The sequence below is a fragment of the Alloalcanivorax gelatiniphagus genome, from assembly GCF_005938655.1.
Taxonomy (GTDB): Bacteria; Pseudomonadota; Gammaproteobacteria; order Pseudomonadales; family Alcanivoracaceae; genus Alloalcanivorax; species Alloalcanivorax gelatiniphagus.
The window spans coordinates 1-114,879 of sequence record NZ_VCQT01000025.1 but is presented as its reverse complement, the minus strand read 5'-3'; the positions used below and the strand labels follow the sequence as shown (position 1 = coordinate 114,879).

At 66.0% G+C, this 114,879-nt stretch carries 97 protein-coding genes, 3 tRNA genes and 1 pseudogene (1 of these 101 only partly in view); 48 read left to right on the top strand and 53 right to left on the bottom strand.

Going from position 1 to position 114,879, the window contains the following annotated elements:
• Window positions 1–449, top strand: partial view of a class I SAM-dependent methyltransferase gene (locus tag FGS76_RS07335; protein ID WP_138771968.1) — the end only. 472 nt of this gene lie to the left of the window's left edge; only the last 449 of its 921 coding nucleotides appear in the window; the start codon falls outside the window, past its left edge; its stop codon occupies window positions 447–449.
• A gap of 234 nt (window positions 450–683) precedes the next feature.
• Here FGS76_RS07335 and FGS76_RS07330 read toward each other — a convergent pair whose 3' ends face one another.
• Window positions 684–1,913 (bottom strand): pyridoxal phosphate-dependent aminotransferase, encoded by a 1,230-nt coding sequence (locus FGS76_RS07330; protein WP_138771967.1) that lies wholly within the window; start codon window positions 1,911–1,913, stop codon window positions 684–686.
• A gap of 171 nt (window positions 1,914–2,084) precedes the next feature.
• Here FGS76_RS07330 and FGS76_RS07325 point away from each other — a divergent pair, with 171 nt between their 5' ends.
• From FGS76_RS07325 to FGS76_RS07290, 8 genes are all read left to right on the top strand, one after another.
• Window positions 2,085–2,753, top strand: coding sequence for a DNA-3-methyladenine glycosylase I (locus tag FGS76_RS07325; protein ID WP_138771966.1), 669 nt, complete (start codon window positions 2,085–2,087; stop codon window positions 2,751–2,753).
• A gap of 148 nt (window positions 2,754–2,901) precedes the next feature.
• Complete coding sequence (locus FGS76_RS07320) at window positions 2,902–4,788, top strand: FTR1 family protein (RefSeq protein WP_240692454.1); 1,887 nt, start codon at window positions 2,902–2,904, stop codon at window positions 4,786–4,788.
• A gap of 145 nt (window positions 4,789–4,933) precedes the next feature.
• Window positions 4,934–5,737, top strand: a complete 804-nt coding sequence (locus FGS76_RS07315) for a hydroxypyruvate isomerase family protein (protein ID WP_138771964.1) — start codon at window positions 4,934–4,936, stop codon at window positions 5,735–5,737.
• 17 nt (window positions 5,738–5,754) lie between these two features.
• On the top strand, window positions 5,755–6,600 hold the full coding sequence (gene djlA, locus FGS76_RS07310) for a co-chaperone DjlA (RefSeq protein WP_240692453.1): 846 nt from the start codon (window positions 5,755–5,757) through the stop codon (window positions 6,598–6,600).
• 58 nt (window positions 6,601–6,658) lie between these two features.
• On the top strand, window positions 6,659–6,898 hold the full coding sequence (locus tag FGS76_RS07305) for an HP1242/YdcH family protein (RefSeq protein WP_138771962.1): 240 nt from the start codon (window positions 6,659–6,661) through the stop codon (window positions 6,896–6,898).
• Between the two features lie 157 nt (window positions 6,899–7,055).
• Window positions 7,056–8,045, top strand: coding sequence for an LLM class flavin-dependent oxidoreductase (locus FGS76_RS07300; RefSeq protein WP_138771961.1), 990 nt, complete (start codon window positions 7,056–7,058; stop codon window positions 8,043–8,045).
• A gap of 135 nt (window positions 8,046–8,180) precedes the next feature.
• The gene (locus tag FGS76_RS07295) at window positions 8,181–10,079 is read left to right on the top strand and encodes a sensor histidine kinase (RefSeq protein ID WP_170214421.1); all 1,899 of its coding nucleotides are present in this window, start codon (window positions 8,181–8,183) and stop codon (window positions 10,077–10,079) included.
• Window positions 10,079–10,798 carry a response regulator transcription factor gene (locus tag FGS76_RS07290; RefSeq protein WP_138771959.1) on the top strand — a complete coding sequence of 240 codons (720 nt, stop codon included), beginning with the start codon at window positions 10,079–10,081 and terminating at the stop codon, window positions 10,796–10,798. The genes FGS76_RS07295 and FGS76_RS07290 overlap by 1 nt, the downstream gene beginning before the upstream one ends.
• A 248-nt stretch (window positions 10,799–11,046) precedes the next feature.
• Here FGS76_RS07290 and FGS76_RS07285 read toward each other — a convergent pair whose 3' ends face one another.
• The 7 genes from FGS76_RS07285 to FGS76_RS07255 form a co-directional block, all read right to left on the bottom strand.
• A complete protein-coding gene (locus FGS76_RS07285; RefSeq protein WP_170214420.1) occupies window positions 11,047–12,339 on the bottom strand; it encodes a DUF1835 domain-containing protein in 1,293 nt (430 codons plus the stop codon).
• A gap of 188 nt (window positions 12,340–12,527) precedes the next feature.
• Window positions 12,528–13,382 (bottom strand): helix-turn-helix transcriptional regulator, encoded by an 855-nt coding sequence (locus FGS76_RS07280; RefSeq protein WP_138771957.1) that lies wholly within the window; start codon window positions 13,380–13,382, stop codon window positions 12,528–12,530.
• A 28-nt stretch (window positions 13,383–13,410) separates the two neighbouring features.
• Complete coding sequence (locus tag FGS76_RS07275; protein WP_138771956.1) at window positions 13,411–14,376, bottom strand: XdhC family protein; 966 nt, start codon at window positions 14,374–14,376, stop codon at window positions 13,411–13,413.
• Complete coding sequence (locus tag FGS76_RS07270; RefSeq protein ID WP_138771955.1) at window positions 14,363–15,004, bottom strand: UbiX family flavin prenyltransferase; 642 nt, start codon at window positions 15,002–15,004, stop codon at window positions 14,363–14,365. The genes FGS76_RS07275 and FGS76_RS07270 overlap by 14 nt, the downstream gene beginning before the upstream one ends.
• Window positions 14,991–15,941, bottom strand: coding sequence for a LysR family transcriptional regulator (locus tag FGS76_RS07265; protein WP_138771954.1), 951 nt, complete (start codon window positions 15,939–15,941; stop codon window positions 14,991–14,993). Before FGS76_RS07265 ends, FGS76_RS07270 begins: the two co-directional genes overlap by 14 nt.
• A 21-nt stretch (window positions 15,942–15,962) precedes the next feature.
• The gene (locus tag FGS76_RS07260) at window positions 15,963–17,405 is read right to left on the bottom strand and encodes an aldehyde dehydrogenase family protein (protein ID WP_138771953.1); all 1,443 of its coding nucleotides are present in this window, start codon (window positions 17,403–17,405) and stop codon (window positions 15,963–15,965) included.
• A gap of 76 nt (window positions 17,406–17,481) precedes the next feature.
• Entirely contained in the window at window positions 17,482–18,927 is a 1,446-nt protein-coding gene (locus tag FGS76_RS07255; RefSeq protein WP_138771952.1) for a UbiD family decarboxylase, read from the bottom strand.
• A gap of 320 nt (window positions 18,928–19,247) precedes the next feature.
• Between FGS76_RS07255 and FGS76_RS07250 the strand changes: the two genes are divergently transcribed.
• The 5 genes from FGS76_RS07250 to FGS76_RS07230 all read left to right on the top strand — a co-directional run bounded on the left by FGS76_RS07250 (window position 19,248) and on the right by FGS76_RS07230 (window position 23,736).
• Window positions 19,248–20,192, top strand: coding sequence for a TRAP transporter substrate-binding protein (locus FGS76_RS07250; RefSeq protein WP_138771951.1), 945 nt, complete (start codon window positions 19,248–19,250; stop codon window positions 20,190–20,192).
• Window positions 20,193–20,257: 65 nt separating this feature from the next.
• On the top strand, window positions 20,258–20,827 hold the full coding sequence (locus tag FGS76_RS07245) for a TRAP transporter small permease (protein WP_138771950.1): 570 nt from the start codon (window positions 20,258–20,260) through the stop codon (window positions 20,825–20,827).
• Window positions 20,828–20,831: 4 nt separating this feature from the next.
• Entirely contained in the window at window positions 20,832–22,091 is a 1,260-nt protein-coding gene (locus tag FGS76_RS07240; RefSeq protein WP_138771949.1) for a TRAP transporter large permease, read from the top strand.
• A gap of 11 nt (window positions 22,092–22,102) precedes the next feature.
• Window positions 22,103–22,861: an SDR family NAD(P)-dependent oxidoreductase gene (locus FGS76_RS07235; RefSeq protein WP_138771948.1), complete on the top strand. Its 759-nt coding sequence runs from the start codon at window positions 22,103–22,105 to the stop codon at window positions 22,859–22,861.
• 83 nt (window positions 22,862–22,944) lie between these two features.
• Entirely contained in the window at window positions 22,945–23,736 is a 792-nt protein-coding gene (locus tag FGS76_RS07230) for a sterol desaturase family protein (protein WP_138771947.1), read from the top strand.
• Between the two features lie 47 nt (window positions 23,737–23,783).
• Here the strand turns inward: FGS76_RS07230 and FGS76_RS07225 are convergent, their stop codons facing one another.
• From FGS76_RS07225 to FGS76_RS07185, 9 genes are read right to left on the bottom strand one after another with little or no spacing between them, the layout of a single operon-like run.
• Window positions 23,784–24,839 (bottom strand): acyl-CoA dehydrogenase family protein, encoded by a 1,056-nt coding sequence (locus FGS76_RS07225; RefSeq protein ID WP_138771946.1) that lies wholly within the window; start codon window positions 24,837–24,839, stop codon window positions 23,784–23,786.
• Window positions 24,836–25,996, bottom strand: a complete 1,161-nt coding sequence (locus FGS76_RS07220; protein ID WP_138771945.1) for an acyl-CoA dehydrogenase family protein — start codon at window positions 25,994–25,996, stop codon at window positions 24,836–24,838. The genes FGS76_RS07225 and FGS76_RS07220 overlap by 4 nt, the downstream gene beginning before the upstream one ends.
• 39 nt (window positions 25,997–26,035) lie before the next feature.
• The gene (locus FGS76_RS07215) at window positions 26,036–27,583 is read right to left on the bottom strand and encodes a class I adenylate-forming enzyme family protein (protein ID WP_138771944.1); all 1,548 of its coding nucleotides are present in this window, start codon (window positions 27,581–27,583) and stop codon (window positions 26,036–26,038) included.
• 34 nt (window positions 27,584–27,617) lie between these two features.
• Window positions 27,618–28,040, bottom strand: a complete 423-nt coding sequence (locus FGS76_RS07210; protein WP_138771943.1) for a Zn-ribbon domain-containing OB-fold protein — start codon at window positions 28,038–28,040, stop codon at window positions 27,618–27,620.
• A gap of 2 nt (window positions 28,041–28,042) precedes the next feature.
• Complete coding sequence (locus tag FGS76_RS07205; RefSeq protein ID WP_138771942.1) at window positions 28,043–29,209, bottom strand: thiolase family protein; 1,167 nt, start codon at window positions 29,207–29,209, stop codon at window positions 28,043–28,045.
• 5 nt (window positions 29,210–29,214) lie between these two features.
• Window positions 29,215–30,009 (bottom strand): enoyl-CoA hydratase/isomerase family protein, encoded by a 795-nt coding sequence (locus tag FGS76_RS07200; protein WP_138771941.1) that lies wholly within the window; start codon window positions 30,007–30,009, stop codon window positions 29,215–29,217.
• The gene (locus tag FGS76_RS07195) at window positions 30,006–30,770 is read right to left on the bottom strand and encodes an ABC transporter ATP-binding protein (RefSeq protein ID WP_205717214.1); all 765 of its coding nucleotides are present in this window, start codon (window positions 30,768–30,770) and stop codon (window positions 30,006–30,008) included. Before FGS76_RS07195 ends, FGS76_RS07200 begins: the two co-directional genes overlap by 4 nt.
• Before the next feature lie 59 nt (window positions 30,771–30,829).
• Window positions 30,830–31,666 (bottom strand): ABC transporter permease, encoded by an 837-nt coding sequence (locus tag FGS76_RS07190; protein WP_205717213.1) that lies wholly within the window; start codon window positions 31,664–31,666, stop codon window positions 30,830–30,832.
• Entirely contained in the window at window positions 31,663–32,661 is a 999-nt protein-coding gene (locus FGS76_RS07185; protein WP_205717212.1) for an ABC transporter substrate-binding protein, read from the bottom strand. The genes FGS76_RS07190 and FGS76_RS07185 overlap by 4 nt, the downstream gene beginning before the upstream one ends.
• 266 nt (window positions 32,662–32,927) lie before the next feature.
• Between FGS76_RS07185 and FGS76_RS07180 the strand changes: the two genes are divergently transcribed.
• Window positions 32,928–33,827, top strand: coding sequence for a LysR family transcriptional regulator (locus FGS76_RS07180; RefSeq protein WP_138771939.1), 900 nt, complete (start codon window positions 32,928–32,930; stop codon window positions 33,825–33,827).
• A 190-nt stretch (window positions 33,828–34,017) separates the two neighbouring features.
• Here the strand turns inward: FGS76_RS07180 and FGS76_RS07175 are convergent, their stop codons facing one another.
• The 9 genes from FGS76_RS07175 to FGS76_RS07135 all read right to left on the bottom strand — a co-directional run bounded on the left by FGS76_RS07175 (window position 34,018) and on the right by FGS76_RS07135 (window position 46,677).
• Complete coding sequence (locus FGS76_RS07175; protein WP_138771938.1) at window positions 34,018–35,658, bottom strand: thiamine pyrophosphate-binding protein; 1,641 nt, start codon at window positions 35,656–35,658, stop codon at window positions 34,018–34,020.
• Window positions 35,655–36,650: a TAXI family TRAP transporter solute-binding subunit gene (locus FGS76_RS07170; protein WP_138771937.1), complete on the bottom strand. Its 996-nt coding sequence runs from the start codon at window positions 36,648–36,650 to the stop codon at window positions 35,655–35,657. Before FGS76_RS07170 ends, FGS76_RS07175 begins: the two co-directional genes overlap by 4 nt.
• Before the next feature lie 37 nt (window positions 36,651–36,687).
• Window positions 36,688–38,655 (bottom strand): TRAP transporter permease, encoded by a 1,968-nt coding sequence (locus tag FGS76_RS07165; RefSeq protein ID WP_138771936.1) that lies wholly within the window; start codon window positions 38,653–38,655, stop codon window positions 36,688–36,690.
• Window positions 38,652–39,890, bottom strand: coding sequence for a benzoate/H(+) symporter BenE family transporter (locus FGS76_RS07160; RefSeq protein ID WP_138771935.1), 1,239 nt, complete (start codon window positions 39,888–39,890; stop codon window positions 38,652–38,654). The genes FGS76_RS07165 and FGS76_RS07160 overlap by 4 nt, the downstream gene beginning before the upstream one ends.
• Before the next feature lie 102 nt (window positions 39,891–39,992).
• Complete coding sequence (locus tag FGS76_RS07155; RefSeq protein ID WP_138771934.1) at window positions 39,993–40,796, bottom strand: enoyl-CoA hydratase/isomerase family protein; 804 nt, start codon at window positions 40,794–40,796, stop codon at window positions 39,993–39,995.
• A 24-nt stretch (window positions 40,797–40,820) separates the two neighbouring features.
• The gene (locus tag FGS76_RS07150; protein WP_138771933.1) at window positions 40,821–42,356 is read right to left on the bottom strand and encodes an AMP-binding protein; all 1,536 of its coding nucleotides are present in this window, start codon (window positions 42,354–42,356) and stop codon (window positions 40,821–40,823) included.
• Entirely contained in the window at window positions 42,349–42,879 is a 531-nt protein-coding gene (locus tag FGS76_RS07145) for a (2Fe-2S)-binding protein (RefSeq protein ID WP_138771932.1), read from the bottom strand. The genes FGS76_RS07150 and FGS76_RS07145 overlap by 8 nt, the downstream gene beginning before the upstream one ends.
• Window positions 42,863–43,690, bottom strand: a complete 828-nt coding sequence (locus FGS76_RS07140) for an FAD binding domain-containing protein (RefSeq protein WP_138771931.1) — start codon at window positions 43,688–43,690, stop codon at window positions 42,863–42,865. The genes FGS76_RS07145 and FGS76_RS07140 overlap by 17 nt, the downstream gene beginning before the upstream one ends.
• Window positions 43,687–46,677 (bottom strand): xanthine dehydrogenase family protein molybdopterin-binding subunit, encoded by a 2,991-nt coding sequence (locus FGS76_RS07135; RefSeq protein WP_138771930.1) that lies wholly within the window; start codon window positions 46,675–46,677, stop codon window positions 43,687–43,689. Before FGS76_RS07135 ends, FGS76_RS07140 begins: the two co-directional genes overlap by 4 nt.
• A gap of 73 nt (window positions 46,678–46,750) precedes the next feature.
• Here FGS76_RS07135 and FGS76_RS19830 point away from each other — a divergent pair.
• Window positions 46,751–46,867 (top strand): annotated as a pseudogene (locus tag FGS76_RS19830) (hypothetical protein); the annotation flags it as partial.
• A 144-nt stretch (window positions 46,868–47,011) separates the two neighbouring features.
• Here FGS76_RS19830 and FGS76_RS07125 read toward each other — a convergent pair.
• From FGS76_RS07125 to FGS76_RS07080, 10 genes are all read right to left on the bottom strand, one after another.
• Window positions 47,012–50,962 carry a cobaltochelatase subunit CobN gene (locus tag FGS76_RS07125; protein ID WP_138771928.1) on the bottom strand — a complete coding sequence of 1,317 codons (3,951 nt, stop codon included), beginning with the start codon at window positions 50,960–50,962 and terminating at the stop codon, window positions 47,012–47,014.
• Window positions 50,959–51,318, bottom strand: coding sequence for a DUF2149 domain-containing protein (locus FGS76_RS07120; protein ID WP_138771927.1), 360 nt, complete (start codon window positions 51,316–51,318; stop codon window positions 50,959–50,961). Before FGS76_RS07120 ends, FGS76_RS07125 begins: the two co-directional genes overlap by 4 nt.
• Window positions 51,311–51,859 (bottom strand): MotA/TolQ/ExbB proton channel family protein, encoded by a 549-nt coding sequence (locus FGS76_RS07115; protein ID WP_138771926.1) that lies wholly within the window; start codon window positions 51,857–51,859, stop codon window positions 51,311–51,313. Before FGS76_RS07115 ends, FGS76_RS07120 begins: the two co-directional genes overlap by 8 nt.
• Before the next feature lie 10 nt (window positions 51,860–51,869).
• Window positions 51,870–53,963 (bottom strand): TonB-dependent receptor plug domain-containing protein, encoded by a 2,094-nt coding sequence (locus FGS76_RS07110; RefSeq protein WP_138771925.1) that lies wholly within the window; start codon window positions 53,961–53,963, stop codon window positions 51,870–51,872.
• A 255-nt stretch (window positions 53,964–54,218) separates the two neighbouring features.
• The gene (locus tag FGS76_RS07105; RefSeq protein WP_138771924.1) at window positions 54,219–54,578 is read right to left on the bottom strand and encodes a DUF488 domain-containing protein; all 360 of its coding nucleotides are present in this window, start codon (window positions 54,576–54,578) and stop codon (window positions 54,219–54,221) included.
• 62 nt (window positions 54,579–54,640) lie between these two features.
• Window positions 54,641–54,716, bottom strand: a tRNA-Thr gene (locus FGS76_RS07100).
• A gap of 78 nt (window positions 54,717–54,794) precedes the next feature.
• Entirely contained in the window at window positions 54,795–55,220 is a 426-nt protein-coding gene (gene msrB, locus FGS76_RS07095; protein WP_138771923.1) for a peptide-methionine (R)-S-oxide reductase MsrB, read from the bottom strand.
• A 28-nt stretch (window positions 55,221–55,248) separates the two neighbouring features.
• The gene (gene msrA / locus FGS76_RS07090; protein ID WP_138771922.1) at window positions 55,249–55,869 is read right to left on the bottom strand and encodes a peptide-methionine (S)-S-oxide reductase MsrA; all 621 of its coding nucleotides are present in this window, start codon (window positions 55,867–55,869) and stop codon (window positions 55,249–55,251) included.
• Window positions 55,870–55,974: 105 nt separating this feature from the next.
• Complete coding sequence (locus FGS76_RS07085) at window positions 55,975–56,586, bottom strand: hypothetical protein (RefSeq protein WP_138771921.1); 612 nt, start codon at window positions 56,584–56,586, stop codon at window positions 55,975–55,977.
• Between the two features lie 84 nt (window positions 56,587–56,670).
• Complete coding sequence (locus FGS76_RS07080; RefSeq protein WP_170214419.1) at window positions 56,671–58,692, bottom strand: neutral/alkaline non-lysosomal ceramidase N-terminal domain-containing protein; 2,022 nt, start codon at window positions 58,690–58,692, stop codon at window positions 56,671–56,673.
• Window positions 58,693–58,950: 258 nt separating this feature from the next.
• On the opposite strand from FGS76_RS07080, the gene FGS76_RS07075 reads away from it, so the two are divergent.
• The 4 genes from FGS76_RS07075 (at window position 58,951) to FGS76_RS07060 (ending at window position 65,236) form a co-directional block, all read left to right on the top strand.
• A complete protein-coding gene (locus tag FGS76_RS07075; protein WP_138771920.1) occupies window positions 58,951–60,042 on the top strand; it encodes an OmpA family protein in 1,092 nt (363 codons plus the stop codon).
• Window positions 60,043–60,053: 11 nt separating this feature from the next.
• Complete coding sequence (locus tag FGS76_RS07070; RefSeq protein ID WP_138771919.1) at window positions 60,054–61,478, top strand: thrombospondin type 3 repeat-containing protein; 1,425 nt, start codon at window positions 60,054–60,056, stop codon at window positions 61,476–61,478.
• 341 nt (window positions 61,479–61,819) lie between these two features.
• Window positions 61,820–62,797: an IS110 family RNA-guided transposase gene (locus FGS76_RS07065; RefSeq protein ID WP_138771918.1), complete on the top strand. Its 978-nt coding sequence runs from the start codon at window positions 61,820–61,822 to the stop codon at window positions 62,795–62,797.
• Window positions 62,798–63,157: 360 nt separating this feature from the next.
• Entirely contained in the window at window positions 63,158–65,236 is a 2,079-nt protein-coding gene (locus FGS76_RS07060; protein ID WP_138771917.1) for an MltF family protein, read from the top strand.
• A 236-nt stretch (window positions 65,237–65,472) separates the two neighbouring features.
• Here FGS76_RS07060 and FGS76_RS07055 read toward each other — a convergent pair whose 3' ends face one another.
• Entirely contained in the window at window positions 65,473–66,387 is a 915-nt protein-coding gene (locus tag FGS76_RS07055; RefSeq protein WP_138771916.1) for an alpha/beta fold hydrolase, read from the bottom strand.
• A gap of 86 nt (window positions 66,388–66,473) precedes the next feature.
• Here FGS76_RS07055 and FGS76_RS07050 point away from each other — a divergent pair, with 86 nt between their 5' ends.
• The 7 genes from FGS76_RS07050 to FGS76_RS07020 all read left to right on the top strand — a co-directional run bounded on the left by FGS76_RS07050 (window position 66,474) and on the right by FGS76_RS07020 (window position 76,633).
• Window positions 66,474–68,300 (top strand): M61 family metallopeptidase, encoded by a 1,827-nt coding sequence (locus FGS76_RS07050; protein ID WP_138771915.1) that lies wholly within the window; start codon window positions 66,474–66,476, stop codon window positions 68,298–68,300.
• Between the two features lie 86 nt (window positions 68,301–68,386).
• The gene (gene hrpA / locus FGS76_RS07045; RefSeq protein WP_138771914.1) at window positions 68,387–72,238 is read left to right on the top strand and encodes an ATP-dependent RNA helicase HrpA; all 3,852 of its coding nucleotides are present in this window, start codon (window positions 68,387–68,389) and stop codon (window positions 72,236–72,238) included.
• A gap of 169 nt (window positions 72,239–72,407) precedes the next feature.
• A complete protein-coding gene (locus FGS76_RS07040) occupies window positions 72,408–73,538 on the top strand; it encodes a beta-ketoacyl-ACP synthase III (protein ID WP_138771913.1) in 1,131 nt (376 codons plus the stop codon).
• Window positions 73,539–73,664: 126 nt separating this feature from the next.
• The gene (locus FGS76_RS07035) at window positions 73,665–73,937 is read left to right on the top strand and encodes a hypothetical protein (protein WP_138771912.1); all 273 of its coding nucleotides are present in this window, start codon (window positions 73,665–73,667) and stop codon (window positions 73,935–73,937) included.
• 45 nt (window positions 73,938–73,982) lie between these two features.
• Complete coding sequence (locus FGS76_RS07030; RefSeq protein WP_138771911.1) at window positions 73,983–74,849, top strand: HvfB family MNIO-type RiPP peptide maturase; 867 nt, start codon at window positions 73,983–73,985, stop codon at window positions 74,847–74,849.
• On the top strand, window positions 74,849–75,616 hold the full coding sequence (locus tag FGS76_RS07025) for an HvfC family RiPP maturation protein (RefSeq protein WP_240692452.1): 768 nt from the start codon (window positions 74,849–74,851) through the stop codon (window positions 75,614–75,616). Before FGS76_RS07030 ends, FGS76_RS07025 begins: the two co-directional genes overlap by 1 nt.
• A gap of 117 nt (window positions 75,617–75,733) precedes the next feature.
• Window positions 75,734–76,633, top strand: a complete 900-nt coding sequence (locus FGS76_RS07020; protein ID WP_240692451.1) for an MlaA family lipoprotein — start codon at window positions 75,734–75,736, stop codon at window positions 76,631–76,633.
• A 96-nt stretch (window positions 76,634–76,729) separates the two neighbouring features.
• Here the strand turns inward: FGS76_RS07020 and FGS76_RS07015 are convergent, their stop codons facing one another.
• The 3 genes from FGS76_RS07015 to dusA are packed head-to-tail and all read right to left on the bottom strand — an operon-like array spanning window position 76,730 to window position 79,236.
• Window positions 76,730–77,170, bottom strand: a complete 441-nt coding sequence (locus FGS76_RS07015) for a tellurite resistance TerB family protein (RefSeq protein ID WP_138771909.1) — start codon at window positions 77,168–77,170, stop codon at window positions 76,730–76,732.
• A complete protein-coding gene (locus tag FGS76_RS07010) occupies window positions 77,167–78,123 on the bottom strand; it encodes a transaldolase (protein ID WP_138771908.1) in 957 nt (318 codons plus the stop codon). The genes FGS76_RS07015 and FGS76_RS07010 overlap by 4 nt, the downstream gene beginning before the upstream one ends.
• A gap of 54 nt (window positions 78,124–78,177) precedes the next feature.
• Entirely contained in the window at window positions 78,178–79,236 is a 1,059-nt protein-coding gene (gene dusA, locus FGS76_RS07005; RefSeq protein WP_138771907.1) for a tRNA dihydrouridine(20/20a) synthase DusA, read from the bottom strand.
• A 152-nt stretch (window positions 79,237–79,388) separates the two neighbouring features.
• Between dusA and FGS76_RS07000 the strand changes: the two genes are divergently transcribed.
• The 4 genes from FGS76_RS07000 to FGS76_RS06985 all read left to right on the top strand — a co-directional run bounded on the left by FGS76_RS07000 (window position 79,389) and on the right by FGS76_RS06985 (window position 81,418).
• A complete protein-coding gene (locus tag FGS76_RS07000) occupies window positions 79,389–79,547 on the top strand; it encodes a DUF1328 domain-containing protein (RefSeq protein WP_138771906.1) in 159 nt (52 codons plus the stop codon).
• A 108-nt stretch (window positions 79,548–79,655) separates the two neighbouring features.
• The gene (gltX, locus tag FGS76_RS06995; protein WP_138771905.1) at window positions 79,656–81,146 is read left to right on the top strand and encodes a glutamate--tRNA ligase; all 1,491 of its coding nucleotides are present in this window, start codon (window positions 79,656–79,658) and stop codon (window positions 81,144–81,146) included.
• A 115-nt stretch (window positions 81,147–81,261) separates the two neighbouring features.
• Window positions 81,262–81,337, top strand: a tRNA-Ala gene (locus FGS76_RS06990).
• A gap of 5 nt (window positions 81,338–81,342) precedes the next feature.
• Window positions 81,343–81,418: transfer RNA gene (locus tag FGS76_RS06985), tRNA-Glu, on the top strand.
• Window positions 81,419–81,855: 437 nt separating this feature from the next.
• On the opposite strand, the gene FGS76_RS06980 is transcribed toward FGS76_RS06985, so the two are convergent.
• Both FGS76_RS06980 and FGS76_RS06975 read right to left on the bottom strand, forming a co-directional pair.
• Complete coding sequence (locus FGS76_RS06980) at window positions 81,856–82,557, bottom strand: RES family NAD+ phosphorylase (protein ID WP_138771904.1); 702 nt, start codon at window positions 82,555–82,557, stop codon at window positions 81,856–81,858.
• Window positions 82,554–82,952, bottom strand: a complete 399-nt coding sequence (locus FGS76_RS06975) for an MbcA/ParS/Xre antitoxin family protein (RefSeq protein ID WP_138771903.1) — start codon at window positions 82,950–82,952, stop codon at window positions 82,554–82,556. The genes FGS76_RS06980 and FGS76_RS06975 overlap by 4 nt, the downstream gene beginning before the upstream one ends.
• Before the next feature lie 182 nt (window positions 82,953–83,134).
• On the opposite strand from FGS76_RS06975, the gene FGS76_RS06970 reads away from it, so the two are divergent.
• Window positions 83,135–84,187: an amidohydrolase family protein gene (locus tag FGS76_RS06970; RefSeq protein WP_138771902.1), complete on the top strand. Its 1,053-nt coding sequence runs from the start codon at window positions 83,135–83,137 to the stop codon at window positions 84,185–84,187.
• Here the strand turns inward: FGS76_RS06970 and FGS76_RS06965 are convergent, their stop codons facing one another.
• The 3 genes from FGS76_RS06965 to gltA all read right to left on the bottom strand — a co-directional run bounded on the left by FGS76_RS06965 (window position 84,188) and on the right by gltA (window position 87,547).
• Entirely contained in the window at window positions 84,188–85,069 is an 882-nt protein-coding gene (locus FGS76_RS06965) for an NAD(P)-dependent oxidoreductase (protein WP_138771901.1), read from the bottom strand. It lies immediately after the preceding gene.
• A gap of 4 nt (window positions 85,070–85,073) precedes the next feature.
• Window positions 85,074–86,150: an SMP-30/gluconolactonase/LRE family protein gene (locus FGS76_RS06960; RefSeq protein WP_138771900.1), complete on the bottom strand. Its 1,077-nt coding sequence runs from the start codon at window positions 86,148–86,150 to the stop codon at window positions 85,074–85,076.
• A 110-nt stretch (window positions 86,151–86,260) separates the two neighbouring features.
• Window positions 86,261–87,547, bottom strand: coding sequence for a citrate synthase (gene gltA, locus FGS76_RS06955; protein ID WP_138771899.1), 1,287 nt, complete (start codon window positions 87,545–87,547; stop codon window positions 86,261–86,263).
• Between the two features lie 575 nt (window positions 87,548–88,122).
• On the opposite strand from gltA, the gene sdhC reads away from it, so the two are divergent.
• From sdhC to sucD, 9 genes are all read left to right on the top strand, one after another.
• A complete protein-coding gene (sdhC, locus tag FGS76_RS06950; RefSeq protein ID WP_138771898.1) occupies window positions 88,123–88,497 on the top strand; it encodes a succinate dehydrogenase, cytochrome b556 subunit in 375 nt (124 codons plus the stop codon).
• Window positions 88,491–88,862, top strand: a complete 372-nt coding sequence (gene sdhD / locus FGS76_RS06945; RefSeq protein WP_138771897.1) for a succinate dehydrogenase, hydrophobic membrane anchor protein — start codon at window positions 88,491–88,493, stop codon at window positions 88,860–88,862. Before sdhC ends, sdhD begins: the two co-directional genes overlap by 7 nt.
• 3 nt (window positions 88,863–88,865) lie before the next feature.
• Entirely contained in the window at window positions 88,866–90,641 is a 1,776-nt protein-coding gene (gene sdhA / locus FGS76_RS06940) for a succinate dehydrogenase flavoprotein subunit (protein WP_138771896.1), read from the top strand.
• A 16-nt stretch (window positions 90,642–90,657) separates the two neighbouring features.
• Entirely contained in the window at window positions 90,658–91,374 is a 717-nt protein-coding gene (locus tag FGS76_RS06935; protein WP_138771895.1) for a succinate dehydrogenase iron-sulfur subunit, read from the top strand.
• Between the two features lie 478 nt (window positions 91,375–91,852).
• A complete protein-coding gene (locus FGS76_RS06930) occupies window positions 91,853–94,690 on the top strand; it encodes a 2-oxoglutarate dehydrogenase E1 component (RefSeq protein WP_138771894.1) in 2,838 nt (945 codons plus the stop codon).
• 36 nt (window positions 94,691–94,726) lie between these two features.
• Window positions 94,727–95,989: a 2-oxoglutarate dehydrogenase complex dihydrolipoyllysine-residue succinyltransferase gene (gene odhB / locus FGS76_RS06925; protein ID WP_138771893.1), complete on the top strand. Its 1,263-nt coding sequence runs from the start codon at window positions 94,727–94,729 to the stop codon at window positions 95,987–95,989.
• A 15-nt stretch (window positions 95,990–96,004) separates the two neighbouring features.
• Window positions 96,005–97,447: a dihydrolipoyl dehydrogenase gene (lpdA, locus tag FGS76_RS06920; RefSeq protein WP_138771892.1), complete on the top strand. Its 1,443-nt coding sequence runs from the start codon at window positions 96,005–96,007 to the stop codon at window positions 97,445–97,447.
• Between the two features lie 97 nt (window positions 97,448–97,544).
• On the top strand, window positions 97,545–98,714 hold the full coding sequence (sucC, locus tag FGS76_RS06915; protein WP_138771891.1) for an ADP-forming succinate--CoA ligase subunit beta: 1,170 nt from the start codon (window positions 97,545–97,547) through the stop codon (window positions 98,712–98,714).
• A complete protein-coding gene (gene sucD / locus FGS76_RS06910) occupies window positions 98,711–99,586 on the top strand; it encodes a succinate--CoA ligase subunit alpha (protein ID WP_138771890.1) in 876 nt (291 codons plus the stop codon). The genes sucC and sucD overlap by 4 nt, the downstream gene beginning before the upstream one ends.
• Window positions 99,587–99,769: 183 nt before the next feature.
• Here sucD and FGS76_RS19560 read toward each other — a convergent pair whose 3' ends face one another.
• The 5 genes from FGS76_RS19560 to FGS76_RS06890 all read right to left on the bottom strand — a co-directional run bounded on the left by FGS76_RS19560 (window position 99,770) and on the right by FGS76_RS06890 (window position 103,719).
• Window positions 99,770–100,063, bottom strand: coding sequence for a hypothetical protein (locus tag FGS76_RS19560; protein WP_205717210.1), 294 nt, complete (start codon window positions 100,061–100,063; stop codon window positions 99,770–99,772).
• On the bottom strand, window positions 100,018–101,007 hold the full coding sequence (locus FGS76_RS06905) for a hypothetical protein (RefSeq protein ID WP_205717209.1): 990 nt from the start codon (window positions 101,005–101,007) through the stop codon (window positions 100,018–100,020). Before FGS76_RS06905 ends, FGS76_RS19560 begins: the two co-directional genes overlap by 46 nt.
• Window positions 101,004–102,203: a methanobactin export MATE transporter MbnM gene (locus FGS76_RS06900; RefSeq protein WP_240692450.1), complete on the bottom strand. Its 1,200-nt coding sequence runs from the start codon at window positions 102,201–102,203 to the stop codon at window positions 101,004–101,006. The genes FGS76_RS06905 and FGS76_RS06900 overlap by 4 nt, the downstream gene beginning before the upstream one ends.
• A gap of 6 nt (window positions 102,204–102,209) precedes the next feature.
• Window positions 102,210–103,196, bottom strand: a complete 987-nt coding sequence (locus FGS76_RS06895; protein ID WP_138771889.1) for an MbnP family protein — start codon at window positions 103,194–103,196, stop codon at window positions 102,210–102,212.
• Between the two features lie 283 nt (window positions 103,197–103,479).
• Window positions 103,480–103,719, bottom strand: coding sequence for a PA3496 family putative envelope integrity protein (locus tag FGS76_RS06890; RefSeq protein ID WP_138771888.1), 240 nt, complete (start codon window positions 103,717–103,719; stop codon window positions 103,480–103,482).
• A gap of 373 nt (window positions 103,720–104,092) precedes the next feature.
• Here FGS76_RS06890 and FGS76_RS06885 point away from each other — a divergent pair, with 373 nt between their 5' ends.
• The 5 genes from FGS76_RS06885 to sixA all read left to right on the top strand — a co-directional run bounded on the left by FGS76_RS06885 (window position 104,093) and on the right by sixA (window position 110,168).
• Entirely contained in the window at window positions 104,093–105,712 is a 1,620-nt protein-coding gene (locus FGS76_RS06885) for a hypothetical protein (protein ID WP_138771887.1), read from the top strand.
• Window positions 105,709–106,614 carry a TIGR01777 family oxidoreductase gene (locus FGS76_RS06880; RefSeq protein ID WP_138771886.1) on the top strand — a complete coding sequence of 302 codons (906 nt, stop codon included), beginning with the start codon at window positions 105,709–105,711 and terminating at the stop codon, window positions 106,612–106,614. Before FGS76_RS06885 ends, FGS76_RS06880 begins: the two co-directional genes overlap by 4 nt.
• A 67-nt stretch (window positions 106,615–106,681) precedes the next feature.
• The gene (gene htpG, locus FGS76_RS06875; protein ID WP_205717208.1) at window positions 106,682–108,562 is read left to right on the top strand and encodes a molecular chaperone HtpG; all 1,881 of its coding nucleotides are present in this window, start codon (window positions 106,682–106,684) and stop codon (window positions 108,560–108,562) included.
• 101 nt (window positions 108,563–108,663) lie between these two features.
• Entirely contained in the window at window positions 108,664–109,710 is a 1,047-nt protein-coding gene (locus FGS76_RS06870; RefSeq protein ID WP_138771885.1) for an NAD(P)H-dependent glycerol-3-phosphate dehydrogenase, read from the top strand.
• Complete coding sequence (sixA, locus tag FGS76_RS06865; protein ID WP_138771884.1) at window positions 109,707–110,168, top strand: phosphohistidine phosphatase SixA; 462 nt, start codon at window positions 109,707–109,709, stop codon at window positions 110,166–110,168. Before FGS76_RS06870 ends, sixA begins: the two co-directional genes overlap by 4 nt.
• On the opposite strand, the gene FGS76_RS06860 is transcribed toward sixA, so the two are convergent.
• On the bottom strand, window positions 110,165–111,175 hold the full coding sequence (locus FGS76_RS06860; protein ID WP_138771883.1) for an ion transporter: 1,011 nt from the start codon (window positions 111,173–111,175) through the stop codon (window positions 110,165–110,167). The genes sixA and FGS76_RS06860 overlap by 4 nt on opposite strands.
• The gene (xthA, locus tag FGS76_RS06855; RefSeq protein WP_138771882.1) at window positions 111,172–111,996 is read right to left on the bottom strand and encodes an exodeoxyribonuclease III; all 825 of its coding nucleotides are present in this window, start codon (window positions 111,994–111,996) and stop codon (window positions 111,172–111,174) included. Before xthA ends, FGS76_RS06860 begins: the two co-directional genes overlap by 4 nt.
• 114 nt (window positions 111,997–112,110) lie before the next feature.
• On the opposite strand from xthA, the gene FGS76_RS06850 reads away from it, so the two are divergent.
• Both FGS76_RS06850 and FGS76_RS06845 read left to right on the top strand, forming a co-directional pair.
• On the top strand, window positions 112,111–112,953 hold the full coding sequence (locus FGS76_RS06850; protein ID WP_138771881.1) for an alpha/beta fold hydrolase: 843 nt from the start codon (window positions 112,111–112,113) through the stop codon (window positions 112,951–112,953).
• Entirely contained in the window at window positions 112,940–113,800 is an 861-nt protein-coding gene (locus FGS76_RS06845; protein WP_138771880.1) for an alpha/beta fold hydrolase, read from the top strand. Before FGS76_RS06850 ends, FGS76_RS06845 begins: the two co-directional genes overlap by 14 nt.
• Here the strand turns inward: FGS76_RS06845 and FGS76_RS19435 are convergent.
• Window positions 113,801–114,879 (bottom strand): saccharopine dehydrogenase family protein (locus FGS76_RS19435; RefSeq protein ID WP_170214418.1); only part of this gene is annotated, 1,079 nt, incomplete at its 5' end.

The following is a 114,879-nucleotide window of genomic DNA, read 5'->3' as shown; positions in this document are numbered from 1 at the left end:
CCGGCGGTGCCGAGGGGGTGGTCAATATCGACCTGTCGCGGCCGGCCCTGGCCCTGGGCCAGGCCAACCAGGAGGCCAACGGCTTCGGCGGCGCCGACGTGCACTACCTGCCGCACAATGTGTTCCGCAGCTGGAAAAAACTGCACAGCCTGGGACGCTACGACCTGATCGTGGTGGACCCGCCCAGCGCCCAGAAGGGCAGCTTCCAGGTGGAACGGGACTACGCCAAGGTGCTGCGCCGCCTGCCCAAGCTGCTGGCGCCGGAAGCCGAACTGCTGATATGCCTGAACGCGCCCTGGCTGGGCCGGGAATGGCTGGAAACGCTGGTCGCCGACAACCTCCCCGGCGCCACCCTGCAAGCCCAACTCCCCGGCGCCCCCGGTTTCGACGAAGCCGCCGAACCGGCGCTCAAGGCGTTGGCTTACGGGTACAGGAGAGAAGGGGAATAGGGTTCAAGCAGCAAGCTACAAGCTACAGGCTACAAGCAGGCCGGGTCGGCCGGGCGTTAGTTGAAAGTTAAAAGTTGAAAGTTAAAACGCGGGTGGAGCCGGAGCGAGCTGGACGGCCGTGCCCGCGTGCCGGGCGGCCGCAGGCCGCTGCACGGCCCCTCGGCCACGACCTTTCAACTTTTAACTTGTAACTTTCAACTGGCCATCGACCGGCAACCCGCCCCGGCTTGCAGCTTATTTCTTCCGAACCCGATCCAGATATTCGGCGATGCGGCCGATGGAGTCCTGCAGGTCGTCCAAACGCGGCAGGAACACTACCCGGAAATGGTCCGGGTTGGGCCAGTTGAAGGCGGTCCCTTGCACCACCAGCACTTTTTCCTGGCGCAGCAGGTCGAGCACGAAGGCTTCGTCGTCCTGGAACGGGAACACCTTGGGGTCCAGCCTGGGGAACAGGTACAGGGCCGATTTGGGCTTCACGCAGCTGACCCCGGGAATGCTGTCGAGCATCTCCCAGGCCTTGTCCCGCTGGCGGCCCAGGCGGCCGGTGGGCAGCACCAGGTCGCTGATGCTCTGGTAGCCGCCCAGGGCGGCCTGGATGGCGTGCTGGCTGGGCACGTTGGCGCACAGCCGCATGCTGGCCAGCATGTCCAGCCCCTCGATATAGCTTTCCGCCCGGTACTTGGCGCCGGAGATCACCATCCAGCCGGCGCGGAAGCCGGCGGCCCGGTAGTTCTTGGACAGGCCGTTGAAGGTGATGCACAGCAGGTCCTCGGCCATGGAGGCGATGGAGGTGTGCACCTCGTCGTCATAGAGGATCTTGTCGTAGATCTCGTCGGCGAAAATGATCAGGTTGTGTTCCCGGGCGATCTTCACCATCTCCGCCAGCAGGTCCGGATGGTAGTTGGCGCCGGTGGGATTGTTCGGGTTGATGATCACCAGCGCCTTGGTGCGGCTGGTGACCTTGGCGCGGATGTCGTCCAGGGCCGGCTGCCAGTCCTGCTGCTCGTCGCACAGGTAGTGCACCGGGTTGCCGCCGGACAGGCGCACGGCGGCGGTCCACAGCGGGTAGTCCGGCGCCGGCAGCAGCACTTCGTCGCCGTTGTTGAGCAGCGCCTGCATGGCCATCACGATCAGCTCGGAGACGCCGTTGCCGATGATGATGTCGTCCACCGTCACGTCGGCGATGCCCTTGGTCTGGGTATACTGCATCACCGCCTTGCGGGCCGGAAACAGCCCCTTGGAGTGGCAGTAGCCGGTGGAGTCGGGCAGGTTGTGGATCACGTCCTGGAGCAGTTCCTCCGGGGCCTCGAAACCGAACGGCGCCGGGTTGCCGATATTCAGCTTGATCACCCGGTGGCCTTCGTCCTCGAGGCGATGGGCCTCGCGCAGCACCGGTCCGCGGATGTCGTAGCAGACGTCGTGGAGTTTGTCCGATTTACTGACCGTGGTTTGCTTGCCGCTCATGAAGCTTGTCCGTCCTGGTCCGGGTAAAGACCGGGATTCTACAATGGCGTGAAAATACTGTATATGAAGCGGTCGGCGGATCGCGGCTGAAGCCGCTCCTACGGCTGGGTTTTGTAGGAGCGGCTTCAGCCGCGATCCACCAAGCACAGTGAAACACCCAAGAGGATAGCGATGATCGAATTCAGGGACCTGATGGCGCTGGCGGTGAACCGCAAGGGCGGCGTCAAGCAGGTGGAAGCCCAACTGCCGGCGGTGAAAACCCCGGCGCAATTGCGCAAGCCCGACGACGCTTTCTATTTCTCGGCCATGACCCGGCGCATCTTCCGCGCCGGGCTCACCCACGCCCTGGTGGACGCCCGCTGGCCGGCCTTCGAGGAAGCCTTTTTCGGCTTCGACCCGGAAAAGCTGGTGCTGATGCCGGACACCATGCTCGAGGACCGCATGCAGGACACCCGGCTGATCCGCCACTGGGGCAAGATGAAGGCGATCCGCCACAACGCCCGGCTGGTGCTGGACCTGCGCGAGGAATACGGCAGCGTGGGCAACTGGCTGGCGGACTGGCCGGCGGAGGACACCGTGGGCATATGGATGCTGCTGAAGAAACGCGGCCGGCAACTGGGCGGCAACTCCGGCGCCGCCTTTCTGCGCATGGTCGGCCGTGACACCTGGTACCCCACCGGCGACGTGGTGGCGGCGCTGAAGAGCCACAACATTATCGACAAGGCGCCCAGCAGCCAACGGGACCAGCGCGCCGCCCAGGCGGCGTTCAATGCCTGGCAGGCGGAGTCCGGCCGGCCCCAGGCGCACATCAGCAAGATTCTGGCGTTCACGGTGGGGTAGGGCGCCCGGCGAGGCGGGGCCCGCACCTTTGCTCTTTGTTCCTTGACGCGCGCCGCCGGGAATAGGAACATAAATAAGAATTATTCACCTTTAGTGCTTGGAACCCGGATTCATGACCCTCCCTCCCTGGCGCCTCCTGGGCGTCCTCTTGTTGTCATCCCTTTTCGTATTGAGCCCGGCTTCCCGGGCAGCGGACCAGACCGCCCTGGTACAGCTGGTGGAGTACGTGGGCGCGGATTACATCAATGCGGTGCAGGACGGCGAGATCGTCAGCGAGGCGGAATACGCCGAGATGGACGAGTTCAGCGCGCTGCTCAGCGAGGGCATCGCGGCGTTGCCCGAGGCCGACGGCAAGGACACCCTGCTGCGCCAGGCCCGTGAGCTGGAAGCGGCGGTGGACAACAAAGCCCCGGAAGCACGCATTCAGGGGCTGGCGCAGAAGATTCGCGGCTCCCTGGTGGACGTGTACGGCCTGCCGGTGGTGCCCAAGCAGGCGCCGGACATGGCCGCCGCCGAACAGCTCTACCAGAGCCATTGTCTTGCCTGCCACGGGCGGGAGGGCTACGGCGATGGCCCCGCCGGGGCCAGCCTGGAACCGGCACCCACGGATTTCCATGAACGCGCCCGCTACATGGGCCGCTCGCTGCTGGGCCTGTACACCACCATCACCGGTGGCGTGGATGGCACCGGCATGGCCGCCTACCAGGAGACCCTGAGCGACGCGGACCGCTGGGCGCTGGCCTTCTACGTGGGCAGCATGGCGGTGGACCAGGAAGAAGCGGCCGCCGGCCAGCAGGCCCTGGCCGACAACCCGGAACTGAAAACCGACATGTCCCTGGACACGGTGATCGCCAAGGCCCCCGCCGACGCCCGTGACGCCTACGGCGACGACGCCCTGGCGGCGATGGGCTATCTGCGCAGCGAGCCCGCTGCCCTGTTCAGCCAGAACCGGTTCGTGGAAATCAGCGCCGCCAAGCTGCGCGAGGCCGATGAAGCCTATGCCGCCGGTGACCGGGCCGCCGCCCGCTCGGCGGCGCTGTCCGCCTACCTGGACGGCTTCGAGATGCTGGAATCGCAGATCGCCGCCCTGGACAGTGGCCTGATGCGCGACACCGAACGGAAATTCATGGCGGTGCGGGAAGCGATCCAGGAAGGTGACCCCGCCGATGAGGTGAGCGCCCGTATCGCCGATGCCCTGGAAGGTCTCGGGCAGGCCGCCGATGCCCTGGGCGGCGACGGCCTGAATGCCGCCGCCACCTTCTCCGCCAGTTTCTTCATCCTGTTCCGCGAGGGCCTGGAAGCATTGCTGATCGTGGCCGCGCTGCTCACCTTCACTCGCAAGGCCGGCGCCACCTCCGCCACCCGCCATATTCACTTTGGCTGGTTCGCGGCGATTCTCGCCGGCATCGCCACCTGGTTTGCCGCCTCCACGGTGATCAATTTCAGCGGCGCCTCCCGGGAGATGACCGAAGGGGTGGCCGGCCTGGTGGCGGCGGTGATCCTGTTCTACGTGGGCTTCTGGATGCACAGCAATTCCAACAGCCAGAAGTGGCTGGGCTACCTGAAGGGCAAGGTGGACACCGCCCTGGGCAGCGGCACCGTGTGGACCCTGACCTTCGTGGCATTCATTTCCGTGTACCGGGAAATGTTCGAAACCATCCTGTTCTATCAGGCTCTGTGGACCCAGGTCACCGAGGCCACCCAGCCGTTCCTGCTGTACGGCATGGGAGCCGCCCTGGTGGCGCTGGCGGTGGTGTGCGTGCTGATCTTCCGCCTTGGCATGAAGCTGCCCCTGGGCCTGTTCTTCAAGGCCACCAGCCTGGTGCTGCTGGTGCTGTCGGTGATCCTGCTCGGCAAGGGCATCGCCGCCCTGCAGGAAGCCGGCATGCTCAACAGCAACTACCTGCCCGGCTGGCCGACCCTGGAGTGGGTGGGCTTCTTCCCGACCCTGCAGGGCGCCCTGGCCCAGGCGGTGGCGGTGGTGCTCGCCGTGCTGGCTTGGTGGCGCTCCGGGCGGAGCGCCGCCCGCGCCTAGCGGGTATCGCGGCTGAAGCCGCTCCTACACCAGTCTTACCCTGTAGGAGCGGCTTCAGCCGCGATAAACGCGATAACCGCGATCCACGCTTGTCATTAACCCCTGGGCGGGTAGGCTGGGAACTCCCCGACCCGGATCGCACCCCATGCCCCGCATCGCCGCCAATCTGACCCTGCTGTTCAACCAGCATCCCTTCCTGGAGCGGCCCGCCGCCGCGGCGGCGGCGGGCTTCCAGGGGGTGGAGTGCCTGTTTCCCTACCAGTGGCCCGCCGAGGACCTGCGCGCGGCGCTGGATGCCGCCGGTCTGCCGCTGGTGCTGTTCAACCTGCCGCCCGGCGACTGGGGGGCCGGCGAGCGCGGGTTGGCCGGGCTGCCGGGCCGGGAAGCGGAGTTCCGTGACGGCCTGGCCCGGGCGCTGGATTACGCCCGGGTGCTGGACTGCCCGCGGCTGCATTGCATGGCCGGCATCCCCGGCGACCGGGTGGACCCGCACCGCGCTTTCGATACCCTGGTGGCGAATCTCTCCGAGGCGGCGGCGCTGTGCGCCCGGCACGACCGGATGCTGACCGTGGAACCGATCAACAGCCGGCTGGACATGCCCGGCTATCTGTTGGATACCCCGGCCCGGGCCCGCGCGGTGATCGAGGCGGTGGGGCATCCCGCCGTGCGTCTGCAATACGACCTCTACCACGCCCGGGTGATGGGCGAGGACCTGTTCGCCTCCCTGGCCGACTGTTTGCCGCTGATCGAACACGTACAGTTCGCCGATTACCCCGGCCGCCACCAGCCGGGCAGCGGCACGCTGCCGCTGGCGGCGCTGTTGGCCCATCTGGACGCCCTGGGCTACACCGGCTGGGCCAGCGCCGAGTACTTTCCGCTGGACGACGCCGACGGTGGCCTGGACTGGCTGGCGAACCTTCGCGGCGAGGCGGGGTCCCTTACTGAGTAGCTATGAGGAGAAGTGGATTGATTAGAAGCTGGGGCGGCAAGATCATCGTCGGCCTGTTGGGCATGCTGGTGGGCGGGCCCATTGGCCTGATCGTCGGCCTGCTGGTGGGGCATTTTCTGGACCGTGGCGTGGAGCGTTTGCGCGCGTTCAATCCGTTCCGGCCCTATGCCCCCGGTGAAAAGGAAGCGCTCCAGGATGCCCTGTTCTCGGCGGCGTTTTCGATCATGGGGCACCTGGCCAAGGCCGACGGCCAGGTCAGCAAGGAGGAACTCGGCGCCGCCCAGGCGGTAATGACGCGCATGGGTCTGGACGAAGAGCAGCGCCGTCGGGCCCGGGACGCGTTCCGCAGCGGCAAGGAAGAGGGTTTCCCCCTGGACGACACGGTGGCGGCGTTCCGTGACAAGACCCGCGAGCGCCGTCATATGGTGATGGTGCTGCTGGAATTTCTGATACAGATGGCCCTGGCCGACGGTGAGCTGGACCCCCGGGAAGAGCGCATCCTGTTCCGGGTGGCGGAAGGCCTGGGCATACCGGAAGCGCAGTTCCGGCAGATTCTCAACATGATGCTGGCCCAGGCCCGTTTCAGCTGGGCCGGTGCTGGTGCCGGCGCCGGCGCTGGCGGCGGGGCCGCCGCCGACCGTTCGCGGCCGTCGCTGAGCCAGGCCTACCAGGTGCTCGGCGTCAGCGAGTCCGCCTCCGACCAGGAGGTGAAGAAAGCCTACCGTCGGCTGATGAGCGAGAATCACCCGGACAAGATGGCCGCCCGGGGCGTGCCGGAAGAAATGATCCGGGTGGCCACGGAGAAGACCGCGGAAATCAGCAAGGCCTATGACATGATCAAGGAATCGCGCGGTTTTCATTGAACCGCCCGGTCGCCAATAGTAGCTTGAATTCGAGTGTTTCGAGGAGGAAATAACCGCCATGCTTGGAGAATCCCACAGCATCCACCATGAGTTCCCCGAACACCACGCGCGCATCGACGCGCTGATGAGGGATCACCCCGAGTTCCATGCCCAGGTCGAGGAACACGACCGGCTGGACAAGAAGATTCGCGGGCTGGAAATGCGCGAGAGCCCGGTCGCCGACCAGGACATGGAGGCCATGAAAGCGGAACGGCTGCGCCTTAAGGACGCCATTCTGCGACGCCTAGGCGCTGGCTAACTGTCACGGATTCGTAGGAGCGACTTCAGTCGCGATGAAGATGGCACCTGATCGCGACTGAAGTCGCTCCTACGAATCGGTGAAGTGAACCGGGACCTTTAAAAGCCGCCGGGCCGCCCCAACCTTGAGAGGCAATCATGCCGGCTCGGGAGGCCCAATGACCGCCTATTCGATTCTTGATCTTGTTCCGATCCTGCGCGGTGGCGACGCCGGTCAGGCGTTGCGCAATTCGCTGGATCTGGCCCGCCACGCGGAGCAGTGGGGCTATACCCGCTACTGGGTGGCGGAACACCACAACATGCCCGGGGTGGCCAGCGCCGCCACCAGCCTGGTGGTCGGACATATCGCCGCCGGCACCCAGCGCATCCGCGTCGGGTCCGGCGGCGTGATGCTGCCCAACCACGCGCCCCTGGTGGTCGCCGAGCAGTTCGGCACCCTGGAGGCGTTGTTCCCCGGCCGCATCGACCTGGGCCTGGGCCGCGCGCCGGGCACCGATATGGAAACCGCCCGCGCCCTGCGCCGGGACCTGAACAGTAACGCCATGGAATTCCCCCGGGACGTGGCTGAGCTGCAGGGCTATCTGGACGACCCGACCCCGGACCAGCGGGTGCGGGCGGTGCCCGGCGCCGGCAGCAAGGTGCCCCTGTGGCTGCTCGGCTCCAGCCTGTTCAGCGCCCGGCTGGCGGCGCAAATGGGGCTGCCGTTCGCGTTCGCGTCCCATTTCGCGCCGGAGTCCTTGGAAGAGGCGCTGCACGTTTACCGCACCCACTTCCAGCCCTCCGAGCAGCTCGACAAACCCCATGCCGCCGCCGGCATCAGCGTGTTCGCCGCCGACAGCGACGAGGAGGGCGCCTACCTGGCCACCTCCATGCAGCAGCAATTCATGAACCTGCGCCGGGGCCGCCCGGGGCCGTTGCCGCCGCCGGTGGAGAACATGGACGAGTTGTGGTCGCCGATGGAAGCTCACGGCGTGCGTCAGGCGATGAAATACGCCATGATCGGTGCACGGGATACGGTGATGCAGGGCCTGAGGGCTTTCCGCGACCATACCGGCGTGGACGAGCTGATCATCACCGGCGGTATTTTCGATCACGATAAACGACTGCGCTCGTTCGACATCGCCGCGCAGCTTTGCCGGGAGCTCTAGGCGCCGGCAAGGCGCGATCTGCCCGGAACCACCAGAACATCCGGCCGGCGTGACGCGACAGCGTGAACAGGCCCGAGGGAGTACCCGTTCTTGATGTTACCGGGAACACGGCCACCGATCCGGTGGCCAGCATGGATGTGGATGTTGGTTTTGCTGCTGGCGATGCCGTGGTCGCCGCCGGCGGCGGCGTCACCGGTGCAGCTGGGGCCGGATCTGCCGTACACGGTGGTCACCGACCCGGCCGGCGAGGCTACCCCGGAATCGGTGTTGCCGGCGCTGCGCAAAGGCGCGCCCCAGCACCATATTTTTTCCCGTGGCTATACACGGGACACCTTCTGGCTGCGCTTCACGCTGCCGCCGCAACGGGTCGCCGGTGGTGAACACTGGCTGGAACTGAAGCCCAGTTTCATCGACGACGTGCGCCTGTTCCTGCGCCCGCTGGGCAGTGACGGCCCGTGGCGCCTGCGGCGCGCCGGCGATACCTACGATGGTCCCATCGGCGACGTCGATCACCGTTTCCCCCTGTTCGTGCTGCCGCCCAACGACACCGGCTATGAAATCCTGGTGCGGGTGGCCAGCACCAGTGCCGTGCTGTTGCAGATGAAGCTGTGGGAGCCCCGGGAATTCGTGCCGGCGGCCACCTGGGAAACCGGTTTCTGGAGCTTCTATTTCGGTCTCGCCGCGCTGTCCACCCTGCTGGCCGTGGTGCTGGCGCTGGTGTTGCGCAGCCGGTTGCTGTGGTCGGTGACCGCGATCTCCGTGGCCTACGTGCTGGTGGCCTGTGTGCAGGGCTATGTGGCCTGGCTGATACCGGTGGTGGGCCGTACCCTGCAGCATTACCTGACCAGTGTGTTGACCCTGTCTTCCTACGCCTTGTTGCTGTGGCTGGCCTCGGAAGCGCTGCAACTGAGGCAGCGGCTGCCCTGGGCCCATCGTCTGCTGATGGCCACCTGCGGGGTGGTGGGGCTGCTGGTGCTGAGCGTGCCCCTGGACCTGTACGGCAGCGCCATCCATATCCAGAGCCTGGTCTATCTGAGCACCTCGGCGGTGTTCGTGGCCGCCTGTGGCTATGTGTGGTGGAAGGACCGCTTCCGGTTGTCCAGCGTGCTGCTCGGCCTGGGCCCGTTGATTTGCATGGTCGCCAGTCTGTTCGGCCTGTTTTCCGCGTTGGGCTGGATTCCTTTCCACGAGCAGATCTATGTGGTCTGGCAGTACTCCATGATCGTGAACATGCTGCTGGTCACCGGCCTGGCGGTCTATCAAATGCGCGTCAATCACCTGCAGGAGCAGGAGACCCGCCAATTGGCGCGGGCCCTGGAGGTGGAACGGGAGGCGCGTTTCAACCAGCGCCAGTTCATGGGGCTGGTGGCCCACGAATTTCGCACACCGCTGGCGATCATCGCCGCCAGCTTGCAGAATCTACGCTATCTGGGCGTATCCGACCCCCGTCAGGTGAGCCGCTACGATAAGATCGGCCGGGCCACCGACCGGCTGGTGCAGCTCACCGACAACTGCCTGGCGGATGCCCGGCTGGATGCCAGTGAACTGTGGCTGGACCGGCGTCGGGTGTGCCTGCTGGAGCTGGTCACCGAGGCGGCGTCGTTGGTGCGGCCGGCCGGCCACAGCTGGACACTGACGTTGGAGGGGCGCGCGCCCAGCAGCGTGCAGCAGCCCGCCTGGCTGGACCCGGCGATGATGCGCATCGCCCTGTCCAATGTGATCGACAATGCGGTGAAATACGGCGACGGCGGCCCCCGGGTGGACGTGAGCCGGCGCGGCGATTTCTGGTGCATCGCCATCCGTGACCAGGGCCCGGGCATCCCCGAGGAGCGGGTGGCGGAAGTGTTCGAGCGCTACCGGCGCGGCTCCCGCTCGGAGCAACGCAGCGACCGTCGCGGCGTGGGCCTGGGATTGTACGTGAGCCGCCAGATCGCGCGGGCCCACGGCGGCGATCTGATACTGGCCGAAAACGACGCCCGGGGCTGCTGTTTTCTGTTCACCTTACCGCTGTTACCGGAGGACTCATCCGTTTGATGGACGCGCACACACCCAGGCTCGCCATTATCGAGGACAACGACGACCTGCGTGAGGAATTGCTGTTTTTTCTGCGCCACAACGGCTATGCCGCCTGGGGCGCCGACAGCGCCGAAACGTTCTGGAAGCAGTTGCACCGCAAGCCGGTGGACATGGTGCTGATCGATCTGGGCCTGCCCGGCGAGGACGGTTTCGGGGTGGTCGAATACCTCAATGAACTGCAAGGCTATGGCATCGTGATCATTACCGCCAACGGCGGCCAGCGGCAAAAACTGCGGGCGCTGAACCTGGGCGCCGATCTGTTCATGGTCAAGCCTTTGAATTTTTCCGAGCTACACCGCGCCCTGGAAAACCTGGCCCAGCGGCTGGCCCAGGAGGCCGCCCCGGAGTCGCGCCAGGAGCGCCACGGCGATGGCTCCGAGGGCTGGCGCCTGGACGCCGCCGCCGGCCGTCTGAACGGCCCCGGCGAGAGCCATCTGGATCTCTCCCAGCAGGAAACCGCGTTGCTGAAAATTCTGCTGCGCGGCACCCACCAGGTATTCAACAAGGCCGCGCTGCACGATCTGATGTTCACCCATGCGCCGCACCCGGATACCCATCGCATCGATGTGATACTCAGCCGGCTGCGGCGTAAGGCCCGCGAGCGGGGCATCGATCTGCCGATTCGCTCGATCTTTGGCAAAGGCGTGGTGTTCACCGGCACCGTGCGGGACGGCTGAGAGAGTTGAGAGTATTGAGACTGACACCCCGGCGCCGGACGGCGGATACTCATGCTCGGTACGGGTGTGTGATTGCGCCGCCCGTGTTGCATGGGGGCGAAGGCGTGATAAGGGGTAGCGTCTCGCCAGTGGTGGTGGTGCGGGATGCGCCGCTACCGGGACTGGCGACGCCGCGGGGGGCGGCGTCGCCGGTGGTGGTAAGGCCCCGGCGCTGACCGGCCGATCTCGCCCTGGCCGCCGAGGGCTTCCTAAAGACTGTTCGCCGGCCGCCGTTGCGGGCGCCCGTTGGCCTTGTTCAGACACCAGCTCTGGCGATCCCCGTCGATGGGCACGCCGCCCACCCAGCGCCGTGGCGGATGGGTATCCAGCCAGTTCTGATGACCGCTCAGCACCGCGTGGCCATGGTCGGTAATGGCCAGCTCCCGGTCCTGCCAGGGCAGGTCGTCATCGCCGTGCCAGCGCAGCACCGGTGAGGTGCCGCCGAGCAGCGGCCGCAGCATCCAGTGGAACAGGCTGTCGCCCAGGTAGGGCAGCGGCTCCCGCTCCAGCATCAGATCCCGGAAAATCTCACCGGCGGGTTTGGGCCCGCGCTCCGCCACCAGCTGCACGATCAACTGCTCACTGAGACCCAGGCCGGTTTCCTCGTCGGGCAGCTCCAGCAAATGGCGGCGCAGGGCCCGGCCCAGCATCGGCAGTGCCGGCGTATTGCGCTGGGTAAGCCGGTCCAGGGCCTCCGGGGTCTCGTCGCTGATCGATCGCCAGGCCCGGCGGCCCAGCACCAGCAGGGTCTCCTCCACCGGCTTGCGGCGCTCCCACAGCCAGCCCAGCACCTCCGGCGCCAGCTGCCCCAGGCCGACGAAGCGGCGCACCCCGGGGATCGCGTCGGTGGCCACCAGCTCCAGGCGCACCCGTGGCCAGCGGCGGCCGAAGTGATCCAGCACATAGGCCAGAATCAATTGGTCGTAGCTGTCGTGCTCGAACCACAGCACCACCCGTTCCTCGACACCCACTTCACCCAGTTCCCGGTACTCCCGACGTTGACGCTCCAGGGTCTGGTCCGGGTTCAGGTTCAGGGCCTCGGCGAGAAACCGGGAGCGTTCCTCCACGAAATGATCGTCACTGGACGGCCGTTGCACCGGGCCCACGCAAAACGGATCGGCGAAGGTCAGGCAGCGGCCGTGCAGTCCGCAGCGCGGCAGGGCCTCGCGCAGATCGTCGCCGCAGCGGATATGCACGGTGCTTTGTTCACCATCCACCAGGTCGCCGCCACGGCGTTCGGCGGCGTCCAGTTCAGCCACGTACTGCTCGAAACTCCGCCAGCCGGTAAAGCCCATCTCCCGGGCCACGGTGTGGAGGGCGTCCTTCATCTCCAGGGGCGTGCTTGCGGACGAAGTCCGGTGCAACGCCAGGCGGGCCTGGGCTCGGCCGTCGCCGTTGCGCGCCGTATCAAAAAGACGTCGCGCGTCCTCCACCGGATCGTCCAGACGAAAACGACCGTTACTGAGCGGCTCGCTTCCCTCAACGGTTACCGATGGCGTCATGGTGCCTCCCTGTGGGCCGCCGACTGGGCAGCAGCATTCAATGTGCTGAACACAGTTGATCATGAGCGCGTGGGAGTCAATCAAGGACGGGCGCGTAACGGCCGCCAGGGACCTGTTTTTATAAAGCTTTTACCCCGGCCGTCGGGAATCGCGCCTTGGCCGGTGGTGGCGCGGGGGAAGAGGGCGCTTCAGTGGCCGGCGTAGCTGTCGATCACGCGGCGGTATTGGCTGGGGGCCGCGCCGATATGTTGCTGGAAGAAACGGGTGAAATGGCCCTGCTCGGAAAAGCCCAGATCCTCGGCGAGCTGGCCGAGGGTGCCGTTGCGTTCCGTCTCCAGCCAATCGAAGGCGCATCGCATGCGGGTGTCATTGAGCATCAGCATCGGTGACATGCCGGTGTCGCGGCGGAACAGGGTGAAGAAGTGGGCGCGGGACAGGTTGGCGGCGCGGGCGGCGTTGTTCAGACAGTCCGGATCGTTGAAATGGGTGCGTAGATAATCGCAGGCCCGGCGAATGCGGGTGTCCTGGAAACCGAGCCGGGAACCGGCCCCCAGGCGGCGCAGCTGGCGCCACTCGGAGTGGTCCTCGATCAGCTCGATCAGAAAGTCGAACAGCAGCGATTCGATGCGCTCCCTGGGCACCAGCCCCGGCGAATAGGCCTCGGCGATCAGCAGGTCCGCCAGGCGCCGGTTCTTGCTGTTCAGCTCGATGCCGGATTGGGTGAAAAAGCCCGGGTGGGCGCTCAGCGCCAGGGAATGCTGGATGTCCGCCAGCCAGGGCGGCTCGATATAGAGCGCCAGGATCTGGGTGGGGCCGGCGCCGTCCTGGTGGTCGTAGAAATGCGGCTGCCAGGCGTTGACCAGCACCGCCTGGCGGTCGGTGAGCGGTACCCGGCGTCCATTGACGTTGAAGAAGGTGTCGGCGCCGGCGGCTTTTACCAGCACGTGGCACTCATGGTGGGAGTGGGTCACCAGGGTGTGGTCCATGTCGAGCAGGGCGACCCGGCCGAACGAACCGTGAAAGACGCGTTGTGCAATGGACATGGTCGGCTTCCTCCGGGGCCCGTTGACCCTACAGTTGGTCTCGTGACTTGCCGCGATAGACGCGCAGCACGTCGGCCATCACCGCCAGCGCGATCTCCGCCGGCGTCTTGCTGCCCAGGTTGAGGCCGATGGGCATCTGGATGCGGGCAATCTCCTGGTCGCTCAGCCCGCCGATGCGGCGCAGCCGTTCGGCGCGCCGCTCGGAGGTGCGCAGCGAGCCCATGGCGCCGATATAGAACGCCGGGGTGCGCACCGCCTCCATCATCGCCAGGTCGTCGATGCGCGGGTCGTGGGTCAGGGCCACCACCGCGGTGGTGTCGTGGCAGCCGCCCTCGGCGATGAATTCCGAGGGCATCACCGGCCGCACCTCGACGCCGGCGGCCAGTACGCCCTGTTTGTCTTCGCGGGGGTCGCAGACGATCACCTCGCAACCCAGTTCCACCGCGAAGCTGGCGCACACCCGCGCCACCGGCGACACGCCGGCCAGCAGCAACCGCAACACCGGGCCGACGCGGATCTCCACCCGCTCGCCGAGCAGCCGCGCGGCCTCGCCGCCCTGGTCCGCGCCCAGGGTCAGGGCGCCACTGCTCAGATCGATGTGGCGCACCCGACGGTGTTGCCCCAGCAGGGTGTAGCGCAGGGTGGTCAAATGATCGATCCAGTCCGCGCCGGGCACCCGGTGTTCCACCAGCACCTGCAGGCTGCCGCCGCAGGGCAGTTCCAGTCGCTGGCGCTCGTCCTCGGTTTCGCCGTAGCGCACCACCTGGGCCGGGGCCGGGAAATCGCCCCGCGCCAGGCCCTCGAGAAACTCCTCTTCCACGCAACCGCCGGACAGCGAGCCCACCTGGGCACCGTCGCCCCGCGCCACCAGCATGGCGCCGGGGGAACGGGGTGCCGAACCGTAGGTGGACAGCACCGTGCACAGCCACACCGGATGGCCGTCGCTGGCCCAGGACAGGGCCTGTTCGATCACCTGAAGATCAAGAGGCTGCATGGTCGTCGTCCGCCGGGCCGGTATCGGAACTGGCGCCGGTGCCGGTGTCGTTCTCGCGCCAGCGGCGCACGATGCCCAGTTCGATATCGAACAGGTCCAGCACCCGGCCCAGGCTGTGGTCGACCATCTCGTCCAGGGTTTTCGGCAGCGCGTAGAAGGCCGGCACCGGCGGCGCGATGATGGCGCCCAGCTCGGTGAGGTCGGTCATGGTGCGCAGATGGTTCCGGTGCAGCGGTGTCTCGCGCACCATCAGCGCCAGCCGCCGCCGCTCCTTGAGCACCACATCGGCGGCGCGGGTCAGCAGGGTGGAGGTGACACCGCTGGCGATCTCCGACATGGAGCGCATGGAGCAGGGCGCCACGATCATGCCCAGGGTCTTGAACGAGCCGCTGGCGATGGCCGCGCCGATGTCCTGATTGGCGTAGCACACCGAAGCCATCGGCTTCAGATCCGACAGCGACAGGCCGGTTTCGTGGGCCACGGTGATCAGCGCGGACTTGCTGACCACCAGATGGGTCTCGATGGGGGTATCGCGCAGCAACTCCAGCAGACGCACGCCGTAGATGGCGCCGGACGCGCCGGAGATGCCAATGATCAATCGTTGGGGGCGGGTGTTAACCGAGTTCATGGTCGGGATCCTGGCTGGCGCCTTCCTTGTAGAAATGAATGGCGTTAAGACCGGTGGCAAGGGTCTTGCCGATGATGTCGACGAACAGATGGGCGGCCGGCGTCAGCGGGCGCCGGCTGTCGTGCACGCAAACCATGCGCCGGGTCAGGCCGGGCCGGTCCAGCGGGTAGCCGCGCAGGGCGCCTTCTTCCAGGCCCTGGCGCAGTACCGTGGCGGGCAGCACGCTGACGTAATCGCTGCGGCGTAGAAAACTCTCGATCACGGTGAGGTCATCCAGCTCCAGCTGCGGCGTCACCTCCAGACCCAGGGAAGCGAGCGTCTGATCGATGACGATGCGCAGACCGTGCAGCCGGGACGGCAGCACCAGCTTCATATCGCGCAGGGCGGCCAGTGGTACCGGCGCGGGCACCCGCAGCCGGTTGGCGGCGCCGGTGGCCACCAGCAGTTCCTCGTCCACCAGGTCGATGCGATTGAGCCGCTCCTGCTGGAAACTCTGGTTGATCACCGCGAAGTCCAGATCCCCGGCCAGCACCCGGTCGATCAGGTTCTGGCTGTAGCCGTAGCTGACCTGCAGCTCCACGTTCGGGTGGTGCTCGACGAAATAGGCCAGGGTACTGGCCAGGGCCTGGTTGGCCGCCGAGGCGATCAGCCCGGCGTTGATGCGGCCGCTGATCTCGCCGTTGCGATGAATCAGAGTCTGCCGGGCCTCCAGCAGATCACCGAGCAGCGGCATGAACAGGCGGTAGGCCTGTTCGCCGGCCTCGGTGGGGATCATGCCCTTGGAGGTGCGCTCGAACAGGGCCTGGCCCAGCTCCTCCTCCAGCTTGGAGATCTGCATGGACAACGCCGGCTGCACGATATTGAGGCGCTGGGCGGCACGGGTCACCGAACCCTCCTCGTACAGACAGGTGAAGTACTTCAGCTGGCGTAGCTCCATGGCGGCCTCGGCGGAATGGATTCAGACCGTACCGACGTTTTGATAGACGTGTTTCAGCTCGGTGAAGTCCATCAATGCATCGAAGCCGTGCAGGCGGCCGAGGCCGCTCTTGCGATAGCCACCGGTCTCCGCCTCGGCGAACAGCTTGTTATGGTCGTTGATCCATACTGTACCATCGCGGAGCGCCCGGGCCACGCGTAAGGCGCGGGCACCGTCCCGCGTCCAGACACTGGCGGACAGGCCGAACTCGGTATGATTGGCCCGCGCCACGGCTTCCGCCTCGTCCTCGAAGCTCTCCAGCACCAGCAACGGCCCGAAAATCTCCTCCTGACAGAAGAAGGCGCCGCTGTCCCGATGGTGGATCAGGCTCGGTAGCAGGAAGGCGCCGTCCCGCAGGGCGGGATCGTCCGGCAGGCCGCCGGCGAGAATCACCTGGTCGCAGCTTTGCTCCGCCTGGTCCATGCGGCGGCCCACCAGGTCCCGGGCCCGGTGATCGATCAGTGGGCCAATGCGGCTGTCCGGCGTCAGGCCGTGGCCCAGGGGCAGGGCGGCCAGGGCGGCGCCCAGGGCCTTTTTCATGGCCTCCAGCCGGCTGGCGTGCACCAGCACCCGGCGCGCGGCGGTGCACTGCTGCCCGGAAATAATAGTGGCCGCCGCCGCCAGCCGTGGCGCGATGTCTTCCACGTCCGCGTCCTCGAACACCAGGCAGCAGGACTTGCCGCCCAGCTCCAGGGACAGCTTTTTCATGGTCGGTGCCGCGTCCTGCATGATGCGCGTGCCAGTGGCGGTGGAGCCGGTGAAGCTGAGCACATCCACCTGGGCACTGGTAACCAGATGGGCGGCACCCTGGTGGCCGCTTTCCATGAATAGATTGACCACGCCGGGGGGCAGGGCGTCCAGCGCCAGCAGCGGCTCCAGAATGGCGGCGTTGAACAGGGCGGTCTGCGGCGCCGGCTTGATCACGGTGGTACAGCCCGCCGCCAGGGCCGGCGCCAGGGCGCGTACCAGCAATACCGCCGGGGCGTTCCAGGGAATGATCAGCCCGGCCACGCCGGCGGGCTCGCGGAACAGGGTGGAGAACTCCCCCGGTGCCACTTCCATGGCCGGGCCCGGGTTATGCCGCGCCAGGCCGGCGTAATAGAGGATTTCCGAGATGGCGCCGCCGATTTCGCCCAGGGACTGGGCCAGCGGTTTGCCGTTCTCCAGGGTCAGCAGGCGCGCCAGCTGGTCGCGGCGCGGCTCCAGGGCCGCCGCCCAGGCCAGCAATACCTGCTGGCGCAGACGGGGATTCTGGCTCCACAGCGGATCGGCGAAGGCGGCCGCGGCGGCCTCCACGGCGGCCCGGGCCTGGGCTTCGCCGCCTTCCGCGAAGGCGCCCAGTCGGTCGCCGTTGGCCGGGTCCAGGCTGTCCACCCAGCCGTCGCCGTCGATCCAGTCGCCATTGATGTGATGTCGTACCTGCATGTTGTTGTTCTCCTGGGAGGCATCCCAAAAAAGGCGCGGCCGCCACCCGCTAGGAGGGCGACGACCGGCACCGAGGTTAACGGGAGGGAGCGAGCCGTTGCTGCCAGTCGTCGCCGGCGGGTTCGCTGACGGCGGCGAGATCCACGTCCTGCTCACCGGGCACGCGGATACGCTTGAAGCGCATGGTCGGGGCGTCCAGGGGCACGGTGGCGTCGAAGCCCATTTTCGAACCGACCCCGTCCCGGGTGGAGGGGTCCAGTTTGGAGCCCTGGCTGTCGTGCACCAGCACCAGGTCGCGGTCGGCCTGGAAGCGGGTGGCCACCGCCCATTCCACCTCGTTGGGGTCGTGAATGTTCACGTCGGTATCCACCACCACCACGTGTTTGATGTCGTAATGGCCGCCCAGAGCACCGAGGATCACGTTCTTGCCTTCCCCTTCCGAGCGCTTGTCGATCTGTACGTAGAGGTGATAGCGGCAAACTCCACCCCGTGCCAGGTGCACGTCGCGCACCGACGGGAAGCTGCGCTGCAGGTGGGCCAGCATGGTGGCCTCGCGGGGGATGCCGCCGAGCAGCAGATGCTCCAGACCGCCGCCGACGATGGTGTGGAACAGCGGGGCCTGGCGTTGGGTAATGGCGTCCACCTCGATCACGTGCCGTTCGGCGCGCTCACCGTAATACTGTGGAAACTCCCCGAACGGTCCTTCCTGCTCGCGGGTGTTGGCCAGCAGCCGGCCTTCGATGACGATCTCCGCGTCGGCGGGCACGCGAATACGGTTGGTCACGCATTGCGCCACCCGCAGTGGCCGGCCGTGCAGGGCGCCGGCGATTTCCAGTTCGTCGTGGTCCAGCGGCACGATGGCCTGGGAGGCCATCAGGGTCAGTGGATCGTTGCCAACCACCACGGCCACTTCCAGATCCTCACCGGCGCTCTCCGTCTCCTGGAAATAGGCCAGGGTGTGGCGGGGCAGCAACAGCGCGCCCAGGCGATTGGCGCTGCTCACCTGCAGCCGGTGAATGGAGACGTTCTGCACGCCGGTGCGCGGATTGCGGCTGATCAGCAGACCGGCGGTGATGTAGGCACCGCTGTCGTGTTCGTTGTGGGTGGGAATCGGCAACTGTCGCAGCAGATCCACGTCCCGGTGCACCACCTCCTGGCAGGGGGCGTCGTCCACTTCCCGCCAGGCAATCGGATTCAGGCTGGCGTCCTGGAAACGAGCCAGCACGTCGGCGGGCGCCACGCCCATGGCCTCGGCCATCCAGCCCCGGTCGGAGAGCAAACCGGAGATCACCGGAATCGGATGGCCGCCGGGCTCAACAAACAGGGAGGCACTGTGGCTGTCGAGCCGGTTGGCAATGGCCGCCACCTCGAAGCGCAGATCGGTACCCGCACGGATCACGCTCAGCCGCCCGCTCTTCTGCAGGTGATCGAGCCAGCCGCGCAGGCTGGTGCCGGGTGGATGGCCGTCCTGATTGGCGATGGGATTCGCCGGCCCGGCGGCGTCGGAGGGCAGGGTGGGCATGTCAGCATCCTTTGTCCGTTTTTGTTTGCCGTCATGCTATAAGCCGGTCCGCCACCTTCCTATTAAGCATTTCTGATGCACTTCATCAGCAGCGGAGATAACGCCGTCCCATACGGCGAACCGGCTTGTCCCGTGATGTAAGAAAAAACACGCCAGCTTTCCATAATGTTCGGTGATCGGACGAATCACTATAAGTTAATGGGCGGCGTTCACGGCGCTGTGATAGCGTTTTTGAAGATCAGGAAATAACTAAAAACAAATACTTGCAGAAGAAAAAAGGTAGTCCGATGAAAACAACCAACGTTTGCTTTCGGGTATTGATGTGTGTCGTCGTCCTGGCGTTCAGCGCGGTGGCCGGCGCCAAGGAACTGAAACTCGGATTGATCGTCCCCGGCGATCACGCCTGGAGTCAGGCAGCCCGCGAGATGGGCAAGGAACTGGAACAGCGGACCGACGGCCGCTACAGCGTGACCCTGTTTCCCGCCGGGCAGCTTGGCAGCGAAGCGCAGATGCTTCAGCAAATGCAGACCGGTGCCCTGGACATGTCCTTTATGACCGTGGCCCAGGTGGTCAACCGGGTGCCAGAGTTCGGTGCCCTGTTCGCGCCTTATCTGGTTAAAAACGAAAAGCAGGCCGATCAGCTTCTCAGAGGGCCCGCCGCCCAGGGATTGCTGGAAAAACTGCCGGTAAAAACCGGCACCGTGGGCCTCGGCTACGGCGTCGCCGGTATGCGCATGATGCTCAATGCCTTCCCCTCCGATAACGTGGCCGCCCTGGAAGGCCGCAAAATCCGCATTACTCCGTTCCCGCCGGTGCAGGATTTCTACCGCCTGCTTGGCGCGGTCTCCACGCCGATGCCGCTCACCGATGTGTACGACGCCCTGGCCAACGGCCAGGTGGACGGCGTGGATGCCGACCTGGAACTGGTCTGGAAGCTGCGTCTCTACGAGCGCGCCAAGAACCTGCTGCTCAGCGGCCACATGATGTTTCCGGTGGTCGGTCTGGTATCCGGCCGCACCTGGGCCGGCATGAGCCAGGAAGACCGCGACGTGCTCCGTGAACTGACCCGCAAACATCTGGGAGAACTGGCCGCCTATTACATGGCGTTCGGTGAGAAGACCCGCGCCGATATCGAAAGCGAAGGTGTCAATGTGGTGGAAGCGGGCCCGGCCTACTTCGGCGACAAACTGGATCAGTGGGAAAAGATCTGGATCGAGAAAGCCCCGGTGCTCTCCGAGCTTCGCAAGGAAGCCGAACAACTCTGAGCCCACGCGGGCCGCCGATCCGGCGGCCCGTTCCCTGAACCCTCCGCCGTCAGGAAACCGCCACTATGATTCAGGCGTTGAGCAACGGCCTGGCGCGCGTCGAACGCGCTGCCGTCCGTCTTCTTGTGGTCGCCCTGCCGATCATGATTCTGGTGAATGTGTTTGGTCGCTTCTTCAAGACACCGATCTTCTGGCTCGACGAGTTGGCGGTGTTGATGATGGTGTGGCTGGCCATGCTGGGGCTGAGCATCACGCTGAAGAGCCGCGACGCGGTGGCGGTGACGCTGGTCACCGGCGCGGTACCGCCCACCGCGCGCAAGACGCTGCAGGTGCTGTCCGATCTGGTGGTGCTGGGCTTCTGCCTGGCGCTGATCGTGCTCTGCTATCGCTGGTTCAATCCGCTGCTGCTGATCAACAGCGACTTCAATATCGAAACCTTCGCCGCCGACAGCTTCAACTACATCTATCAGGAGCCCACCGAAACCCTGGGCGTGCCCAAGTTCTGGTTCTGGCTGATCCTGCCGGTGGTGTCGGTGACCAGTAGCGTGCACGCGCTGGCCAACCTGTTGCGTACCTGCCGGACCCCGGGCGCCGACTTCGTCGATCAGCCCGAACCACGGCCGTTGGCGGAGTAAACCCATGGTAGCCGTTATCTTTCTCGTTCTGCTCTTTATCGGCGTTCCCATCGCGCTGGTGCTGGCGGTCAGTGCCATGGCCTACATCGTCAGCAGTGACAACGCGGTGTTGTTTCTGTCCTATCCGCAGCAGTTCTTCGGCGGGCTCAGCCAGTACGGCCTGCTGGCCATTCCTCTGTTCATGCTGGTGGGCGAATTGATGAACGAAGGCGGGTTGACCCGCCGCCTGGTGGCCTTCGCCTCGGTGTTTCTCGGCTCAATTCGTGGCGGCCTGGCGTACATCAATATCCTAGCCAATATGATGCTGGCTTCCATCGTCGGTTCCGCCAACGCCCAGGTGGCGGTGATGTCCCAGGTGATGGTGCCGGAGATGCATCGCAAGGGCTACGACCGCAGCTTCGCCACCGCCACCACCGCCGCCGGTGCCTTGCTGGCGCCGGTGATACCACCGTCCATGCTGTTCGTGATCTTCGGTGTGCTGGCGCAGATCTCCATCGGCGACCTGTTTATCGCCGGCATCGTTCCGGGCCTGCTGATGGCGGCGGGCTTTATTCTGGTGATCGCGTTGCTCGGCTTTATCCATGAATACCCGAGAAACGAACGTCTCACCCTGCGCCAGGCCCTGCACAACGTGGTGGCCAGCATTCCCTCCCTGAGCGTGCCGGTGGTGATGATCGGCAGCATCGTCGGCGGCCTGGCCACGCCCACCGAGGCCGCCGCCGTGGGCGCCGCCATGGCGGTGCTGGTGGGCCGCTTCGCCCACGGTGAGATGAAGACCGAGCGCATGGGCGAGATGCTGCTGCGCGTCGGCATCAACAGTGGCGTGGTGCTGGCCCTGGTGGCGGCGGCGGCGGTGTTCGGCTGGGTCATCATCTACGAACAGCTGCCACAAGCACTGGGCGCGCTGATGCAAAGCATGACCTCCGACCCATTCGTCTACCTGCTGCTGTTGATGGGCCTGCTGTTGATGGTGGGCATGGTACTGGACGGCATTGCCGCCCTGATTCTGCTGGTGCCCATCGTGCTGCCGGTGGCGCAGTCCGTGTACGGCATCAACCCCTATCACCTGGGCGTGCTGATGTGCATCAACCTGACCCTGGGGCTGCTGACGCCGCCGGTGGGTGCCGCCCTTTATGTGGCTTCCCGGGTCACCGGCTGCAAACCCGGCGACATTATCAAGGCGCTGCTGCCGTTCCTGCTGGTGACGGTGCTGGTACTGCTGCTGATCACCTGGATGCCCGATCTGGTCACCGCCTTCCTATAAGGAGAACTGCTATGAATCGCATGAAGAACAAGGTCGTCATCGTCACCGGTGGCGCCCAGGGTATCGGCGCCGCCTATGCCCGGGCGCTGGCGGCGGAGGGCGCAGACGTGGCCATCGCCGACGTGCTCGACGGCAGTGCCGTGGCCGCCGAGATCGAGGAGAGCGGGCAACGGGCTCTGTACATCAGGACCGACGTTACCGATCAGGCCCAGGCCCGGACCATGGCGGAAACCGTCAAGGAACGGTTTGGCCGCATCGATGTGCTGGTCAACAACGCCGCCATCTATGCCTCCCTGCAGATGCGTCCGTTCGACCAGATCGACCTGGACGAGTGGGACAAGGTGATGGCGGTGAACGTGCGCGGCCCCTTTGTCTGCGCCCGCGCCGTGGCTCCGATCATGAAGGCGCAGAATTACGGTCGCATCATCAATATCTCCTCCGGCACGCCGTTCAAGGGCACGCCGGGCATGCTGCATTACGTCACCTCCAAGGGCGCCATCCTGACCCTGACCCGGGGTCTGGCCCGGGAGCTGGGTGAGTTCGGCATCGCCGTGAATACCCTGGCCCCCGGCCTGGTGCTCAGCGAAGGGGTGATTGCCAACGAAGCCATGCGCGACACCCTGACCGCGCCGGTACTGGCCAGCCGCGCCCTCAAGCGCGACCAGATGCCGGAAGACCTGATCGGCCCGCTGCTGTTCCTGGCGTCCGACGACAGCGCCTTCATGACCGGCGAAACCGTGGTGGTGGACGGCGGCTCGGTGATGCACTGATCCCACGCCGGCCCCGGCACCTCCATACCTCCGCCATCAATAAGATCAATAAGCATTCCAACAAATCACGATGGGAGCGGACCATGAAACCCAGTAGAGAAGAGGTCATTGTTGAAAAGTCCCATGCTTTTCGCGAGCAATACCGGGCGGCCACACCCGCCTGGTACCGGGGCGAAATGCACCTGGCGTTCACCCTGGTGTTCACCTTTGGTGTGATTCTGTTCTGCGCCACCCGCCTGGATGACACCACCTGGCCGGAATGGCTGTGCGTGGTGGTGCCCATGCTGGTGTTCGGCAACTGGGCGGAATGGGCCGGGCACCGCTACCTGCTGCACAGCCCGCGCAGCCTGTTGAAGTCCGCCTACAAGCGCCACGTGGCCACCCACCACCAGTTCTTCTCCCACCGCACCCTGGATTACCACGGTCAACGTGACTGGCGGGCGCTGCTGTTCCCGCCGTTCGCGCCGGTGCTGTTCGTCGGCGCGGCGGTGCCGCCGGCCCTGTTGCTGGGCATGCTGTGGTCCGCCAACGCCGGCTACATCGCGGTGCTGACCATGGCCGCCTACTTTCTGATGTACGAAGGTCTGCACACCGCCTCGCACCTGGAGCATCCGATTCTGGACCGCTTGCCGCTGGTGAACACGGTGCGGCGCATGCACGTGCTGCACCATAATCCGGACTTCATGCACACCCACAATTTCAACCTCACCTTCCCGCTCTGCGATGCCCTGTTCGGCACCAGTGACCTGAACAAGAGCGTGGTCGGCACCCTGTTCAACGGCCAGTCCGATGACGCCCGCAAGCCGGAGATTCAGGCCAAGCTGGATGCGCAGAAGAAACCCAGACCGGAGCGCGGTGCACCGGCGGGCGAGTGATCGCGGCTGAAGCCGCTCCTACTGTGTTCCGTGGAGCGGGATGGGCTTCAACGTTCAGCCAACCGGGCGTATTCGAGCAGATGCCCGGTTTCGCCCCCACCGGGTGCCGCCATGGCCATGGCTTTGCGACGGAACAGGCCGATATCGTGCTCGTCGGAAAAGCCGATGGCACCGTGGCATTGAATGGCTTCGGCGGTGATGCGCAGCGCGCCGGCGCCGGCCCGGGCCACGGCGGCGCGCGCCGCGGCGGCCTGCCCCTCGGTGCCCCGTGCCAGGCACGCTTCGGTCAGCAGTGCCCGGGCAGCGATCAGATCCACGTGGCAGGTCGCCATCCGGTGCTGTAACGCCTGGAAGGTGCCCAGAGCACGACCGAACTGGTTGCGCAGGCGCAGATAGTCGAGGGTGATATCGAGTGCCGCCCCGGCCAGGCCGTTCAGGTAAGCGGCCCGGGCCAGCCACTGCAGATCGCGGCCATCGGCGAAGACCGCCCGCGCCTCGTCATCCTCGGCAAGCCGGGGCGCGTCCCGCCATACCGACGGCGACAGAACCAGGCGGGTGAGGCTGCCGCCGTCCACGCAGCTCTGGCGCGTGGCCTGGATACCGGCCTGCTGCTCGCACAGCATCACCAGGCGCGCGCCGTCCTGATCCTCAACCAGAACCATCAGCTCGCTGCCCGGCGGGCAGTCCGGAATGTCGTTGATGGTCGAGGATTCCTGCGGCGCCAGCGGCTCCGGGAACAGCACCACGTTACGGTCTCCACGCAGCAGGGCGGTCAGGGCTCGGTCGGCGTTTTCGCCGCCGCAGGCGGACAGTGCCTGCGCCGACGCCACCGCGCCGATCAGCGGGTCGGGCAGCAGATAGTGGCCGGCCATGGCCGCCAGCGCGCAGGTCTGCTGCCAGCCCATGCCGGCGCCGCCGCGCGCCTCGGCCACGGCGATACCGAACCAGCCCGGTTCGGCGAAGCGCGCCCGCTGGGCGGCATCTTCATGGAAGCGCGGGTTGTCCTTGGCGTCTCGTGCACGGGCCAGGCCGCCGTGGCGTTCGGCGAACTGGCGCAGGCTGTCGGCCACCAGGGTGGAGTCGCTATCGGGGCGGTGGGTCATGAGCGGGCTCCGGTGGGCAGATTCAGAGTCTTCTGCGCGATCAGGGTACGTTGGATTTCATTGGTGCCGCCGTAGATGCTGAGGCGATGGGATTGCAGAAACATCTCGCTGTAATCCAGGGTCAGCGCGCCGTCCCGGCGCGGATCGCGGAGCGCCGCCGAAGCGCCGGCCAGCCGCTGCAGAGTGTCGAGCGTGCGCTGCACGGTCTCCGTGGCCAGCACCTTGAGGCTGGAGCAGTCCGCCGGCCGGCCGTCGTCGAGCGCCTCGGCGGCGGCCAGGTAGGCGGCGATCACCGCCTCGGTCTCGACCTCGGCCCGGGCGATGCGCTCGCGCAGCGGGCCCCGGGCGGTTTCGCGGTGTTCGGCCGAGGCGGCCAGGTGACGCAGCCGGGTCAGCGCTTTCAACGCCAGTGCCGGCGAGCCCAGGCGCAGGCGTTCCTCGTCCAGCAGGGCGGTGGCCACCGCCCAGCCCTGGTTCAAGGTGCCCACCACCTGATCCACCGGCACCCGCACGTCGTCGAAAAAGACCTCGCACAGCTCGTCGTCCCCGGCCAGGGTGGTGATCGGGCGGCGGGTGATGCCCGGCGAGGCCAGGTCGATAAGTATGAAGGTGATGCCTTCCTGGCGCCGGCGGCCCTTGCCGGTGCGGATCAGCGCGAACATCCAGTCCGCGTGGTGGCCCCAGGTGGTCCAGATCTTGTGACCGTTGATCACCAGGGTATCGCCGTCCAGCTCGCCTTTGGTGCGCAGGCTGGCCAGGTCCGAGCCGGCGCCCGGTTCCGAATAGCCCTGGCACCAGATCACGTCACCGTTCAGGATCGCTGGAAGATGACGGGCCCGTTGCTGCTCACTGCCGCGGTGCATCAGCAGCGGACCGATATGGTTCAGACCCTGGGTGGGCAGGTCCGGGGCGCCGGCCCGCGCCATTTCCTCCATCAGAATCACTTGCTCCACGGGCGTGGCCCCCAAGCCGCCGTGCTCCCGGGGCCAATGGGGCGCGATCCAGCCATGGGCGGCCAGGGTGCGGTACCAGGCCATGGCCTGGTCCGGCGGCGGACGGAAGGTAAGGTGCCGCAACGAATCGGGCAGGGTATGGGCCAGCCAGGCGGCGATGTCGGCGCGCCAGCGGGCTTGTGCTTCGGTCTCTGCTCTCAGCATATTTTTGCTCTCGGAAGGGTCGCTTCTCGATGACGGTCGTCAGGCCTGTCGGGCCTCGGCGGCTTGCGCCAGCGCGCGCTCGCGCAAAACCGGCTTGAGCACCTTGCCCAGCGGGGTACGTGGCAGGGCATCGACGAAGTACAGATATTTGGGCTTCTTGTAGCCGGCCAGACGCTGACGGGTGTGCTCGATCAGCTCCGTCTCGCTGACCCTGAGGCCGGGCACCGTCTCCACGAACGCCACCACCGCCTCGCCGAAGATCGCATCGGGAATGCCGATCACCGCCGCGTCGGCCACCGCCGGGTGCTCCACCAGCGCCTGCTCCACTTCCTTGGTGTAGATGTTGAAGCCGCCGGACAGCACCATGTCCTTTTTGCGGTCGACGATGTACAAGTAGCCGTCGGTGTCGAAGCGCGCCATGTCGCCGGTGTGCAGCCAGCCGTCGGTGAGGGCGGCGGCGCTTTCCTCCGGGCGGTTAAAGTAGCCTTGCATGGTGGTGAACCGCCCGGGGGTGCCCGAGCGCACCAGCATTTCGCCCACTTCCCCCACCGACACCTGCGTCCCCTGGGCGTTGACCAGCTTGACCTCCACGCCGGGCGTGGGCCGGCCCACGGAGCCCGGGTGGGAGAACTGCTCATCGTGTTCCAGGCTGGTGACCGATCCCACTTCGGTCATGGCGAAGAACGAGTGCAGACGGATCGCCGGCAGCAGCTCGATCAGTCGGCGTTTCAGGTCCACCGGGAACGCCTCGCCGGTGACGATCAGGTGGCGCAGGCTGCCACACCGACCGGCCTGCTCCTCGAGCAGCGGCATCAGCATGCGGCAGATGGTGGGTACCATTCCCAACGCGGTCACCTGTTCCCGCTCAATCGCCTCAATGGCGCCGGCGGGATCGAAGCGGTCCATGACGATCAGTGTGGCGCCCAGCAGCAGTGCGTTGAGCATGCGCGCCAGCCCGGTGCGGTGGGCCAGGGGTGTGGTGACCAGGAAACGGTCATCGCGGTCCAGCCCCCACTCGATGGCATTCAGAAAGCAATGCTGAACAATCAGATTGGAGTGGGTGATCAGCGCCCCTTTCGGCCGCCCGGTGGTGCCCGAGGTGTACATGATCATGCAGGCCTCGGCGTTCAGCGGCACCTCGGGCAGGGTTTCGTCGTTGGCGCGGTTCAGTTCGACCCAATTGAGGCAGCCGTCCACCGGCGCGTCCACCGCCACCCATCCGACCCCGGTGTGCCGCTGGCGAAGCGCCGCCAGGGCTGCGGCCTGGTCGGCGTGAAACAACACCAGCACCGGCTCGCTGTCGTCGATGAAGTAAGCCAGCTCCTGGGCGGTCATCCGGGTGTTGACGGGTACCACCACCGCGCCCACCGCGAAGGCGGCGAACACCGCCTGCACGAACTCGATGCCGTTGGGCAGATAGACCAGCACCCGCTGGCCCGGGGCGGCGCCGTGCTGGCGCATGCCCAGTGCCAGCGCGCGGGCCTGGCGATAAAGCTCGCCGTAGGTAACGCGCCGCCCGCCGATGACCACCGCGGTTTTTTCCGGCGAGCGGCGGGCGTGCGCCTGCAGGATGGTGTCCTGACGCATAATTCAGTGCTCCGACAAGATAAGGGGGTCCGGATCAGGCCCGGGTCAGGGCGAACGCGGGGTAGGGCTGGCCGTCGGACAAGGCGTCCCAGACCAGATGAACCGGTTTGCCGATCGCCAGCTCTTGCGGCTCGCAGTCGACGATATTGGCGATCAGGCGCACGCCCTCGTCGAGCTCCACGGTGGCCACGCACAGCGGCAGCCTGCCGTCCAGGCCCGGCCCGGGGATGCGCACCACGGTGCAGGCGTAAATCACACCGTCGCCCTTGACCGGTCGCCACTCCAGGGTGCGGCGTCCGGTGAAAATCGACACCGGGCGGGGGTAATGCTGAAAGCGCTGTGCTTCGGTGCAGTACTGCATCATCAGCCGGCCGTCCCGCGTCGCTTCCCAGAACGGTTGGGTGTCCACGTAGGCGTTGGCGCGCGGTGTCGGTCGTTGCATCGGTTTGCTGTCCATGGTCAGGCCTCCAGAATCATGGCGGAGCTGGTGCCCCAGTTGCGGGCGTAGGGGATGACGCCGATGCCGGTGACCAGCGCATTGCGGGCATCGTCCACCTGGGTGGCGCCGCCTTCCCCGAACAGTTGCCGCACCGCTTCGGCCAGGTTGAGGCCGCCGCTGGCGAGGCCCGGCTGGCCGGCGGAGATCTGCCCGCCGCCGGTATTCAGGGGCAGGGCGCCCCGGTGGGACAGATCGGTACGCAGCACGAAGTCGGAGGCTTCTCCCTTGGCGCAGAAGCCGAACGCTTCCAGCTGCATCAGAATGGCGATGGTGAAATCGTCGTAGGGTTGGAACATGCGGATCTCGGACGGCGTCAGGCCGGCCTTGCGCAGTAGCGCCGGGCCGATGCGGTCGAACCCGGATTCGGTGATGTCCGGCGTCGACTGGTTGCCATTGACGTTGGTGACCTCGGCGTAGGCCACCGGATAGGCGACACGGGTGAGGCCCAGCTGTTCGGCCCGTTTCTCGCTCATCACCAGGAAGGCATTGGCGCCGTCGCAGAACATCACGCTGTCCAGCAATCGCAGCGGATCGGCGATCACCCGGGACGCCAGATAATCGTCCATGCTCAGCGGCTTCTTGAACTTGGACAGCGCATTGGGATTGTGCAGAGCGTGCTCGCGCTGGGTGATGGCGATTTTGCCCAGAGCCTCCGGTTTCAGATCGTACTGATGGGCGTAGCGGCTCATCAGCAGACCGAAGGTGGCCGGAGGGCCCTGTACACCGGGCGGGTCCTGGAATTCGCCGCGAAAGGCGCCGTAGTTAGCCCGCCAGTCGGTGCTCGGAGCGTCCGCCGACAGCACCAGCGCGATTTCACAACTGCCATCGCGGATCGCCGACATGGCGCGGGCCACGCCACCGGTGGCGGAACAGCCGCCCATGCCGCCCAGATTCAGCCAGGTCGGCGTTAGCCCGAGGGCTTCGCACATATAGACCGCATAGAACGGATTGGAGGCTTCGCTGAGGGCGGTGGTCACCGACAGACCGTCGATCAGATCCTTGTCGATGCCGGTGCGCTCAAGCAGGCTGTCCAGGGCCTCGCCGGCGAAGTCGTAGGCACTGCGCCCGCTTTTGTAAAGCACCGGCGTTTCCGCGTAGCCGGCGATGACGATGTCTTTCTGTTTCATGGTGGTTACTCCCCACGGAACGACGGGCTGCGTTTGGCGCCGAACGCCGCCAGCCCCTCGTCCCGGTCGTGACTGAAATAAAGCATGAAGGACAGGTCGCCTTCGGCGTCCATGGCCTGGGGCAGCGGCTGGTCCAGGCCCTGATCGATGGCCAGCTTGCTGAACATCACCGACAGCGGTGCCGCGGCGCTGATGCCGGCGGCCAGCTCCCGGGCTTTGTCGAGCGCCGCGCCGGCCTCGGTGACATGGTTGACCAGCCGGTATTCCAGCGCCTCGCGGGCGCTCAGACGGCGCCCGGTCCAGATCATTTCCTTGGCCAGGGCGGCGCCGATACGGCGGGGCAGGGTGGCGGTGCCACCGCCACCGGGCATCATGCCGAGCCGCGCTTCCGGCAAACCCAGCCGGGCGTTCTCGCCGGCCACCAGCAGATCCCCCAGCAACGCCAGTTCCAGGCCGCCACCCAGGGCGTACCCTTCGATCACGGAGATCACCGGCTTGCTGTAGCGCTGCAGTTGGCGGAACAGTTGATTAACCGGCCGGGCGGTACGCCGGCGCCGATAGAAATCAAAATACTGATGCGCCTCGATGGTGAAGCCACTGGTGTCGATGCCGGCGCAGAAGGCTTTGTCGTTGCCGCGAATCAATACGCAGCTCACCGCACGATCCTGTTCCACCTCGGCGAGCAGCGAGCCGATCTCCTCGGCGGTGCGGTCGCGCAGGGTGTTCATCTTGGCCGGGCGGTTCAGAGTGACCTCCACCCAGCCATCGCGTCGCTCCATTTCTATATCTTCATAGCTCATGACAGGTCCTGATTTTCAGAGTAGTTCGGGTCGTGGCCCGCTGATTCCGTGTCGCCGCCGATGGCCTGGGCGATCTGGTCATGCAGGTCGGCCAGCGCTCGTGGATCACGGCGGGTCTGCTCACTGACGCTGAGTGCCAGGCAGACGCGCGCCGGCGCGTCCAGCACATAGATGCGGTCGGCGATGTCCAGGGCATCCTCGATGCGATGGGTAACGAACACGCAGGTTTTGCCTACTTCCCGCACGATGCGGGAAAAGTCCCGGCGCAAAACCTGGGAGGTCACGTGGTCCAGCTGGCTGAACACCTCGTCGAGGAAAATCAGCTCCGGATCCACCGCCAGGGCCCGTGCCAGAGACACCCTCTGGCGCATGCCGCCGGACAATTCGTGCACGTATTTGTGCTCGGCGCCTTCCAGCTTTACCCGCGCCAGCCAATGCAGTGCGGCTTCGCGGGCCTGGGATTTGGAATGGTTGAGGATCAGCAGGCCCAGTTCGGCGTTCTCCACCGCCGTGCGCCAGGGCAGCAGCCGGTCGGTCTGAAAGGCCACCGCCATCTTGCCGCGCAGGGCATCGAACTCCCGGGACGGGTCGGCGCCGCCCACGCGCACGGTTCCCTGGTCCGGGGCGATGGTGCCCATGGACAGGCTCATCACCGTGCTTTTACCAGCACCGGTGCGGCCAAGCAGAGCCACGATTTCGCCGCGCCGGACCGTCATCGACAGCTGATCCACCGCCAGGAAATCCCCGAAATGCTTACTCACATCCCGCATTTCGATAAAGGCGTCGCTTTGTGTCGTGGTCGTAGGGGTTGCTATCGGATTCATCGTACTTTGGCCTCCGCCCGCCATTTGAGAACGTGCCGTTCCACCAGGTTGAGCAGCGACTGCAGCACCAGATTGAGAACCACCAGCAGGAAGGTCCAGGCCAGCACATAGTCGATGCGGAATGTGGATTGGGCCAGGCTCATCCGTGAGCCGATCCCCACCGCCGAGGCCACCAGCTCGGCGAAGATCACCATGCGGATCGCATAGCCGATCACCGATTTGGTGGTCATGAAGACGTACTGGACGATGTGCGGTATCACCAGATAGCGCATCAGTTGCCAGCGCGAGGGACGGAAGCTCTCCATCATGTCGACCCATTCCTTGGGCATGGAACGCACCCCTTCGTAGACGTTGAGCGCGTAGAAGGGCAGCAGAATCACGGTAAGAATGAAGAAGATGCGAGCTTCCGGGTCCTTGAACCAGAACACCGCCACCAGCATCCAGGAGAGTGCCGGAATACCGGTGTCGATGATCACCAGGGAATTGAGGTAAGGGCCGAGCCGTCGGGAAGTGCCCATCAGCAGGCCGATCAACACCCCGAGCAACATGGAAAAGCCCACCGCCGCGGCCAGCCGCAGCAGCGTTACCGAGACGTGGTGCCAATCGCTGGTCAGCAATTCCAGCACCGCCTGGCCGACCACCAGCGGCGACGGCATGATGAACGGCGGCACGAAACGGCTGGCCACTTCCATGGCCAGAATCAACAGCACCGAGACCACGCACAGGGCGGTCAGGTCCCGCCGCCGGCCCGGCCTGGCCGCCGGGCGCGCGGCGGCCCGCGCGCCCAGGCGGGAGGGTGTCACGGATGAGGCGGTGCGCGCGGGCTGACTCATGCCGCGAAGAACCCGTCGTCCAGTTGGCGCGGCAGGGACCCGTTACGGATCAGGAAGCCGGCGGCGGTGCGCACCGCGTCGCGACCGTCCGGGGTGCTCATGGAGAGGTGCTTGAGCGCCATGCGACCGGAGGTGATCGCCAGCTTGAGGACCTCGGTCGGAAAGCCGGAGCGCTCGGCGGTCAGGCCCACGGCTTCATCCACGTCGCCCATGATGCCGTTGACGCAGGCACCGAATGCCTGGTCCAGCCGCTGCACCAGCTCCGGATCCCGCTCGGCCACTTCCCGGCGCACGGCGATGCCGAAGTAGGGCAGCTCCTTGCCAAGACGCTTGCGGTACTCGTCGCCGGCGTTGTACAGCACCCGCATATCCGGCGCCTTGACCAGGCCGGCGCTGATGTTGGGTTCCCAGGACAGCACCGCATCCGCACGATCGGCCATGGCCAGGGTGACGGCGGCGGCGGGATTGTCCACGTTCTGGACCCGCATGTACTGTTCCAGATCGATATCGTGCAGTTCCTTGATCACCGCGCGCATCATCCGATAGGTACCGCTGGATTGCGGCGCCGCGAAGATTTTTCCCTTGAGCGCTTGCAGGGTGCCCTCGCCGCCGCTGGGCGTGAGAATGTTGATCATGCTGCCGGTGCTGATCCCGCAAACGAACTGCACTTTGACGCCGGCCAGATAGCGGGCGGCGAAAGTGTCCCAGCTGCCGATACAGACGTCGTAATTTCCCGCGATAAAGTCGTTATAGTAGGTACCTACGGAGGCATAGGTAGTAGGCTTTTGAAGATTAAGCCGGTACTCCTTGTCGAGGCCCTTGGCGCGTAGATATTCCGAAATAAGAATGGTGAAGCCGGGCATCAGATTGGCCCAGCTCAGGCTGGCGGCCTGGGCGCGGCTGAGAGCCGGCAGGCCGATACTGGAAGCGCAGAGGCCGAAGGCCAGACTCTGTGCCGTGCCGCGAAGAAACTGTCGCCGATTGATATTTTGCATAGTGCTCTCCGATCCGTACCACGGGCGCTGTGCGGATATCCGTCGCGCCCGGGCACCGTGTATTTGTTGGAATTTTTAATCGGTGTTTTTTGCTACTTCTTGTCGTGATTAAGCTAGCAGCGCCCCCACACGGCGCCTAGCGCAGTAAGCAGGACACGGTGTTCGAATAATGGAACGCTCGGCGCCGTTATCCGTGTTTCAATTGATAAGAATTCGGGCAATCTGACGCCGGGCAGGATCGGCTGGCCTTTGTGAGGGGTACGCGGATGCATCACCGTTTGGACCTGAACACGCTCAGGCTTTTCTGTGAGGTCGCGGAGGCCGGCAGCATGACCCGTGCCTCCGAGCAATTAAGAATTTCCAAATCCACCATCAGTCGCCGGCTCGATCAGCTCGAGCAGCACTTCGGTGCCTTGCTGCTGAAACGGGGCGCCAAGGGGCTGGCATTGACCGAGATGGGGTCGGTGCTCTACGAGCAGGTGCAATGCCTGGTGTCGGAGATTGAGGAAATCGGCGTTAACGCGGCGGAACTGCAGGCCGGGCTAAGCGGCTCCCTGCGCGTCAGTATTCCGGTGGATTTCGGGGTCGGCTGGATCAGCCGTGCCATCGCCGGCTTTGTGTTGCGCTACCCGGAAGTCAATGTTGAGGTCGAGGTGAACAGCCGCGAGGTCAATCCGCGGGACGACCCCTATGACCTGACCATACAGCTGGGCCCGCTGAAGGAATCCAACCTGATCTACCGTCGTCTCGCCACCATTACCCGTGGCGTTTATGCCAGCCCGGATTATCTGCGGCGACGGGGCACGCCCCGGGCGGTGGAGGATTTCGCCCTGCACGATTGCGTGACCACCGATCAGCAGCGACAGAACGGGGTGTGGACGTTCCGCAATCAGATCAAGCACCAGTTTATCGAGGTGCAGGGCAAGGTGGTGGTGAACAATATCGCGGTGGCCCGGGAGCTGGCCATCGACGGGGTGGGGTTGAGCATGTTGCCGAACGTGATGTGCCGTAACGATGTAAAAAGCGGGCGGCTGGTGCGGGTGCTCACGGCCTGGGAAAGTCCGCCGGTGGAAGCCACCGCGCTGATACTCAGCCGCACCCGGGTGCCAGCGCGCACCCGGGCGTTTCTGGATTATCTGTCCGAGCGGCTGACCGATGAGCTGTAATGGCTGATCGCGGCTGACACGGTGCGCCGCCCGGCGGCTCGCCGTGGATATCGCGGTTGAAGCCGCCTCCTACCCCGTACCGTAGGAGCGCATATCGCGGCTGAAGCCGCTCCTACCCCGTACCGTGGGGGTGGATATCGCGGCTGAAGCCGCTCCTACCCCGTATCGTAGGAGCGGCTTTAGCCGCGATTCAGGGTTTCAGAATCGACGGGTCGATGGGCAGCTCGATGAGAAACGGACGATCCGCCTCCAGGGCCCGTTCAAACACCGCCGGGAAATGCTCGCTGTTTTCCACCCGTTCCGCCTCGGCCCCGAAGGCGCGGGCCAGGGCGACCAGGTCCGGATTAACCAGGTCGGTGCCGTAGCGCCGGCCCGGGTATTGCCGCTCCTGGTGCATGCGGATGGAACCGTAGGAGCCGTTGTTAACCACGATAACGATCACGTTGGCGCCATATTGCACGGCGGTGGCCAGTTCCTGGCAGGTCATCAGAAAGCAGCCGTCGCCGGCGAAACACACCGCCGGCCTTTGCCGGTCGGCGAGCTTGGCGGCGATCGCCGCCGGCAGGCCATAGCCCATGGAACCGGAGGTGGGCGCCAGGGCGCTGCCGAAGGCACGGAACGGATAGAAGCGGTGCACCCAGAGGGTGTAGTTGCCGGCGCCGTTGCTGATCACCGCCTCCGGCGGAAGTCGCTGGCCGAGCCATTCCACCACCCGGGCTAGTTGCATGGGGCCGGGGGCTTCGGTGGGCCGGGCCCAGTTCCGGTACACCTGGCCGGCCCGTTCCAGCCAGGTCCGGCGCTTGTCGTCCAGCGGCCGGTCGGCGCGCAGGGAGACGGTTTCGGCGAAACCCCGCACCCCGGCGCAGATCGCCAGATCGGTGTGATAGACGCGGCCCAGTTCTTCCGGCTGCGGGTGCACATGGATCAGTTGCTGATGGGGGCGGGGCACCTCCAGAAGTTGATAGTGGCGGGTGGTGATGTCGCCGAGCCGGGTGCCCACCGCCAGGATCAGATCCGCTTCCTCGATCAGCGCCGCCAGGGCCGGGTTCATACCCAGCCCGGCGTCGCCGGCGTACAACGGATGGCTGTTGTCGAAGCGGTCCTGACGGCGGAAGCCGGTGACCACCGGCAGTCCATGGACCTCCGCGAAACGGCGCAGTTTGTCGTGGCTTTCGGCGTCCCAGCCGGAGCCTCCGAACACCGCCAGCGGGCGGCGCGCCGCCGCCAGCCGGCGTTCCAGGGCGCGCACCTCGCGCACCGCCGGATAACTTTGCGCCGGCGTTACCGCGGCGGTGTTCACCGCCGCCACCGATTCATAGAGCAGGTCCTCGGCCAGGCCGATCACCACCGGTCCCTGGCGGCCGGAGCGGGCGGTGGCGAAGGCGCGGCCCAGATATTCCGGCAGCCGCTCGCTGTGCTGCAGGTCCACGGCCCACTTCGCCACCGAACCGAACAGCGCCTGCACGTCCACTTCCTGCCAGGCTTCCCGTTCCTGAAAGCCGCTCGGTACCTGGCCAACGAACACCAGCAGCGGGGTCGAGTCCTGGGCCGCCACGTGCAGGCCGGCCAGCGCGTTGGCGCTGCCCGGGCCACGGGTCACGAAGCACACTCCGGGCCGGCCGGTGAGCTTGGCATGGGCCTCGGCCATCATGGTGGCGCCGCCTTCCTGACGGCACACCACCAGTTCGATTTCCGGGGCGTCGTGCAGGGCGTCCAGCACCGGCAGAAAACTTTCTCCCGGTACCGTGAATACCCGGTCCACGCCGTTGCGACGCAGCAGGTCGACGATCACCTGGCCGCCGGTGCCTGTAGGCGCGTTGCTCGCCGTCATTGCGCTTTCGCCGCTTCCTGGTAGTACTTCTTGGCGCCGGGATGCAGCGGCACCGCCAGATTTTCAGCGGCGGCGGCGCCTTCCAGGGTCCAGCCGGCCATGGAACCGAACGAGCGCTGCACGCTTTTACGGCCTTCCATGATCGCCTTGGTGATCTGGTAGGCCTCTTCGTCCGGCATGTCCGCGTTGGCGTAGATGGAGGTGCTGAAGCCCACGCCCTTGACGGGCTCGCTCTGACCCTCGAACAGGTCCGCCGGCATGGTGGCCGGGGTGAAGCCGTATTTTTCCAGGTAGGCGATGGCGTCGTCGCTGAGGCTCAGGAAGCGCTGGCCGGGGGTGATCGACAGCTGCGAGGTGTTGGGGTGGCCGGCGGTGGTGATGCCGATGATCATGTCCAGCTTACCGTCACCGAACTGGTCCTGAAGAATGCTCAGGCTGGAGCGGCTGACGCTGCCGCCGAACGATTCGATGTCTTCGTAGCTGAGGCCATTGGCGGCCAGGATCAGGCGCGCGATGTATTCATTGAGACTGCCCTGGGGGCCGGTGCCGATGCGCACCGCCAGCTTGTTGTTCTTGATCTCAGCCAGGCTTTTGATGGTGCTGTCGTTCTGCACGGTGACGCGCTGATAGTACTGGTCCAGGCCACCCACAAGACCGCGAATATTGTCGATCTTTTTGTCGAACGGGCCGAAGCCGCGCTCGGCCCAGGACGCCACCGGCGGGAAGATCAGCGCCACGTCGGTGCGCTTGGCGGTGAGCAGCTTGGTGTTGGCGATGGCCATGGGCGTGCCCTGGATGTCCACGGTGGAACCCTGGGGCAGGCCGGCCAGCATTTCCGTGCGCAGGGCACCGGCGTAGGCGTACCAGGTGGTGCCGGTGGGGCCGGCGGCGAACTTGACCTTGACCGGGTCGGCGGCCCGGGCCGCGCCGGTCAGCGCCAGTAGGGCGGTGAACAGGGCGATGGCGAAATGCCGTAGGGTGAGATGTCGCATTTTTTGTTCTCCTGATTATGGAAAGTCGGGTCGAAGGTTATTCCCGGGCGGTGGCGGCCGGCTCGGGCTCCGCCGCCGCGCGGCGGCGCCACAGCTGGCCACCGAGCACCAGCGCCAGCAGCACCAGGCCGACCAGAGAGGCGGTCAGTTTGGGGGTGATCAGCAGTACCGCGGCGGCCAACAACAACAGCGATTCCAGCCTGGAATTGCGAGTACGCAGGAAGCCGGCCACGCAACCGGCCAGGGCATAGCAGCCGATGGCGGCGGTGACCGTGGCGGTGACGATCCGGGCCCATTCGCCCTGCAGCAACAGCGCCGGGCTGAAGGCGAAGGCGAACGCCACCAGGAAGCCGGCCAGGCTGTAGCGGAATGCGGCCCAACCGGTTTTCCAGACGTCCGCCTTGGCGATGCCGCCGGCGACGAAGGCGGCCAGTGCCACCGGTGGTGTGACCATGGACAGGGCGGCGAAGTACAGCACGAAGAAGTGCGAGGACAGCTGCGGCACGCCCAGCTTGTCCAGGGCCGGAATGGCGAGGATGGCGCCCATGATGTAGGCGGCGGTGGTAGGCATGCCCATGCCCATCACGATCACCATGATCATCACCAGCAGAAGAGCCGGGATCATCATGCCGCCGGACAGGGTGGTCACGAAGGTGCCGAAGGTCAGGCCCAGGTTGGTGCTGGAAGCGATGCCGACCACGATGCCGGCGCCGGCGCAGGGGATCGCCACGGCGATGGCACTGCGCGCGCCGGAGTCCAGCGCCTGCACCGAGTCGGCCACCACCGAGCGGACGGCGCCTACCAGGCCGTCGAGGCCGTGCTCGCGCAGGCCTTCCCAGCCGCGCGTGAACAGCCCCAGGAACACGGTCAGCCAGACTGCTTCCAGGGTGGCGGAGCTGAGCGCGCGGCCGGCCATGATCTGGTACACCAGCACGCCCACCGGGATCAGCAGATAGAGCCGCTTCAATACGCTGCCCCAGTCGGTGTCCAGTTCCGCCTTGGTCAGGCCGCTCAGGTTGTTGCGGCGGGCCAGCAGATCCACCACGAAGTACAGCGCCAGGTAGAACAACAGCGCCGGAATGATCGCCGCCAGCGCCACCTCGGCGTAGGGGATGCCCATGAACTGGGCGATCAGGAAGGCGGCGGCGCCCATCACCGGCGGCATCAACTGCCCACCGGTGGAGGAGGTGGCCTCAACGGCGGCGGCCTGCTCGGCGCGCATCCCGGAGCGCTTCATGGCGGGAATGGTGAACATCCCCATCACCGCCGCGTTGGCGGTGGCGCTGCCACTGACCGCGCCGAACAGGGTGGAAGAGACGATCGATACCTTGGCCATGCCACCACGCAGGCGACCCACCAGCAACATGGACAGATCCATGAACAGCTGGCCGCCGCCGAATAGCTGCAGGAAGGCGCCGAACAGCAGGAAATAGAACACCTGACCGTAGGAGACGATGCTGGGAATACCGAACACGCCCTCGTTTTGCATGGTCTGCAGATCGATAAAGGTCTCGAAGAACGACCGGCTGGGCTGGCCGTCGTGGCCGATAATCCGCAGCAGCGGCACTTCGCGCAGCAGCGGGCCACAGAACTGGTAGACCAGGAACACCAGGATCACGGTGGTCAGGCCCATGCCCAGGGAGCGGCGCACCGCTTCCACCACCAACGCCATGGTGACCACGCCGACCACCAGATCGGTGGTGGTGGGCAGATCGACCATGGCGATGCGGGTGATCAGGGTGTCGCCGCTCAGGTAGTAATGAACGGCGATGGCGGCGGCCACCGCCACCAGCAGGTAGTCACTGGCGCGGCTCACGCCGAAGCCGCCGCTGTGCTCTTCCTGGCGAGGGGTCAGCGGGTGAGTGATGAAGGTCAGCATGACGCCGAACATGACATGGATCGGCACCGCCACGATCAGCTCCAGCGGCGTGCCATAGACCATCCAGATCTGGAACAGGGCCCACAGCAGTGCCACCACGCTGCCCGGGTTACAGTACTTTCTCATGCCTGTGTCTCCTGGCGCCGGGCGGCGCCGAGTTCACCGAGCAGGGCGGAGGTGGCCACGCCCAGCAACAACGCCCAGAACGGCGAACTGATACCGAGCAGGGAGAACTTGCTCATCGCCACGGTCAGCGCCACGAAGGCCCCCACCTGACAGGGACCGTTCTTGCGGAACGCCTGCTGGAAGGCGCCCAGCAGCACACCGATCATGGCCAGGCCGGCGATCACCATGATCAGTGCTTTCGGCAGGGCGAGAATGAAAGGCACCGCGAAGCCCGCGAACAGCCCGAAAAGAATGAACAGCACGCCGTTGACCACCGAGGCGCCGTAACGCAGCCGGGGGTCCTCACCGGCCTGTTCGGAGGAACAGATGGCGGTCATCGGACCGGCGATATTGGCGTTATGGCCGCCGCACAGACCGGCCAGCAGGCCGCCGATGCCGCTGGCGATGGTCATGGCGTTGACCGGCGGCCGGTAGCCCTCGGCCATCAGCACGCCGATGGCCTGGGCGTTCTCCGCGCCGATCACCAGAGCGGTGAGCGGTACCGAGATGGCGAAGAACGCCTGCCAGGAGAATGCCGGCGTGGTGAAGGCCAGCATCACCAGCTCCAGGGACACCTGGGCGGTTTGCAGCTCACCGAACCACAGTGCCATGGCCAGACCGACCACCCCGGCCACCAGCACCGGCGGCACCGAGCGCAGCAGGCGGCCGGTGAGAAAGAAGGCGAGGGCGGCGATGCCGGCCACCCAGGGGTCCGCCACCACTGAGTCCACCGCGCCGGTGGCGAAGCGGAACAGGGCGCCGGCGATCATCGCCATGACGATGGGCACCGGCAGCCAGCTGGCCAGGCGGCCGATCAGACCACTGAAGCCCAGGGCCAGCACCAGCAGCCCGCTGGCGATAAAGGCGCCCACCGCTTCGTTGAACGGAATCATCTGCAGGGAGGCGGCCAGAATGGCGGCGCCGGGAATGGTATAGGCGCCGCTGATCGGCAGACGATAGCGCAACGCGAAGAACAGGCTGATCAGACCGCCCAGCACATAGATGCCGAATAGCCAGGCCACCGTCTGAGCGTTGGACAACCGCCCGGCCTCGGCGGCGTTCATAACGATCACCGCCGGGCCGGTGCAGCCGAATAACGCCGCCACCACCCCGGTGCTGAGCGTGCGGCTGTTGAAGGCGGCACGCAGAGGCGGACGGTTTCGTGCGCCGGTATCGAGGGGCACTTCGTGGGGCATGCTAAGCCTCCGTTTTTGTTATCAACCGGGTGTTATCAACCGAATGTTGTTATCCACCGGGCGCGGGCCGGCCCGGGCTGCTGTTGAGTGTGTGGTTCGGGCCTATTCGCCTTTGAACACCGCCGGGCGCTTGGCGTGAAACGCCTCCACGCCTTCCTTGAAATCGGCGGAGCTGCGCAGGCGGCTGTAGCAATGGCCTTCCATTTCGATGGCCACTCTCAGCGGCGAGTCCTCGTTGTCGTTGATCAGTTTTTTGGCGGTGCGCTGGGCCAGCGGCGAGAAGCGGCGCAGCTCTTCCACCAGGGCGTCGGTGGCGCTTTCCAGCTCGTCGTCCGGCACGCATTCGGTGACGAAGCCCCAGGCCAGGGCCTGCTCGCCGCTGATCCGCTTGGCGCGCATGACCATGTGCTTGGTGCGGGTGATGCCGATCATTTTCTGCAGCCGCGCGGAGCCTCCGGAGCCGGGGATCTGACCCAGGTTCTGTTCCGGCAGCGCATAGCGGGCGGTCTCCGAAGCGATGCGGAAATCGCAGGCCAGCGACAGCTCGAAGCCCACGCCGAAGGTGTAGCCCCGATTGGCGACGATCACCGGTTTGCTGCAACGCTCGGCGGCGGCCACGTTCCAGGCCAGTTTGGAAACGTGCTCCGGGGAGGCTTCCAGAAAGCCGCGGATGTCACCGCCGCTGGAAAAATGCTGGCCCTCGGCACGCACCACGATGACGCGCACGCCGGGGTGCGCGTCCAGCGCTTCGAACACCTGGCGCAGATATTCCCGCTGGCTCATGGCGATCACGTTGTAGGGCGGGCGGCTCAGGATAATGTCACCGCGCTCCTGGTCGGTGCGCAGTTCCACCTTGAAGCCGTCGAACTCGGTATTCAGAAACTTTTCAATCTCGGACACGTTCATCGTGTGGTTCCTTTTCTGGGTCATTCAGGGCTGTTCCGCCGGTTGCGGGTCGCTGTAGTCGGCCACCAGCACGCGGCGCAGGATCTTGCCCACCGGGGATTTGGGAATCTGTTCAATGAATTGGTAACGGCGTGGCCGTTTGAAACGGGCCAACCCGGAGCTGACGCAATGGGCATCCAGCAGCTCTTCGGTGATCGGCTCGCGCAGCTTGATAAAGGCGGTGACCAGCTTGCCCCACTGCTCATCGGGCAGACCCACCACGGCGACTTCCTCCACGGCGGGGTGCAGGGAAAGCACGTTCTCGATTTCCGCCGGGCTCACGTTCTCGCCGCCGGTGATGATCAGGTCATCCACCCGGCCGGTGACGAACAGATCGCCGTCGTTGTCGAAAAAGCCGGTGTCGCCGGTGAAGTACCAGCCTTCGCGGATCGATTTGGCGTCCGCGTCCGGGCGGCGCCAGTAACCTTCAAACGCTTCGTCGCTGGCCAGGTCGGCGATGATCTGGCCCTCCTCGCCGGCCGGCACCACATCGGCGGGGGAGTCGGCGCTCAGGTGCACCACCCGGATGCGCTGGTTGAGCGCGCTGCGACCGGAGGAGCCGGGCTTGCGGTTGGCGGCCTGATCGATGGTGAAGGTGTACACCTCGGAGCTGCCGTAATGATTGACGAACAGATCCGGCTGAAAGGCTTCCTGCACGCGGCGCATCAGACCGTCGCTCATGGGCGCCCCGGCGAAGCCGATCTTGCGCACGCTGGCGACCCGCTCCGGGCTGAACGCCGGGTGTTCGATCAGCATGTGGTAAAGGGTGGGCACCAGGTACAGGTTGCTGATGCGCTCGCGCTCGATGGCGTCCAGGGTGGCTTCCACGTCGAACCGGGGAATGCACACGAAGTGCCCGTCCAGCAGCGCCATGGACAACAGCGACCGCACCCCCATGGTGTGGTACAGCGGCATCACGCCCAGCGTGCATTCTTCCTGGCTGTACAGGTTCTGCGCCACATGGGCGAGGGCGGCGGCGCGTTCGGCGCGGTGCCGGCGTGGCACCCCCTTGGGGCGGCTGGTGGTGCCGGAGGTGTAGAGCATCAGTGACCAGTCCTCCGGACCGGCGCGCAGGATGGTGCCGGTGGGCGCCCGGGCGCACAGCTGGTCGAAGCGGTGGCTGTCCTGGAACGCCGCGTCACCGATGCTGACACAGGGGATCGCCGGGTCGCCCATGGCGCGCACCGCCTCGAGCACCGATTCGTCGTGAACCAGGGCGCGGGCGTCCGCGTTTTTCAGGGTCCAGGCCAGGTCCTCGGCGGTGCAGCGCCAGTTGAGCGGGGTCATGACAATGCCGGCGAACTGGCAGGCCCAATGCAGCGTGGCCATCTGCCAGCGGTTCTGCATCGCCGCCACCAGATGGTCCCCCTTGGTCAGTCCCAGGTCCTGCAGCCCCTGGGCGGCGCGCTGAATGACATCGAACCAGTCCTGGTAACTGAGGCGTTGGCGGCCGTCACTGACCGCCGTCGCCTGGGGGCGCCGTTCCACGGCCGCCAGAAAGCTGCGTCCAAGATCAAACATCGTTGGGGTTCTCCGAAGCATTTTGTTGTGATTCGCCGCTTTGGCGTTGGCGGGCTACCTCCAGCACCGCGCGCACGATGCCGGTGTAGCCGGTGCAACGGCACAGATGCCCGGACAGCATGTCGCGCACCTGCGCTTCGTCCGGGTCCGGTACCTTTTGCAGAAATTCCACGCAGGACATCAGAATGCCGCTGGTGCAGAAGCCGCATTGCAGAGCGTGATGGCGGCTGAAGGCCTGCTGCAGGTCGTTCATCACGTCGTCCCGGGCCAGGGATTCCACCGTGTCGATGCGGCGACCGTCCGCCTGCACCGCGAGCATCAGGCAGGAGCGCGAGGCGACGCCGTCCACCAGCACCGTGCAGGCGCCGCACACGCCGTGCTCGCAGCCCACGTGCACGCCGGTGGCGCCCAGCTCGTGGCGCAAAAAGTCGCAAAGCTGGGTGCGCGGCTCGGCGCGGCCATGGCGGGTTTCGCCGTTCAGTTCCAGTTCGATCTCACTGCGCTGTTCAGCGGGGGCGTGCATGGGAAGGCTCCTCGATCAGTCGCTGGCCCAGTTCGCGCACCAGCTGGCGCCGGTAGGCCGCGGAGGCATGAACGTCGTCCTGGGCGCCCAGCGACCAGGCCAGGGTGTTGAGGGCATCGGGCAAGTCGTCGCCCAGGGGCAGCGTTTGCGCCACCGGCCGGTCGGCCACGCCGCCCACGCCCAGGTGGGCGCCGTCGTCGCGCAGGCACAGGGCCAGGGCCACCAGGGCGAAGTCGCCGTGACGCATGGCGATCTCCTGGAAGCGGTAGTCGGTGCCGTCCTGCGCCAGCGGGAAGCGCACCTCGCTGATCAATTCCCGGGGCTGGCGGTCGGTGGTCAGCAGACCCTGAAAAAAGTCCGCCGCCGGCACTTCCCGCCGTTTGCCCTTCAGCGATTCCAGCACCACGCTGCCGCCCAGGGTCACCAGGCAAAGCGGAATCTCCGCGCTCGGGTCGGCATGGGCCACGGAGCCGCACACGGTGCCCCGGTTGCGGGTCTGGAAGTGGCCGATCCAGGGCAGCGCCTTGGCCAGCAGCGGCACTTCCCGGGCCAGCTCGGCGCGGTCGGTGAGCTGCACCTGGCGCACCGCCGCGCCCACCGCCAGATAACCGCTTTCGTTGCGGATCCGGTTGAGTTCCTCCACCCGGTTGATGTCGACCACCACCTTGGGCTGGGTGAGCCGCATATTGAGGGTGGCCATCAGCGACTGGCCGCCGGCCAGCAGCCGGGCGTCCTCGCCGTGTTCGTGGAGCAACCGCAGCACTTCCTTTTTGCTGGAAGCGCGCACGTAATCGAACGACGCCGCCTTCATGATGCGTCTCCCTTGCCGAGCAGCCGCGCGATCAGCGCGCGCAGCCGTTGCCAGAGGCCGCCGCCCACCGGCTTGCCGGTGAGGCGCTGGGCGAGCCGGTTGAACACCTGGCCGATAATGATTTTCGAGGCGCTTTGCAGCATGCGGCCGCCCACCGCCGCGATCTTGCCGCCCACGTCCACCTCGTAGACGTACTCCAGGCGGGTGTGGCCGTTGTCCAGTTCCACCAGGGTCACGTGGGCGCTGCCGGAGGCGGAGCCCATGGCGCTGTCGCCGGAGCCGGACAGCCGCAGGGAGCGGGGCGGGTCCAGGTCGCTGAGCCGGACCCGGGCGGCGAAGCGCGCCTTGATCATGCCCACGCCCACGGTCACGTCGGCGCGGTACTGGTTGTCGCCTTCCAGCTCCAGGGCATGGCAGCCGGGAATGATGGCGCGCAGGGTTTCCGGATCGAGCACGGTGTCGTAGACGGTTTGCGGCGACGCCGGCACCACCACCGAGTCCCGCGCCTGCAGGGCCGGCCCGCCGGCGCGGGGCGCGGCCAGCGGCTCCAGCCCTTCCGGCGCCGGCGGCTCGTCGATGCCGATCAGGCCGCGCACCCGGGACGGGGTCAGCGGCAATTGGATGTCGTCGCGGCCCAGGGCGTCGGCCACCGCGTTGGCGATGCACACCGGCGTGCTCATGTTGTTGCCTTCGCCCACGCCCTTGGCGCCCAGCGGCGTGAACGGGGAGGGCGTTTCGGTGTGCAGGATCAGCGGTTCCACCGCCTCCGGGGCGGTGGGCAGCAGGTAGTCGGCCAGGGTGCCGGACAGGAAGCTGCCGTCCTCGCCGTAGGCGAACTCTTCCATCAGCGCCACGCCCAGGGCCTGGGTGAAGCCGCCACGGATCTGACCGTCCACCAGCATCGGGTTCAGCAGGCGGCCGGCGTCGTGGCAGGTCACGTAGCGGTCGATGTGGACCTCGCCGGTGACCCGGTCGATCTCCACGCCGCAGTAATCGAAGATAAAGCCGTGGCACAGGGAGCTGTTGATGTGATCGTCGTCGTCCGGCGCCTCCAGCTGGGGCGGCGTCCAGAAGGCGGTCTCGCGCAGGCCGCCGCTTTCACTGTCCGGCAGCAGGGCGGGGGACCAGTGGGCGGTGCCGGCGACACGATGGAAGCCCAGGCTGGGGCCGTCCTCGATAAAGACCTTGCCGCCGGCGAAGCGCACCTGCTCGGGGTCGGCTTCCATCAGGGTGGCGGCGATGTTGGCCAGCCGCGCGCGCACCTGCAGCGCCGCCTTGTGCACGGCGCCGGCCACGGCGCCGGCGAAGCGGCTGGAATAGTTGCCGGAGGCGATCGACCAGGGGTCCTTGCCGGTGTCCAGCTCCACATTGACCAGGATGCTGGCCGGGTCCACGCCCAGCACCTCGGCCACCACCTGGGCGACCACGGTCTGATGACCCTGGCCCTGGGGCGTGGAGGAGACGTGCGCGGTGATGCCGCCGAGCGGATCGATGCTGAGGGTGGCGGTGCTGACAGCGCCGTTCTTCGGGCCCGCCTTGGCGCGCTGCTCCGGCGTCAGGGCGGTGGTGATGTAGCCCATATTGGAAATCGACGGCTCCACCACCGCGCACAGGCCCACGCCGTACAGCTTGCCCTCGGCCCGGGCCTGGTCACGGCGCCGGATCAGCTCGTGGTAGCCGCCGTCGCGCAGGGCCAGGTCCACGGTGCCGGGGTAGTTGCCGGAATCCAGCAGCGCCCCGGAGGCGGTGCGGTAGGGGAAGGCGTCCGCCGGCAGCAGGTTGCGGCGCATCACGTCCAGCGGATCCAGGTTCAGTTGCCGCGCCACCTGGTGCATCAGACGCTCCAGGGCGAAGTACATCTGGCCGCCGCCGAAGCCCCGGTTCAGGCCGCTGGGCAGTTTGTTGGTGAGCACCACCCGGTTGCGCACCGACAGATTGCGGATGCCATAGGCGCCGGTCAGGTTGCCGTGCATGCGATAGAAGGTGGCCGGCTCCGGCGCGCGCAGATAGCCGCCGCAGTCGTCGATCTGGTCGTAGCGCAGGGCGGTGACGCGGCCGTCCGCGTCCACCGCCGCCTCCATGTCCGCCACCCGGTTGGTGGCGCTGGAGGAGGCCTGCAGGTGCTCCAGCCGGTCCTCCACCCATTTCACCGGGGCGCCGGCCTTGCGCGCCGCCAGGCCCATCAGCACCACATAGCTGAGCACGCCCTGCTTGATGCCGAAGCTGCCGCCGGAGTCCGGCGGCGTGCGCAGCCGCAGCCGGTTGCTGGTCACGTTCAGCGCCCGCGCCATCACCGAATGCAGCGCGTAGGGGCCCTGGAAGTTGGACAGAATGTCGTACACGCCGGTGGCCGGCTGATACTGGCCCACCACCACATAGCACTCGATGGGGGTGCAGGAGTTGCGCGGGAAGCGCACCTTGATGGAAACCCGATGCTCCGCCTCCTCGAAGGCTTTTTCCGGATCGCCGTAGCGGAAGTGGCGCTCGTTGACCACGTTGCCGCCCACCGCCTCGTGCAGCACCGGCGCGTCCTCGGCGGCGGCTTTCTCCGGATCGATCACCGGCTTCAGCGGCTCGTATTGCACCCGCACCAGATCCAGGGCGTCCTCCGCCCGGTAGCGGTCCTCGGCGATCACCACGCACACCGGCTCGCCCACGTAGCGGACCTTGTCCACCGCCAGGCACCAGTGCTCCATGGGCGCGCCGCGCACGCCCACCGGGAACGGGTGGGCCCAGCGCTTCACGTCCTCGCCGGTGAGCACCGCGCGCACGTCCTTGAGGGCGAGCGCCTCGGAGGCGTCCACGGACAGCACTCGGGCATGGGCATGGGGGGAGCGCACGACGGCGGCGTGCAGGGTACCCGGCGGCGTCGCCAGGTCGTCGGCGTATCGGCCCAGGCCACGCAGCAGGGCCTGATCCTCGAAACGGGTCTGGGACCGGCCGATGTGACTGCCATCGGCTCGGGTCTCGGTGCTGTGATCGCTCATCCAGGACTCTTTATTCTCTTATCCGAGAGCCCTAGTGTCGGTCGCGCGCCTTGGCGATGCCTTGCCGGGCGCGATGGATTTCTGTCCCCGGGTCGGGGGATTTACCTTTCAGTCTGATCGTCCCACCGTGCGCGAACCGGATGAAGCGGACCAGGCCGCCCAGGAAGAGGAACAGCGCCTGGTGCTGCGTGCCCTGGACCGGGAGATCAGACTGCTCGACAAGATCGACGCCGCCCTGCGCCGTCTGACCAGGGGTGAATACGCCATCGACGCCAAGACCCGCCGGGAAAACCGGGAGCAGCACTACCGCCCCGTCCGTGGGCTGAAGCTCGCTTCAGCGGCGCTCCGGTTTCCAGGCAAAACCCAATCCCACCAGCAGCAAGGCGGCCAGCAGGACGCCCGGCAGCAGCGGGCCGGCGGGCGCCGCCGTCCCCTCGGTCGACGGGCGGGCCACCGTTTCCATTACCCGACCGGTGACCCGGGCCGGCGCCGGGCCGGCCGGTCCCTGCATGGAAGCCGGCGCCGCGTCGGGGGCGGCGGGTGCCTGGCCGGTGGCGGACCGCAGGGCGTCGCGGTAGCGTCCCACCAGCTCGGCGCCGCCGGGGGCGGAGGCCAGGGTGGTTTCGATCTGTCCGGTCAGGGCCGGGTTGCGGCACAGTGTGGCGTTGCAGGCGCTGCCGTGGGCCAGGGTGCTTTCCACCAGACGCCGGGCCACCTGACGCCGGTCCGCGTCGCTGGCCCGCCACTGGCCCCGTTCGGCGGCGCCCAGCAGATTGGCCAGCAAACCTTGCTCCGCATAGGGATTGTGGCGGTCGAGAAAGGCCTGCATATCCAGCCCATACTCATCGTCCACATAGACCGATTTCACCTTGGCCCAGTCGGCGCTGGTCACCACCTGCTGAGTGGTGCTGTTCCACAGATCGAGCTGGTCGGTGAGGAACAGAAAAGTGCGCGCGCCGTCGTAGCCGTGGGCCTGCATCTGAGCAATCCAGCGCGGATTGAAGTAGCGGGTGGTGAGCTCTTCCTGCACCGCGCGGGCGGCGCTTTGCAGGGAGTCACCGCCGGCCCGGTCCGGGCGGCTTACGTACAGCTCGGCCCCGGCGCCGCCGGCGGCGCGGGCGGCCATGTCCAGACCACCGAGAAAGGCCGCCGACATCGGATGATCGAGCATGCCGTTCACATCGCTGGAGCGGGGCAGCACCGCGCCCTGCAGCCCCTTCACGGTGTCCGCGAACAGCGCCGGCCAGGCGGCGCCCTGCTGGCCGCCGCCGTACACATGGCCCATGCGATCCCGATAGAGCGCCGCCATATCCGCCTGGTCGCCGCGCTGGTCGCCGGCGCGGGCAAGAAACTGAATGTTGGGCGAATAGGCACCGGGGGCGGTGGAGAACACCCGGGCCCGGGACAATTGCTCGGCGCGCTGATCGTCCATCCCCTGTGCTTTCAGGGCCCGGGCCCGCTGGCGACTGGTGGCGGCCACCGGGTTATCGCTTTCCGGGGCCTCGGCGGCGAGGCGCACCGCCTCGTCGATCAGATCCATCAGGCCGCCGTAGTGATCGCGGTAGGTGCCGCTGGTGGTCACCGTCACGTCCACCCTGGGGCGCCCAAGCTGTTCGCGGGAAAGGCGCTTCAGGCCGCTGACCCGGCCCTGGGCGTCCCGTTCCACGGCGACCCCCAGCAACGCCAGGATGTGCGCTTCATTGACGCCCTGATTGCGGGTGGTCTCGCTGGAAAACAGCACGAACGCCAGCTGTTCCGGGTAGCGACCCTGGTGGTCCTCGCGGAAGGCGGCGACGGTGTCGGCGGCCAGTTGCCGGCCGGTGGCCTCCGCTTCCGGGGTGGGCATGATGGCCGGATCAAAGGTGTACAGATTGCGCCCTACCGGCAGGCTGTCGGCCCGGCGCAGCGGCGAGAACATGGGCCCGGGCTCGATCCAGTGGCCTTCCAGCGCGTCCAGGATGGCGTCGATTTCGCGGGGTGCGCCACGCAGGCCCTCGGCGTAGCGGCGGGCCCGTGCCACCGCCTGGCGTTCCCGGTCGGACAGGGCTGTGCCGTTGGCCCTGGCCAACGCCTCGGCGTCGCCCCCGGCCACCGCCACCTGGAGGACCGCCGATGGCAGGGTGGTGCCGGTGTTGCCCTTGAGCATGGCCGCCACCATGCCGGTCAAGGCCTCCGGCGGTGGCACGCTACCCAGTACCCGGGTGCCGTAGGGCATGCTTTGGGCTTCCAGATTCTGAATATGATCGTTCAACGCCTGACGCAGGGACTGGAACGGCATCTCGTCCAGGTCCTCGCCGAGCATGCGGTCCAGCCCCAGGGAAACCGCTTCATCGCGGATCGCCCGGCGGGCGCCGGCGCGCAGGTCCTGGTGCCCCTGCAGATCCGGATAGCGGGCGAGCAGATCCTTCAGGGGGGCCAGGGTGGCCAGCTCGCCGGTGGGCACCACCAGGTTGTACCAGCCCGGCGTCAGCGCCAGCGCCTTGCGCTTGTTGGCCAGGCCGCCGGCACCGCCGAGTCGCTCCGGATGAATGTGCGGGGTGGGGCCGAGCAGCCGGCCGATGGCGTCGTCCGCCAGGGGGCCCTCGCTCTTGCCCGGCTGCAGCACGATATTGCTGAACAGGCTTACCCAGGCGTCCGCCTTGAACTCCTTCTGCATCCACAGAAAGAACGCCGCGTACTGGTGATGGGGGGGCAGGGCGTCGGCGGATTTCAGCGCCTTTTCGTTTTCCAGGTACCCCCAGGCCGGGTGCGCGGCGATCACCACCTTGCCGAAACGCAGCGCCGGCAGCATCACAAAGGGATCGCCGTCCGGGTCGCCCACCTGAATGTGGCCGGGGGGCGGCCCCCAGACATCGATCATGCGCTCGCGCAGGGACGCTGGCAGGCCGTCGAACCATTGCTGGTAACGGGCCAGGGGCACCTTGATCACGTCGTCGCCGGCGGCCCGGCGGCGCAGGGACTGGCCCGCCCAGCCGCCGATGTTGGCGGCCTCCTCCACCAGCCGTTGCGACAGCTGGTCGCGGTCCGGCAGCGGGGCCTGGCCCAGGTCGTAGCCGCGTGCTTTCATTTGCTTCAGCAACTGGATCAGGGTGCCGGGCACATCGAGAAAGTCGTCCGGGTCGGCGCCCAGGTCCGCCTTGCCGCCGCTCTCGCTCCAGAACGTGAAGACCACCCGCTTGTCGGCGTTGGCACGGCGTTGCAGCCGCGCCCAGGACACCGCCCGGGCGGCCCGCCAGCGTACCTGTTCGGCCATCGGCTCGGCGTCCCGGCGGCCGAAACGGCGTTGCCCGGCGGCGGCCACCGCCAGGGGCTCGAAGGTGCCGTCGCGTTCGCCCCGGGCCACGTTGCCGGAATCCCGTGGCGCCAGGCCGTGGTCCGATTGCCGGTAGGCGGCACCGTCGCGGCCGCGTACCTGAAGGGCCGACAGCACCGGCACGCCCAGGGCGCGGGCCCGGTCGATGCCGGCTTCCCGGTGATCACGGTCGAGCACGGTACCTTGGAAAATCACCGCGTCCACCCGTGGCAAACCCCGGTCGTCCTGCAGCCGGTCCAGCCGTGGATCGTCGTCGTAGGCCAGGGCCACCGGTTCGCCGCCTTCCGCCCGCACCGCCTCGATCAGGGCGTCGACGGTGGCCAGGTCTTCCTGAAGATACAGATTGCGATGGAACAGAATGCCGATGCGGGGCAGGGCGTCGGCGTCCGCATCGCGGGTTTCCCGGTAGGCGGCCCAGTCGTCGAACAGGGCGTCGGCGCCGGGCCGGTAAAAGCCGTCCTCGGGATAGTGGCGGGGGGCGGCAACCGTGGACGCCGGCGCCCCGGCCACCACCACCCTGGCCAGATAGGTGAGCAGGCCCCGGTAATTTTCCTGGGACGGCTGGCGCCAGTACTCGGCCAGCCGCGCCGCCTGTTCCCCGGTGACGGTGCCGGCCAGACCCGGCGCCGGTGATGTCACCGCCAGGCGCGTGGCGGCGCCGACCCGGGTCAGCAGGGCCCGGTGGGCTTGCGCCTGGTCGGAGCCGCCGTCCACGAACACCACATCCTGATGGGTCAGCGTGGTCTCGGCGTCATCGTCCAGGGTCTGGCCGCCGTCACCGGCGGCGTATACCGTTACCTCCACCGACGCGCCCAGCGCCCGGGCGGCACGCAGGACCTCGCCGGCGCCGGTGCTCTCGCCGCCATCGTAGACCACCGCGATGCGTGCCGGCGCGGCGCTCGCCATGGTGGCGCACAGCAGCACGGTGAACGTGGCCGCGACCAGAGCCGCCCCTCTCCACCAGGGCGTCATGGTGTCTCCCCATCTTCCGGCACATACACCACCTGGCCATCGGCAAGCCGGTAGGCGGTGCCCAAACGGGTGCCGGCACCGCTCAGCTCCCGATCACTGACCTTCTGTACCTTGATGCTCTCGCGCTCCTTGGTGATCAGGGTGGTCTCACCGGCGGCGTTCTGTGTCATCACCGTGACCCGGCTGTCGGGATCGAGAAAATCCTGCAGTGAGAACAACGAAAACAGCGCCAGGATCAGTGCCACGATAAAGGCCAGACTGACATCGAACAGATTGGCGATGCCGGATAACGGGTCGTCGTCCAGGGCGCTTTCCGTGAAGCGGCGATGGCGGCGCAGCAGGCGGTGCTCATGCATGGGCGGCGCTCTCCGGTCCGGCCAGAAGGGACTCGGCGTGCAGTGCCAGCTCGGCGCCGTCATCGCGGGCCCAGCGCTCGCGCACCGCCGCCAACAGGAACGCCACCACGCTGATCGCCAGGCCCAGCACGGTGGCGGCGAAGGCGGTGACCATATTGCCCGCCAGGGCCGGCATCTGGCCCTCGGCAAGCCCCTGCAGGGCGTGGGCCATGGGAATCAGCGTCCCCATCAGGCCCAGCGCCGGCCCCACCCGCACCAGCAGTCGCAGGCGGGTGACGGCCCGCCATTGGCGGTGTTCGGCCTCCACCAGAATCCGTTCCAGACGCAGCGAAAGCGGGGTGTCGCCGGCTTCCCGTGCCGCCCGGTCGAGGTGTTCCAGCCCGGCGTCCGGCCGCCGGCGCGTCAGCCCCTGGCGCAGGCACTGGCCCACCGCGATCAGGGTCAGGGCGGCGGCCAGCAACAACCCGACCATCACCGGCCAGGCCAGCAGATCGGCGATGCCGTGCAGAATCAAACGCAGCGTATCGAGGGGCGTGGCCATGGAAGGCTCCTTAGAAATCGTAGCGGTAGCTGGCCAGAATCAAACGGCCGGCGGCCGGGTAGTCGGCCTTCTCGTAGTAGTAGCGATCAAACAGATTCTCCACCTGCAGGCCGACGGTATGGTGGCTGGTGAGGTACCAGCGCAGGTCCGCGTCCACCACCGTGGTGCTGTCGAATTCGAACCGGCGCTCCTGGCCGCCGCTGAAATAACGCCCGGAGCTGTAATCGTTATCCTGCATGCCCTTGACGTAACGGGCGGCGAGGCGGGCGCCGAACCGCGCGCCTTCGTAATCCAGCGCCGCGTTCATTTTGAAGCGGGCCACGTTGCGCAACGGTTCCTTACCGCCCGGCAGTTCCTGTTCACGCTTGGTGTAATAAGTGGACGTGCCGGTGAACCGAAGGCTGCCGGGCAGGGCGCTGAGCCAGCGATCAAGATCCACGCCGAAGGTGGCCTCGAGACCGTCCGCGCGGGCACTGCTGGCGTTCACATAGGTGGTTTCGCGCAGATCATTGGTGCTGGTCAGGATCACGGTTTCGATCTTGTTCTTCACCCGGGTCTGGAACCCGGTCAGGTCCGCGTTCCAGGCATCGGCCTGGTAGCCCACGCCGACGTCGTAGGTAGTGCTGGTTTCCGGGTCCAGGTCCGGGTTGCTGTAGGTGATCTGCAGGCGCTGGCCGACGATCTCCTCGGTACGCCCGGCGGTTTCGCGGGTCAGCGGCGCCACGAAGCCGCGACCGGCACTGGCATGCAGGCGCCAGCGGCGATCCTGCTGCGGGAAGAACACCACCCCGGCGCGCGGGTTGAAGGTATCGAACCGTGAGCTGCCGGGCACCAGGTCTTCCCGATAGGGGGTGGCCTTGGCACGGTTCTCGATTTCATCGTAGCGGGCGCCCACATCCACGATCAGGCGGTTGTCCAGCCACTTGGAGGTGAGTTGGGAATAGACGCCCAGGGTTTCCCGCTCATCGTCCGGTGAGTAAGGGCCCAGGCGTTCGCCGTCCGCGTTGTAGCGGCGATTGGTGTTGGTCACTTCCTCGTAGTCCAGGCCGTACACCCAGAGCCAGCGCTGGCTCAGTGTCCAGGCGTCGCGCAGCTGCGCGCCGTGAAACCGGGTATCGCGGTCGCTGTCGTTGTAGAGCAACTCGCCGCCGGCGGCCTTGTGGCTGTCGTAGGCTTCCCGGGTGGTGTAGGCCCGCACCGTGGGCTGATGGTCGCCAACCCGGCCGGCCAAGGACAGGTCGAAGCCGTAGCCGTTCACATTGGAGCGGCCCTGGTTCAATTCGCGGTCGGATTCGGCGCCGGGGGATTCCACATCATTACCGCGTAGCACCTGGCCGCGCAGATCCACACGCCAGTCCGGGGTCAACCCATAACCCAGCCGCGCGTAACCGGAGCGGGTCTGGTACGAGGTGAAGGGTCGCTTGGCGCCGCCGCCCTGATGGAAGCCATCGTCGAAATACCGGGATTGGCGGCCCACATCGTAATCGTCGAACTGGCTGCGCTCATCAAAGGCCACGTCGAAATCGAGCCGCGACGTCAGGCTGCCGCCGGCGTGCGCGTCCGCGCGCAGGGTTTCGTAGCTGCCGGCGGCGATGCCGACACCGCCGGACACCGACCCGCGGGAGTCCCGGGTGATGAAGTTGATCACCCCGCCCATGGCGGAAGAACCGTACACGGCGGACGCGGAGCCTTTGACCACTTCCACGCGCTCAACGCCGGCCATGGGCAGATTACCCAGACTGGTGACCCCGGCCGGACGACCGTCGATCAAGACCAATACCCGCTGGTTGGTGCCGGAGAATTCCGGCCGGAAGCCGCGCATCCCGACCCCGGAACGGCCGCCGGGATACTGAATCACATCCACGGAGCTGAGCTTTTTCAGAAAGTCGGTGGCAAAGGCGGCGGGGGTCTGGGCCAGCTCCTCCCGGTTGATCACCTCCACCTGTGCGGCGACTTCGCGCCGCTGGGTGGCGGTGCGGTTGGCGGTCACCACCACCGCGTCCAGGTCGGCGTTCACGGAAGAGGGCGTTTCGGCGGCGCGAACCGCGCTGCCCGGGTAGACAAGAAAAGCGGAAACGGCAAGAAAAAAGGATGGCTTGAACATCGATGTCCCATTGTCGACGCCCTGGACCGGACGTGCTGGCAATAAAAAGAAAGCGGACGAACATCAATGTTCTGGCCGACAACGCGCGCGGCCCCGAACGGTGACCTCCCTAATCGGCGACGAACAATATGTTATAACGTATCAAAATGCAAAGACGATTTGCCGCCGAATGGGACGCGGGCGGTGCCCGGATCCGCGGGCCCGATGTCGGAGGCGCCCGTCGGTTTCACGGTCAACGTACGGGTTCAGCGAAGCTCAATCGGATTGCAAAAACATCCGCAGTGCCACCGCGTTATTGTGCTCGCGGTCGCGGGCGGCGAACAGCAGGGTCAGCACGCCACCGTCGCAGGCGCTCAGCAACGCCTCCACCGCGTCGCGCCGCTGTCGCAGCTCGGCATGGTATTTCTGATAGAAGGCGGCCCAGCGTGCCGGATCGTGACCGAACCATTTGCGCAGCTCCGAGGAAGGCGCCAGGTCCTTGCGCCAGTCGTCGGCTTTGAGGGCTTCTTTTTTGATGCCGCGGGGCCAGATCCGGTCCACCAGCACGCGATAACCGTCGGACGGCTCCGCCGGGTCGTGGACACGTTTGCATTGAATGCGAGAGGGCTGTTTCATGGCGTGCTCCTGCGGGGGATTCCGGACAAGCGGACCGGGGAGAAAAGCCAGGGGAAAAAGAATGGTGCCGGAAAGAGGAATCGAACCTCCGACCTACTGATTACGAATCAGTTGCTCTACCGACTGAGCTATTCCGGCACGTTCCCGCCCGGACGGGCGAGGCGGGCTAGTTTAGCAGGACCGCCCGCCGAGACAAGCCCGGCGGGCGCGGATCGCTCAGTCGCCGGCCTTGAACACCAGTGAGGCGGAGTTCAGGCAGTAGCGCAGGCCGGTGGGCGGCGGGCCGTCGGGGAACACATGGCCCAGGTGGCCGTCGCAGCGGGCGCAGCGGATTTCGGTGCGGATCATGCCGTGGCTGTCGTCGCGCAGTTCCTTGACGTGCTCCGGGTCCACCGGCTGGTAGAAGCTGGGCCAGCCGGTGCCGGATTCGAATTTCTCGTCGGAGCGGAACAGGGGCAGGTGGCACAGCTTGCACTGGTAGGTGCCGCTTTCCTTGTTGTCGAGCAGGCCGCCGCAGAACGGCGGTTCGGTGCCCTGGTTGAGTAGGATGCGGCGTTCCTCGGCGGTGAGGCCGGCGGCGCGCTGTTGCTTCTCGGCGTCGGTGAGCGGCGTCAGGTCGTAACCGCTGGCGGACGTACTCATGGACGAACCTCTTTGATCAGTGAGTCGTTCAGGATTTCAGCAGATCGGGAAAGGCGGCGTGAAGCTTGTCCAGCTTGGGCCGCGCCACGTGCTGAATATAGGGTTGGTTGGGGTTACGGCGGGCGAAGTCCTGGTGGTACTCCTCCGCCGGGTGGAACGGGTGGCCGGTTTCGATGGTGGTGACGATGGGCGCGGTGAAGGCGCCGGCGTTGTCCAGTTGGGCGATGTAGGCTCGCGCCACCCGTTCCTGGTCCTCGTCCACGGGGAAGATCGAGGAGCGGTATTGGGGTCCCCGGTCGTTGCCCTGGCGGTCTTTCTGGGTGGGGTCGTGGGCCACCGAGAAGAACAGTTTGAGCAGGTCGCCAAAGCCGATGCGGGCCGGGTCGTAGGTGACCTCCACCACTTCCGCGTGGCCGCTGCGGCCGCCGCACACCGCTTCATAATTCGCATTGTCCGCGTCGCCGCCGGCGTAGCCGGAGACCACGCTGGCGACTCCGTCCAGGGCGGCGTACACCGCCTCCACGCACCAGAAGCAGCCGCCACCGAGAATGGCGCGGCCGGCGTCCCGGTCGGCGGGCAGGGTGTCCGCCGGGTCGGGGAACCGGTCCGGGTGGATCGCCAGGGATGTTCCGGGAATCACGGCTTTCATGGTACCTCCATGGATGCTGGATCAGGGGCAGGGGGCCAAGGGGCCCGCTGCATGCTCAGCAGATGGGGGCGTCCGCCCCGGGTATCAATGCCCGGGGCGGCGGGGTCAGGGCAGCAGGCCGGCCTGGCGCAGGGCATCGCGCAGGGCGCGGCACTGGCTCTTGGCGATGGCGGCCTGGTCATTGGCCTCGTGGGTGCGGGCGATGCCGTACCACAGGGAGGCACCGGTGCCGTCCATCAGGTAGGCGGGGAAGCGGTCCTCGGTGTCTTCCAGGGGCGCCCGCTGGATGCGCTGCCCGTCCAGGCCCAGGCGCCAGGTGGGTTGCACCTCGGTGTCCTGGTTGAGCGGGTTGAGTTCGCGCTGGTCCGGCAGGTTGGGCGCCGAGGTCAGCAGCCCGGTCAGATCCACCAGCAGGATGCGGTCGACCTGGTGCTGGCCGGCCCAGTCGCTCAACGCGGCGCGGCCGTCCTGGTCCCAGAACGGTACTTCCTGGTGGGCCAGATGCACGGTGAGGCCGCTGCGGGCGAATACCGGCCGGCAGATCAGCTCCCAGGTTTCCCGGGTATCGCTTTCCGGGCTCTGCGCCGCCAGCAGCACGGAGGTGGCCGGCGGCGGCGGGCTGTCGGTGACGGTGCGGGTGGTGATCTGGGTGGTGCTGGCGCAGCCGGCCAGGCCTGTCAGCGACAGCATGGCCAGCGAGAAAAGCAGTGTCCTCATGGACGACCTCCGTTGAACGAGGACACAGTGTAGCAGCGTGTCCGGCGCTGTCACCGGACCGGGCCGGCAAATTCGCGGCGGCGGTCAGGGAAACGCCGGAGAGGTGAGCCCGGGGGCGTGCTCGCCGGCCAGAATCCGCAGCTGGAAGTGGCCCGGCGGTGCCGGCGGCGGGTGGTACCAGCGCACCTCATAGTCGGCACCCTGTTGGTTCTGGTCGATCAGACGCAGGGCCAGGTCGCCGCTTTCGTCGTCGATCACCAGGGCCCGGTCCTCGGTGCGGGTAACCCTTAGCAGCGTCTGGTGCAGGGTCAGGGCCCCGGGGGGTTCACCGTGGAATCGCCAGGCCCAGTATGGGCCCTGTTCGTCCTTGGCTTCATGGAAGCGCGCGCTCTGTCGCCATTGCCGGGCCCAGCTGTGATCCCGCGCGGCGGTGGGCCAGTAATCGTGGCGCAGCAGGTTGAAGTCGGCCCGCGCCGGCAGCTCCGCCACCTGGCCGGTGCGCCACAGGTCGGCGCTCAGCCGCGCGCTCTGCGCGGTGAGAAAGTCCAGGGTGTGTGGCCCGTACAGGGTATGGCCGCCCTCGTAGAACTGGGCGCCGTATTCCTCCGGGGTGACCGCGTAGCCGAAGAAACCGTTGGCCAGGCTGGAGATCTCCACCCGCCAGTCCTGCCCGTCGGGCAGGGTGTCGAGCACCGCGCCGCGCAGCCGGTTGCCGCTTTCCAGGGTAATTTCCCAGGGCAGCGGCACCAGCACCAGATCGTTGACGCGCAGCACCTGGAACAGGGCGCGGTGCGGAAACGCTTCCGGCGCCAGCAGCAGCTGGGCCTTGGACAGCATCCATTGTTTGACGCCCTGGCAGCCGTCGGTGAACAGCCGCCGGGGCCAGCCTTCCTGCAAGAAAGGCAGATAGGAAATCGGGAACACCTCATCGCCGTTGGCGGCGCCGGCCACCGACGCCCCCACCACCGCCCTCGGGCACAGCCCGTGGCGCTGGTCGTCGTCCAGTGCCAGCAGATCGAGCTGGCGGGCGCCGGCGGCGGTGACCAGGCGCGGCGACATCCGCTCGCCCAGGGATTCGAACAGGTCGGCGGCCTGCTCGCCGAGAGCGGTGCCGATGCGCCGGGCTTCCAGGTCGCCACGATGTTCCGGCAGCCAGGCCGGGTTGTTGTCGGCATGGGTGGCCTGGACGGCGCCGTGCACCAGGGGCCAGGGCAGTTCATCGGCGGTGAAGCGGCGGACGGGCCCCCGCGCCAGCCAGTGCCAGACGTCCGCGTGGTAGGGGCCGGTGAAGGCGGGGATGGCGGTGCCGTGGATGGAAAACAGGGTCAGGGCGCCGGCCGGATAGTAGCGGCCATCGTCCGCCTGCAGATCAATGCGCAGCTGGGTCATGCGCGGGTTCACCGCGCGCCGCTCGGTATTGCCGTCCAGGGTGTCCGGGTCCAGCTGATGGTTGCGGGCCCAGGCCTGTATCGAGCGGTTGCGGGTCAGCCCCCACACCTGCCGGGCGCCGGTGGCGAACCGTGCCGGGCGGCGGCCCTGGTAGGCGCGAATCACCGCGCTGCTGATGCGCTCGGCCAGGAAGTCGAACAGCACCGGGTCGAAACCGGGTCGGTTGCCGCCGAACACATTATAGACATCGCTGCCCAGGTACTGGCCGGGCCCGGAGTGGGTGTGGGTGACCAGCAGGCTGAGGCCCTGGGCGGGTACATCGGTGTGTTCGGCGATGCGCTGCGCCACCGCGTAATGCAGGGGCAGGGAGCCGGCGCCCAGGTCCAGCTGAACCAGGGCCAGCGGCGTGCCCCCGGGACCGTGCAGGTAGAAGGCCCGGGCCTTGAGCCGGGTGCGCAGGCCGTCGCCGTCGGCGGCCCAGGCGGAATAGCCGAACTTGGGCAGGCCGATGGCCGGCGTGATATCCACCTCGGCGACACCGGCCAGGGCCGGGCCGGAGAGCGCTGCCGGGCGCGGCGCCGGCACCTGGAAACTGAGTGACGCGCGGGGATAGAACAGAAATGGCCAGGCTGTGTGGAGCAGGGCGGCGCCGGCGAGCAGCAGCAACACCAGCAACCCCATTCCCAGGCGCCGGCGTGATCGACGGGCGGGAGGCATGAGCTGTCCGATCCTTGAATTTTTATATTTGTACGAACGTACCATTGGGTCCCGGGTCGCACAACAAAAAAGCGGTCCAGCGGTGACGTTGGTACGGAAGGGATACAAAGCGACAACGCTGGGACACGTTATGAAAACCCGGAGTGATGTTTTCAACACTATTCCTACTGGAAGTCACGGGAACTCTGTTTTTTTTATGCCCTCCAGCTATTCCAATGCTTGCAGTGTAATCCGTTGATACCCGAGGGGGGTAACACCATGCAAGCAAGCTTCAAATTATCCGCATTGGTAGTGGCCGTGGGGCTGGCGATGCAGCCGGCTCTGGCGGAGGAACATTACGAAGAGGATATGAATACGCGCCAGTACGTGGGTGGCTTCGGCGCCTACGTGGATCTGGACGAGGACCGTCAATACAACGACGATGCTTCCGGCTATGGCGTCTTTTATGGTCGCCAGCTCTCCGATCGCGTCTGGTGGGAAACCGAGTTCGGGTTCTACAAGATGGACCCGGGCATTCCCAACACCCAGGACTTCTATCAATACCATCTGACCACGGGCCTGGCCTATGCGTTCGGTGACCGCACCGGGTTCACGCCCTATGCCATCGTCACCGTGGGCGCCATCGACCAGGAAGTGCTGCCCGATAACGACCAGGACACCAACTTCGGCGCCACCGCCGGCTTCGGCGCGGTCACCGGCCCGGTGTTCGACAACGGCCTGAAATTCCGTGGCGACGTGCGCTACGTCTATGACGATTTCGACGGTGCCGGCCCGGCCCGCGGCGACGGTCCCTTCGGCGATGTGCGCCTGGCACTGGGCGTGGAATTCCCGCTCGGCTACACCAAGGTGGTCACCAAGGAAAAAGTGGTGGTGGAAACCCGCGAGGTGCGCATCCAGCCCAAGCCTTCCATTGATTCCGACGGCGACGGCGTACCGGACGATCGTGACCAGTGCCCGAACACCCTGCAGGGCGGGCAGGTGGACGCCAAGGGCTGTTTGATCGCCAACCAGACCGTGACGCTCAGCAACATCAACTTTGAATTTGATTCGGCGCGGCTCACCGCCGGTTCTGAATCGACCCTCAACCGGATCGCGGACTCGCTCAAGGCGCAGACCGACTTCCGCGTGGAGGTGGCCGGCCACACCGACAGCGTCGGTAACGCCAACTACAACCAACAGCTGTCCAGCCAGCGTGCCGAAGCGGTGCGCCAGTATCTGGTGATGCGCGGCGTCGACGCCGACCGGCTCACCGCCCGTGGTTACGGTGAACTGGAGCCGGTGGCCAGCAACGACAACGAATCCGGCCGCGCGATGAACCGCCGCGTCGAATTCCGCGTCACCGAGAAGTGAGGAGAATCGACATGTTGAACATCAAGAATCTGACCATGCTGGTCCTGCTCGCCGTGCTTGGCGCCGGCATCTACGGCTGTAACGCCAGCAGTGGCGGCGGCGGTGGTGGCGGTGGCGGCGGTGATCCCACGCCCAACGTGCCCGACGACCAGGACAACGACGGCATTCCCGATGACCAGGACAACTGCCCGGCGGTGGCCAACCACAGCCAGCTGGACCAGGACCAGGACGGCATCGGCGACGCCTGTGACGACGACATCGATGACGATGGCGTCGACAACGACACCGACAACTGTCCGCGCGTGGCCAACCCGGCCCAGACCGACACCGACGGTGACGGCATCGGCGACGCCTGCGACAACAACATCGACCAGGACGGTGATGGCATCGAGGACAACAAGGACAACTGTCCGGCGGTTCCGAACCCCAACCAGTCCGATATCGATAGAGATGGCATCGGCGATGTCTGTGACAACGATATCGACGACGACGGCGTGCCCAACGACGACGACAACTGCCCCTACACCGCCAACAACGATCAGCTGGACACCGACGGTGACGGCACCGGTGACGCCTGTGACGGCGATACCGACGGCGACGGCGTGCCGGACCAAAGCGACAACTGTCTGCTGGTGCCCAACCCGAACCAGGAAGACCTGGACGGTGATAACGTGGGCGACGTTTGCGACGACGACCAGGACGGCGACGGCGTGAACAACGTGGACGACGAGTGCCCGCGCACCCCCGGCCCGGCCATCAACAACGGCTGCCCGGTGGACAACACCCAGGACGAGGATGACGACGGCGTGCCGGACGACATCGACAACTGCCCGACCATCGCCAACGCCGACCAGGCGGACGCGGACGGCGACGGCATCGGCGATGTGTGCGACACCAACGGTTTCACCTGTAATGCCACCAGCGCCTACCAGCCGCTGCTGAACACGGACTTCCAGGCCTCCGGCAGCTCCACCGGTCTGGCCGTGGCCAGCGTGGAAAACCCGGGCTACATCATCGATAACATCGACGATAACTTTGCCCAGATGAACGTGTCCGCGGCACTGATCTACGGCGGCGCCGAGATCCACGCCGACGCCATTGACGACAGCAATGACTTCACTGGCATTGACCGCATCGGCTTCGTGATCTCCGACCCGGCCTCTCCGCTGCTCAACCTGGGCCTGCTCGGCAACTTCCTGACCCTGCGTCTGGTGGACAACGGCCAGGTGGTACAGAGCTTCACCGTGGACGGCGGCCTGCTTGATCTGGAACTGCTGGGCCTGTCCCTGGACAGCAACCAGCGCTTCCTGTCCGCCGAAGTGGACACCAGCGCGGTGACCTTCGACAGCGTGGAACTGGAGTACGCGGGCCTGCTCAACGTCAGCGACGAGCTGCGCATCCACCGCGTCTGCGCCGGCACCACCCCGGCACCTTGATACTCTCTCTGATCAGTCAGATCATGGGGCGCCCTCGGGCGCCCCTTTTTTTTGGTTCTTCGCTGTGGGTACCCGGAACCCTTGTGTAGGAGCGACTTCAGTCGCGATAAGGTGGCAATGGCACCGCCGTTGATCGCGGCTGAAGCCGCTCCTTGTGTCTCTCCACGGGTTGATGGTTAGCTACCATCATCCTATCAGCCCGGTGGCAACCCGAGCCGCTCCTGAGGTCCGTGAACCTGTGTTGTAGATCGGACCACCGGGCTGTTTCTCTCAAAACTTGAACGGTATCCAAGCCACTTCCGGTTAGAAGAGAGGCTGCACAGACAAGGCAAGGTAGAGAGATGGCTTACATCGGCATCGACGTTAGTAAGAGCAAGCTGGACCTATGCTGGCTGCGTGAAAACGGCAAAGTGAAGACCAAGGTCTTCACCAACCACCCCAAACACTTTCCCGCATTGATCGACTGGCTGACCCGCCAAACCGGTGAGCAAGCCCGGGATTTGCGCGTGTATCTGGAAGCCACGGGTATTTACCACGAGCCGGTGGCCGAATGGCTGCACGAAGTCGGTGTCCAGGTCCATGTCGTGAACCCCGCCCAGGTCCGGCATTACGGCCATGCGTTGGGCCACTCAGGCAAGACGGACAAGAAGGACAGCCAGCTTCTGGCGCGCTACGGGCTCGACCGGCAGCCACCCCGGTGGCAACCGGAACCGGCGGCGATTCGGCGGTTACGGCGCCTCGCCGGTCGTCTGGAGACTGTCCAGCAAGACATCCAGCGGGAAGAGAATCGGCGAGAGAAAGCGATGTTCAGCCGGGATACGGAGACGGTGTCATCGATCGATCAGGTTCTGCTGGCCCTGCAGGGCGAGGCGAAACGGCTGCGCGAAGAGATCAAAGACCATATCGACGGCGATGGTGATCTCAAACGCGACCAGGCGCTGCTTGAGAGCATCCCCGGAATCGGTGAAGTCACCTCGGTCCATCTGATGGTTCTGTTGCGAGGCAAGACGTTCCGCAGCGCTCGCCAGGCGGCGGCGTTCGTGGGGCTGGTGCCATGCGAATGGACATCGGGCAGCTCGGTGCGAGGTCGACCGCGTCTAACCAAGAAAGGCTCGCCGGCGATGCGCCGACGGCTTTACATGGCGGCGCTGACCGCAAGCCGCTACAACCCGGTGGTTCAAGGGTTCTACACTCGGTTGCGGCAGGCCGGAAAAACGCCCATGTCCGCACTGACTGCGGCAATGCGCAAGCTGATGCACATCGCCTTCGGCGTGCTGCATCGGCAAACCCCATTCCAGACCCAACCCGCTGGGGGTTGAGTCCGGATAGGAGAGACGGTATCTACAGCCTCCATCCCGCATTCTGGTTCATCGCGGCCCTTGTGTAGGAGCGACTTCAGTCGCGATAAGGTGGCGATGGCACCGCCGTTAATCGCGGCTGAAGCCGCTCCTACAGTTTCCATCCCCCATCCCGGTTCATCGCGGCCCTTGTGTAGGAGCGACTTCAGTCGCGATCAGCTGGCGATGGCACCGCCGTTAATCGCGGCTGAAGCCGCTCCTACAGCCGCCATCCCTGAACTTTTTTTCGTTCCCCTCACGCCGCGCCTTGCACCCTCCATTTAACAATTCGCCGCCGATCACCCTTTTCGGTTAGATTGGTGCGCAGGAGGGATCGAACGTATGACTCAAAACCCGGTAACCGCCACGCTGCTGGCGGCGCTGACGTTGCTGTTGCTGGCCGGCTGCGGCCAGGGCCCTGACTACACTGAAACCGGCGACCTGGAGGCGCTGCGCGAACGGGGCGTGCTGCGTTTGGCGGCGCCACGTTTCGATGAAGAACAGGCACTGGTGCGCGAGGGCGTGCCGTTGCAGGAGTTTCGTGAGCAGGCCGAGGCCGCCGCCGAAGCGCTGGGGCTGGAACCGCGCTGGGTCTACGCCGACAGCACCGGGGCGCTGGCGGAACTGCTGAACGACGGTGGCGCCGACATGATCGTCAGCAACTATTCGGTCACCGAGGACCGGGGCGAGTCGGTGGCGTTCTGTACGCCGGTGGCGGTGATCGACGAATACCTGGTGGTGCCGACCAGCCGTGAAGGCGACGACCTGGCCGGGCTGGGCGCGATGACCCTGGCGGTACCGGAAGGCACCGCCTACGCGGAAACCGCCGCCGGGCTGGCGGAGCGCTTCGACGACATCAAGGTGGAAACCCTGCCCGGCGACACCTCCGACGTGGCGCTGCTGGACGCGGTGGCCGAGGGTCTCTATGGCGCCACCATCGTCGACGGCAACATGCTGGAAAGCCTGTTGATGGACTATGACGACCTGCGCCGGGGGCCGGTGGTGCAGGAGCGCCGGCGCATTGCCTGGGCGGTGCGCCAGGGCAACCCGGAGCTGCGCGCGGCGATCAATGAGTTCATCGTCAGCCACCATGTGAGCGCCTCGGTGCAGAAGCGGGTGCAGCGGGACTGGAAGGCGATCAAGGCGGAGGGCGTGCTGCGCGTGATCACCTCCAACAACCCGGCCAGCTACTTCCTCTGGCGCGGTGAACTGATGGGGTTCGATTACGACCTGATCCGCCATTTCGCCAAGCAACACGGCCTGCGGGTGCGCATGGTGGTGCGCAACAGCGCCTCGGAAATGTTCCAGGCCCTGGAAGAGGGCGCCGGCGATGTGATCGCCGCCTCCATGACCGTCACCGAGGAACGCAAGCAGGCCGGCTGGCACTTCAGCAAGCGCTACCTGGAAGTGCACGAACAGATTATCGGCCGCGCCGACGAGGCGCCGTTCGAGTCGGTGAACGAATTGGACGGGCGCACCGTGACGGTGGCCGCCGACAGCGCCTTCGTGGACAGCCTGGAGCGGCTGCGCGCCAGCGGCATCGACCTGTCCCTGCGACGGCTGGAGGGGGTCACCTCGGAGATGCTGATTCAGCAGGTGGCCGACGGCGACGCGGACCTGACCATGGTGGACAGCCACCTGGCGGCCCTGGAAAGCACCTACCGCGATGACATTCAGCCGCTGTGGACCCTGGAAGGCGAGCGCCACATCGCCTGGGGCCTGCGCGCCAATCAGCCGGCGCTGAAAAAGCAGCTGGACGGCTACATCGGCCGCAACTACAAGGGCCTGTTCTACAACGTCACCTTCAACCGCTATTTCACCGAACCCAAGACCATCCGCCTGCACGAGGAATACCGGGTGGAAGCGGGCAAGCAGATCTCGCCCTATGACGATCTGATCAAGGAATACGCCCTGAAATACGGTTTCGACTGGCGCCTGGTGGTGTCGCAGATGTATCAGGAAAGCAAGTTCAACCCGGATGCCCGCTCGTTCGCCGGTGCCCAGGGCCTGATGCAGGTGATGCCGCGCACCGCCCGCCAGTTCGGCTTCAGCGACCCCCACGACCCGGAGCAGGGCATTGCCGCCGGCATGGCCTACCTGCAATGGCTGGAGGACCGCTTTCCACAACGGCTGGAACTGGCGCAGAAACTCTATTTCGGCCTGGCCGCCTACAACGCCGGCTCCGGCCACGTGGAAGACGCCCGGCGCCTGGCCCAACGCCTGGGCAAGGACCCGGACCGCTGGTTCGACAACGTGGAAAGCGCCATGCTGCTGCTGTCCCGCCCCCAATACGCCCGCCAGGCCCGGTTCGGCTACGTGCGCGGCTCGGAACCGGTGAAATACGTGCGCGAGATCCGCAACCGGTATCTGGGTTACGTGGAATTCACGGTGGAAAACAACATTTCCGCGCAGCCGGAATGATTAGAGGCTCAGGCCTCAGGCCTCGGGCCTGAAGCTGCAAGCTGCAAGCTGCAAGCTACAGGCAAAACACCTCCATTAAGGCTTGACGGGTTCTTAGGGGCCGTCAGGCTGTTCTGGCTTGCAGCTTGCAGCTTGCAGCTTGCAGCTTGCAGCTTGCAGCTTGCAGCTTGCAGCTTGCAGCTTGCAGCTTGCAGCTTGCAGCTTGCAGCTTGCAGCTTGCAGCTTGCAGCTTGCAGTTAAAGCCTCCGATTCAACCACTCCAACAACGTCTGCCGGACTTCCGGGGCGCAGTAGTCGTTGAGGATTTCATGGCGGCCTTCCGGGCAGTCCAGGCGTTGCAGGGGCAGGGCGCGGCGGCGTAGGGCTTTTTCCAGCCGGTCCATGCCCTTGCCGCCGCCGCTCATCGGGTCCTTGCGGCCGCCCAGCAGCAGCACCGGCAGGTTTTTGGGCAGCGCCGCCAGGCCCTTGCCGGAGTGAATCCGGGCCAGGGCCGAGACCAGCGACACCCAGGTGGCGTTGGTGCATTGGAAGCCACACTTGGGGTCGTCGATGTAGGCGGCCACCTGGGCCGGGTCGTTGCTGAGCCAGTCGAACGGGGTGGCCGCGTCCGGCACGCTGCGTGCCCAGGCGCGGAAGGTGAGGGCGTCGATCAGGTTACTCAGGCCGCGCGGGCCCTGGCGGCGCTGCTGCCAGCGGATCACCGGCAGCAGCGTCCGGTAATAGCCGGCGGCGTGGTAGTCGCTGCCGCACAGCACCAGGCCGTCCAGGCGGTCGCCGAACCGTTCGGCGCCGGCCAGGGCCAGGAACGAGCCCATGCTGTGGCCGCCCAGCACCAGGGCGCCCGGTTGGCGCTCGGCCACCGTCTCCACCACTTTTTCCACGTCGTTGATGACCTTGTCCCAGCCGTCCTGGTCGGCGAAATGGCCGGGGGGCTGGTCGGTGTCCATGCTGATGCCGTGGCCGCGATGGTCCGGGCAGTACAGATTCCAGCCGTGCTCGGCGAGGATTTCACCCAGCGCCTGGTAGCGGGCGCCGTGCTCGCCCATGCCGTGCAGCCAGATCAAGGTGCCGATCGGGTCGGCGGCGCGCCATTCGTGCACGCCGATGCTGTGGCCGTCGCCGGCGCCAATTACGAAACAGTCCGAAGTCATGGTGGATGGGGTCCCCTGAAACAGTGCTGAACATGTATCATGATGAGCCTTGAGTGACCAGCTTCCCCACCCGCAAAGGAGTCGGTGTGATTCACTATCGGATTCGTCCCCTGAGACCGGAAGCCCATCTTTTCCAGGTGTCCCTGACGGTGGCCGAGCCCACCCCGGAAGGCCAGGGGCTGACCCTGCCGGCCTGGATTCCGGGCAGCTACATGATTCGTGATTTCGCCCGCCATATCGTCAGCCTGGAAGCCCGCGCCGGCGATCAGCCCCTGGACGTGGCCAAGATCGACAAGCAGACCTGGCAGTTGCCGCCGGTCAGCGGCCCGGTGACCGTGGACTATCAGGTCTACGCCTGGGACCTGTCGGTGCGCGGCGCCCACCTGGACACCACCCACGGCTATTTCAACGGCCCCTGTGTGTTCCTCGCCGCCATGGGTTTCGAGGACCAGCCCTGCCAGGTGGACATCGAGGCGCCGGAGGGCGCCGCCTATGGCACCTGGAAACTGGCCACCGGGCTGCAACGGGTGAGCGGCCCGGAGCTGGGCTTCGGCCGTTTCCGCGCCGACGACTATGACGCCCTGCTGGATCATCCGGTGGAGATGGGCGACTTCGAGCACGCCGAGTTCGAGGCCTGCGGCGTGCCCCACCAGGTGGTGCTCAGCGGCCGGCAGCGGGCGGACATGGCGCGGCTGTGCCGGGACCTGAAGCCGATCTGCGAGCACCATATCAAGCTGTTCGGCGAGCCGGCGCCCATGGACCGCTATGTGTTCATGACCCTGGTCACCAACGGCTATGGCGGCCTGGAGCACCGCAACTCCACCAGCCTGATGAGCCCGCGTACCGACCTGCCGCTGCGCACCGACGGCCCGGACCGGGTCCGTGACGGCTACCGGAGCTATCTGGGCCTGTGCAGCCACGAGTACTTCCATACCTGGAACGTGAAGCGCATCAAGCCGGCGGCGTTCACGCCGTTCGACCTGCGCGGCGAGGTGCACACCGAATTGCTGTGGGCGTTCGAGGGCATCACCAGCTACTACGACGACCTGTCCCTGGCGCGCACCGGGTTGATTAAACCGGAAAGCTATCTGGAGCTGCTGGGACAGACCATCACCCGGGTGTACCGGGGCGAGGGCCGCCACAAGCAGACCGTTACCGAATCCAGCTTTGATGCCTGGACACGCTTTTACAAGCGGGACGAAAACGCCCCCAACGCCATTGTCAGCTATTACGCCAAGGGCGCGCTGATCGCCCTGGCCCTGGACCTGACCCTGCGCCGGCTCACCGACGACGCCCGTGGCCTGGACGATCTGATGCGGCTGCTGTGGCAGCGTTATGGGCAGACCGGCGAAGGGGTGCCGGAGCAGGGCATCCGCCCGCTGGCGGAGGAAGTGGCCGGCGCCGACCTGGGCGATTTCTTCCGCCAGGCCCTGTACAGCACCGAGGACCTGCCGCTGGCGGAACTGCTGGCGGAGCGCGGTATCACCCTGCATTGGCGCGCCGCCGAAGGGCATGGCGACCTAGGTGGCAAACCAGGTGGCAAACCAGGGGCTGGAAAACCCGGCGCCGCCAGCGGCGAGGCGCCGGTGAACCTGGGCGTGCGGGTGGCCGCCGACCCGGCCGGCGCCCGGGTGCAACTGGCCTATGAGCAGGGCGCCGCCATGGCCGCCGGCCTGTCCGCCGGCGATGTGATCATCGCCGTGGACGGCCTCAAGGTGGACGCCGCCAATCTGGACACGATGCTGGCCGCCTACGCCGAGGGCGAGCGGGTGGAAGTGCACGCCTTCCGCCGCGATGAGTTGATGCGTTTCAGCGTCACCCTGGCGCCGTCCGAGGCCACCACCGCCTGGCTGAGCATCGACGGTGGCCATCTTAATGACAAAGGACGGGCGTGGTTGCTTAATCGCGGTTGATATGGCGATTGATATCGCGGCTGAAGCCGCTCCTACGGCGTTTTGGACACCGTGGGGGCGGCCGCTTTCCGCCAACACGGATTTTCATGACCGAAACTTCATTACAGGATCTTTATCAACGTCTGCGGCAGGCCCGGGGCGGTGATCGCCCGCGTCTGAAAAAACGCCTGGACGGCCTGGCCCGGCGTTTCAGCGCCGGCGGCCGCGACAAGGTGGCCGCCGCCATCGAGACCTCGGTGGCCGCCCGGGCCCGCCGCCAGGCGTTGGTGACGGCGCCGCTGGCGTGGCCGGACCTGCCGGTGGTGCGCCACCGGGAAGAGCTGGCGGCGGCCATCCGTGACCATCAGGTGGTGGTGGTGGCCGGCGAAACCGGCTCCGGCAAAACCACCCAGTTGCCCAAGATCTGCCTGGAGCTGGGCCGTGGCGTGGACGGTTACATCGGCCACACCCAGCCGCGCCGGCTGGCGGCCCGTTCGGTGGCGGCACGGCTGGCGGAGGAACTGCAAAGCCGGGTCGGCGAGAAGGTCGGCTACAAGGTGCGCTTCAGCGAGCAGGTGGGCGAGGACAGCCTGATCAAGCTGCTTACCGACGGCATGCTGCTCAGCGAAATTCAGAACGACCGGTTCCTGAATCAATACGACACCCTGATCATCGATGAGGCCCACGAGCGCAGTCTCAACATCGACTTTTTGCTCGGCTATCTGCGGCAGCTGCTGCCCCGGCGCCCGGATCTGAAGGTGATCATTACCTCCGCCACCATCGACCACCAGCGCTTCGCCGATCATTTCCAGGGCGCGCCGGTGTTCGAGGTGTCCGGGCGCACCTATCCGGTGGAACTCCGTTACCGGCCGTCGGAGGGAGAGCGGGACCTGGGGCCCCAGGTGGAGGACGTGCTGCGCGAAATCCAGCGCGAGGAACGCCGGGACGGGCCGCCGCCGGCTCGGGACGTGCTGGTGTTTCTCAGCGGCGAGCGGGACATTCGCGATGTCCATCATCACCTTAAACACTGTGATTTTCGGGACACCGAGCTGCTGCCCCTGTACGCGCGCCTGAGCGGCGCCGAGCAACAGCGGGTGTTTTCCTCGCACCGGGGCCGGCGGGTGGTGTTGAGCACCAACGTGGCGGAAACCTCCCTGACGGTGCCCGGTATTCGCTATGTGATCGACGCCGGCACCGCCCGCATCAGTCGCTACAGCGTGCACTCCAAGGTGCAGCGGCTGCCGGTGGAGCCGGTGTCCCAGGCCAGCGCCAACCAGCGTGCCGGGCGCAGTGGCCGGCTGATGCCGGGCATCTGCTTCCGGCTCTATGACGAGGACGACTTTCTGCAGCGGCCGGCGTTCACCGACCCGGAAATCCAGCGCACCAATCTGGCGGCGGTGATTCTGCAAATGGCGGATCTGCGCCTGGGATCGGTGGAGGACTTTCCGTTCATGGAGCCGCCGGACGGGCGCTTTATCCGCGACGGCTACCGGCTGCTGGAAGAACTGGGCGCCCTCGACAAGGGCCGCAAGCCCACCCCTCTGGGGCGCCAGTTGGCCCGCTTCCCGCTGGACCCGACCCTGGCGCGCATGGTGGTGGGCGGCGCCGACAAGAAGGCGCTCGCCGAGGTGCTGGTGATCGTCGCCGCCCTGGCGGTGCAGGATCCCCGGGAACGCCCGCGCGACAAACAGCAACAGGCGGACCAGGCCCACCAGCCGTTCGAGGACAAGGACAGTGATTTCCTGTGGTTCCTGAATCTGTGGCGCTGGGCGGAGGAGCAGCGTGAGGAACTGACCCGCAATCAGTTCGAGAAAACCCTGAAAAAGAGCTTTCTGGCGCCGTCGCGCATGCGCGAGTGGCGCGACACCCATCGGCAGTTGTTGCTGCTGGCCCGGGAGCAGGGCTGGGTGCTGAACGCCGAGCCGGCGGATTACCAGTCGGTGCACCGGGCGCTGCTGACCGGGCTGCTGGGCAATGTGATGCAGCGCAGCGAGGAGGGCGAGTGGCTGTCCACCCGCAACCGCAAGCCGCTGATCTGGCCGGGCTCCGCCTTGAGCAAGACCAAGGCGCGCTGGTTGATGGCCGCCGAGCAGGTGGAGACCAGCCGTTTGTTCGCCCGCTGCGTGGCCAGCATCGAGCCGCAGTGGGTGGAACAGGAAGCGGCCCACCTGATCAAGCGCCAGTACTTCGAACCGCACTGGTCGAAGAAGCGCGGCTGCGTGATGGCCAAGGAGCAGGTCAATCTGTTCGGCCTGATCCTGGCGTCCGGGCGGCGGGTGAACTACGGCCCCCTGGACCCGCAGCTGGCCCGGGAACTGATGATCCGCGAGGGCCTGGTGGCCGGCCAGCTGAGCCGCGAGCCCGCCTTCGTGAAGGCCAACCGGGAGCGCTTGGAACAGCTGGAGGCGATGGAACACAAGCTGCGCCGCCGGGACATTCTGGTGGACGAGGAGGCGCGGGTGGCGTTCTACGACGAACGGCTTCCGGACGGCCTGTACAGCCTGACCCATCTGGACACCTGGTACCGCAAGCAGGCCACCGAGGCCCAGCGTCGGGCGCTGCACATGGACGACGACTTCCTGTTGTCACGCAATCCGGAGGTGGGCGAGGAGGCGTTCCCCGACCGCCTGGAGCTGGATGGTCTGAGCCTGCCCCTGGAGTACAGTTTCGACCCCACCGGCGACACCGACGGCGTCACCCTGGTGCTGCCGGCGCCGGCCTTGGGGCAGGTGGATGACTGGCGCCTGGACTGGCTGGTGCCCGGTTTGCTGCGGGAAAAACTGGAAGCCCTGATCCGCGGCCTGCCCAAGGCCCGCCGGCGCCATTTCGTCCCGGTGCCCGATTTCGTCACCGCCCTGATGGAAGCGCTGTCGCCGGACCAGCCGTTGCTGCCGGCCATGACCCGGGCGTTGCAGCGCATCACCGGGGTCCGGGTGGAGCAGGAAGAATGGCCGGTGGACCGTCTGGCCGACCATCTGCGCATGAACGTGCGGGTGGTGGACGACCAGGGCAACACCCTGCGCGAAGGCCGTGACCCGGCGGCCCTGCGCCGCGCCTTCGCCGAGCAGGTGGCGGCGGCGCCGACGGTGGACGACGAGCCGGAGCTGGAAGGGCGCGACTGGTGCTTCGGCACCCTGCCGGACAGCGAGGAGCGCACGCAGGGCGGCCTGCGGTTGCGCCATTACCCGGCCCTGGAAGACCGGGGCGACCGGGTGGCGCTGCGGCGTTGTGCCGACGCCGCTGACGCCGCCTGGTACCACGGCTATGGCTGCGCGCGGCTGGCGTTGCTGGCGCTGGGCGACCAGGTGCGCGGGCTGAAACGCTTCGCCGGCCAGCGCCCGGGCTTCCAGAAACTGAAAGCGGAAAAATCCGAACTGGGCCGGCAGGGCCTGGAGCGGGTTCTGCTGCGCATCGCCGCCGAACATTTCCACTTTCACGACCAGCCGGTGCGCGACGCGGACAGCTGGCGTGCCCGGTTCGATGCCGGGCGCGGCGGTTTCGTGGCGGCGGCGGAAAAGGCGCTCAGCGACTACGGCGATCTGTTCGCCGCCTACCGCGACACCATGGCGCGGCTGGAAAAGAATTTTCCGCTGGCCTGGGCCCATGCCCACCGGGACCTGAAAACCCAGCTGGCGGATTTGTTTGGCGACGATTTTCCCCTGGCGCCGGAGTCGGAATGGTTGCGCGAATACCCCCGTTATCTGGCGGCGGTGACCCAGCGGCTGGAAAAACTGGGCGGCCAGACCGGCCGTGATCGGGCGCTGGTGGCGGAACTGGAGGATTACCGGGAGCGCTTCCAGCGCCGCGCCGGGGACACACCGGTCTGGCGGCAGCCGGAACCGCTGCGCCTGTTCCGCTGGATGATGGAGGAGTACCGGGTCAGCCTGTTCGCCCAGCCGTTGGGCACGCGGGTGACGGTGTCCGCCAAGCGGCTCAACAAGCAGTGGGAGGCCTGTTGAGCTTGGATCGCGACTGAAGTCGCTCCTACAGGGGTGATGCTGTAGGAGCGACTTCAGCCGCGATCCGAGCCACACCCTTTGCGCCGGACCTGTCATATCCGGATAATTGACCTATTTACACTGTCGAGGCGATCCCTGCCCGGGGCGCCCTTTGTGCGAGGACAGGCTTGTGACCCATTCCGTAGTGATCAGCGGGACCGGACTCTGGACCCCTGAAAAATCCATTACCAACGACGAACTGGTGGCTTCCTTCAACGAATACGTTGAGCGCCACAACCGCGAGCACGCGGCGGCCATCGAGGCCGGTGAACGGGAAGCACTGACCCCGTCCAACAGCGCCTTTATCGAAAAAGCCTCCGGCATCAAGCAGCGTTACGTGCTGGATAAGGAAGGCATCCTGGACCCGGACCGCCTGTGCCCGAGCATTCCCGAGCGCGGTGACGACGAACTGTCGGTGCAGGCGGAGATCGCCGTCAAGGCGGCGCGCCAGGCGCTGGACAACGCGGGCCTGAGCGCCGACGACCTGGACGCGGTGCTGGTGGCCTGTTCCAACATGCAGCGCGCCTATCCGGCCATGGCCGTGGAAGTGCAGCAGGCCCTGGGCATGGAACACGGTTGGGGTTATGACATGAACGTGGCCTGTTCCAGCGCCACCTTCGGTATCCAGACCGGCGTGGACGCGATCCGCAACGGCTCCGCCCGCCGCGTGCTGATGGTCAACCCGGAAATCTGTTCCGGTCACCTGGCCTGGCAGGATCGGGATTGCCATTTCATCTTCGGTGACGTGGCCACGGCGGTGATTCTGGAGCGCGCCGACGATGCTACCAGCGACACCCAGTGGGAAGTGCTGGGCACCCGGCTGCAGACCCGTTTTTCCAACAATATCCGTAATAATTTCGGTTTTCTGAACCGCACCGATCCGTCCGGCGTGGGCGCCCGCGACAAGCTGTTCCGCCAGGAAGGGCGCAAGGTGTTCAAGGAAGTCTGCCCGATGGTGGCGGAACAGATCACTTCCCACCTGAGCGATCTGCAGGTGCCGGTGAGCGACGTGAAACGCATGTGGCTGCACCAGGCCAACCTGAGCATGAACGAGTTTATCGCCCGCCGCGTGCTGGGCCGGGACGCGACCCGCGAGGAAGCACCGGTGATTCTGGACGATTACGCCAACACCAGCTCCGCCGGTTCGATCATCGCTTTTCACAAGCACAGCTCGGACCTGGACGTGGGCACCCACGGCGTGATCTGCTCCTTCGGTGCCGGTTACTCCATCGGCAGCGTGGTACTGAACCGGGTGCGCTGACAAAAAGAAACACTCGTCTCCACGTGATCTTTACCTGGTTCGTGTCTCTATGGGTGCTCGGCGCCACCCGCGCCGGGCACAATAAGCTTCATACAATCAGCGAATATGCGTTTCAGGAGATCGATCATGTCCAAAGAAAGAAAACTCAACCCGCTGGCCGCCACCCTTGGCGCCGCCGTCGTCGCTTCGGCAATGTCCATTCCCGCGGTACAGGCCGCCGACAACCCGTTCGGTGCCACCGATCTGCAGAGTGGCTATCAACTGGCCGGCGATCACTCCAAGGACGGTGAAGGCAAGTGCGGTGAAGGCACCTGCGGCGACAAGGGCGATAAGAAAGGCGAAGGCAGCTGCGGCGGCGCCGACAAGAAATCCGAGGGCAGCTGCGGCGGCAAAGGCTAAGCGGCCGATGCCCACTGTTCCTCTCGTGCCGGTAGTGTGTCTCCCATGACCCGCTTCCCCGTGACCGGTACCGGTCTGGGATTGCGACGGGCCCTGATGGGCCCGTTGTCCCAGGCGGTATCGCCTCCGGTGGACTTTCTGGAAGTGGCGCCGGAGAACTGGATTCCCATGGGCGGGCGGTTGAGGCGTGAGTTCCGCGCCTTTACCGAACGCTTCCCCTCTGTCAGCCATGGCCTGAGTTTGTCATTGGGCGGCCCCGAGCCGCTGGATTTCGAGCTGCTTGGTCAGATCAAGGGGTTTCTCGCCGAACACCGCGTGCTCTGTTACACCGAGCATCTGAGCTATTGCGGTGACCACGGCCATCTTTACGATCTGATGCCGATTCCCTTTACCGAGGAAGCGGTGCACTACGTGGCGGAACGTATCCGCCGGGTGCAGGATTTTCTCGGCCAGCGCATTGGCATCGAACACGTCAGTTACTACGCCACGCCGCCGGTGCAGGAAAGCGCCGCCCTGGGCGAGCTGGAGTTCGTGCGCGCGGTGCTGGAAGAGGCCGACTGCGGCCTGTTGCTGGACGTGAACAATGCCTATGTGAATGGCATCAATCACGGCTACGATGCCGCCGATTTCATCCGTGGCCTGCCCGGCGAGCGCATTTTCTATGTGCACGTGGCCGGCCATTACGACGAAGCCGAAGACCTGAAGGTGGACACCCACGGCGCCGAGGTGATCGACCCGGTATGGCGGCTTCTGGAAGTGGCTTACCGTGAATTCGGGGTGCTGCCCACCTTGCTGGAGCGCGACTTCAACTTTCCGCCGTTCGAGGCGCTGTGCGATGAGCTGCGCCATATCGGTGATATGCAGCGGGCCCACCACGACCAGGGCGCCGCCCGGTCGATCCGGAGCGCCTGATGGAGCCGGAGTTCCAGCGCATCCAGCGGCAATTCGCCGCCCATCTCCGTGATCCCGAGCGCCACCCGCCGCCGGGCGGTATCGAGGAGCGGCGGCTGGCGGTCTACCGCAAGCTGTTCTTCAACAACATCAACGGCTTCCTGGAAAAGGGCTTTCCGGTACTGCGCTCGCTCCATGACGAGCCGGCCTGGCGGGCTCTGGTGCGCGCCTTCTTCCACGACCACGGCTCACGGTCGCCGTATTTTCTCGATATCGCCGGGGAGTTCGTGACGTTTTTGTCGGAGGAATACCAGCCCGGCGACGACGCCCCGCCGTTTCTGGTGGAGCTGGCCCATTACGAATGGATGGAGGTGGTGCTGGAAACCGCCCAGGAGCCGGCCGCCGTCCCGGTCCAGCCGGACGGGGACCTGCTGCACGGCGCCCCCTGCCTGTCGCCCCTGCACCGGGTGTTGGGGTACCGCTGGCCGGTGCACCGGATCGGCCCGGACCATCGCCCGACCACGCCGCCGGAGCAGCCGGTGTGGCTGCTGATCTATCGGGACCAGGCCGAAAGCGTGGCGTTTATGGAAATCAACGCCGCCACCGCCCGCCTGCTGGCGCTGACCGAGGCGCACCCGGACGCCAGCGGCGAACAGCTGCTGGCGCGCCTGGGCGAGGAAATGGGCCACCCGGCCCCGGCCGCCCTGCGGACATTCGGCGCCGACCTGCTGGCCGGCCTGCGCCAGCGCGGCGTGATCCTGGGTACCCGCCCGGGGCAAGACCACTAGACAACGCCCCGGTGGCCGGGGCAACGGCGGTTGCCGGCCTGTCGGCGGTTGCCCTGCCCACCGGGCGCGCCGCTATAATGCGCCCACGACAAAATGACAAATAAAGGACTTTTGCCCGTGCGCGTATGGATTCCTGCTCTGTTATGGGTCGCCCTGGCCGGCTGTGCTCACTCGCCTTCCCAATCTCCCGCCGAGGAAGCGTCGCCCCCGTCCCAGGCCCCGGCCCGGGATGATCCCCGTGCCGCCGGCGCCGCCGATACCGCTGAAGCTGCTGACGCCGCCGATGGCGCCGATATGGCCGATGCCGGTGACGATTGGGGCGAGGCGTCCACGCCCTTTGATCGCGGCGGCGCCGCCGAGTTCGAGAAGCGCGACCCCTGGCAGGGCTTCAACCGCAAGATCTTCGGCTTCAACGATTTCGTCGACCGCTACGCCATCAAGCCCACCGCCAAGGGCTACCGCTGGATCACCCCCCAGTGGCTGGACGACACGGTGACGCGCTTTTTCAGCAACCTGGCCGACATCGGCGACTCCATCAACTATGCGCTGCAATGGCGCTGGGGGGAGGCCGGTAGCAACCTGGGCCGCTTCACGGTGAACACCACCCTGGGTCTGGCCGGGCTGTTCGACGTGGCCAGCGATATGAACCTGAACAACTCCGACACCAACCTGGATGTCACCCTGGGCCGCTGGGGCGTGCCGTCCGGCCCCTATCTGGTGCTGCCGATCCTGGGGCCGTCGTCGGTGCGTGACACCGGCACCCTGTACCCCAGCGCCTATCTGTGGCCGCCCACCTACATCGACGATGACCTGACCCGCTACGGCGTGGCGGCGCTGTACGGCATTGATCTGCGCGCGGATCTGTTGGACCTGGAGAAAAATATCGTCGGTGACCGCTACACCTTTATCCGCAACGCCTACCTGCAGCGGCGGCTGGTGCAGATCGAGGGACCGGACGCGGCGGCGCCGCCGCTGCCGGACGAGGACCCGGACATGAATGGTGACGACGGCTGGTAAGCCGAACCCGGCGTAGGAGCGGCTTCAGCCGCGATCATGGGTTGTTATCACCCGGATCGCGGCTGAAGCCGCTCCTACGTGGAGGGTGGGGGAGGGTTACTGCTCGCCGAGGGCGGCCAGCTTGCCGCGAATGTAGTCGCCGTGGGACACGTACAACAGGTCGGAAACCCGCCGGATCAGCTGCTCTTCGTGAACGTCCGCCTTGCCGTCGGCGGCGGCGATGGCCCACATGTCATAGATCAGCCGGACCCGGGTCTCCGGGTCCCAGCGTTCGCGCAGGGGCAGGGTGAACTCGAACAGATCGGTGGCGGCTTCCACCCGTTCGCGCAGTTCCGCCACGATGTCGTCCATCTCGGTCTGGTCCAGTTGCCAGTGCCGTTTTACCGCCTGGACCAGCAGACGTTCTTCCTGTTCGTCCACCTTGCCGTCGGTGCGCGCCACCTCCATTAACAGGGCGGCGGCGGCGCGGTGCAGGTCCTGGGTACTGGTTTCGGTGGTCCGCTGTTCAGTGGGGAACAGGCGGGCAAGCCATTTCACGCGGCGATCTCCTCCTCGCTGAGCCGTAGTTCCAAAGCCCGCTGGTCGGCGGCGAAACGCCGGATGCCGTCGCTGAGCAGATCGCAGGCCATGGGGTTGTCATTCAGTGACCAGCGAAACGCCGCTTCGTTCATTGGCTGCCAGTCGCTTTCCGGTTCCACGCTGGTATCTTCCAGGCGCCGCTCCAGCTCGCCGTGGTCGTTGGCCAGCTCGTCCAGCAGCGCCGGGCTGATGGTCAGGCGGTCGCAGCCGGCCAGGGCTTCGATCTCGGCGGCGTTACGGAAGCTGGCGCCCATCACGATGGTTTCCAGGCCCCGGGCCTTCAACAGGTGGAAGATACGGCGCACGGACTGCACGCCCGGGTCCTGGTCGATATGGTTGATCTCCAGCCCCTGTTTGACGTGCCAGTCGCGGATACGGCCCACGAACGGGGAGATCAGGGTGGCGCCGGCCTCGGCGGCGGCCAGCGCCTGCTCCACCGCGAACACCAGGGTCAGATTGCAGTGGATGCCTTCCTCTTCCAGCACGCGGGCCGCCTGGATGCCTTCCCAGGTGGCGGCGGCCTTGATCAGAATCCGGTCGCTGTCCACGCCCAGTTCCCGGTACAGGGCGATTAACCGGCGGCCCTTTTCCACGGTGGCGGCGGCGTCGAACGACAGGCGCGCGTCCACCTCGGTGGAGACCAGCCCGGGAATATGTTCCAGCACCGCCTGGCCGGTCACGCAGGCGAAGGCGTCGCAGCACCAGGCCAGGTCGTCGCCATGGCCCATTTCCCGGGCCAGCTCACGGGCTTGATCGAGCAGGTAGCGGAAGCGCTCGTCGCGGGCCGCGGCGAGCAGCAGGGACGGGTTGGTGGTGGCATCGTGGGGACGCAGGGTGGCGATCTTCTCCAGGTCGCCGGTATCCGCCACCACCGTGGTCCATTGTTCCAGTTGTTGCCGTTTGCTCGTCATGATCTGCACCTTCCTGTTGGCGCGCCGTCCTGGCGGCCTGCGTTGCATGAGTGTTCAAGAAGCAGCATAGCCAACGGTGGCCGCGTCCAAAAGAGCCAGTGCTTCTTCGAATACCTTTGGCGTGGCGTCCCGGCGGTGGGCGTTCTCGCTGAGATGGCGGCGGTAGGCCCGGGCACCGGGCACCGCCTGAAACAGATTGAGCGCATGGCGCAGCACGTGTTTGGGGTGCACGCCCTCCGCGTGGCGGCGCCGCAGGTAGGGCAGAAACGCCTCCGCCACCGCGCGCCGGTCCGGCGCCGGGCCCGGCTCGCCGAACACGCGGCTGTCCACGTCGGCCAGGAACCAGGGGTTCATGTAGGCCTCGCGGCCCACCATCAGGCCGTCCACCTGGCCCAGGTGGGCGAGCATGCCGTCGATGTCGCGCAGCCCGCCATTGAGGATGATCTCCAGGTGCGGGAAATCCTGCTTGATGGCGTAGGCGCGCTCATAGATCAACGGTGGGATGTCCCGGTTTTCCTTGGGCGACAGCCCCGCCAGGATGGCCTTGCGGGCATGGATGGTCAGGCTGCGACAACCGGCCCGGTCCATATGGCTGACGAAGCGGTGCAGGAAAGCGTAGTCGTCCTGGTCATCGATGCCGATACGGGTTTTCACCGTCACCGGCACGTCGGTGGCCGCGCTCATGGCGTCCACGCAACGGGCCACCTGATCCGGCTCCGCCATCAGCACGGCGCCGATCTTGCCTTGCTGAACCCGGTCCGACGGGCAGCCCACGTTCAGATTGATTTCGTCATAGCCGTAGTCGGCGCAGATCCGCGCCGCCTCCGCCAACTGGGCCGGGTCGCTGCCGCCCAGCTGCACCGCCAGCGGGTGCTCGGCGGCGTCGAAGCCCAGCAGCCGGTCCCGGTCGCCATGGATCACCGCCGGCGCCACCACCATCTCGGTATAGAGCAGGGTACGCTGGGTGATCAGCCGCGCCAGATAGCGGAAGTCGCGGGTGGTGTAGGCCATCATTGGCGCAATGGAAAAACGCCGGGACAAGGGGGCCGGCGCGGGGGCCGCCGGGGGGCCGGGACAGACCGCCGGGGCGCTGGGGGAAAGATGATCGGACATGGCGCCGATTATCGCACGGCGATGACGGCAACGGGAAACCGGGCGAACCGAAAAACACCGAAAACAAAGGTATATTCGTGTAAAAGCATCTTGCCGGGTTTTTCTGCTTCGTCTTTCATAGACAACACCGAAGACAACGCAGGGAGAAAACCATGTTGGGATGGAGTCTGATTTTTCTCGTTATTGCCATTATCGCAGGGGTACTGGGGTTTGGTGGTATCGCCGGCACGGCAGCCGGCATCGCCAAGATTCTGTTTGTGGTCTTTTTGGTGATCTGGATCGTGAGTCTGGTGCTGGGACGCCGACGCTGACGGCTTTTCCGCACCAGTAGCCGGTTCCTTCCGGGACCGGCTGATAAGAGGGCCCGCATCTTCTATAATGCGGGCCCTCTTGTTTTTGTATCCGGCCACGGAGTCAGCATGACCGTTCGCACCCGGGTGGCGCCTTCACCCACCGGCGACCCCCACGTGGGCACCGCCTACATCGCTCTGTTCAATCTCTGCTACGCCCGCCAGCATGGCGGTCAGTTCATCCTTCGTATCGAGGACACCGATCAGAGCCGCTCCACCGACGCCTCCGAACAGGCGATCCTGGATTCGCTGCGCTGGCTCGGTCTGGACTGGGACGAGGGCCCGGACGTGGGCGGCCCCCATGGCCCCTACCGCCAGAGCGAACGGGCGGATATCTACCGGGAGCACGCCGAGCGGCTGCTGGCCGAGGGGCACGCCTTCAAGTGCTACCGCAGCGCCGAGGAACTGGACCAGCTGCGCGCCGCGCTCAAGGAAGCCGGCGAGAACCGGGCGCTCAAGCCCGAGGATCTGGAGCTGGACGCCGACGAGCAGGCCCGCCGCGAGGCCGCCGGCGCCCCCTATGTGATCCGTATGCGGGTGCCCCGGGATGGCCGCTGTGAAATCCACGACCTGCTGCGCGGCCCGGTGGAACTGGACTGGGCCCTGGTGGACGCGCAGATCCTGCTCAAGTCCGATGGCATGCCCACCTACCACCTGGCCAATGTGGTGGATGACCACCTGATGGAAATCACCCATGTGCTGAGGGGCGAGGAATGGCTCAACTCCGCGCCCAAGCACAAGCTGCTCTATGAGTACTTCGGCTGGGACATGCCGGTGCTGTGCCATATGCCGCTGCTGCGCAACCCGGACAAATCCAAGCTCAGCAAGCGCAAGAACCCCACCAGCATCAACTACTACCGCCGCATGGGCTTTCTGCCCGAGGCGGTGGTCAACTACCTGGGCCGCATGGGCTGGTCCATGCCCGACGAGCGGGAACGCTTCACCCTGGACGACATGCAGGCCGCCTTCGACATCCAGCGGGTGTCCCTGGGCGGGCCGGTGTTCGACGTGGAGAAGCTTAGCTGGCTGAACGGCCAATGGCTGCGTGACCTGTCCGACGAACAGTTCCTGGACCAACTGGTGCACTGGGCCTTCAACCGGGACTACGCCCTGAAGGTGCTGCCCCACGTCAAACAGCGGGTGGAGACCTTCGGTGAGGTGATCGACAAGGCCGGCTTCTGTTTCGCCGGCCAGGTGACCGTGACGGAAGCGGACTTCCAGCACCCCAACCACGACCTGGATGCCCAGAAGCAATGGCTGCAGTTCTATCTGTGGGCCTGCGAAGCCCGCCGCGACTGGCAACGGGACGGACTGTTCGCCGACGCCAAGACTCTGGCGGACGCCCTGGGCGTGAAGATCAAGGACTTCCTGTTCCCGGTATTCGTGGCCATTGCCGGCACCAGCGCCAGCTTTTCGGTGGTGGACAGCATGGAAGTGCTGGGCCCGGACCTGAGCCGCGCCCGACTGCGCCACGCCATCGAGGTGCTGGGTGGCGTCTCAAAGAAGCAAACCAAGAAGCTGGAAAAGGAATTCGGTGCACTTTTTCAACAAACTGATTAAGCGTTGAGCAGACGGACACCGAACCGTCAAAAACCGCCGGCGAGTGCTTGACAGGGTAGGGGCGCTGCGTAAAATACGCGGCTCCACACAGGGCATGACCCGGTGGGACAGTTTTGGGGCCATAGCTCAGCTGGGAGAGCGCTACAATGGCATTGTAGAGGTCGGCGGTTCGATCCCGCCTGGCTCCACCAAATACGTCCCCTTCGTCTAGTGGCCTAGGACACCGCCCTTTCACGGCGGTAACAGGGGTTCGACTCCCCTAGGGGACGCCAAATAAAAAAGCCCCGGCTCCGGGGCTTTTTTATTTGGCGTTTCACCTCTGGGGGAGGCGCACTCCCCTAGGGGGTGAGCCGGGAATTCGCGAAGCACAGCTTCGCGCCGGCGAACGCCGGAAATCTGTGATTTCCGGCGGGGCCGCCTAGGCCGGGCTGCCCCAGGATACCTGTTGTTGCCTCTCGACGAAGCCGAAAGCCCAGGCTGGCACGCTTTTGTAGGAGCGGCTTCAGCCGCGATCGGCCTGGCGTCATCTTCATCGCGACTGAAGTCGCTCCTACAGCGATCCTGGAAGGGGCGCAGTCCCGAGGATACTTGTCGTTGCCCCTCGACGAAGCCCGAAGCCCAGGCTGGCACGCTTTTGTAGGAGCGGCTTCAGCCGCGATCGGTTCTGGCGTCAACGTTATCGCGACTGAAGCCGCTCCTACAGTCGCTCCTAAACGCCCAGCCGTCGGATGGTGAGCACGTGGGCGATGTTCTCGCCGTCCCAGATGTATTCGTAATGGGTGGCGGGGGTGACCGATTGGATCAGGTGCGGAGAGAGCAGGGCGAAGCAGAGGGCGCCTTCATGGCGCACGGAGCCGTAGGCCAGGCCGTGCTCGTCGGCGTCGAACAGGCTCCGGCCGAGCCGCCGCGCCGGGCCGTAGTCGTCCGGCCGGTACCAGCCGTGGTCGTCCCGGTAGGGCGTATGGATGTCGCGCAGCCGGGCGCTGAAGCGCACCCGCAGGCCACGCATGACGATGCGGTCGTATTTGAGCCCGGGCACGTTCCGAAAATAATGCTGCTGGTGGTAGCGGGTCTCGGCGATGGCGGTGGCCATGCGCTCGGCGCAGTAGAACACGCCGTAGTCGCCGTCGGAGAAGCGCGAGCCCAGCGGGCTGAGATGCACGAACGGGCCGAGCGCGTAGTTGCAGCCGGGAATTCCCCAGGGGCGGCGATCCGGCGGCACCCGGTGCAGCTCGCCCACCTGCATCCGCAGGCGCGGATTGGTGAGCGCCTGGACCGCGTAGAGCGCCTCGAAGTCGGCCTGATCGGCCACGTCGTCGAAGATCTCGATGGGCGGGTACCTGCCATTCACCAGCCGGTAGGCGTCCTGATCCGGAAACCCGTGCAGCGGCAGATCCTCGGGGACCGTCACCACTGGCCTCCGCGCAGGCTGTCCAGTTGCCGGTTCACCTCATAGAGACTGGCCACGCGGCCGTTGCTCATCACATCCATGGGGCTGGCGCCGTTGAAGAACGGGTTGTGGTTGGGCAGCCGCACGAACCCGTACACGTTCTCCTTGTTGGCGAACAGGGTGCGCAGTGCCTGATGGATATTCAGCAGATAGCTGAGCCGTTCCAGCAGGTCGTTGCTGATGCGCGCGCTGTCCGGGCGGCCTTGATACTTGTGCAGGGTGGAGCGGCCGACCCCGAGCAGGGCCATCTTTTCCTTCTCCGAGCACTGCCAGTGCTCGAACAGACGCAACACCGCCCGCAGTGCCGCATGGCGGGCTTGATCATCCAGAGGTTGGGCAGCCGGAACCGCTTGCATGGGGCTTCTCCTCGAAAAGGTTACGTCCATAGTAAGCGAATAAAGCCTTTAATGTCCACAAATGGACATTAACCCCCGGGCGGACTGTCAAACAATGTTCAAACACCCGGGGACGGCGAAACCGCCGTTGCCCGCCGGGGTCTTTTCACCGAGCCTTTGCGAACCGGAACAGGGAGAAGGGAATGCGTATCGTCGTGGCACTGGCACTGTTGATCAGCGGTTTGTCCGCCGCCCAACCCACAGCGGCCAGTGAGCGGGCCAATAACCAGCGGGACTATGCCTGGGTGGACGCCCACCTGCACTACGTGGACTTCATGCAGGAGAGCGAGGGCAGCGCCGCCATGCTCAAGGCCATGGACCGGGCCGGGGTGGAGCAGGCCTGGGTGTTCGGTTTGCCGGTAATGAAGAAATGGGAAGCCAGCGCGCCGCGCCGGCCCCGCTATTATCTGGGCGACGAAGCGCCGCTCTACTACTACAGCGCCACCGACGACCTGCTGGCCCGGGCCCTGCTGAAGCTGCCGGAATCCCAGCGGCGCCGGCTGATTCCCTTTATCAGTGGCTTCAACCCCACCGACATGCACGCGGCCCGCCACGTGGAGGCGCTGATCGAGCGCTACCCGGGGCTGTGGCGGGGCATCGGCGAGGTGATTACCCGCCACGATGACCTGACCGCCCTGACCAGTGGCGAGACGCCCCGGGCCAACCATCCGGCGCTGATGAAGGTGTACGACCTGGCCGGCCGCTACCAGCTGCCGGTGCTGCTGCACAGCAACCTGACCTCGCTGCGCGAGGAAACGCCGATTTATCTGCAGGAACTGGAGGACGCGCTGGCGGCGCACCCGGACACCCGTTTCGTGCTGGCCCATGCCGGCACCAGTGGCGGGGTGGAGAAGCGCCAGGCGCCGCTGGATACGCTGCCGGAGATCATCCGGGCGCTGCTGGACCGCTACGACAATCTTTACATCGACCTGTCCTGGAGCGTCCGCGAGCACTATCTGCTCGATGACGGCGAGCCGGACGACAGCTGGCTGAAGCTGATCGAGGACCACCCGGATCGCTTTACCCTGGGCACCGATCTGGTGGGCCATTTCGACAGCATGAAGAAGATTCTCGACGCCTACCGGCCGCTGCTGGGCGCGCTGCCGGAGGACGTGGCCCGGGCGCTGGCCCGGGACAACGCCCTGGCGCTGGTGCCGGAGCAGGGCGCCCGGGCCAAGCCCGACCGCCAGGACTGATCAGTCCTGGTCGCGGTCCCGGCGCAGCCGGCGTAGCAGGCTGGAGGTGTCCCAGCGGCCGCCGCCCATGGCCTGCACTTCCTTGTAGAACTCGTTGATCAGGGCGGTGGTCGGCAGGCTGCTGCCCAGGCGGGTGGCCTCGGCCAGGCAGATGTCCAGATCCTTGCGCATCCAGTCCACGGCGAAACCGTGGTCGTACTGGTCGGCCAGCATGGTGCGGTGGCGGTTGACCAGCTGCCAGGAGCCGCCGGCGCCGGCGCCGATCACCTGCATGGCCTTTTCCGCGTCCAGGCCGGCATCCCGGGCGAAGGAGATCGCCTCCGCCACCCCCTGGATAACGCTGGCCACGCAGATCTGGTTGGCCATCTTGGTGAGCTGGCCCTGACCCACCGGGCCCATGTGCACCACGGTCTTGCCGTAGTGGGCGAGCACCGGCGACAGCCGCTCGAAGGTGGCCGGCGCGGCGCCGCACATGATCGACAGCTGGCCGTTTTCCGCGCCTTGCTGGCCGCCGGACACCGGCGCGTCCATGAAGTGGGCGCCTTGCTCGCGGCAGGCCGCGTCCAGGGTCTCCGCCATGGTGGCACTGGCGGTGGTGTGGTCCACCAGCACCGCGTCCGGCTCCAGGGCCGACACCGCGCCATCCTGCTCCAGGGTCACCTGGCGCAGGTCCCGGTCATTGCCCACGCACACGAACACCAACCCGGCGCCCCGGGCGGCCTGGGCCGGGGTATCCGCCCGGCCGCCGCCGTATTCCTCCACCCAGCGCCGCGCCTTGTCCGCGCTGCGGTTGTAGACGGTAACCTGAATCCCGGCGCGGGCCAGGTGGCCGGCCATCGGGTAGCCCATATTGCCCAGGCCGATAAAGGCGGCGGTGGTCATGGCATTACTCCTGACGGGGGGTGAGCGGGTAAACGGCGAAGCTGTCGCGGGTCAGGCTGCCCAGGTACAGGCGCTGGCCGTGCTGCTCCACGCTGGTGATCGGCGCGAAGGCGCCTTCGTCCTGGTGCTGCAGGTTGGCGGTGACCTGGCCTTGCTCGTCCAGGCCCAGCACGAAGGCATGGCGGGCCGGCTGCGGTTGCATGAAGGCCGGCAGACGGAACACCAGCTTGCGCAGCAGCGGTTTGTCGGAGAGTGCGTCCAGGGTGTCGTTGCGCGGCGCGAACAGGGCCACCCAGAAGGTGCCATCGCCGTTGGCGGAGATGCCGTCCGGAATGCCCGGCAAATTGTCGAAGAACACCTCATGCTGGCCGGCCCGGTCGCCCTTGAGCCAGTAGCGCAGCACGTTATAGCTGCCGGTCTGGGTGACCACCACGAAGTCCTCGTCCCGGGACAGGGCCACGCCGTTGGCGAACTGCAGGCCGTCGATCAGCACCGTGGTGGCGCCGGTGGCCGGGTCGAAGCGCAGGAAGCGGCCGTGGCCGCCGTGCTCCATGATGTCGTCCCGGGCGTGCATGGCCGGGCCGAACTTGGAGGAGGCGTCGGTGAAATAGACGGTGCCGTCGGAGGCCACGTCCACGTCGTCGGTAAAGCGGAACGGCACGCCGTCGGCACTGTCGGTGAGCACGGTGAGGGCGCCGGAGTCCGGGTTGACCCGCAGCAGGCCCCGGTAGCCGTCGGCCACCACCAGGGTGCCGTCCGGGGCGAAGTCCAGGCCCAGGGGGCGGCCGTCCGTGTTGACGATCAGGTCCGGATCGCTACCGTCCGGGTTGAAGCGCACCAGTCGTCCGTCCTGGTAGCCCACGTACAGATTGCCGGCCTCGTCGATGGCCACGTCTTCCGGGCCCACCCCTTCTCCGGCGGCCAGGCGCCCCACGCCGTCGAGCTTGTCATTGATCCCGTAGCGGCCTTCCAGGGCCGGCGCCGCCGGCGCCTGCCAGGCCACCGGTTCCACCGGCACCGGCCAGAACAATAAATAGGCGGCCAGCGCCACAATGATCAGTGCCACGATGATTTTTTTCATTGTCTTTCCCTATCAGACTGATCCAGAAACTCCGGTCAGCAGTGTAGGCACTGGGTGGGCATAAAAAAAGCCGCCCGGAGGCGGCTTTTCGGATCGACGCGGAGCGCGTGTTACTTGCGCTCGTTGAGCGGCACCATGGTGCGCTCTTTCTCGCCGGTGTAGAGCTGGCGGGGGCGGCCGATCTTGTAGGGGTTGGAGATCATCTCGTTCCAGTGCGCGATCCAGCCCACGGTGCGGGACAGGGCGAAGATCACGGTGAACATGGAGGTCGGGATGCCAATCGCCTTGAGGATGATGCCGGAGTAGAAGTCCACGTTCGGGAACAGCTTCTTCTCCTTGAAGTAGGGATCGCTGAGCGCGATTTCTTCCAGCTTCATGGCCAGCTCGAGCTTGGGATCGTTGACGCCCAGCTCGTTGAGCACCTCGTGGCAGGACTCACGCATCACGGTGGCGCGCGGGTCGTAGTTCTTGTACACCCGGTGGCCGAAGCCCATCAGCTTGAACGGATCGTTCTTGTCCTTCGCCTTGGCGATGTAGGTTTCGATCTGGCTGATGTCGCCGATTTCGTCGAGCATGTTCAGCACTGCTTCGTTGGCACCGCCGTGGGCGGGACCCCACAGGGCGGAGATGCCGGCGGCGATGCAGGCGAACGGGTTGGCGCCGGAGGAGCCCGCCAGACGCACCGTGGAGGTGGAGGCGTTCTGCTCGTGGTCGGCGTGCAGGATGAAAATCTTGTCCATGGCCCGCGCCAGGGTCGGGCTGACCTGGGTTTCCTCGCACGGATTACCGAACATCATGTGCAGGAAGTTTTCCGCGTAGCCGAGGTCGTTGCGCGGATACATCAGCGGCTGGCCGAGGCCGTACTTGTAGCACATCGCCGCGATCGTCGGCATCTTGGCGATCAGCCGATAGGCGGTGATCTCACGGTGCTCGGGATTGGTGATGTCCAGGGAGTCGTGGTAGAAGGCGGACAGGGCGCCCACCACGCCGCACATGATCGCCATGGGATGGGCGTCACGGCGGAAGCCGTTGAAGAAATTGCGGATTTGCTCGTGCACCATGGTGTGGTTTTTCACGGTGCCGACAAAGGCCTCTTTCTGCTCGGCATTCGGCAGTTCGCCGTTGAGCAGCAGGTAGCACACTTCAAGGTAGTCGGACTTGGCGGCCAGATCCTCGATGGAGTAGCCCCGGTGCAGCAGCTTACCGACTTCACCATCAATATAGGTGATCTTGGATTCGCAGGAGGCGGTGGACGTGAAGCCCGGGTCGAAGGTAAACAGGCCATTGGCGGTCAGGGAGGAAACGTCGATCTCATCGCGGCCCAGGGTAGGCGTCAGGATCGGCAATTCCAGATCGTCGCGGCCCTCTACCTTGAGAATGGCTTTCTTCTCGGTCATGGGAATTTCTCCTCGGTGTATAGAGGGTACACCCGCCGGGCGCGCGATTAACCTGGTGGCTCAATCGCCGTGGGTCCCGTGGGGAAGGTCCTCCAGAGCGCGGGGGACGTTAAAGTTTTGATGGGTCTTTGTCAACGAGAAGCCGGCGCCCCCGTTGGCCACTTTTGTAGGGTAAACAGTCGATTACACGCACCGGCAGAGGGCATTCCGCTGCCGCCTGCCGCCCGGGCGCCGGGCAAAGGGCTTTGGAAAACAAGCGATTAAGGGCGGGGGAGGGCGTTCGTCCCGGGCCCCTTCACGAGCCGGCCACACCGGTTCCGTCTACTATAAAAACAGGTGGTTGACGTTTGTTTTGCCGCAGGCGCGGCGATATACTGCCGCCCGCGACGAAGTCTCCCGCCTGCGCCGCCCGGACCCCATGGCCCGGCATGGCGTGGTGATCAGGCTTCAGTGGGCTCCACCCCGGCCCGGGCAGCATCGGCCAAACCTCACAGGTGTTACGACGCCGCCGTTGGTGCCAAGTTCCCGACAACCGCTCCGGTCACCGCCGGGGCCCGGCAAAAGTGTAGGCTACCGTGAACGACAAGAGACCCGTTAACCTCGATCTGACGACGATCAAGTTCCCGGTCACCGCCATTGCGTCCATCACCCACCGCATTACCGGTGTGGCCATCTTCGTGGCCCTGCCCGTGTTGCTGTGGATGATGGATCGCTCCCTGGCGTCCCCCGAGAGCTTTGCGGACCTGAAACAAGTGATGACCTCGCCCTTCGCCAAACTGGTGCTGTGGGCGATCCTGTCCTTTATTTCCTATCACCTGGTGGCCGGCATCCGCCACCTGATCATGGACGCCGGCGTGGGTGAGACCCTCGAAGGCGGCCGACGTGGCGCCAAGCTCACGTTCATCGTCACCGTGGTGCTGATTCTGCTGGCAGGAGCCTGGATATGGTAACGAGCGTAACGAGCCTTGGCCGTAACGGCCTTTATGACTGGCTGATTCAACGGGTCTCCGCCGTGGTGATCGCGGTGTATGTGATCGGCATGGTCGGCTATCTGATCTGCAACAGTGATCTGGATTACGCCACCTGGAGTGCCTTCATGGGTTCGGTGCCGATGCGCATCGCCAATACCCTGATGCTGTTCTCCGTGGCCGCCCATACCTGGATCGGCCTGTGGAGCGTGACCACCGACTACCTGACCAGCCTGACGTTTGGCAAGGCCGCCACCAGTGTTCGTCTGGTGGGGCAAATGGCCATCGCGCTGCTGCTGCTGGTCTACATCCTTTGGGGTCTGCTGACGATCTGGGGAGGCGCATAACCCATGTCCATTCGTACCATTACTTTTGACGCGATCGTCGTTGGTGGCGGGGGCGCGGGCATGCGTGCCTCCCTGCAGATGGCGCAATCCGGTTTCAAAACCGCGCTGATTTCCAAGGTGTTTCCGACCCGTTCGCACACCGTGTCCGCCCAGGGCGGCATTACCTGTGCGATCGCCTCCGCCGATCCCAATGACGATTGGCGCTGGCACATGTACGACACCGTCAAGGGCTCCGACTACATCGGTGACCAGGACGCCATCGAATATATGTGTCAGGTGGGTCCGGAAGCGGTGTTCGAGCTGGACCATATGGGTCTGCCGTTCTCCCGCACCGAGGAAGGCCGCATCTACCAGCGTCCTTTCGGTGGTCAGTCCAAGAACTTCGGTGAAGGCGGTCAGGCCGCCCGTACCTGTGCCGCCGCCGACCGTACCGGTCACGCGCTGCTGCACACCCTGTACCAGCAAAACCTGAAGAACGGCACCCAGTTCTATAATGAGTGGTACGCCGCCGAGCTGGTCAAGGACGCCCAGGGTAACGTCTGTGGCGTGATCGCCATCAGCATCGAATCCGGCGAGACCGTATTCTTCAAGGCCAAGGCCACGGTGTTCGCCACCGGCGGTTCCGGCCGTATCTTCGCCTCCACCACCAATGCCCTGATCAACACCGGCGACGGCGTGGGCATGGCCCTGCGTGCCGGCGTGCCGGTCCAGGACATCGAGATGTGGCAGTTCCACCCCACCGGCATCGCCGGCGCGGGCGTGCTGGTCACCGAAGGGTGTCGTGGCGAAGGTGGCTACCTGATCAACAAGGACGGCGAGCGCTTCATGGAGCGTTATGCCCCCAACGCCAAGGACCTGGCGTCCCGTGACGTGGTGGCCCGCTCCATGATGATGGAGATTCTGGACGGTCGCGGCGACGGCCCGGATGGCAGCTACGTGTACCTGAAGCTGGACCATCTCGGCGAGGAAGTGCTGCACAGTCGCCTGCCGGGCATCTGTGAGCTGGCCATCACCTTCGCCGGCACCGACCCGGTGAAGGAGCCGATCCCGGTGGTTCCCACCTGCCACTATATGATGGGCGGTATTCCCACCAACGTTCATGGCCAGGCGCTGAAAATGAGCGGCGGCCACGAAGGCGAGGATCAGGTTGTTAACGGTCTGTTCGCGGTGGGCGAAGTAGCCTGTGTATCAGTGCATGGCGCCAACCGCCTGGGCGGCAACTCGCTGCTCGACCTGGTGGTGTTCGGCCGCGCAGCCGGCCTCTATATCGAGGACGCGCTGCGCCAGGGCATGACCCAGTACGAGCCCAGCGACGACGACATCGACGCCGCGCTGAGCCGGGTCAACCGCTGGAACGACTCCAAGGGCGGCGAATCCGTGCCGGTCCTGCGCAAGGAGTTGCAGAGCACCATGCAGAATCACTTTGGTGTGTTCCGCAAGGGCGATCTGATGGAAGAGGGCGTGGAAAAGCTGGCCAACCTGCGCGAGCGCATCGCCAACGCCCATCTGGAAGACAAGAGCAACGCCTTCAACACCGCCCGTGTGGAAGCCCTGGAGCTGGACAACCTGCTGGAAGTGGCGGAGGCCACCGCGATCGCGGCCTACAACCGCACCGAAAGTCGCGGCGCCCACTCCCGCTACGACTACCCGGACCGGGACGATGAGAACTGGCTGTGCCATTCCATCTACGATCCGCGTACCAAGCAGCTGGGCAAGCGCGAAGTGAACTTCAAGCCGAAGACCGTGGACACCTTCCAGCCCAAGGTCCGGACCTACTAATCGGAGACGTGTAGCCATGAAAGTCAGTATCTACCGCTACAACCCGGACACCGACCGCGAGCCGACCATGAAGGAGTACGAGGTCGACACCCAGGGCAAGGACCTGATGGTGCTCGATATCCTCGCTCTGGTGAAGGAACAGGACGAGAGCCTGGCCTACCGCCGCTCCTGCCGCGAGGGCGTGTGCGGTTCCGACGGCATGAACATCAACGGCAAGAACGGCCTGGCCTGTATCACCCCGCTGTCCGAAGTGGCGCCGGGCGTGAAGGAAGGCAAGAAGCCGCTGGTGCTGCGTCCGCTGCCCGGCCTGCCGGTGATCCGTGACCTGGTCGTGGACATGGGTGTGTTCTACGAGCAGTACGAGAAGGTGCAGCCCTACCTGCAGAACGACCAGCCGGCGCCGGCCATCGAGCGCCTGCAAACCCCGGAAGACCGGGCCAAGCTGGACGGTCTGTACGAGTGCATTCTGTGCGCGTGCTGCTCCACCAGCTGCCCGAGCTTCTGGTGGAACCCGGAGAAGTTCCTGGGCCCGGCGGCCCTGTTGCAGAGCTACCGCTTCCTGGCGGACAGCCGTGACAATGCCACCGAGGAGCGCCTGTCCCGGCTGGACGACCCGTTCAGCCTGTTCCGGTGCCACGGCATCATGAACTGTGTCAGTGTCTGTCCCAAGGGGCTCAACCCCACGCGGGCCATCGGGCACATTCGCTCCATGCTCCTTGAACGGGGCGTGTGAGTGAGAAGAGGCGGCCTGCGGGCCGCCTTTTTTTTGGCGTCAAAAAACGCTCCCGGCGTTTTTTTGCGCCCACCGTCCATGGCGGGCGCCCTTCGGGCCGTCGCTGGCGCGACGTCAAAAAACGCTCCCGGCGTTTTTTTGTTTCCGAATGCGACGGGGTGGGGCCGTGACCGGCGGGTTTCGTTAAGCTTGACGGCGTTTGCGGGCATTTTGGGCCTTTCGCCGGGGTGCAAAGACCAGATCGGGGCAAATTGGGCTCTACCATGGTCTTGTACCGCCTAACAATGGCCCCATAAACGTACTACAATACCGGGCGATTCCGGCAACCCCGGAGTCGCGACAAGCAGGGTGGAGACGGAGCTTAAAAGGCGCCGTTTCCGTAAACAGCGATAAGCGCGGGTAACAGGGTCGCAGCCCTGTGGACAGCAGCAGACATGCCCACAGGCGTGACGTTCGCCCGGCTAAGGAACGAGCGACGATGCAAGACAGTTCCATGCACCGCCAATGGCAGTCTTCCCACATTGGGGGCGCCAACGCGGCCTATGTTGATGAACTGTACGAATCCTACCTGACCGATCCCAACTCCGTGCCGGAAGACTGGCGCGCCTACTTCGAGAAGCTCCCCAGCGTCAACGGCGCGGTGGAATCCGACGTTCCCCATTCAGCGGTACGCGAACATTTTCTGCTGGAAGCAAAAAACCGCTCCCGGGTCCAGAAGATGGGCGCCAGCGCGGTCAGTTCCGAGCACGAACGCCGCCAGGTGCGGGTGTTGCACCTGATCGCCGCCTACCGTAACCGGGGCCACCAGGTGGCCCGGCTGGACCCCCTGGGTCTGATGGAGCGCGAAGCGGTACCGGATCTGGAACTGGCCCACCACGGTTTGAGCAAATCCGATCTGGACACCGTGTTCCAGACCGGCAATCTGTTCCTGGGCAAGCCGGAAGCCACCCTCCGCGAGATCATGGACTGCCTGCAGGGCAGTTACTGTTCCACGGTGGGCGCGGAGTACATGCACATCGTCAACACCGCCGAGAAGCGGTGGATCCAGCAACGGCTGGAAGGCGTGCGCAGTCATCCTCAGTACGGCGCCGACATCAAGCAGCATATTCTTGAGCGGCTGACCGCCGCCGAAGGGCTGGAGAAGTACCTGGGCAGCCGCTACCCCGGCACCAAGCGCTTCGGCCTGGAGGGCGGTGAGTCCCTGATTCCGCTGATGGATGAGATGATCCAGCGGGTCGGCAGCTACGGCGCCAAGGAAATGGTGCTGGGCATGGCCCACCGGGGCCGTCTCAACGTGCTGGTCAACACCCTGGGCAAGAGCCCGCGGGACCTGTTCGGCGAGTTCGAGGGCAAGAGCTTCAACGAGAACGGCTCCGGTGACGTGAAGTATCACCAGGGCTTTTCCTCCAACGTGCAGACCTCCGGCGGTGAAGTGCATCTGGCGATGGCCTTCAACCCCTCCCACCTGGAGATTGTCTCCCCGGTGGTGGAAGGCTCGGTGCGTGCCCGCCAGGACCGTCGCGACGACAGCGGTGGCGAACAGGTGGTGCCGATCCTGATCCACGGCGACGCCGCCTTCGCCGGCCAGGGCGTGGTGATGGAAACCTTCCAGATGTCGCAGACCCGTGCTTACCACACCGGTGGCACCCTGCACATCATCATCAACAACCAGGTCGGCTTCACCACCAGCCGCCGGGATGACGCCCGTTCCACCGAGTACTCCACCGACGTGGCGAAGATGGTCCAGGCACCGATCTTCCACGTTAACGCGGACGATCCGGAAGCGGTCTACTTCGTCACCCAGCTGGCGGTGGACTACCGCATGCAGTTCAAGAAGGACGTGGTGATCGATCTGGTCTGTTACCGCCGTCTGGGTCACAACGAGGCGGACGAACCGTCCTCCACCCAGCCGCTGATGTACAAGAAGATCAAGTCCCATCCGTCCAGCCGTACCCTGTACGCGGAACGCCTGATCAACGAGCAGGTGCTGTCCGAGCAGGACGCCCAAAAGATGGTCGACGACTACCGGGATGCCCTCGACGAAGGCAACCACGTGGTCAAGGCCCTGGTGCGCGAGCCCAACAAGGCGCTGTTCGTGGACTGGTCCCCGTTCATCGGCCACCAGGTCGAGGACGACTGGGACACCGGCTACCCGCTGAAGAAACTTCAGGATCTGGCCGGCCGCCTGGAGACCCTGCCCGAGGGCGTGGTCACCCAGCGTCAGGTCAAGAAGATCCTGGAAGACCGCCGCAAGATGACCGCCGGCGCCATGCCCCTGAACTGGGGCTACGGCGAGACCCTGGCCTACGCCACGCTGCTGGATCAGGGTTACATGGTGCGTCTCACCGGCCAGGACTCCGGCCGGGGCACCTTCTCGCACCGGCACGCGGTGGTGCACAACCAGAAGAACGGCGAAAACTATGTGCCGCTGAAGCATCTCAACGATGATCAGCCGCGCATGGACATCTACGATTCGCTGCTGTCCGAGGAAGCGGTGCTGGCGTTCGAATACGGCTACGCCACCACCACGCCCAAGGCGTTGATCCTGTGGGAAGCCCAGTTCGGCGACTTCGTCAACGGCGCCCAGGTGGTGATCGACCAGTTCATCTCTTCCGGTGAAGCCAAGTGGGGCCGCCTGTGCGGGCTCACCATGCTGCTGCCGCACGGCTACGAAGGGCAGGGCCCCGAGCACTCCTCGGCGCGCCTGGAGCGCTTCCTGCAACTGTGCGCCGAGCACAACATGCAGGTGTGCGTGCCGACCACGCCGGCGCAGATTTTCCACCTGCTGCGCCGCCAGGCGATCCGCCCGCTGCGCAAGCCGCTGGTGGTGATGACGCCCAAGAGCCTGCTGCGTCACAAACGCGCCACCTCGTCCCTGGAGGACCTGGCCGAGGGTCGTTTCCAGACCGTTATCGACGAACAGCCCGAGTTTGACCGCAAGGCGGTGAAGCGCGTGGTGATGTGCGCCGGCAAGGTCTACTACGACCTGCTGGAGAAACGCGAGAGCGACGACCTCAACGACACCGCCGTGGTGCGCGTGGAGCAGCTCTATCCGTTCCCGGAGAAGCGTCTCACCGAGGTCCTGGAGAGCTACCCGAACCTGGAAAACCTGGTCTGGTGCCAGGAAGAGCCCATGAACCAGGGCGCCTGGTTCAGCTCCCAGCATCACTTCATGCGAGTGGCCCGGGCGGTCAAGGACAACCTGCAGGTGCATTACGCAGGCCGCGACATGGCGGCGGCGCCGGCGGCGGGCTCCATGTCCCTGCACGTGGAACAGCAGCAGCGTCTGGTCGAAGACGCATTCCAGATCAAATAAGCGAAAGCGAACCGAAAAGGGTTTAAAGGAATCAGCATGGCGACAGAAATCAAAGCCCCACAGTTCCCGGAATCCGTGGCGGACGGCACCGTGGCCACCTGGCACAAGAAAGAAGGCGAGGCGGTCAAGCGTGATGAGCTGCTGGTGGACATCGAAACCGACAAAGTGGTCCTCGAGGTAGTCGCCCCCAGCGATGGCGTGGTGGGCAAGATCCTCAAGGACGAAGGCGACACGGTGGAAAGCCAGGAAGTCCTGGGTCACCTGGAAGCCGGCAGCGGCTCCGGTGGCGGTGCCGCCAAGCAGGAAGAGAGCAAAAGCGAAGCCAAGGCCGACGAAGGCAAGGCCGAAGAGCAGAAAACCGAGGCCGCCAGTGAGTCCGCCGAGTCCGAAGGCGGTGATGGCGACGCCCAGGCCGGCCCCGCCGCTCGCAAGCTGATGAGTGAGCACGGTCTGTCCGCCGGTGACGTGAAAGGCACCGGCCGCGATGGCCGCATCACCAAGGAAGACGTGGAGAAGGCTCTGGCCAACCGCCAGGAGAAGCCGGCGTCCTCCTCTTCCGAATCGAAAGCGGCCCCGATCCCCGAGGCGGAGCCCGGCGAGCGCGAAGAGCGCCGCGTGCCGATGACCCGTCTGCGCAAGCGCATTGCCGAGCGGCTGGTGTCCGCCCAGCAGAACGCGGCCATGTTGACCACCTTCAACGAGGTCAACATGAAGCCGATCATGGACATGCGCAAGAACTACAAGGACGCCTTCGAGAAGGCCCACGGCGTGCGTCTGGGCTTCATGGGCTTCTTCACTCGCGCCTGCGTGGAAGCGCTCAAGCGCTACCCGGAAGTGAACGCCTCCATCGACGGTGACGACGTGGTCTACCACGGTTACTACGACGTGGGCGTGGCGGTTTCCACCGAGCGCGGCCTGGTGGTACCGGTGGTGCGCGACGCCGACCAGAAAGGTCTGGCGGAAGTGGAATCCCAGATCATCGACTACGGTCAGAAAGCCCAGAAGGGCAAACTGTCCATCGAAGAGATGACCGGCGGCACCTTCACCATCTCCAATGGCGGTGTGTTCGGCTCGCTGATGTCCATGCCGATTCTTAACCCGCCGCAGACCGCGATCCTGGGCATGCACAAGATCCAGGAACGGCCCATGGCCGTGGACGGCAAGGTGGAGATTCTGCCGATGATGTATCTGGCGCTGTCCTACGACCACCGCCTGATCGACGGCAAGCAAGCGGTGCAGTTCCTGGTCACCGTGAAGAACTTCATCGAGGATCCGGCCCGGCTGCTGCTGGACATCTGAACAAAGGGATAGGTTATGAGCGACAAATACGACGTTATCGTCATCGGCGGCGGACCGGGCGGCTATGTGGCCGCCATTCGCGCCGCGCAGTTGGGTTACAAAACCGCCTGCATCGAGAAACGCATCAACAAGCAGGGCAAACCGGCCCTGGGCGGCACCTGCCTGAACGTGGGCTGCATTCCCTCCAAGGCATTGCTGGATTCATCCTGGAAATACCACGAGGCGGAAAGCGCCTTCGCCGACCACGGCATCAAGGTCGGCAAGCTGGACATGGACGTGAAAGCCATGCAGGAGCGCAAGGACAAAGTGGTCCTGCAGCTCACCGGCGGCGTGGCTTCCCTGTTCCAGGCCAACAAGGTGACCTGGCTGCAGGGCTCCGGCCAGCTCAAGGCCAACAAGCAGGTGGTGTTCACCCCCAACGAAGACGGCGAAGAGCAAACCCTGGAAGCGGACAACGTGATCCTGGCCGCCGGCTCCGTGCCGGTGGAGATTCCGCCCGCCGAGGTGGATCAGAAGATCATCGTCGATTCCACCGGTGCCCTGGAGTTCGATTCCGTGCCCAAGAAACTGGGCGTGATCGGTGCCGGTATCATCGGCCTGGAACTGGGCAGCGTCTGGTCCCGTCTGGGCAGCGAAGTCACCGTGCTGGAAGCGGTGGACACCTTCCTGCCGGCGGTGGACAAGCAGATTTCCAAGGAAGCGCAAAAACTTTTCACCAAGCAGGGACTCGACATCAAACTCGGTGCCCGGGTCACTGCCTCCAAGAAAAACAAGAATTCCGTGCGCGTCACCTATACAGATAAAGACGGAGAGCACGAGGAAACCTTTGATCGTCTGATCGTGGCGGTAGGACGCCGCCCCTACACCGAAGGCCTGCTCAGTCAGGACGCCGGTGTCACCCTGGATGAGCGTAATTTCATTTACGTGGACAACCAGTGCCGTACCGATGTGCCCGGCGTTTACGCCATCGGCGATCTGGTGCGCGGTCCCGCCCTGGCTCACAAGGCCATCGAAGAGGGCGTGATGGTGGCGGAAGTGATCGCAGGGGAACACACCCAGGTGAATTACGACGCCGTGCCCGGCGTCATTTATACCCATCCGGAAGTGGCCTGGGTGGGTAAAACCGAGGAAGAGGTGAAGGAATCCGGCGAACCCTACAAGGTTGGCGCGGTACCCTTCGCCGCCAATGGCCGCGCGCTGGCCGCCGGCGAGCCCGCCGGCCTGGTGAAGTTCGTGGTGGACGAGAAGACCGACCGGGTGCTGGGCATGCATGTGCTTGGCCCGCAGGCTTCCGAGTTGATCCAGCAAGGTGTGGTGGCGATGGAATTCGGCGCCAGCATCGAGGATCTGCAGCTGATGGTGTTCGGCCACCCGAGCCTCTCCGAGACCGTCCACGAGGCCGCTCTGGCCGCGGACTACAAAGCCATTCACGTGGCGCAACGCCGCCGCAAGAAGTAAGGCTCGCGCGCAACGGGCCCTGATCCGGTCAGGGCCCAACGCGGCCCTGAATCTGCGCCGGGAGCGCTATCCACAGACATTTGATGGAAGTTAAGGCATGAATCTCCACGAGTATCAGTCTAAACAGCTGTTTGCTGATTACGGCCTGCCGGTTTCCAAGGGATTCGCCTGCGACACCCCTGAAGAGGTGGCCGCCAAGGCGAAGGAAATCGGTGGCGACAAATGGGTTGTCAAAGCCCAGGTACACGCTGGTGGCCGTGGTAAGGCCGGTGGTGTGAAGCTGGTCGACAGCCCCGAGGAAGCGGCGGAATTCGCCAAGAAATGGCTGGGCCAGCGTCTGGTCACGTTCCAGACCGATGAGCACGGTCAGCCGGTTTCCAAGATCCTGGTGGAAACCTGCACCGACATCGCCCGGGAACTGTACCTGAGCGCGGTACTTGATCGCGCCACCCGTCGGGTGGTGTTCATGGCGTCCACCGAGGGCGGCGTGGAAATCGAGAAAGTGGCCGAGGAAACCCCCGAGAAAATCCTCAAGGCGGAAGTGGACCCGCTGGTCGGGGCGCAGCCTTACCAGGCTCGCCAGATCGCGTTCCAGCTCGGCCTGGAAGGCAAGCAGGTCGGTCAGTTCGCCAAGATCTTCACCGGTCTGGCCAAGCTGTTCGACGACAAGGACCTGGCGCTGATCGAAGTGAACCCGCTGGTGATCACCGAGCAGGGCGATCTGCACTGCCTGGACGCCAAGATCAACGTGGACGGCAGCGCGCTGTTCCGCCACCCGGACATCAAGGCCCTGGAAGATCCTTCCCAGGAAGACGAGCGCGAGCGCCGCGCCGCCGAGTGGGAACTGAACTACGTGGCCCTGGAAGGCAACATCGGCTGCATGGTCAACGGTGCTGGCCTGGCCATGGGCACCATGGACCTGGTCAAGCTGAAAGGCGGCCAGCCCGCCAACTTCCTGGACGTGGGCGGTGGCGCCACCAAGGAGCGCGTGACCGAAGCGTTCAAGATCATCCTCTCCGACGACCAGGTGCAAGCGGTTCTGGTCAACATCTTCGGCGGTATCGTCCGTTGTGACCTGATCGCCGAAGGCATCATCGGCGCCGTGGAAGAAGTGGGCGTCGAAGTGCCGGTGGTGGTGCGTCTGGAAGGCAACAACGCCGAGCTGGGCGCCCAGAAGCTGGCCGACAGCGGCATGAACATCATCGCCGCCAAGAGTTTTGACGACGCCGCCGAGCAGGTGGTGAAAGCCGCGGGAGGTGCCAAATGAGCGTATTGATCGACAAGAACACCAAGGTAATCTGCCAGGGTTTCACCGGCAGCCAGGGCACCTTCCACTCCGAACAGGCCATTGAGTACGGTACCAAGATGGTCGGCGGCGTGACCCCGGGCAAGGGCGGCCAGACCCATCTGGGCCTGCCGGTGTTCAACACCGTGGCCGACGCGGTCAAGGAAACCGGCGCCACCGCCTCCGTGATCTACGTACCGGCGGCGTTCTGCAAGGACTCCATCATCGAGGCCGCCGACGCCGGCATCGAGCTGATCGTCTGCATCACCGAGGGCATCCCCGCCCTGGACATGCTGTACGTGAAGGAATACATCGTCCGCAAGGGCAATGTGCGCCTGATCGGCCCGAACTGCCCCGGTGTGATCACCCCCGGTGAATGCAAGATCGGCATCATGCCCGGTCACATTCACAAGCCGGGCAAGGTGGGCATCGTGTCCCGTTCCGGCACCCTGACCTACGAGGCGGTCAACCAGACCACCAAACTGGGTTACGGCCAGTCCACCTGTATCGGTATCGGCGGCGACCCGATCCCGGGCACCACCTTCATCGACGCGCTGGAAATGTTCCAGAACGACCCGCAGACCGAAGCCATCGTCATGGTGGGTGAGATCGGCGGCACCGCGGAAGATGAAGCCGCTGCCTACATCAAGGAGCACGTGACCAAGCCGGTGGTCAGCTACATCGCCGGTGTCACCGCGCCTCCGGGCAAACGCATGGGCCACGCCGGCGCGATCATCGCCGGTGGCAAGGGCACCGCGGACGAGAAGTTCGCCGCCCTGGAAGCGGCCGGTGTGGTCACCGTCCGTAACCCCGCCGAAATCGGCGAGGGCGTGAAGAAGGCCACTGGCTGGTAAGTCAGCACCTTCCTCACCACAAAAAAAGCCCGCCATCCGGCGGGCTTTTTTTGTGGGTTGCGCCTAGCCACTCGGTAGGAGCGACTTCAGTCGCGATAACGGCGGCACCCGGAGCGATCGCGACTCAAGCGGAGTGCCGCCCGGCCCCTCCTATTTGTGGGCGGCTGAGCCTATCCGGAGCAATCAATGATGATGGCGGGCAGGTCCCACGGGCCAGAGGCGCTGCTGCCAGATCACCCCCAGGGTCCAGCGGTTCTCCGTTTCCGGCAGGCTCTCATCGCGGATCGCCTCGGCGCGCAGGGCCACGTTGTCACGCCACTGCCAGCGCCAGATCGCCGTAAAGCGGCGCGGGTCGTGTTCGTCCGGGTTGGCCAGGCCGGATTCGTCGCCCAGCTGTGGCGCCGCCGGACCGACCAGATCGTTGTCGGTGGTCAGCTGCTCGGCGCGTACCGCGAAAGTGTGTTGGCGCCAGTGCACGGACGGTTGAATCCAGCCGCCGTCCTGGGTGCCGTCCAGGTCCGCCTGTCGACCAATGGCATCGTGCACCACCCCGTCCAGTTTCGCCCGCATCCATTCCCTTCCAGAGCCAGACGCCAGTCGCTGCTAATACGATAGGCGAGTTCCATATGCAGGCCATGGATGTCGGTATCCCCGGTATAGCGAATATCGGAGAAGGCGGTGGCGGTTTCCCCCGGCGGCGCCACCGGAACATGCTGATGGCCGCCGCCGTAGCGGTGGTCCGCCCGTGCTTCGGCGGCGGCGCTGTAGAACCAGCCACCGGCCTGGAAGGACCACCGCTCGCTTTGCCATTGGTAACGGGCGAACACATCCCAGGCGCCGCCGTCGCCGCTGTCGGTGGCGGGGAAGGCCTTGCCGCGCCAGATCTCGGCACCGGCGGAGACGCCGGCGGTTTCGTGCCACCAGAAACGGGCGCCGTCGTCGTGGAAATGGCGACCGAAGAACACATCGTTGGCGAGCGGTGCTTCGCTGGCCAGACGTTGAGAGGCGTGGGCCATCAGCGACGGTGAGAACGCGGCGGAAAGCCGGCCCACCTCGGCCACCCAGGGGCCGTCACTCTGAATCCAGCCCACATAGGCATGCTCCAGCTCCACGCCGCCGTGGCTGTCGTCGCCCTCCGGATGGCTGGCCAGGCCGACGCCGCCAAACAGATTTTCATCGATGCGGTGATTCAGGGACAGGTTCATCTCATCCACCTGAACGCCTTCCTGGGCCGGCCAGGCATGGCCGCCCATCAGTGTGCCGGGCACCTGCCAGTAGTCGTATTCCTCCACCAGGCTGGCGGAGCGCCAGGTGGCCACCAGATCCGCGTCCACGGTGGTGGGCGTCTGCATTGTCGGGATGTAGTGGGCCTGGGCGGCGCCGGCCAGCGCCACCGTTGAAAACAAAAAAACACGTTTCATGGAGCGGTATCCTGAACAGTAACGTCGAGCCACGGATTGGCATAGCGCGGGTCGTTGATGAGTTCGTGATCGGTGAGCGATTCAAGGAAAGCCACCACGTCATCGATCTCCGCTTCACTGATGGTGAACGAGACGATGAACGGGTCCTTGTTCACGTTCATGCGGCCGTCGCCCACATGGGGCGGCGTGGTGATATTGCGGCCACCGGCGGCATAGTTGCGGATCACATCGCGAAGCGTGGCGGTGGAACCGTCATGGTTATAGGGTGCCGTCAGCGCCACGTTGCGCAGCGATTGCGGCCGGAACCGGCCCATGTCCGCCGGGTTGCCGCTCAGTTCGTATTTGCCGGTATTGGGCGCCGGATAACCGCTGATCCCATCGATGTTGTAGAGCCCGGTGTTGTTGAACGGCGCCGGCACCGTGGGCGTGATACGGCGGTCCCGCACCGACGCGGTGAGGGTGTAGCCCTCGTGGCAGTGGAAGCACTCCAGCCGTTCGCTGTTGAACAGGTTCATGCCGCGCTTGGCGGAGGCGCTCAGGGCGCCCACGTCACCGGCGTTGTAGCGGTCGAAGTCGCTGCGGAACGAGGTCATGCCGCGCACGAAGCTGGACAGTGAGCGGACGATGTTTTGCCACGCCAGTTCGCCGAACAGCGGGTCATCCTGCTCCGGGTAGGCGGCGGCGAACAGGCTCTGGTATTCCGGCTTTTCCTGCAGGCGCGCCAGCACCATGTCCTGGTTCGCTTCGTTGATGCCGTGTTCCACCGGATCAATGCCGAACAGGGGCACCACCACCTGCTGCTCGATCTCGGTCAAGGCCGGGTTGCCCCAGGTCAGGGTACGCAGCCAGGCGGCATTGGCGATGGATTGGGCATTACGGGGATGCACTTCGCCGGTGGCGCCCACCGGACGCACGCGGCCGTCGGTGAAGGCCTTGTCCTGTTGGTGGCAGGACTCGCAACTGATGGTGCCGTTGCCGGACAGATCGGTGTCGTAGAACAGGTGACGGCCAAGCTGAAATTTTTCTTCAGCGATCGGATTGTTGGAAGGTTCCATGGGCAGCGGCACCCAACCGGGCATGTTCCAGTTGAAGTCCGACGCCGAGGCGTTTTGATCGTCCACCCGGGTACTGCTGCCGCCGCCACAGGCGGCCAGCAGCAGACACAGGGCTGGGAGGAAAAGCCGGGTTGGGATCACGGATAATCAATCCGCGTCCACGGCACTGAACACCGGCGCGAAGTCGCCGTCCGGATCGCCGCCGGGGAAGGGCAGACCCAGCCGCTCGAAGATCGGCAGGCAATCCTGGTCCACGTCCGAGGACATGCAGCCGAACGGCCCGCCCTGGTTCACGGTGATGTCGTTACCGGACAACAGGCTTGCCAGGTCCATCCGCACCGCGTGCTGGCGGAGATCGAAGCCGTCCACTTCCACATCCGGACGGTTGCCGTTGGCGCAGGTGCGCTCACCGTTCACCGCTTCGCCCTCGCAGGCGGTGCTGCCCAGGTGGATAAAGAACACGTTGCTGCCTTCCGGCAGCTTCATTTCCAGGCGCGCGTGCACGTAGCCCATGGCCCAGCTCCAGTGCATGCCTCCGGCGCCCATGCCGCTGGCGATCAGCGGGCCGGTGGCGGTGCTGCCGGGAATCGGTTCGCCGGAATCCGCGTCCACCTGCGGTTGGCCGCCCTGGGCGTCAATATGGTTGTACTTCTCGGGCACGCCCACGGAGAAACGCAGGGCGCGGATGTTTTCGTTGGCGATGTCCGCCCGGCCAGTGATCGTATCGTAGTAATCCGGGTTGGCTTCCTCGCCGGTGCAGCCCAGGCTTTTGTCGCGCAGGTCGAGCAGGGCGATGCCTTCTTCTCCCACGCCCGCCTTCTGGTGGGCGGCCACCTGGTCGTCCAGGGTGACCGGGATTTCGCGGTCGTCGTTGGTGATGAAACGGACATTGTGAATGAACAGCCGGGCGTCGTTGGCCACCGCGTTGTTGCCGCCGTTCAAGCCGATGCCGCTGTAGGTGCGGCCGCATTCAAACGGTTCATTGCCGACCACCGCGCGGAACGGAATGGATACTCTTGCAGCGGCGGACGGATTACCACCGGTGTCGTCGCTGGAGGAAGATGAACTGGAGCCGCCGCAGCCGGCCAGCAGAATTGTGCCCAGGCCGAGCAGGGCGGGAATGGCGATACGCATGGAAGGTCCCCTTGTTCGAGTGTTGTTATCAAACCGGGGCGAGTATAGGAAAGCGGGGGAGGGGGCGGATGCGGCAAAACGCCCCAAGCGGCGTGGCAAAGCGCCACGTCGGAAAGTCAGTTACGGTTGGGATAGGCGGAAATGACACCGGCGTTACAGCGGAAACGCCGTATCGCCCGGAGACGCCGGGCGCCGGAGCGAGACTTTCCGTGTGTTCAGCCCGTGTGTTCAGCGTGTTCAGCATCGGCGGTGCGTCAGCGCCACCGATGCTTTCAAGAAACCGTCAGTGCAATACGTCCTCGTCGTCTTCCAGCCCGAAGAAGTCGTAGTCGTTCAGCTCGCGCTTGAGACGACGTTCCTCCAGGCGATCCTCGATACGATGGCGCATGTCCATATTGAAACCGCGGGCGCGGGCCGCCTTCTCTTCCTGGACATCCTCTTCCAGGTCATCTTCCACTTCATAGTCATCATTCATCAGCAACTCATCCGACTCATATTCTGTCTCAGCGCGTCGGTTACTCATGGTCGCCTCCTTCACCAAATTGGGAACGGCCTCAAACAACCGGGTGCCAAGGAGCCGAACCGGGCGACGGTGGAGAGAGTGCTTGTCGCCGGTCGTTTTCCTGACCACCTCAGCGCCTATATAACGTCTGTTTTTCGTCCAGACAAGCCTTTTTTGATGAAAACCGATGACCGGAAAAAGCGATCCGGTCACGGCCCGGCGCGCACCGCCGATGACGCCTGGTTTAGCGCCGGGCCGGCGGCAATGTGATGGGCGTCATAGCCCCGGTGCCGCTGGTCCGGGAAACGGTGGATTGCACCCGGCGCCCTTTGTAAGCTGACCGGACGGCACGCCGCCGGCGCGCCGCCGGGTGCACTGGGGAGATCATAGGAAAATGGCGGAATGGCTTATCGTGGCCGGCATCAGCCTGCTGATCATGGCCACGGTGGGGCTGGTCAGACAGGCCGGTGCCCACGGTCACAGCACGCTGCTTTTTCTGTTGCCGCTGGCCGGCTGGCGCCAGGTGCAGGAACACTGGGGCCACTATGGCCTGCTGGCATTGCTGCGGGTGCTGGGGCTGGTGTGCCTGCTCACCGGCGCCGGCCTGTTCTATGTGCAGCGCGTGATGCTGGCGCCGGCGGTGGCGCCGGGGCAGGTGCTGCGCGGCGCCACCGACACCGTGGCCACCTCCTTCGTGCAGTCGCCGGAGGCCAGCCTGCTGATGGTGCGCGGTGAGGGCAAGCCCCTGGCCGGACGCCTGCGCGGCGCTGCCCTGGATGCCGCCGCCCGGGTGACCCTGATCAACGGCGTGCTCAGTGTGCAGGAAGGGGAGGGCTTTCTGCCGGAGCGTTCGCTGAGCATTCTGCTCGGCTGGCCGGCGGAGGACCTGGACGAGCGCCGCACCCTGCTGGTGGACTCGGCCCAGAGCGACGGCCCGGAGATTCACCTGTCCTGGACCCCGGATGGGCAAAGCTATCCGGAAACCCGCATTTTCAAGCAGGGCTACCGCCTGGAGCTGGCGCTGGCGCCACTCGGCGACGGCCGCTTCAGCGGCGCCCTGCAACTGGCGCTGCCGGACAGTGCCAAGAGCTATCTGGTCGGTGACTTCACCGCCCACGCCGATCACCTGCGTTACCGGGACGGCCGCGTGGACCTGTTCTTCGACCACCCGGACACCCTGGCCTGGGTGGCCCGGCAGTACCTGCACACCCAGTACCCGGACGGCGCCGTGCAGAGTATCCGGGTGGAGAACGTGAACCTGAGTCGCGCCGACGGTCGCGGCCAGGTGCAGGCCCGGGTGGCGCTGCGTGACGGCACCGTGGAACGGCGCCGCATGGCGCTGGAGGAAACCTCGGCGGGCTGGGCGGTGACCCCGGGGTCGCTGGACCGGCAGGTGCTCAGCGGCGCCAGCGAGGACCGCTTCCGGGAGGCCCGGGGCCCCGACCGGGCCGACCTGGCGGCGGCGCCGGTGCGCCGGCTGGACGCCTTCGCCGAGTTGGTGGCTTACACCGGCCAGCCGGTAACCGTGGTGGAGAGCACCGGCCAGACCCGGGAAGGCCGGCTCACCCGGGTGACCGGCGACCGGCTGTGGCTGACCCTGCGCCTGGGCGCCGGCGAAGCGGAATGGACGCTGGGCGCGGAACGGGTGCGGGAGGTGCGGCTGGCCGACGGTACCCGGCTGCTGCTGCCCGCCGCCGGCCCGGGCGGCGATCAGGCGGAACCGCCGTCGACCGGTTCACCGTTGACCGGCAAGCCGCCGGCGGATGCGCGGCCCCAGGGAAATGGCGATGCCGCCCGGGCCTCCGATGACGCCGGCCCCGCGCCGGTGCTGGACGGTGCCAAACAGTTGATCGGCCGCCGGGTGACGGTGACGTTGACCAGCGGTGAGCAACACCAGGGCCTGTTGCGCGGGCTCGACCAGCGGCAACTGACCTTGGCGGTGCCGATGGGAGCGGGCAGTATGGAGTACTTCTTTCCCATCGAGGACATCGACACCCTCAAGGAGACGCCATGAAGGTTCTGGTCACCGGCGGCAGCGGTTTTATCGGGCGGGCCCTGTGCGCCCGCCTGGTCAGTGCCGGCCACCGGCCGGTGGTGCTGAGCCGCCGTCCGGCCCGGGCCCGCCCGGTGCTGCCGCCGGATACCCGGGTGGTGGCTTCCCTGGACGAAATCGCCGACCACGAGGTGCTGGACGGCATCGTCAACCTGGCCGGCGAGAACCTGTTCAGCGGCCGCTGGACCGGGCCCCGCAAGGACCGCTTGCTGGCCTCCCGGGTGCGCACCACCCGGGCGGTGGTGGAGCTGTGCCGGCGCCTGACGCACACCCCGCCGGTGCTGGTCAGCGGTTCGGCGGTGGGCTTCTACGGCGATGCCGGCGACGCGGAACTCACCGAGCACAGCTCCGCCCGCCGCAAGGATTTCGGTTACCGGCTCTGCGACAGCTGGGAACAGACCGCCCGGGAATCCCAGCGGCTGGGCATGCGCCTGTGCCTGATCCGCACCGGCGTGGTGCTGGGCCGGGACGGCGGCATGCTCGCCAAGCTGCTGCCGGTGTACCGCCTTGGCCTGGGGGCGCGGCTCGGCAACGGCGCCCAGTGGCTGAGCTGGATTCACCTGGACGATATGACCACCATTCTGATGCGCGCCCTGGAGAGCCCGGCGGTGGAGGGCATTTTCAACGCCACCGCCCCCCATCCGGTGACCCAGCGGCATTTCCACCGTGCCCTGGCCTCGGCGGTGCATCGCCCGGCGCCCTGGGTGGCGCCGGCGCCGCTGCTCAAGCTGCTGCTCGGTGAGCTGTCCGGCATGCTGCTGGGCGGCCAGCGGGTCTATCCGCGCCGGCTGGAGGACCAGGGCTTCAGTTTTCGCCACCCGGTTCTGGAACAGGCGCTGGCCGATCTGGTCGCTGACTCTTGAAATCCGTGGGGTCGGGCTTATCTTTGCAGCCAGCCTTACACACTGATTTCTGGTGGAGAACATAACGATGAGTCAGGACCGCGAAACCCGTGGTTTCCAGGCGGAAGTATCCCGCCTGCTGCACCTGATGGTGCATTCCCTCTACAGCAACCGGGAAATCTTCCTGCGGGAACTGATTTCCAACGCCTCCGATGCCTGCGACAAGCTGCGTTTCCAGGCCCTGGACGACGACAGCCTGATGGAAAACGATCCGGAACCCTGGATCCGGCTGTCGGTGAACGCCGACGCCGGCACCCTGACCATCGCCGATAACGGCATTGGCATGAGCCGCGAGGACGCGGTGGACAACCTGGGCACCATCGCCCGTTCCGGCACCGAGAAATTCCTGGCCAACCTGACCGGCGACCGCAAGAAGGACGCCCAGCTGATCGGTCAGTTCGGGGTCGGCTTCTATTCCGCCTTTATCGTCGCCGAGCGGGTGGAGGTGTTCAGCCGCCGGGCCGGCGAGCCGGCCTCCGCCGGGGTGCGCTGGGAAAGCGACGGCCAGGGCGAATTCACCGTGGAGACCGTCGAGCGCGAACAGCGTGGCACCTCCGTGGTGCTGCACCTGCGCGACGATGCCCGGGAATTCCTGGACGCCGACAAGGTGCGCTCGGTGGTGCAGCAGTATTCCGACCACGTGGCCTTTCCGATTCTGATGCCTGAACAGGCGGAAACCGGCGGCGAGGGCGAGCAGGGTGAAAGCGAATGGCGCGCCGTCAACTCCGCCACCGCCCTGTGGCAGCGGCCGCGCACCGAGGTCAGCGACGAGGAATACCAGAACTTCTACCGGCATATCAGCCACGATTTCCAGGATGCCCTGACCTGGAGCCACAACAAGGTGGAAGGCGCCCTGGAATACACCAGCCTGCTGTATGTGCCGGCCCGGGCCCCGTTCGACCTGTACCACCGTGACGCCAGCCGTGGCCTGAAACTGTACGTGCAGCGCGTGTTCATCATGGACGACGCGGAGCAGTTCCTGCCCATGTACCTGCGCTTTATCAAGGGCGTGATCGACGCGCCCAACTTGCCGCTCAACGTGAGCCGCGAGCTGTTGCAGGACTACGGCCCGGTGCGCAAGATCCGCGCCGCGCTCACCAAGCGGGTGCTGCAGATGCTCAAGAAACTGGGCAACGACCAGGACAAGTACGCCACCTTCTGGGCCCAGTTCGGTGAGGTGCTGAAGGAAGGCATCGGCGAGGACCCGGACAACCGGGAGGCCATCGCCGCCTTGCTGCGTTTCCCCTCCACCGAGGAAGGCGCCCCCGGCGCGGTGTCCCTGGACCGTTACCTGGAACGGGCCGGCGACGGCCAGGACAAGATCTACTACCTGCTCGCCGACAATCTGGACGCGGCCCGCAACAGCCCGCACCTGGAAGTGTTCCGCAAGAAAGGCATCGAGGTACTGCTGCTCACCGGCCGGGTGGACGAGTGGATGACCAACTACCTGGACGAGTATCAGGGCAAGAAACTGGTCAACGCGGCCCGGGGCCAGCTGGACATGGACGACCGGGAGGAGGAGGCCAAGGCCGCCGAGCAGGATGATCCGCTGATCAAGCGGCTGGCGGACAGCCTCGGCGACCAGGTCACCGAGGTGCGGCCCACCGGCCGGCTGGTGGAATCCCCGGCCTGTCTGGTGCTCGGCGAGGACGAACTGGGCCCGCAGCTGCGTCAGATGCTGGAGGCCGCCGGCCAGCCGGCGCCGGAGAGCAAGCCAGCCCTGGAGGTGAACCTGTCCCACCCGCTGCTGGCGCGGCTGCAGGGCATCGAGGACCAGGCCGGTTTCGACGAGATCGCCGAGCTGCTGCTGGACCAGGCGTTGCTCGCCGAGGGGCGCCTGCCCAAGGACCCGGCGGCCACCGCCCGGCGCCTCAACCGGTTGCTGCAGGCCCAGGCGGAACGCGCCTGATCGCATTTTGATCCGGCAGGTCCTATGATGCCGGAAATTTCCCGCGCGCCGCCGCCGTCAAGCACGGCCCGGCGCGCGCCGAAGCCGAGGGGCGCCGCCCGATGGAGCACAACGAACAGGACCAGAACCGACACACCGCCGCGATCCTGGGGGGTGGCAGTTTCGGGACCGCCATGGCCAGCATTCTGGCGGAAAACGGCCACTGTACCCGGCTCTGGGTGCGGGACCCGGAAACCGCCGCCGCCATCAACGAGGACCGGGAAAACCCGCGTTACCTGCCGGGCCAGTCCCTGCCCGAGGGCGTGCAGGCCACGGAAAGCCTGGATGAGGTGCTGGACGGCGCCGACCTGGTGTTCGTGGCGGTGCCTTCCAGCGCCTTCGTGGAGGTGCTGCGCCAGGCCCGTCCCAAGGTGGCCGAGGGCACCCTGGTGGTGAGCTGCACCAAGGGCATTTATGAAGACGGTTTTCTGCTGATGAGCCAGTTGCTCAAGCGGGAATGGGAGCAGGCGCGCATCGGCGTGCTGAGCGGACCCAACCTGGCCCGGGAAATCGTCGAACGGAAATTCACCGGCACCGTGATCGCCAGCCCGGACCAGGCCCTGTGCCAGACCGTGCAGACGGCGCTGGGCTGCGACTACTTCCGCGTCTACGACAACCCGGACATCTACGGCGTGGAGCTGGGTGGGGCGCTCAAGAACATCTACGCGGTGGCCTCCGGCATGGCGGCGGCCATCGGCATCGGCGAGAACAGCCGCAGCTTCATGCTGACCCGGGCGCTGGCGGAAATGAGCCGCTTCGCTGTGGAGCTGGGCGCCAACCCGCTCACCTTCCTGGGACTGTCCGGGGTAGGGGATCTGATCGCCACCTGCTCCTCGTCGCTGTCGCGCAACTACCGGCTCGGCCACGCCCTGGGCAGTGGCCAGGACCTGGACCAGGCCCTGGAAGCCCTGGGCCAGACCGCCGAGGGCCTCAACACCATCCGCCTGGTGGCCACCCGGGCCCGGCAGCTGGGCGTTTATATGCCGCTGGCCACGGCGCTCTATGAGATCATCTACGAGGGCAAGCCGCTGGACACCATGATCGCCCGGTTGATGGGCGGCGAGCACAAGCACGACGTGGAGTTCAGTTTTCACGGGGGAACCGCTTGAGACTCTATCTGTGCCGTCACGGTGAAGCCGTGGCCCAGGCTCCCACCGACGCGGAACGGCCGCTCACCGAGCGTGGCCGTCTGGAGGTGCTGGCGTTATGGCAGGATCTGCGCGCGGAGGGAATACAGGTGGAGCGGCTGATCGCCAGCCCCTACCGCCGGGCCCAGCAAACCGCCCTGTGCATCGCCCGGGCGTTCGGTGGCCAGGAGCAGGAGGCCTGCGGCTGGCTGGTGCCGGAGGCGCGTCCCCAGGCGTTTTTCGACTGGCTGATACTACAGCCGGAACAGGACAACACGGTGCTGGTCAGCCATATGCCGCTGGTGTCCCTGCTCACCGCCGCCTGGATCGGCGAGCCGACCGCGCGGCCTTCGTTCCGGGTCGGCACGGTGGCGGCGCTGGACGTGGAGGTGGCGGCGCCCGGTGGCGCCCGCCTGCTATGGATGCGCGGCCCGGGCTAGAATTGTTCGTCTTCCTTCCAGTGCTGCACCGCCACCTGGGCCTTCACATGGTCGAGGATTTCCAGCAGCGTCTGTTTCACCATCTCGTTGAGCTGTTCGCCACCGCCGCCGGACGCGATGATCAGGTCGTCGATCAGCTTGTCCAGCTGGGGCCGGTTGGCCGGTGAGCTGATGTCTTCCACCAACTGGTCCACCAGCGCGGTGCCGCTGTCGCGCACGGTTTCGCCGAGCAGGGCGATGGCGCGGGGCCCGGCCACCGGCATCCGCGCCAGGCGCTGGCCGGCGGCGGTGCGCTGCACCGCTTCGTCGGTGAGATAAACCAGGTATTCGCCGAGCCGGTCCCGATACTGTTCGTGGCCCCGGCAAGCGGCCGCGGCCACCCGGCCGGCCACATAGTCCACCAGCTGCTCACGGCGGGGCGCCAGCACCTCGCTTTCGATGCGGTGCATCATCGGGCCGCCGGTGCGGATTTCCCGCTGCGCGCCTTCCAGCACATTGATCACCACCCGGTCGGAGATTTCCTCCATCAACACCTTGTAGTACTTGATCACGGTGCGGCCCAGATAGGTGTCGCGGAAATCCACCACACCCATCTTCTGCAGCCGGAACATCAGGCTCACCACCCGCAGAATCCGCAGCCAGCGGAAGCTTCCCACCGGAATACAGCCAAGCAGGTCGTACCAGTGTATGAACGGGTAGAAGAACCAGCGGTGATAGGTGCGCCGGCCGATGGCGAAGCCCCAGCGGATGACGAACTCGGTGAGATAGACGGTGACGAAGGCCAGATCGATTTCGAAGAAATTGGCGTGGATCTGTTCCTTGTAGAAGGTGAAGAACCCGGGTACCCCGGCGCGCAGCAATTCCTGCACCGATTCCACCCGAAAGGCCCAGTCGAACACGATCAGCGCCAGGTTGACGATCACCAGCACGATCATCACCAGGTCGATGATGAAGCCCAGGGAATCGAGCCCCGGGCGCAGCTTCTTCAGGTGGACATGAACGCTCATGAGGGCAGGTTATCGAACCGGCTCCACACCGGACAGTGGTCCGAGGGCCGTTCCATGCCGCGAATATCGTAATCCACGCCGGTGTCGGTGAGCCGTTCCAGCAGCGCCGGGGTGGCCAGCACGGTGTCGATACGCAGGCCCCGGCGCGGGTCCCGGTCGAAGCCCTTGGAGCGATAGTCGAACCAGGAGAACACGTCGTCGGTGTCCGGGAAACGGTGACGGAAGGTATCGGTCAGGCCCCAGCCCAGCAGACGTTGCCACCATTCCCGTTCCTCGGGCAGGAAGCTGGTTTTGCCTTCGCGCAGCCAGCGCTTGCGGTTGGCCTCGCCGATGCCGATATCCCGGTCGGTGGAGGAGATATTGAAATCGCCCATGATCGCCAGCTGTTCGTCCGGGCTGTGGTGCTGTTCCAGGTAGTCCTGCAGATCCTGGTAGAACTTTTCCTTGGCCGGGAATTTCACCGGATGCTCCCGGTTCTCGCCCTGGGGAAAATACCCGTTGAGCACGGTGACCGGCTTGCCGTCGGCGTCATTGAAGCGGCCGATGATCATGCGCTTCTGTGCATCCTCGCCATCGCCGGGGAAGCCGTAGCGCACCGCCTCGAGCGGCTCGCGGGTGAGCAGCGCCACGCCATAGTGGCCCTTCTGGCCAAAGTAGTAGGGGTGGTAGCCCAGGTCGCGTACCGCCTGCTCCGGAAACTCGCTGTCCTGAACCTTGGTTTCCTGCAGACCCACCAGGGTCGGCTGATACTTTTCCAGCAACGTCTCCAACTGATGGAGACGGGCGCGAATGCCATTGATATTGAATGAAATCAGCGTCATATCACCTCCGTTTGCGGCGCATTGTACACCACCGCATGGCCGGTGGTTGAATCGATCCATGAGTTTGGCCGGCGGGGAGGTTATCATCCGCGCTCGGATTGGAGGAGACAGACAATGAACGACGCCGCCCCGCGGCCCGGTCCCAAGCCGGTGCTGGCGTTTGCCCACGCCAACGGTGTTCCCGGCCATAGCTACGACACCTTTCTCGACCCCCTCCGCGACCACTACGACGTGCGCGTGGCGGAGTGCCTGGGGCAGGACCCGCGCTATCCGGTGGACGCCAACTGGGAAAGCCTGAGCCTGGAACTGGAGGCCTTTCTTGAGCCCCTGCCCAAGCCGATGATCGGCCTGGGCCACTCCATGGGGTCGGTGCTGATGTTCTGGGTGGCGCACCGCCATCCGGACTGGTTCCAGGCGCTGGTGATGCTCGACCCGCCGGTGGCCAATGGCCTCCACGGGCTGGTCTTCCGGGTGGGCAAGGCGATCGGTTTCGGGGAGGCGCTCTCGCCGGCGAAGAAGAGCAAGGGGCGCCTGGACTACTGGGCCAGCTGGGACGACGTGGAGAGCTACTTCAACTCCCGGGGCCTGTTCAAGGCATTTGATCCGCGCTCCCTGAAGCACTACCTGGAGCACGGCCTGGAACGCCACGGGGACGGCTGGCGGCTGCGCTTCCGCCCGGAGGTGGAAGTGGCGGTGTTCAATGAGACCCCCACCGGCGTCACCTCGCTGCCCCGCCTCAAGGTGCCCGGCGCTCTGATCACCGGGGAAGGGTCGCCGGACCTGTTCCAGAAGGGTGGCGCCCGCCATGCCCGGCGCCACCGCATGAAGCGGCTGTTCGCGCCGGGCAGCCACATGTACCCGCTGGAACGTCCCGAGGGCACCGCCGCCCTGGTGCTGGCCACCCTGGACGATCTGCTTGGCGCCGACCATCGGGAGCAGCGTGATGTGGCGCTCTGAGCCGCCCACGGAACGTCGCTTCCAGGTCCATGGCCAGCAACTGGCGGCGCTGCAATGGCAGGGCGAGGGCGTGCCGATCCTGGCGTTGCACGGCTGGCTGGACAACGCCGCCTCGTTCCTGCCGCTGGCGGGCAAGCTGCCAAACCCCATGGTGGCGCTGGATTTCGCCGGCCACGGCCACTCCGACCACCGGCCGCCGCACCAGGCCACCCATTACGTGGACCATGTGCGCGACGTGCTGGCGGTGGCCGACGCCCTGGGCTGGGAGCGCTTCGTACTGATGGGCCACTCCATGGGCGCCGGGGTGGCCTGCCTGTTCGCCGGCACCTTCCCGGAGCGGGTGGACAAGCTGGTGCTGATCGAGGGCCTGGGCCCGCCGGCCACCGCCGGTGGCGACGCCCCGGAGACCCTGCGCAAGGCAATCGAGCAGATGCTGACCCTGCCGGGTAAACGCAAACCGGTGTACGCCGACCCCGAACAGGCGGTGGCCGCCCGGCTGCCGGCGCTGGGCGGGCTGGAGGAAGCCTCCGCCCGGCTGCTCTGCGAACGCGGCCTGGAACCAGTGGAAGGGGGCTGGACCTGGCGCGCCGACGCGCGCCTGCGGCTGACCTCGTCGCTGCGCCTCACCGAGGAGCAGGTGGAAGGTTTCGTGCGGGCGATCCCGGTTCCGACCCTGCTGATTCTCGGCGACCAGGGGCTCGGCGGCGACGGCCGCTTCGACCATCGCATCGCCTGGCTGGCCGATGTCACCGTGGGCCGGCTGCCGGGCCGCCACCATCTGCATATGGATGACCCGGCGCCGGTGGCCACCGAGGTGCGCAAGTTTCTGGACGCCCCGGAGGCCTGATCAGGCCTCCCGCTCGAACACCATGCCGGCGGCCATCAGCCGCTCGATCAAACGCTCGCCCAGGGCCATCACCGGCGTGACCACGCCGGTGTGCGCCGGGCCGGCTTGATCCAGACCCAGCCCCATCAGGGTTTCCGAGAGCATTTTCGCGGTTTCATCGTAGCCCGGGTCGCCGCCGGCCACCCGGCAGCGCACCTCGGTGTCGCCACAGCGGCCGCGAAAACGGACCTGGAACCAGGACCGGGCCCGGGTCGCCTGATCCGGCCCTTCGCCGGCGGGCCGGCTTTTCAACAGCCGTCGCCGCAGCGGACCGATCTGCGCGGCCAGCACCAGCCCACCGACGCCGGCGGCACCGGCCATCAAGCGGGGCAGGCCGCCGGTGCGCAGATAATGGCCATAGCGAAACGACGGGCCATACTCCTCAAGGGCCTGGGCCGAGCGCAGCACCACCAACGGATCGATGGTCGGCATGGGCGCCAGCCAGCCGCCCAGTTCCTGGTCCTTATGGGGGCGGGATGACAGCGTGCCGACCCGGCGCGGATACCACTGCTTGAGGCGCACCTGCGCATCGCGCAGGCGCTGCTGGTTCTCCCGGGGCCGGGCGAATGCTTCCAGTGCCGATTGCCAGGTTCCACCGGAGAAGGAAGCGGAGAACGACACCGCCGCTTCCACCTGCACCGGGGCGTTCAAGCGGCCGCCATGGGCCCGCGCCAGCTCGCCCACGGTGAACAGGGTGCCGGCGTCATGGGGAATGGAATCGAAGCCGCAGCAATTGACGATGGCGCAGCCGGCCTTCCGGGCCGCCTCGTGGTAGCGGGGAATCAGGGTGTTCACGAACTCCGGCTCGCCGGTAAGATCGCAATAATGGGTACCCTGTTCCACGCAGGCCCGCACCAGCGGCTCGCCATGGCGCATGTACGGGCCCACGGTGGTGGCCAGCGCCCGGGGGGCGGCGGCCAGCTCGGCCAGGCTGCGCGGGTCGGCGCTGTCCGCCTCCACCAGGGCGGGGGCGTCGGCGTCGCCGCTGAGCCCGGCGGCGACCCGCTTCAGTTTGTCGCGGTTGCGCCCGGCCCGGGCCC

Excerpts from the sequence above, each read along its gene's own strand:
- FGS76_RS07330 (WP_138771967.1), bottom strand. The coding sequence starts at position 1,913 with ATGAGCGGCAAGCAAACCACGGTCAGTAAATCGGACAAACTCCACGAC.
- FGS76_RS07325 (WP_138771966.1), top strand. The coding sequence starts at position 2,085 with ATGATCGAATTCAGGGACCTGATGGCGCTGGCGGTGAACCGCAAGGGC.
- FGS76_RS07315 (WP_138771964.1), top strand. The coding sequence starts at position 4,934 with ATGCCCCGCATCGCCGCCAATCTGACCCTGCTGTTCAACCAGCATCCC.
- FGS76_RS07305 (WP_138771962.1), top strand. The coding sequence starts at position 6,659 with ATGCTTGGAGAATCCCACAGCATCCACCATGAGTTCCCCGAACACCAC.
- FGS76_RS07300 (WP_138771961.1), top strand. The coding sequence starts at position 7,056 with ATGACCGCCTATTCGATTCTTGATCTTGTTCCGATCCTGCGCGGTGGC.
- FGS76_RS07295 (WP_170214421.1), top strand. The coding sequence starts at position 8,181 with ATGTGGATGTTGGTTTTGCTGCTGGCGATGCCGTGGTCGCCGCCGGCG.
- FGS76_RS07290 (WP_138771959.1), top strand. The coding sequence starts at position 10,079 with ATGGACGCGCACACACCCAGGCTCGCCATTATCGAGGACAACGACGAC.
- FGS76_RS07285 (WP_170214420.1), bottom strand. The coding sequence starts at position 12,339 with ATGACGCCATCGGTAACCGTTGAGGGAAGCGAGCCGCTCAGTAACGGT.
- FGS76_RS07280 (WP_138771957.1), bottom strand. The coding sequence starts at position 13,382 with ATGTCCATTGCACAACGCGTCTTTCACGGTTCGTTCGGCCGGGTCGCC.
- FGS76_RS07275 (WP_138771956.1), bottom strand. The coding sequence starts at position 14,376 with ATGCAGCCTCTTGATCTTCAGGTGATCGAACAGGCCCTGTCCTGGGCC.
- FGS76_RS07270 (WP_138771955.1), bottom strand. The coding sequence starts at position 15,004 with ATGAACTCGGTTAACACCCGCCCCCAACGATTGATCATTGGCATCTCC.
- FGS76_RS07265 (WP_138771954.1), bottom strand. The coding sequence starts at position 15,941 with ATGGAGCTACGCCAGCTGAAGTACTTCACCTGTCTGTACGAGGAGGGT.
- FGS76_RS07260 (WP_138771953.1), bottom strand. The coding sequence starts at position 17,405 with ATGCAGGTACGACATCACATCAATGGCGACTGGATCGACGGCGACGGC.
- FGS76_RS07255 (WP_138771952.1), bottom strand. The coding sequence starts at position 18,927 with ATGCCCACCCTGCCCTCCGACGCCGCCGGGCCGGCGAATCCCATCGCC.
- FGS76_RS07250 (WP_138771951.1), top strand. The coding sequence starts at position 19,248 with ATGTGTGTCGTCGTCCTGGCGTTCAGCGCGGTGGCCGGCGCCAAGGAA.
- FGS76_RS07245 (WP_138771950.1), top strand. The coding sequence starts at position 20,258 with ATGATTCAGGCGTTGAGCAACGGCCTGGCGCGCGTCGAACGCGCTGCC.
- FGS76_RS07240 (WP_138771949.1), top strand. The coding sequence starts at position 20,832 with ATGGTAGCCGTTATCTTTCTCGTTCTGCTCTTTATCGGCGTTCCCATC.
- FGS76_RS07235 (WP_138771948.1), top strand. The coding sequence starts at position 22,103 with ATGAATCGCATGAAGAACAAGGTCGTCATCGTCACCGGTGGCGCCCAG.
- FGS76_RS07230 (WP_138771947.1), top strand. The coding sequence starts at position 22,945 with ATGAAACCCAGTAGAGAAGAGGTCATTGTTGAAAAGTCCCATGCTTTT.
- FGS76_RS07225 (WP_138771946.1), bottom strand. The coding sequence starts at position 24,839 with ATGACCCACCGCCCCGATAGCGACTCCACCCTGGTGGCCGACAGCCTG.
- FGS76_RS07220 (WP_138771945.1), bottom strand. The coding sequence starts at position 25,996 with ATGCTGAGAGCAGAGACCGAAGCACAAGCCCGCTGGCGCGCCGACATC.
- FGS76_RS07215 (WP_138771944.1), bottom strand. The coding sequence starts at position 27,583 with ATGCGTCAGGACACCATCCTGCAGGCGCACGCCCGCCGCTCGCCGGAA.
- FGS76_RS07210 (WP_138771943.1), bottom strand. The coding sequence starts at position 28,040 with ATGGACAGCAAACCGATGCAACGACCGACACCGCGCGCCAACGCCTAC.
- FGS76_RS07205 (WP_138771942.1), bottom strand. The coding sequence starts at position 29,209 with ATGAAACAGAAAGACATCGTCATCGCCGGCTACGCGGAAACGCCGGTG.
- FGS76_RS07200 (WP_138771941.1), bottom strand. The coding sequence starts at position 30,009 with ATGAGCTATGAAGATATAGAAATGGAGCGACGCGATGGCTGGGTGGAG.
- FGS76_RS07190 (WP_205717213.1), bottom strand. The coding sequence starts at position 31,666 with ATGAGTCAGCCCGCGCGCACCGCCTCATCCGTGACACCCTCCCGCCTG.
- FGS76_RS07185 (WP_205717212.1), bottom strand. The coding sequence starts at position 32,661 with ATGCAAAATATCAATCGGCGACAGTTTCTTCGCGGCACGGCACAGAGT.
- FGS76_RS07180 (WP_138771939.1), top strand. The coding sequence starts at position 32,928 with ATGCATCACCGTTTGGACCTGAACACGCTCAGGCTTTTCTGTGAGGTC.
- FGS76_RS07175 (WP_138771938.1), bottom strand. The coding sequence starts at position 35,658 with ATGACGGCGAGCAACGCGCCTACAGGCACCGGCGGCCAGGTGATCGTC.
- FGS76_RS07170 (WP_138771937.1), bottom strand. The coding sequence starts at position 36,650 with ATGCGACATCTCACCCTACGGCATTTCGCCATCGCCCTGTTCACCGCC.
- FGS76_RS07165 (WP_138771936.1), bottom strand. The coding sequence starts at position 38,655 with ATGAGAAAGTACTGTAACCCGGGCAGCGTGGTGGCACTGCTGTGGGCC.
- FGS76_RS07160 (WP_138771935.1), bottom strand. The coding sequence starts at position 39,890 with ATGCCCCACGAAGTGCCCCTCGATACCGGCGCACGAAACCGTCCGCCT.
- FGS76_RS07155 (WP_138771934.1), bottom strand. The coding sequence starts at position 40,796 with ATGAACGTGTCCGAGATTGAAAAGTTTCTGAATACCGAGTTCGACGGC.
- FGS76_RS07150 (WP_138771933.1), bottom strand. The coding sequence starts at position 42,356 with ATGTTTGATCTTGGACGCAGCTTTCTGGCGGCCGTGGAACGGCGCCCC.
- FGS76_RS07145 (WP_138771932.1), bottom strand. The coding sequence starts at position 42,879 with ATGCACGCCCCCGCTGAACAGCGCAGTGAGATCGAACTGGAACTGAAC.
- FGS76_RS07140 (WP_138771931.1), bottom strand. The coding sequence starts at position 43,690 with ATGAAGGCGGCGTCGTTCGATTACGTGCGCGCTTCCAGCAAAAAGGAA.
- FGS76_RS07135 (WP_138771930.1), bottom strand. The coding sequence starts at position 46,677 with ATGAGCGATCACAGCACCGAGACCCGAGCCGATGGCAGTCACATCGGC.
- FGS76_RS07125 (WP_138771928.1), bottom strand. The coding sequence starts at position 50,962 with ATGACGCCCTGGTGGAGAGGGGCGGCTCTGGTCGCGGCCACGTTCACC.
- FGS76_RS07120 (WP_138771927.1), bottom strand. The coding sequence starts at position 51,318 with ATGCATGAGCACCGCCTGCTGCGCCGCCATCGCCGCTTCACGGAAAGC.
- FGS76_RS07115 (WP_138771926.1), bottom strand. The coding sequence starts at position 51,859 with ATGGCCACGCCCCTCGATACGCTGCGTTTGATTCTGCACGGCATCGCC.
- FGS76_RS07110 (WP_138771925.1), bottom strand. The coding sequence starts at position 53,963 with ATGTTCAAGCCATCCTTTTTTCTTGCCGTTTCCGCTTTTCTTGTCTAC.
- FGS76_RS07105 (WP_138771924.1), bottom strand. The coding sequence starts at position 54,578 with ATGAAACAGCCCTCTCGCATTCAATGCAAACGTGTCCACGACCCGGCG.
- msrB (WP_138771923.1), bottom strand. The coding sequence starts at position 55,220 with ATGAGTACGTCCGCCAGCGGTTACGACCTGACGCCGCTCACCGACGCC.
- msrA (WP_138771922.1), bottom strand. The coding sequence starts at position 55,869 with ATGAAAGCCGTGATTCCCGGAACATCCCTGGCGATCCACCCGGACCGG.
- FGS76_RS07085 (WP_138771921.1), bottom strand. The coding sequence starts at position 56,586 with ATGAGGACACTGCTTTTCTCGCTGGCCATGCTGTCGCTGACAGGCCTG.
- FGS76_RS07080 (WP_170214419.1), bottom strand. The coding sequence starts at position 58,692 with ATGCCTCCCGCCCGTCGATCACGCCGGCGCCTGGGAATGGGGTTGCTG.
- FGS76_RS07075 (WP_138771920.1), top strand. The coding sequence starts at position 58,951 with ATGCAAGCAAGCTTCAAATTATCCGCATTGGTAGTGGCCGTGGGGCTG.
- FGS76_RS07070 (WP_138771919.1), top strand. The coding sequence starts at position 60,054 with ATGTTGAACATCAAGAATCTGACCATGCTGGTCCTGCTCGCCGTGCTT.
- FGS76_RS07065 (WP_138771918.1), top strand. The coding sequence starts at position 61,820 with ATGGCTTACATCGGCATCGACGTTAGTAAGAGCAAGCTGGACCTATGC.
- FGS76_RS07060 (WP_138771917.1), top strand. The coding sequence starts at position 63,158 with ATGACTCAAAACCCGGTAACCGCCACGCTGCTGGCGGCGCTGACGTTG.
- FGS76_RS07055 (WP_138771916.1), bottom strand. The coding sequence starts at position 66,387 with ATGACTTCGGACTGTTTCGTAATTGGCGCCGGCGACGGCCACAGCATC.
- hrpA (WP_138771914.1), top strand. The coding sequence starts at position 68,387 with ATGACCGAAACTTCATTACAGGATCTTTATCAACGTCTGCGGCAGGCC.
- FGS76_RS07035 (WP_138771912.1), top strand. The coding sequence starts at position 73,665 with ATGTCCAAAGAAAGAAAACTCAACCCGCTGGCCGCCACCCTTGGCGCC.
- FGS76_RS07030 (WP_138771911.1), top strand. The coding sequence starts at position 73,983 with ATGACCCGCTTCCCCGTGACCGGTACCGGTCTGGGATTGCGACGGGCC.
- FGS76_RS07025 (WP_240692452.1), top strand. The coding sequence starts at position 74,849 with ATGGAGCCGGAGTTCCAGCGCATCCAGCGGCAATTCGCCGCCCATCTC.
- FGS76_RS07010 (WP_138771908.1), bottom strand. The coding sequence starts at position 78,123 with ATGACGAGCAAACGGCAACAACTGGAACAATGGACCACGGTGGTGGCG.
- dusA (WP_138771907.1), bottom strand. The coding sequence starts at position 79,236 with ATGTCCGATCATCTTTCCCCCAGCGCCCCGGCGGTCTGTCCCGGCCCC.
- FGS76_RS07000 (WP_138771906.1), top strand. The coding sequence starts at position 79,389 with ATGTTGGGATGGAGTCTGATTTTTCTCGTTATTGCCATTATCGCAGGG.
- gltX (WP_138771905.1), top strand. The coding sequence starts at position 79,656 with ATGACCGTTCGCACCCGGGTGGCGCCTTCACCCACCGGCGACCCCCAC.
- FGS76_RS06975 (WP_138771903.1), bottom strand. The coding sequence starts at position 82,952 with ATGCAAGCGGTTCCGGCTGCCCAACCTCTGGATGATCAAGCCCGCCAT.
- FGS76_RS06970 (WP_138771902.1), top strand. The coding sequence starts at position 83,135 with ATGCGTATCGTCGTGGCACTGGCACTGTTGATCAGCGGTTTGTCCGCC.
- FGS76_RS06965 (WP_138771901.1), bottom strand. The coding sequence starts at position 85,069 with ATGACCACCGCCGCCTTTATCGGCCTGGGCAATATGGGCTACCCGATG.
- FGS76_RS06960 (WP_138771900.1), bottom strand. The coding sequence starts at position 86,150 with ATGAAAAAAATCATCGTGGCACTGATCATTGTGGCGCTGGCCGCCTAT.
- gltA (WP_138771899.1), bottom strand. The coding sequence starts at position 87,547 with ATGACCGAGAAGAAAGCCATTCTCAAGGTAGAGGGCCGCGACGATCTG.
- sdhD (WP_138771897.1), top strand. The coding sequence starts at position 88,491 with ATGGTAACGAGCGTAACGAGCCTTGGCCGTAACGGCCTTTATGACTGG.
- sdhA (WP_138771896.1), top strand. The coding sequence starts at position 88,866 with ATGTCCATTCGTACCATTACTTTTGACGCGATCGTCGTTGGTGGCGGG.
- FGS76_RS06935 (WP_138771895.1), top strand. The coding sequence starts at position 90,658 with ATGAAAGTCAGTATCTACCGCTACAACCCGGACACCGACCGCGAGCCG.
- FGS76_RS06930 (WP_138771894.1), top strand. The coding sequence starts at position 91,853 with ATGCAAGACAGTTCCATGCACCGCCAATGGCAGTCTTCCCACATTGGG.
- odhB (WP_138771893.1), top strand. The coding sequence starts at position 94,727 with ATGGCGACAGAAATCAAAGCCCCACAGTTCCCGGAATCCGTGGCGGAC.
- lpdA (WP_138771892.1), top strand. The coding sequence starts at position 96,005 with ATGAGCGACAAATACGACGTTATCGTCATCGGCGGCGGACCGGGCGGC.
- sucC (WP_138771891.1), top strand. The coding sequence starts at position 97,545 with ATGAATCTCCACGAGTATCAGTCTAAACAGCTGTTTGCTGATTACGGC.
- sucD (WP_138771890.1), top strand. The coding sequence starts at position 98,711 with ATGAGCGTATTGATCGACAAGAACACCAAGGTAATCTGCCAGGGTTTC.
- FGS76_RS06905 (WP_205717209.1), bottom strand. The coding sequence starts at position 101,007 with ATGAAACGTGTTTTTTTGTTTTCAACGGTGGCGCTGGCCGGCGCCGCC.
- FGS76_RS06895 (WP_138771889.1), bottom strand. The coding sequence starts at position 103,196 with ATGCGTATCGCCATTCCCGCCCTGCTCGGCCTGGGCACAATTCTGCTG.
- FGS76_RS06890 (WP_138771888.1), bottom strand. The coding sequence starts at position 103,719 with ATGAGTAACCGACGCGCTGAGACAGAATATGAGTCGGATGAGTTGCTG.
- FGS76_RS06885 (WP_138771887.1), top strand. The coding sequence starts at position 104,093 with ATGGCGGAATGGCTTATCGTGGCCGGCATCAGCCTGCTGATCATGGCC.
- FGS76_RS06880 (WP_138771886.1), top strand. The coding sequence starts at position 105,709 with ATGAAGGTTCTGGTCACCGGCGGCAGCGGTTTTATCGGGCGGGCCCTG.
- htpG (WP_205717208.1), top strand. The coding sequence starts at position 106,682 with ATGAGTCAGGACCGCGAAACCCGTGGTTTCCAGGCGGAAGTATCCCGC.
- FGS76_RS06870 (WP_138771885.1), top strand. The coding sequence starts at position 108,664 with ATGGAGCACAACGAACAGGACCAGAACCGACACACCGCCGCGATCCTG.
- FGS76_RS06860 (WP_138771883.1), bottom strand. The coding sequence starts at position 111,175 with ATGAGCGTTCATGTCCACCTGAAGAAGCTGCGCCCGGGGCTCGATTCC.
- xthA (WP_138771882.1), bottom strand. The coding sequence starts at position 111,996 with ATGACGCTGATTTCATTCAATATCAATGGCATTCGCGCCCGTCTCCAT.
- FGS76_RS06850 (WP_138771881.1), top strand. The coding sequence starts at position 112,111 with ATGAACGACGCCGCCCCGCGGCCCGGTCCCAAGCCGGTGCTGGCGTTT.
- FGS76_RS06845 (WP_138771880.1), top strand. The coding sequence starts at position 112,940 with ATGTGGCGCTCTGAGCCGCCCACGGAACGTCGCTTCCAGGTCCATGGC.